We start from the raw sequence: 115,343 nt of genomic DNA on the forward strand, positions 1-115,343 counted from the left end.
CCTCCAGGGGCGAGCCACGCACCAGGCCGTCCGCCCGGCACAGCAGCTCCAGGGTCAGCTCCAGCCGCCCGTCCGCCCGGCACTGCCTCGCCCGCCCGGTCAGCTCCTCGAAGACCAGGAGGTCCAGCTCGTCCGGCCGGACCACGATCGCGTAGCCACGCGGCTGGGCCAGGATCCGTTCCTCGCCACCGGCCCGCAGGCTGCTGCGCAGGGTGCTGACGTAGGTGCGCAGGTTGGGCACCGCCGAGCGCGGCGGCGACTGCGGCCACAGCGCGTCCACCAGTGTTTCCGCTGGTACCAGGCGGTTCGGGTTGAGCAGCAGGGTGGCCAGCAGCTGGCGTGGTTTGAGGCCGCCGATGGGCAGGGCGAGGTGTCGCACCCGGACTTCCAGGGGGCCGAGCACCCGGAAGTCCAGTTCGTCCTGGGCCATGACCACCTCCGCCGGGCTCGCGGTTGTATGCGGTTTGAAGCCGTTCTGTATGCGCCGCTCGCAGGCTGGCGGCGCCGACAGGAGGGACGGAAGCATGAAAATCAGACGTGTGGTAGCGGCGGGAGTAGGGCTGTTGCTCGCCACGGCCACCGCGGTGGTGCTCGCCCCCGCCGCCCAGGCCGCCGGTCCACGCCCCAGTTTCCAGCTGCCTTTCCCCTGCGGGCAGGCCTGGAACGGCGACAACGACAACAGCAGCGCGCACCGCGCCTACGAGATCGACTTCAACCGGGGCAGCAGCGCGGGCGCGGACAAGGGCGACACGGTCACCGCCGCGGCCGCCGGCAAGATCATCACCTCCGCGCACCAGGGCTCGGCCAACGGCTACGGCAACCTGGTGGTCATCGACCACGGCGGCGGCTGGCGCACCTACTACGCGCACCTGGACGTCCGCTCGGTCGGCGCCGGCGCGCAGGTCAGCCGGGGCCAGAAGATCGGCACCGTGGGCAACACCAGCAAGCCCGGCAACAACATCAGCCCGCACCTGCACTACGAGGTGCGCACCACCGACACCTCCTACCCTGGCAACATCCAGCCCGCCTACTTCAACGGCGCCCGCTTCGGCTACCCGAACCAGACCCTGACCTCCCGCAACTGCGGCGGGTCCAGCAACCCCTACGACGCGGTCGAGGTCTGTGGCGCCGGGTACGGCGTGGTCGACACGGCCTCGCTGGGCGCGGCGGGTTCGGTGCAGCTGCTGTTCAACGCGGCCAACGGCAACAACTGCGTGGTCACCCTCAAGAGCGCCTCGGTCGGCACCGCCTCGGCCGTCTCGGCCTACCTGGAGGTGCAGGGCGCGGCCCGGAGCACGGATTCGGGCAGTTTCGAGTACTACGCGGGGCCGGTGCGGAAACCGGCGGACAACAAGTGCGTGAAATGGGGTGGCTCGGTCGGCTCGGCGGCCTACAACAGCCCGTTCGAGCACTGCGGCTGATCCCGGATTCAGGGCGGCCCGTCGCTGTTGCGGCGGGCCCCTTTTGAGTACCGAGTAGTTCTACCCAGAGTCACCATATTTATACACACGGGAACCGGGTGGCTGTTACGGTCGTCTGAGGCTGGGGAGGAACAAAGCGGCCGGGGGTGGCACATGGCGGATATGACGCCGGAGGAACAACGGCAGTGGAACGAGTACCAGAGCTGGTCAACGCAGGTCCAGGCGGTGAAACAGAGCCAGCTGGGGCTGAACAAGGCCATCGGCGAGGGCAAGCTCCGGGTGACGCCAGAGGCAGCCAAGGCCGCCGCGGCGGCCTGCCGGAAGACCGGGGTGGAACTCCGGGCGGCACGGCTGGGGCTCCGCTTCGAGCTGGATCAGACCCATCTTGGTGACTGTCAGGCCGGACTAGGACTGGCCGCGCAGTTCAAGAACAAGTACGAGGAGCTGAAAGCTAGGCTCTTCGACGGGGAGCAAATCCTGGAGAACATGGCCAAGGCATACGAGGCTGCGGGCAGGGCTTACCAGGCGGCAGAGGATGCCAACCGCAACAACTTGCAAAGGAAGCGCTGACCAGTGACCACCACGAGCATCAGGTGGGCGGCCGCGTCCGGCCTGCTCATCCTCTTGGCTGGCTGTGGAACGACCAGCGTCGGCGGCACACCCACCACGCCCAGCGCCAGCCCGGTGCCCAAGGTCGACGCCTGCACTGTGTTGAACGAGCAGGAACTCTCCAGCATTGGGCAGCCCGCCCAGCCCCACGAGAAGCTCGACAAACGGGGGGAAGTCGGCTGTTCGTGGCAAGGACCTGACTACGGCGTCGCCCTGACTGTCGACGCGGCTCGGAAGCTTGAAGAGTACCTGAATAAGCCCCAGGGCACATACGTGAAGTCCCAGCTGAACTCGATCAACGGTCGCCGCGGATTCCTGTCGCAGGCTTTCAAGGGCAATGACGAGTGTGCGGAGTTCATGGAGCTGGGCGGTGGGTTGTTCAACATCCGACTCACCTATGCCGCGGCCTATGCGGGAAAGGGCGACCCCTGCGTGGATGTGGAGCGGGTCGCGAAGCTGGTTGAACCGAAGTTGCCGAAGTAGGGGGGCCGACCATGGCCGAGGGATACGACGCGCCGAAGATCACCGCGACTGACAACTGGGCGGCCAAGGGGCACCAGGGCATCTACGACATGCTCCAGTCCAGCGTGCAGCCCGCTCGGATCACCGAGACCGGGCAGGAGTTCAGCGACTGCGGCAAGAAGGTCACCCAGGCATTCGAGGATCTCAGCCGGGAGCTGTCCAGGGTGCTCGACGGGCAGTGGTCGGGGGAAGCGGCGACCAAGGGCGTGCAGTCCAGTCAGCAGTTGGTCGACTGGGGTAAGACGCTGGGTGCCGCGGCTTCGAAGGTCGGCGGCGGGATGCAGCGGGCCGGGTCGACCGCAGGGTCGGTGAAGTCCTCAGTGGACAAGCCGAAGGACTTCAACTGGACCAGCGTGCTGCTGCCGAGCATCCTGCCCGGTGGCGCGATCATCGGCGCCATTGACGCGAAGAACCAGGTCGACGGGATGAAGGCCGATGAGGCCGCCGCGATCCGGGTGATGAGCAGTGTCTACTCGCCGGACTACGCCAGCGTGGACAGCACCGTGCCCGCCTTCCTGCCCGCGATCGACCCGACCCAGCCGCAGCCGGAACAGCCGCCGACCGACCCCGGCCGCCCCGGACCCGGTCAGCCGTGGGTGCCGCCGGGTGGCCGGACCCCGCGGGATCCGCGCGACCCCGGTTCGGTCGACCCTGGCCGGACCGGTGGCATCCCGCGGCAGGATCCGCCGCAGGGTGGCGAGCGGCCGATCGAGCGGCCGGTGGAACAGCCGAGGCCGAGCGACCAGGTGCGTCCCGGCGAACATCCACGGTGGCCGATCGATGACACCGGGCTGTCCGGGGATCCCATGCCGGTTGAGCGGCCAGTCGCTGGTCCGGTCAACGCTCCTGGACAGAACGTCGGGCAGGGGGGCGTTGGGCAGGGTGGCACTGGTGGTGGCTACCTGGGCGGATTCGCGGCGGGTGGCGCCGCTGGTGGTGGCGCGGGCGCTGGTGGGCTGGGACGTGGTGGATCCGCCGGTGTCGGGATGGGTGGAGTCTCCGCCCCGGTCTCCGGCGGCGGAGCGGGACGGCCGGGTGCGCCGGGGGCTCCCGGTGGCCTGGCTCCTGGTGGCGCGGCCGGGCGCGGGGAAGAGGACAAGGAACACGAGACCGCCGAGTACCTGGTCAACGAGGACAACCTGAACGATCTCATCGGGGACCTGGGGCGGGTTTCGCCGCCGGTCATCGGCGAATGAGCGGCCGGTGGCTGCTGTCGGCCGCGGAGTTCGACCTGGTCTGGGCGCGGCTGGGCTTTGGCGAGCACCCGTATCCGCTGGACGTGCCCAACTTCGGTGACACGGTGGAGGAACGAGCGCTGGCGGCCCGTCGGCTGCCGCCGCCAGCGGAGGAGTTGGCTCGGGCGCTGGCAATCCTCGCCAGGCCCCGGGTGTGGATCGACTCGTTGTCACTGAGTCCTGGCGAGCAGGTGCCAGACCGGGCGATCGTGGCTGCCTCGGGGCAGTCCGCCGTGCTGGTGGTGCAGAGCGGTTCCGGTCAATTCCGGGTGGAGCCGGTGCGGGCGAGTTCGCTGGTGTCGGTGGTGCTGGATCTGCTGCCGCAGGGCTCGCCGGCGCGGGATTCGGTGACGCTGCCGGTGGCCGCTATGGCTTCCGCGGCCGACGGCTACCTTCGGGACGCGGGGCATTGGCAGAACCAGGACAGTCGGGCACGGCACAAGATCACCGAGATTCTGCGGCAGCCGAAACAGGCCGCGGGGCAGCTCACCGCGAACGGGCTGGACCGCCTCGGGCGGCCGGTGCGGACCGCCACATTGAGCTGGTTCGACGCGCCGCGGCGGCATCTGCTGGTGCGCGGTCCCGGGACGGATGGCGCCGACTGGATCACGGTGGCGGGAGCGGACCACGAGCGGCTGCGGGGCCGGCTGAACGAGATGCTGGATTCGGTGGGCGGGAGTTGAATCTCGGCGGCACCAATGCGGCGGATTCCCAGCAGGTCGATTGCTGTTACCGGTCTGATAAACAGGCCCGCCACCTGCGGTGACACCCACGATCTAGATAACTCCGCCCCGATGGCCGCTTGTTGGTGAGTTTTGCACCGAGATACGTTCTTGGTGTTCTGCTCGCTGATCGAGGGGGCTTCGGTGACTCCACGGACCATCCCTGCGGTTCAGAGCTGGGCCGCCAGTGACGGCAGGTTCCGGTTCGGTTCCGGGAGCACGATCCTGGTGGACCCGGCCGCCGCGGCCGAGCTGACCGCGGACGCCAACACCTTCGCCGCCGACCTCGGCCTGCTGCTGGAGGCCGCGCCGCCCAAGGTGCGCACCGCGGCCGCCGCCGAGGCCAGGGACGGGGATCTGGTGCTCGGGCTGGGCGCGACCGACGAGCAGCTCGGCGAGGAGGGCTACCAGCTGGAGATCGGGCCGGTGCTGCGGCTGCACGCCCGGCGCAGGCTCGGTGTCTTCTGGGGCACCCGCACGGTGTTGCAGCTGCTGCACGGCAGTGCGGGGGAGGCGATCGCGGGCGGGCGGATCCGGGACTGGCCGCGCTACACCGTGCGCGGCGCGCTGCTGTGCAACGCCACCAAGCACTACGACCTGACCTGGTGGACCAACCAGATCCGGGACCTGGCCTACCTCAAGTACAACGAGCTGGTCATCTACGTCGACGGCGTCGGGCTGACCCGGCCGGAGCTGGAGCACATCGCCCGGCTCAGCGAGCAGTACCACGTCACCGTGCTGCCGCAGCTGAACATGCCCGGCCACATGGACCAGGTGCTGCCGCCGCACCGCCAGTACCAGCTGCGCCACCCCAACGGCGAGTACCGGCACAACGCGCTGGACATCAGCAACGACGCCGCCAGGGACTGGGCCTTCGGACTGATCGAGCAGTACCTGCCGCTGTTCCCCGGCCCGGTGTGGCACTTCGGCGCGGACGAGTACCCGGCCTGGGCGGGCGGCATCGACGATTTCCCGCAGCTGACCGCCTACGCCCGCCGCCGCTACGGCGCGCAGGCCAACGGCTGGGACACCTTCAACGGCTTCATCAACGACGGCGCGGAGCGGATTCGCAGGCACGGCAAGCAGATCCGCATCTGGAGCGATATGCAGCGCACGCACGCGCGGGTGGTGCGGGTGGAGCCGAGCACGGTGATCGAGCACTGGACCTCGGACCGGGAAGGGCTGCTGCCGGTCCAGGAACTCATCAACCGCGGGCACAAACTGGTCAACGGCAACGACCAGTTCCTGTACTACAACGGCGGCCGCAACCCCGATGGCAGCCAGCGCAAGAAGACCGACGCGCGGCGGATCTACCAGGATTTCCGGCCCGGTGACATGCACGGCGGCCAGGATCTGCCCGATGATCACCCGGCGCTGCTGGGCATCCGGTTCTGCCAGTGGAACGACCTGCCGGTGGAACAGCTGGAAAGCAGTCAGGCCACCGAACTGGCCATGTTCGACACCCTGCGCGCGATCGCCCAGCACGCCTGGGGCTCGCCGAAGCCGAGCGCGAACTGGTCCGCGTTCAAACCCGTGGTGGACAACGTGGGCCGGGCGCCCGGCTACGTGCCGCCGCTGACCGTGCCGTACGGGCACGGACCGGGTGCGGCCCGGGACGGCTACGAGGTGGTCACCTTCTTCGCGCCGCGGGCCGACGGCAAGGTCGAACACGGCTGGCAGCACCACCCCGGGCACGGTCCGTGGGCGCGCACCGCGTTCGGCGGCCGCTTCGGCGGCGGCCTCGCGGGCAACACCCCGGTGATCCTGGACGTCTACGGCAGGCTCACCTACCTCGCCCGCACCAACTCAGGCACCCTGGAATGCGGCAGGCAGCCCGCCCCCGGCTCGGGCCCGTGGACCGACTTCACCGAGCTGCCGGTCAAGACCCTCGGCGACCCGGCGCTGACCCTGGACGTGCAGGGACGGCTGACCTTCGTCATCCGCGCGGCCGAGGGTGGCCTGCTGCTGGGCCGGGAACGCACACCGGGTTTCGGCGAATGGGAGTTCACCCGCCTGGAGATCGACGCCCAGGGCGACCCGGCCCTGGTGCTGGACAAGGACAAACACCCCTGCTTCGCCGTCCGCACCGGCGGCAACCGGCTGCTGCTGGGCCGCCGCGAACGCCCCAGTGCCGGCAACTGGCAGTACTCGACCTTCGCCGCCGACGTGGCCGGTGACCCGGCCCTGGTGCTGGACAAGGACCGCAGACTGGCCGCGGCCGCGCGCGCTGCCAACGGGCGGCTGGTCGTCGCGGTGCAGAACGGAAGTGCCTGGGACACCAGGCAGATCAGCGAGGCCGTGGCCGGCGAGGTGGCGCTCGCGCTGCAGCCCGACGGCAGGCTGACCTTCTTCGTCCGCGACGGCGAAGGCCATATCCAGCACGGCTGGCAGAACCAGCCCGGTTCGGCGGAGTGGACCGAGGCCGACCTGGGCGGCGCGATCACCAGCGAGGTCAGCGCGTTGCAGGACCACGTGGGCAGGCTGCTGGTGTTCGCCCGCAACAGCGCGGGGCGGATGTGGCACGGGTGGCAGGACAGCCCGGGGCAGGGGCCTTGGGAGTTCGCGGAGCTGAGCAGCGGGTTGCGCTGAGACAACCCCAGCAGCTGCGTTTGCCTGGGCAAGGGAACCCAGACGCCCCTGGACCGCGCTGGTTCGGCACCGGCCGCACCGTGGGGGTCCGGGGGCTCGGCCTCCGGGTAGGTACAAGGACCCGGCGAAGACGCCGCAGGCGTCGAGCATAGGAAGTCGGGCGGGCCCACGCGCGGGAACCACAGGGGGGAGGGGCTCCGGGGCGTAGGCCCGCGTTAGAAACAGTACTGGCGTGTGTCGCTGGGTGCGGGCGTTTTCCCAAGATTTTTTGCGGATTCTTTCCGCAGGCCAACGCCGACTTCACACCGCCGGACAGCACGCCTCATTACTGCGCGGGAAACGACAACTTCGCGCACAAGTGCGCATCCGCCGGAGGTTTTGCCGGTAATCGCGGCCGGAGGTTTTGTCCCGGTTGCGACACATCAGTCTCACTCTGCCGGTTCCACGCCTTCGAAGATCGACACCGTGGGTCATTCACGAGCTGTTTACCTTCTCCGACAACGGTTATCCGACTGAACCCTACGATCGGCGGGTGCGTTGCCCACGGTGTAGAACAGAGCGAACCGGTCGGGTGTCTTCGGTCACGACGATGTGACCTGGGACGATCGGTTGTCCAGACTGTGAGGTGTGGCGTGGCGCCGCCCTGTTGTGAGGTGTGACACATCCAAGTGTTGAAACACCCGGCTGGGCAGGGGCGAACTGACACGTGAAGCCGGGCTGAACTTCCCTCAGCTTTCCGGCCGTCGGAAGGAACATGCGATGCGATTCACCGGGATCCTGCGAATCGGTGCGGCGCTGGCCGCCGTCGCCTTGGTCGCTGCCTGTGGCACTGCCGGTCAGGGATCCGCCAACGGCAGCCGCTCCCTGGTCGTCCGTGCCGAGGGCGACAAGAAGCTGACCGTCGGCATTCGATTCGACCAGCCGGGGCTGTCGCTCAAGGTGACCGAGAGCAAGTTCGAGGGCTTCGACGTCGATGTGGCGAAGTACATCGCCGCACAGCTCGGCGTGCAGCCCGCGGACATCACCTGGAAGGAGGTGCGCGCCGCCGACCGCGAGAACTTCATCAAGAACGGCACGGTGGACTTCGTGGTCGCCACCTACTCGATCAACGACACCCGCAAGCAGGCGGTGTCCTTCGCCGGACCGTACTTCGTTGCGGGACAAGGCATTCTGGTCAGGTCCAACACCAACGACATCACCGGCCCGGAATCGCTCAACGGCCGGAAGCTCTGCTCGGTCAAGGACTCCACCTCGGCCCAGCAGGTGCGGCAGAAGTTCGCCAAGGACGCCCAGCTCGTCGAGTACTTCCGGTACTCCGAGTGCATCAACGCGCTGCTGCTCAACAACGTCGACGCGGTCACCACCGACGACGTGATTCTGGCCGGCTTCGCCGCCCAGAACCCCGAGCTGCTCAAGGTGATCGGCAAACCCTTCACCCAGGAGCGCTATGGCATCGGCCTGAACAAGGACGACGCCGAGGGGCGGACCGCGGTCAACACCGCGATCGAGAAGATGATCAGCAGTGGCGAGTGGAAGAAGTCCATCGACCGCAACGTCGGGCCCTCCGGGTACCAGGTGCCGACCGCGCCGTCGATCACCGAGCGGTAGCGCTCACCAGCGTCAACGGCGGGCATCCCCCAGATCGGGGGGTGCCCGCCGTTCTTTTTTCGCTGGGCGGGAACATACCCCCAGGGGGTATCGTTGCACTGGTCGTCCACTGAGGAGGAGAGACCGGTGCGCGAACACGAACAGCAGGCGCGGACGACAGCGCCGCACGAAGGCCACGAAGGCCACCAGCACGCGGACGGCGGCCACGACGCGGGCGGCCAGAGCGGCCACGGTCATGGCGGGCACGGTGATCACGCCGCGCAGTTCCGCGACCGGTTCTGGCTGAGCCTGGTGCTCAGCGTCCCGGCCGTCTTCGCCAGCCACATGGTCTCCGGCTGGCTCGGCTACCACGTCCCGTCCTGGCTGACCTGGGTCGCGCCGCTGTTCGGCACCATCGTCTTCCTCTACGGCGGCGTGCCCTTCCTCACCGGCGCGGTCAGCGAACTCCGCGCCCGCCAGCCCGGCATGATGACCCTGGTCGCCATGGGCACCTCGGTCGCCTTCCTGGCCAGCGCGCTGGCCACGCTCGGCGTGCTCGGCCCCGAACTCGACTTCTGGTGGGAACTCGCCCTCCTGGTCGTGATCATGCTGCTCGGCCACTGGCTGGAAATGCGGGCCCTCGGCCAGGCATCCGGGGCACTGGCCGCCCTCGCCGAACTACTCCCGGACACCGCGGAACGCCTGGACGCCAACGGAAACCCCGAGCCGGTCCGGCTCGACGAGCTGGCCGTGGCCGACGTCGTCCTGGTCCGCTCCGGCGGCCGGGTACCCGCAGACGGCGTAGTCGTCGACGGCGCGGCCGAGGTAGACGAGTCCATGGTGACCGGCGAATCCCGCACCGTCCGCCGCGCCGGCGGAGACCGGGTGGTCGCGGGCACCGTCGCCACCGACTCCGCACTGCGCGTCCGCATCACCGCCGTGGGGGAGCAGACCGCGCTGGCCGGCATCCAGCGACTGGTCGCCCAGGCCCAGCAATCCCGCTCCCGGGTCCAGGCCCTGGCCGACCGGGCCGCCGCCGCCCTGTTCTACTTCGCCGCCGCGGCCGGTGTGCTGACCTTCCTGGTCTGGACCCTGCTGGGCGATCTCACCGCCGCCGTCGAACGCACGGTCACCGTGCTGGTCATCGCCTGCCCGCACGCCCTCGGCCTGGCCATCCCGCTGGTGATCGCGCTGTCCACCTCGCTGTCCGCCCGCGCCGGCATCCTGGTCAAGGACAGGCTGGCCCTGGAAGGCATGCGCCAGGTCGACGCCGTGCTCTTCGACAAGACCGGCACCCTCACCAAGGGCCGCCCCGCCGTGATCGGCGTCGCCGGCGACGACACCACCCTGCCCCTGGCCGCCGCCGCGGAAAGCGACTCCGAACATCCCCTCGCGCGCGCTGTGGTCACCGCCGCGGGCAACAACATCCCCCGCGCCACCGACTTCCGCTCACTCACCGGCCGAGGCGTGCAGGCCACCGTGGACGGCGCGCTGATCACCGTCGGCGGCCCGGCCCTGTTGCGGGAGAAGGGCATCACCCCACCCACCGAACTCGCCGCCCAGACCGCCGACTGGACCGCCCGGGGCGCCGCGGTGCTGCACGTGTTGCGCGACAACCAGGTCCTCGGCGCCATCGGCCTCGCCGACGAAGTGCGCCCGGAATCCCGGGAGGCCGTGGCCGGCCTGCACAAGCTCGGCGTGCGCGTGGTGATGGTGACCGGCGACGCCCGGCACGTGGCCGAAGCGGTCGCCGCCGAATTGGGCGTGGACGAGGTCTTCGCCGAGGTGCTGCCCGAGGACAAGGACGCCACGGTCAAGGAGTTGCAGGCCCGAGGCCACCGGGTGGCCATGGTCGGCGACGGCGTCAACGACGCCCCCGCGCTGGCCCGCGCGGACGTCGGCATCGCCATCGGCGCGGGCACCGACGTGGCCATCGAGTCCGCAGGCGTGGTCCTGGCCGGCGACGACCCCCGGGGTGTGCTCGCCGTCCGCAGACTCTCCACCGCCAGCTACCGCAAGATGCGCCAGAACCTGGTGTGGGCCACCGCCTACAACATCCTCTCCGTCCCCCTGGCCGCCGGAGCCCTGGCCGGCATCGGCTTCATCCTGCCCCCGGCAGTAGGAGCCATCGCGATGAGCCTCTCCACCATCGTGGTAGCCCTCAACGCCCAACTCCTCCGCCGCCAAAACCTGACCCCGTAACCACAACAGCCAACACACCGTCCACAACAGCCAACACCCGGTACCACAACGGCCAACACGCCGAGCGAGGGTTTCAACCCCGCGCGCGTGTTGGCCGTTGTCGTACGCCACGTTGGCCGTTGTGGTGCGGCTCTGGTCGCGATTTCGCCCTGGCGTGCCGATCTTCCGGCGAGTTGGGCCAACTGGTACGCCGGGTTGGCTCAAGTGGGCGTGCCAGTTGGCCCAAGTGGTACGGGGTTTGGCTCAAGAGCCGGGGTGGGGGTTAGCAGGGCCAGCGGGGGGCGTCGAGTTTGAGGTTTTTGCGGATGGAGCTGAGGTTGAGGCGGCGGGTGGTGGGGCAGAACTTGGCGTTGTCCAGGTCGTACTCGGCGTGCAGGACGGCCTTGCCTGCCTTGATGAACGGTGACAGCTTGTCGCATTCGTCGAACTCGGCGCACTGCTCGTTCACCGCGAAGTCGAACTCCGACACCAGTTGCGGGATCAGCCCCAGCGCGTTCTTCAGGCCGATGGACAAACCCTTGCCGTGCGCCAGTTTGGCCAGTGCCCGGTTGTAGGCCAGCTGGTCCTCGGCGGAGATCTGGTGCCCGGTGTCGTGGGTGTAGGCGTCCACCAGGTCGGCCTCGATGCCGTCGAAACCCTTGTCCCGGCACACCTGGAACCGCTCGGCCATCACCGGCAGCAGCACGTCCAGCTTGCGCACGTCCAGCCAGCGCTCGCCGGGCCAGCCGTTCTCCTTGCCGGTCGCACTGCGCAACCGGCCCGCGTCCGCCCGGTAGTCCTCGCTGGCGCCCGCGTTGACGTAGCAGATCACCTTGCTGCCCTTGGCCTGTAGCGCCTGCACCACCTCGCGGCTGTTCTCCATCGCGTCGATGTCATAGACGTCCGCCTTGACCGAGGTGTCCACCGGCACGGTGAGCTGCCACTGCCAGGTCACCCCGGGCGCGGGCCGCCAGCGTTCCTTGGCGGCCGGTTGTTTCGACGCCGGTGGCGGCGGGGGCGGCGGGGTGGACCCCGGCTCCGACGGTGGAGGAGCCGGGGTCCCTGTGCTGCCGGGCGGGGGTTCGGTCGAGGTGGCCTCGGCCGCCGAGGTGAGGGAGGCGGTGGCGGCCTCGTCCTCGGCGGCGCTGCCATACGTGCAGCCATTGACCGCCAGTAACGCGGTCAGTGCCAGGGCTAGGAGACCCGTCGTGGGCCGCACCGGCCCACGGCAAGCGTTTGCCGGTTGAAATGCCCCGCCAGTCTTCGCCACGGGTTCGCTCCGTCCAGGTCGGTCACGTACACCGCGCCCGCGTTGAACCGCGAGGCGCGCTGCAACGTCCGTTCGGTGTCCGCCCGCGGGGTGCCGTAGACCAGATGGCAGAACCGTTGCGCGGGCAGTCCGTAGGCCCAGGCCGGCACCTTGAGGTTCTCGTGCTCGCGCAGCTTGCCCTCGAAGGTCACCAGCAGATCGGCCAGTTTGGCGTACCCGTAGGCCGGGTAGACGCCGTGGTTGAACACCACCGTGCGCGCGCCCATGCCGCGGGCGGCCGCGGCCAGGCTGCGGTACTGCGGCAGGTGCTCGGCATCGGCCGAGACCTGGTCGAAGAACACCCCGTCCACCCGGTACCAGGCGTGGTAGCGGGCGATCTGGCGTTGCACCAGCTCCCGCGAGCAGCGCCCGTACCCGGTGTCCACGTAGCCCATCACCGGGATGCCCGCCAGCTTGAGCCGCTGCACCACGGCGCTGAACATGATCTCCTTCGCCAGCCCTGGTCCGCTGTCGATGTTGAGGATCACCAGGCGCAGGTAGTCGGCGGCGTTCACCAGCGTCTGCCAGTCGGCCGGGGCGGCCGAGGGGTGGAAGTAGGCCGGAACCGCGAGTAGCCCGCGGTCCGGTTCCAAGGTCATGTGCGGCATTGCGCCTCCTGCCAGAGGTCCGATAGCGAGGTGGCCAAGTCGATGGCGGGCCGCCAGTCGAGGGCCTTCCCGATCGCACTGATCTCGGCCTGCTGCCAGGGCACCGCCGCCGACCGCGCGGAACCTGTGTCAGCCTGCCCGATCGGGCCGGTGTAGCCGGCTATCCCGGTGAGCGCCTTGGCCAGCTCGCCCACTGCGATGCCCTCTCCACTGCCGACATTGAGCACGGGCTCATCGATGACCGGCGCGAAAGCCGCGGCATGCACTGCCTCGGCGACGTCCCGGACGTCGATGAAGTCCCGCACCGCGGAGAGCGGGCCGAGCCGGACCTCGTCGCCCTCCGCTTGGGCCCGAAGCAGCTCCTTGGCCAGCGCGCCGGCGACGTTGCCGGGCGGTGAACCGGGGCCGATCGGGTTGAACACCCGCAGTACCACGGCATCCAGGCCTGCCACGCGGGCAAGGCAGACCAACCGTGACGCGGCCAGCTTGGTGATCCCGTAGACGCCGACCGGTCTGGTCGGAGTCTGCTCGGTGACCGGCTCGCCCGTCACCACTCTGCCGTATTCCGCAGCCGAACCGAGATGCACCAGACGCACTCGTTCGGGTCCGCACAGGGCGGCCCGGACCAGCGTGTCGGGCAGATCAATGTTGGCCGCGGCCAGCTCGGCGGGATCCCCGCCGAGGTGACCGGCACAGTTGACGACGACATCGGGGGCGGTCTGCGCCAGCAATCCGCCGATAGCACCAGATCCTTCGGCCGTCAGGTCGATCCTGACGTGCCACGGCGAGGAGGGCAGTGCCCCGCGTGCGGCCGTCACGACCTCCAGGTCACCGCGCCGGATGAGCCGGTGGAGGACGTGCCGGCCGATGAAGCCGGTCGCGCCGAGCAACAACACGCGGGGCACTGCGTTCTCCTCACGATCATGGTTCTTGTTCTGTCTATTGTGGATGGACACTGTGGACGGTGGTGGTGACGGCGGACGGCGGGTCTGTCGTCACTCGAAACCGTTATCTCAGGCCGAAGCCTTCAGCGGCGGGTGCTGCAGCGGGGTGTCCTTGAGCAGACTGTGCCGCAGCACCGGGAACTCGGCGTTGGCCCGGTCGTAGTCGTCCGGGCGGCCGATGTCGAGCCAGTAGCCGTTGAACTCATACGAGTTGGGCGGGGTGTCGGTCTTGAGCAGGTCCAGCACCAGCTCGTCGAAACCGAGCGGCAGGCCCGGCGTGTAGCCGCGCAGCGCCTCCCGGCTGACCCCGTAAACGCCCATGCTGACCCGGTAGTCCAGGGTCGGCTTCTCGGTGAACTCGACGATCTTGCCCTCGGCCGCGGTCAGCACGCCGAAGTCGATCTTCACCTGGCGTTCGTAGGTGGCCACGGTCAGCGGTGCGTTCTCGCTGCTGTGCTTGGCCAGCAGCGCGCCGTAGTCCAGGTCGGTGAGCACGTCCCCGTTCATCACCAGGAAGTGCTCGGGCAGCGTGTCGAGCAGCTGCACCACCGGGCCGATGGTGCCCAGCGGGTTCTCCTCCTCCGCGTAGTCCACCGCCATGCCCCATTTGCTGCCGTCGCCGACGTAGGAGCGGATCAGGTCGCCCAGGTATCCGATGGCCAGGGTGGCGCTGCGGAAACCGCTGTGCGCCAGCTGGGTCATCACGATGTCCAGGATGGAGAACTCGTCGCCGATCGGGACCAGCGGTTTGGGCAGGCAGGTCGTGTAAGGACGCAGTCGGACGCCCTTGCCGCCGGCCAGGATGATCGCGTGCATCGTTGCCCCTTGTTTGGCGTTGCCGTGGTTGGTCACTGGGTGTAGATGCCGGGCTTGTAGTGCGCGAGGTTGGCCGGTTCCCGGAACCAGTCGATGGTCTCGGCCAGGCCCTCGTCCCTGCTGTACGCCGGTGCCCAGCCGGTGCGCTCGCGCAGCTTCGCCGCATCGCACACCAGTCGCTGCACCTCGGAGTTCTTCGGCCGGATCCGCTGGGCGTCCTCGGTGATGTCGGCCTGCACGCCCATCACCCTGGCGATGTCCGCGGCGAGCTGACCCACCGAGACCTCCTCGCCGGTGCCCGCGTTGAACAGTTCGCCGACCACGGCCGAGGCGGGCGCGGCGCCCAGGGTGTGGAAGGCCGCGGCGGTGTCCTTGACGTAGAGGAAGTCCCTGGTCGGGTCGAGCGCGCCCAGTTTCAGTTCGGTGGCCCCGGCGGCGAGCTGGCTCACCACGGTCGGGATCACCGCGCGGGCGGACTGGCGCGGCCCGAAGGTGTTGAACGGCCGCAGCGTCACCGCGGGCACGTCGAAGCTGAGGTGGTAGGACTCGACCAGCTTGTCCGCGCCGATTTTCGAGGCGGCGTAAGGGGACTGGCCCTGCAGCGGGTGCGCCTCGCTGATCGGCACGGTCAGCGCGGTGCCGTAGGTCTCGCTGGTGGAGGTGTGCACCAGGCGCGGGGTCTGCTCGGCGCGGACCGCGTCCAGGATGTTCAGCGTGCCGATCACGTTGGTGTCCACATAGGACCGCGGTGCGCGGTAGGAGTAGGGGATCGCGATCAGCGCGGCCAGGTGGTAGACGGCCTCGGCGCCCTCCACCAGCTCGCGGGCGCTGGCCTGGTCGCGGACATCGCCCAGGACCACGTCGACCTGGTCCATGACCTCGGCGGGCAGCGAGTCCAGCCAGCCCCAGGAGCCGAAGGAGTTGTAGAGCACCATCGCGCGCACCCGGTGGCCGTGTGCGACCAGTCGCTCGACCAGGTGGGAGCCGATGAAGCCCTCGGCGCCGGTGACGGCGACGACGTTGGACACGGTGTTCCTCTTTCTTCTGGGGGACTTCGGGTTTCAGCGGTGACGGACCGCGCTGCCGAGCGAGAGCGCCGCGTGGCAGTAGAGGACGAAGAGCAGAGCGAGCCCGACGGCGAGCTGCACCCACACCGTGCCCAGCGGCCAGCGCAGCGCCCCACCGGTGAGGGTGAAGGCGACCTCCACGGCCAGGGCCGCGCCGCAGGCGATCAGGGCGATGGTGTTGAGCCCCAGCGCCTGCACCAGCAGGGCCAGGAAGAGCGCGCCACCGAGGGCGAGGTAGGCGGTGTAGGTGGGGACCGCGGCCGGGATGGCCCCTGGCACGGTGAACAGCACCACGGCGCACAGCGCGGCCGCGGCGATGAGGTAGCGGGTCAGCACCCCGGTGAGCACGAACCGCGAGCGCAGCGCGAAGCTGGCCAGCGTGGTGCTCTCCCGCAGCAGGCGGCCCATCCGCCTGCGGTAGCCGAACAGGCACCATTCGGCGAAGCCCATGCTCAGCGACACCGGCAGTGCGGCCAGCGCGGCGCCGGGGATGTCCGGCGCGGAGGGCAGCACCGCCCACACCACGGGCAGCGCGAGCAGTCCGGCCGCGCACAGCCCGAACAGCGCGTGCGGCAGCGCGTTGCGCAGTTCGGTCCAGTTCGGTGTTGCCTTGGCCCGCACCGGTTTCCCGGTCCGGGTGCGCCACACCGCGAATCCGACGGTGAGCAGCACCGAGCCGATCAGGCCGAGCAGTTCGGCCCAGTGCGGCAGGAACCGGTGCCCGCCCAGTAGGTGCAGGCCACCGGCCAGCACCGCGGGCGCCAAAGCCAGTAGCAGCAACAGTTCCGCGCCACGCACCAGCAGCACCGTGGCGGCCAGTAGGTAAATCCCCTGGCCGATGCCCAGCGCCAGCACGGACCAGCCCGCGTCGCTGAACCAGGCCAGTCCGGCCGAGGCCAGTGCCACCAGGGTGCCGCAGAAGAACAACCCGGCGCGCAGCACCGAGTAGGCGGCGTCCGCGCGGCCGAGGCCGAGCCGGACGTATCCGAGGTAGGACAGGCCCTGGCTCATCGTCCAGGACAGCACCAGCGAGCCGACCAGGACCGCGAGCGCGGCGGGTCGCACCAGCAGCGGGGTGGCCGCGGTGTAACCCAGGCCGGGCAGGGCGAAGAGCACCCCGCGCAGCAGATGCAGTTTCGGGTTGGCCGCCCAGACCTCGGGCAGCGGAGCCGGTTCGGCAGGCGCCCTGGGCACCAGCCGGAACAGCTCCTCGGCCAGCGCGAAGACGTCCGGGCAGCCGTAGCGGGCCTTGACCGCCTGGTCGGAGAGCCCGTCGGCCTCCAGCCCGGCGGCGACCTCCAGTGGGTCGACTGCGTTGGCGCACAAGGACTCGAACCGGTGCGCCAGTTCGCGCAGCCGCGGCGGGATGTCCAGGGTGCGCACATCCGGCAGCGTCTCCGGCCCGCCGAGCACCCCGATCGGCTCCAGCTCGGGCACCGTGCCCGCGCTCATGACGCGACCGCCCGGAGTCGCCTGGCCTGCCCGGTGACCACGCCGAGCCCGGTGTACAGCTCGTCGAAGGTGCCCACCGCCTTGTCCACGGTGAACAACTCCAGGGCCCGGTGCCGGGCCGCGGCGGCCATCGCGTGCCGCAGATCCCGGTCGGCCAGCAGTTCGACACAGGCCTTGGCCATGGCCGCCGGATCCCGGGGCGGCACCACGATCCCGGTGTCGCCCACGGCTTCCGGCACCCCGCCGACATCGGTGGCCACACAGGCCCTGCCCACCGTCATCGCCTCGATCAGGGTGTAGGGGAAGCCCTCCGAGATGCTGGAGAGCACCACCACGTGCCCGGCCACATAGGCGTCCCGGATGTCCTCCACCCGGCCCTCGAACGTCACGCTGTCGCCGACGCCGAGACTGTTCGCGAGTTCCTTGCAGCGGTTGGCATAGCCCTCGCCGCCCTTGGGGGTGCCGCCGAACAGGCGTAATCGCACGTCCGGCACCTCCTTGCGCACCAGCGCGAACGCCTTGATCAACGTCTCCAGGTCCTTGATCGGGTCGACCCGGCCGGCCCAGCTCAGCGTGGGCGCCTCGGGTTCGGCCTCGACCGCGGGGAAATCCGCCGGGTCGACGCCGTTGTAGACGGTGCGGATGAGGGCGGAGTCGGTGCCCAGCCGTTCCTCCCAGCGTTTGTTGTAGATGTTGCCGGGCGCGACCAGCGCCGCGGTGCGGTAGGCCAGTTCGCACACCTGCCGGAAGAAGGCCAGGTGCAGTGCCTTGACCGGGTGCCGGTAGGGCGAGTGGCGGTAGCCCAGGTAGCGCTCCCGCAGGTAGATCCCGTGCTCGGTGAGCAGCAGCGGGGTCTGGTGGCACCAGTTCGCGGTGAGCGCGGGCAGCGCGGCCAGCCCGTTGGCCACGCAGTGCGAGACATCGGCGAGGATCGGTGGCGCGGCGAGCGGCCGGAGCGAGTGCTCCAGCAGCTCGACCGCGGTCACCGCGTCCGCCACGGTGGGTGGCCGGCCCAGGTTCTCCGGCCAGTCCCGCCAGGCGTCCATCATCGCCCGCACCGCGTCCTCATCGCGCAGGCTGGCCGAGAGGTCCGCGAGCTGGGCGTACTCGAACAGGCCGCGCAGCACCGTGGTGAAGCGCGCCTCCTTGTCCGGCAGCCCGGCCACCGTGAGGGTGGCCAGGAACTCGCGGAACAGTTCACCGAAGCCGCGCAGGGCCTTGCGGCCCGGTCGGCGGCCGTGGTGTTCCGCGCCCCACAACGGGATCAGCGTCAGCGAGGCCACGTTCTCCGGCAGTTCCCAGGCGGTGGGCTCCTGACCGGTGGAGACCAGCGCCAGGAGGTGGAAGTTGTGTTGCGGCAGCCCGCGCACGAGCTGGTCGCACCACACGCTCACCCCGCCGAAACTGTGCGGGTAGGTGCCCTCGGTCATCAGCGCGACGTCCATCGGAGTCAGGCCGGCAGCACGAGGGTGAAGGCGCTGCCGCTGCTGCGCCGCCAGTCCGAGCGCTCACCGGCGTAGACCTGGCCCCACAACGGACCCTGGATCAGGCCGCCGAGCAGACCCGGGGTGCGGGTGCCCTCCGGGACCGTGATCGGCACGTCGACCCCGCTGGGTGCGGAGGTGTAGACCCGGCCGCCCAGGATGTAACCGGAGACCTTGCCCGCCGCGACCTGAGCCCGCCAGGCGTTCTGGCGGCGCATCACGGTGCCCGCGTCGGACAGCCGCGGGTTCACGATCGGCGAGTTCGTGGCGAAGGTGTTGCGGTAACTGGACAACATGCCCTCGACCATCGGGTACAGCAACCGTTCCTCGGCGATGTTGGACTGATGCGCGTACTGCGGGCGCGCGTCGTTGCCGAGGATGAACCGCATGCCGAGCCGGATCTGGGTGGGCACGATGTAGGAGTCGAACCCGTTGGCGCCCAAGGGCTGGATGCAGGTGGTGGTCTGCGGGTTGTCCTCGCAGATGCCGGACCCGCCGTTGGCGCGGGAGGTGTAGATCCAGTTGTACTCGTCGGTCATCTCCGCGCGGGTGCCCACGTTGTAGTACACCGAGATCGGGTAGCGCGGCACGCCGAGGGCGGGCCCGACCTGGCGCAACGTCGGCTCACGGGAGGCGTCCAGCCCGATCCAGGCCACCCCGGTGTCGCGCAGCGCGGCGACGAAGTTCGGGTTGTCCTGGGGCTGCTGCGGCAGGATCTTGGTGCCGGAGTGCTCACCGGCGAGCATCTCGTTGCGCTGCAAGGCCAGGCCCTTGTTCACGCCCCACTGGTAGTTCTTGTTGATCTCGGTGACGATATCGGCCTTGGGCAGCCACTTGACGGTGCCGTCCGGGTTGGTCGCGCATCGCCAGGGCACCACGGTGGTGTCCTGCACACAGCCGAGGAACTTGTGCGAGTAGGTGTGGTTGGCCCAGCGGAACTGGCCCTTGTTCTGCAACAGCGCGGTGGTCAGCGCATCGGAGCCCTGGGCGGCGACGACCTCGTCACTGCCGAAGGCGTTGTAGTACATGTCCAGCTTGAAGTTGTTCTGCTGCTGCCACTGCACGACCTTGGTGACATCGGCCGGGTTCATCCGGATCGCCGGCAGCTCGGGCACCGGCTCCTTGCAGTCGATGTCGCCGGGGGTGCAGTTGTGCACCGAGTCCCAGCGCGCGTCGCCGTCGAAGACGTCGTCGATGTGCACGCTCAGGTAAGAGCGGTGGTGCCCGAAGTGGATCCCCTTGGTGAGCCAGCTGATCAGCCCGTGCTGGAGGATCTTGAACTGGGTCTGCTCGGCGTTGTAGGCGAAGTTGAAGGTGAGCTGCTCGCGGGCGCCCTGCTTGAGCACCCCTGCCAGCACGCCCTGCGCAGCGCCGTCAGGGGAGACGCCGGTCAGGTAGGGCTGGAAGCTGGTGCCGGCGGCGGGATCGTCGGGCACTGGGTTGGTGAGGTAGCCGTAGGCCTCCCACACCGCGGGGTCGCCGTTCTCCACCGGCACCGGCCCACGCAGGTTGCGGAAGGCCCCGCCCAGCGCCGTCGCGGTGAGCTGGGTGGTGGTGCCGTCGAGCTGCCCGGCGTAGTGCGGGGTGTTCATGCCCACCCGCGCGTTGGGGTAGGTGAAGGCGTTGACCTGGCGGATCCCGAAGCCGGCCTCGTAGGCGGCCAGCGCGTCCAGTTCGGCCTGGGCGAGCCCGGCAGGCGCCTCGTTGGGCAGCACCACGGCCTGGAACTTGGCCCGGCGGGTGGAGTTGACGGTGTCGGAGAGGAAAGCGGCGGTGAGCACCGGCCGCTGAGCGTCGGCGAGCCGGACGACGGTGTTGGGCACACCCTCGTTGACCAGAGCGGAGCGGATGGCCTCGGCTGAGGAACCGCCATCGGTGACGACGAGGACGTTGAGGTCGATCCGGGTAGGTGTGTCCGCGGCCGAGGCCACCGGGGTCATGCTGATGGTCAGCACGAACGCGGTGGCGGCCGCGGCCCGTAGCAGGACAGGGCGAAGCACACGCAGAGATCTCACGAAAACCCCGTTCATGCACGTGTCCGTGACCACACGCGCTTGGTGAAAGGAAGTGCCGCCAATTGCGACTCCGCTAAAACTCATCGCTAGGCACAAGTTTCCGTTACGTGTCCAGCCCTACCTCGCCGATAACAGATGTGTCATGCGTGAAAAACCGCATCCACGGCCGCCCTTTAGGCCCTTGACAAGGCAAGAACTGTGACCTGAGCAGCGGTTTTGTTACCAAAACTAGGCCGGATGCACACTTTGTTAGACCATTTGGCAGCAGTGTGTCTTTCGTCGCCTATTTGTCCGAATGGTGCGACCAAAGTTGCGCTGAGCTGGATAAAAGCGGTCTATGGGGCTACTGATTGGTATACGAACATACTTGATATGACGAGGACTACCTGAAGATTTCTTCAGGTGGAAAATCCTGAACCGGACATCATGCAACACGCACTCAGTACGCAATCGTTGACATGACAGAGGCTGTCACCAGATATATCCCCCAAAGTCGGGACAGCCAAACCTTCCGGGAGTGTTTGCCGTTGTCGTACGCCGACTTGGCCCAAGTCGTACGCCCAGTTTGGCCAACTCGGCGTACCAGTTTGGCCAACTCGTACGGGGACGACAACGGCCCGAGCCGCTGGGGCTCGGGCCGTCGGGGGACTGGCTGTCGTTACCGGCGTTTGGCCCGGGAGAGCAGGGTTTGCAGCACTACCACCACAACCAGGAAGCCGCCGCTGACCACCAGCTGCATGCTGGAGTCGAAGCCGCCGACCTGGTTGATCACGTCCCGGATCACGAATAGCAGCGCCACCCCGGCCAGTGTGCCGCCGACCGAACCCGCGCCGCCCACCAGCAGGGTGCCGCCGATGACCACCGCGGCGATCGCGTCCAGTTCCAGGCCGACGCCGATCACGGTGACGCCGGAGCCGAGCTGGGCGGCGGAGAGGATGCCAGCCAGGCCGGCCAGCACGGCGGAGATCACGTACACGCTGACCTTGGTGCGGGCCACCGGCAGGCCCATCAGCGAGGAGGCGTCCTCGCTGCCGCCGATGGCGAACAGGCGCATGCCGAACCGGGTTCGTTGCAGCACCAGGCCGCCCAGCAGGTAGAGCACCAGCACGATCAGCACCGGGATGCCGAGGCCGAGCAGTCGGCCCTGGCCCAGTTCCAGGAACGCGGTCTCGGTCTGCGGGACCAGGTAGGTCTGGCTGCCCTCGGCGGTGAGGAACTGGAGCAGGCCCCTGGCGAAAAGCAGGCCGCCCAGGGTGACGATGAAGGGGGCCATCCTGGCCTTGCCGACCAGCAGGCCGTGCGCCAGGCCGATGGTGGCGGCCACCGCCAGTGGCAGTGCGAACGCGCCCAGCAGGCCCCATTCCCGGGCGCCGTAGGCGGCCAGCACGCCGGAGAGGGCGTAGACCGAACCCACCGACAGGTCGATGCCGCCGGTGATGATCACCATGGTCATGCCCAGCGCGATCACCGCCAGGAAACTGGCCTGCACGGCCAGGTTGCCCAGGTTGTAGGCGGTCAGGAAGGTGTCGAAGGCCAGGCCGCCGACGGCGAGCAGGACCACGAGCACGATCAGCGCGCCGTGGCGCTGGACGAGCTGGGCGACCTGCTGGCCGCGGCGGTTCGCCTCGGCGGGCGCGGCGGTCGCGGGAGCCGTGGTCATCGTGAACCGTTCCCTTCACGCTGCACCAGCACCGCGGCCGCGATGATCAGTGCCTGGGCCATCTGCGCCAGCGAGGCCGACACATCGTTCTTGATCAGTGTGGCCGTGATGAGCTGCATCAGCGCCGCCCCGGCCACCGTGCCCAGGATGCGCACCCGGCCACCGGTCAACGGGGTGCCGCCGACCACCACCGCGGTGATCGCGGCCAGTTCGATCAGCTCGCCCAGCCGGGACGGGTCGCTCGCGGCCAGCCGCGAGGTGGCCAGCACGCCGGCGATCGCGGCCAGCACCCCGCTGATCACGTACACCGTCAGCAGCACCCGCTTGACCGGCAGCCCGGCGAACGCGGCCGCCTTCGGGTTGCCGCCCACCGCGACCAGCTGCCGCCCGAAGGTGGTCCTGGCCACCAGCAGGCCGACCAGCACCGCCAGCAGCGCGGCGATCAGCACCGTGTACGGCACGCCCAGCACCGAACCCGAGCCCAGCTCGCGCAGTTCCGGGTTGCGGATGTCCTTGAGCTGCCCGCCCGCGATCACCAGCGCCAGCCCGCGCCCGCCGACCAGCAGCGCCAGCGTGGCCACAATCGGCTGTACGCCGACAAAAGCCACCAGGTAGCCGCTGACCAGCCCGGCCGCCGCACCGGCCAGCAGGCACACGCCCACCGACAGCCCGGCGCCGTAACCCAGGTAGAGCGGCAGCAGCGCGCTGGTGATGGCCATCACCGAGCCGACCGACAGGTCGACGCCCTTGGTGCCGATCACCAGCGCCATGCCGAGCGCGATGATCAGCGTGGGCACCATCTGCACGGCCTGGGTGCGCAGGTTGTCCGCGGTGAGGAAGTTGTCCGTGAGGACCAGGTTCACCAGGAACAGCAGGCCCAGCGCGAAGTACACGCCGTAGTCCCGGATGATCCCGACCGCACTGGCCCGCTGCGGGGCCGCGGTGGCGGTGGCCGTTGTCATGAGCTTTCCTCCCTGGCCTCGGCCAGCGCGTTGAGCACGCCGTCCGCGGTGACCTCGTCCCCGCGCAGTTCGGCCACGGACCCGCCCTCGCGCAGCACCACCACCCGGTCCGCGCCGGCGACCAGCTCGTCCAGCTCGCTGGAGACCATCACGATGCCCAGGCCCTGCTCAGCGAGTTCCTCGATCAGGGACTGCACCTCGGCCTTGGCTCCGACGTCGATGCCGCGGGTCGGCTCGTCCAGCAGCAGCACCTTGGGTTCCACCGCGAGCCAGCGGGCCAGCATCACCTTCTGCTGGTTGCCGCCGGAGAGTTCGCTGACCCGCTGTTCCGGGCTGGAGGCCTTGATCCGCAGGCGTTTCATGAAGATGTCGACGACCTTGTCCTGCCGGGCCCGCGAGGTGATCCCACCCTTGGACAGCCTCGGCAGCGCGGCCAGCACGATGTTCTCCCGCACGGACAGGTGCGGGATGATGCCCTCGGCCTTGCGGTCCTCCGGCACCAGCACCATGCCGGCCCGGATCGCCGCGGCGGTCGAACCACCCTTCAACGGCTTGCCCGCCACCGAGATCTCACCGCCGTCCAGCGGTAGCAGCCCGGCCAGCGCGGTCACCGTCTCGGTGCGGCCGGAGCCGAGCAGGCCGGCCAGGCCGACCACCTCGCCCGGCTGCACGGTCACATCCACCCCGGTGAGCACCGCGCGCTTGCGCAAACCCTTGGCCCGCAACACCGGTGGCTGCGCGTCAGCCACGCCGGTGTGGCTCTCGGAGAAGGCGGTGGTGCCCTCGCGGCGCACCTCGGCCACCTCCCGGCCCAGCATCAGCGCGACCAGCTCCAGCCTGCTGAGCCCGGCCATCGGTCCACTGTGGACGGTCCGGCCGTCACGCAGCACGGTGACCGAATCGCAGATGGTGTACAGCTCTTCCATCCGGTGGCTGACGTAGACCACCGAGACCTCGCGCTCGTGCAGCTTGCGGACGACCTCGAAGAGCGTTTCCACCTCGCGTGGCTCCAGCGAGGAGGTCGGCTCGTCCATGATGACCACGCGCGCCTCGGTCTGCACCGCGCGCGCGATGGCCACCATCTGCTGCACGCCAAGGCCGAGTGAACTCAGCTCGCGGCGCGGGTCGACCGGGATGCCCAGTTCGGCCAGCAGGGTCGCGGACTCCCGGCGCATCCGGCCGAAGTCCACCGTGCCGAAGCGTCCACGTGGTTCCCGGCCGAGGAAGAGGTTGTGCGCCACCGACATCGACGGGACCAGGTTGACCTCCTGGTACACCGTGGAGATGCCCGCCTCCTGGGCGGCGGCCGGGCGGTCGAAGCTGACCGGCTCGCCGCGGAAGCGGATCTCCCCGCCGTCGGGGCGGTACACCCCGGTGAGCACCTTGATCAGGGTCGACTTGCCCGCGCCGTTCTCCCCGACCAGCGCGTGCACCTGGCCGGCCCGCAGGGTGAAGTCGACCTCGCGCAGCGCGTGCACACCGGCGAAGTGCTTGCCGACCCCGGCCGCCGCAAGGACGGCCGGGGTCAGAGCGGGGGTGTGCTCAGTAGGCACCGTTGACCTCTGCCTTGGCGTTGGCCTCGTCGTAGGCCTTGTCCGAGATGATGATCTTCTCCGGGATCGCCTCGCCTGCCAGGTACTTCTGGATGGTGGCGAAGGCCAGCGGGCCGAACCGCGGGTTGGACTCGATCACGCCGTTGACGTTGCCGTCCACGATGGCCTGCACCGCGTTCCGGGTGCCGTCCACCGAGATGATCTTGATGTCCTTGCCGGGGGTCTTGCCCGCCGCGCGGACCGCGGTGATCGCGCCGAGCGCCATCTCGTCGTTCTCCGCGTAGATCGCGTTGATCTCCGGCTTGGACTGCAGCAGCTGCTCGGTGACGGTCTGGCCCTTCTCCCGGGAGAAGTCGCCGGTCTGCTCGGCCACCACGGTGATGCCCGCGGTGCCCTTGACCGCGTCCTTGAAACCGTTGGTGCGGTCGGTGGTGACGTTGTTGCCGGAGGAGCCCAGCAGGATGGCCACCTTGGCGCTGCCGCCGGTCACCTTGATCATCGACTCACCGGCCCGCTTGCCCTGGTCGACGAAGTCCGAGCCGATGAAGGCCAGGTAGTCCACGCACGGCTTGGCGGCGTTGAGCTTGCGGTCCACGGTGAGCACCGGGACCTTCTTCTCCCGCGCGGCGCGCAGGGCCGGCTCCAGGCCGTCGGAGTTCAGCGGCGCCACGATCAGCAGCTGGGCGCCCTGGGCGAGCATGGACTGGATGTCCGAGATCTGCTTGCCGAGATCGGAGTTGGAGTTGGTGGTCAGCAGCTGCTTGACCCCGACCTTCGCCGCCTCCGCCTTGATCGAGGCGGTTTCGGCGATGCGGAACGGGTTCGCCTCCTTCTCCGACTGGGAGAAACCGACGATCGCGTTCTTCAGATCGATCTTCGGCGTGCCGTAGGCGTCGATCTTGCAGGTGGTTCCGCCGTCCGGCTGCGCCGACTTGGTCACCTGCTCACCACCGCCACTGGTGGCGCCGGGGTTGCCGGAGTTCTCCGGGTTCGCGCAGCCGGCCAGCACCAGTGCGGCCGCCGCGGCGAGCACCGCGCCGGACTTGAGGGATCGAACCTGCAAAGCAGTCATTGTCCACTCCTTCGTGGATCATGGACTGGGCGGAAATCGACCAGTTGCCCCTGGATCGGTGGTCACTATGAACGAATGTGATCGGTTTTCGTCAGCTTTTGCATAACTATGTGGTTTCTGTCCCGGTGACGTGCACCAGAACGCCGAGTGAGCGTAGGGCAGCCAGTTCGGCGGCGTCCGCGGCCCCGTCGGTGACGAGATGGGTGATCGACTCCGGTGGCACGGTCTGCACCATGGTGTCCACGCCGATCTTGGTGTGGTCGGCCAGCACGACGATCTCGTCGGCCGCCGAGGCCATGGCCCGGTCGGTGCCCGCGACCGAGACATTGGGGGTGGACAGCCCGCGCGCGGCGGTGAGCCCGTTGCCGGAGAGGAAGGCGCGCTGCACCCGCAGTCCGGCCAGCCCGCGTTCCGCCGCGGTACCGACCAGGGCGAAGATCGACCCGCGCAGGGTGCCGCCCGGCATGATCACCTCGATGCCGCGGGAACGGGCCAGTGCCTGGGCGACCAGCAGCGAGTTGGTCAGCACGGTCAGCTCGGCCAGCCGGGACAGTCGTCGGGCCAGGGCCTGGGTGGTGGTGCCCGCGCCGAGCACGATGGCGTCGCCGGGGGAGACCAGTTCGGCGGCGAGGTCGGCGATGGCGGCCTTCTCGTCGCTGGCCACGTGCGTTTTCTCGGTGTGCGTCGGCTCGTAGGCGGGCCGGTCGGTGGCCACCGCGCCGCCGTGGCGCCGGGTCAGCAGGCCCTCGCCCTCCAGCTGGCGCAGGTCCCGGCGGACGGTGACCTCGCTGGTCTTGACGATCCGGGCGAGTTCGCGCAGCGAGACAGCGCCATTGGAGCGAACCAGCTCCAGGATCACCTGTCGGCGCTCGTCAGCGAACACGAGGTGATCGTAAACGGACACATTCGGTCGCAGCACCCACCGACACCCGGGTCTTGGCCGTTTCGGTATCTCAGCGTGGCCGGTTCAGGACCGTCCGGACTCGTTCGTACCGCCTGGTCCAGTGCTCGACCCGGTCCGGCGCGGCCGCGTAGGTCTCCAGCAGGTCCGGATCCGGCCGCGGCGCGACCCGCGGCACCGGCAGGAACCCGTCCACCGGCCGCAGCGACTCCCGGGCCACATCACCGGTGAACAAGGACAGGGTGCCCAGCCCGCAGGCGAAATCCAGTTCCGGCAACGCCCCCGCCAGCGCGAGCTGCGCGGCCAGTCCGACGCTGCTCTCCAGCGCCGAGGACACCACGCACGGCAGTCCGGTCGCCTCGGCCACCCGCAACGCCTGCCGCACCCCGCCCAGCGGCGTGCACTTGATCACCGCGACATCGGCGGCTTCCCGCAGGTCCACCCGCAGCGGGTCGGCCGCCCGCCGGATCGACTCGTCGGCCGCGATCCGCACGTCCACCCGCCGCCGCACCAGCGCGAGTTCCTCCACCGTCCGGCAGGGCTGCTCCACATACTCCAGCCCACCCGCAGCCGTGGCCATCGCCCGGATCCAGCGCACCGCGGTGTCCACGTCCCACACCGCGTTGGCGTCCACCCGGATCTTCCCGCCAGGCCCGAGCGCGTCCCGCACCGCGGCCAGCCGCTCCAGGTCCTCCGCCAGCGAGTCCGGATGATCGGCCACCTTGACCTTGGCCGTGCCACACCCCGACGCCGCCACCAGCTCATACGCCCGCTCGGCCGGGATCACCGGCACCGTGCAGTTGATCGGGATCCGCTCCCGCACCGGCGCGGGCCAGCCCACCTGCGCCGCCTCCACCGCGGTGGCCAGCCAGCGGGCGGACACCTCGTCGTCGTAGTCCTCGAAGGGGCAGAACTCACCCCAGCCCGCGGGCCCCGCCAGCAGCAGGCCCTCGCGGACGGTGATGCCGCGGAACCGGGTGCGCAACGGGATCGAGTAGACGTGCACAGCACCTCCGGGTCGCCAATGGACAGTCCTACCCGAATACTGTGCGGGATGCGCACCCGGGACCTGCCAACGTATTACCGGACCTGGACCGCCCAGGACGACGGCGGCACCAGCACCGGCCAGCTCGAACGCACCCCCGCCGGCGAGTTCCTGCTCCGCCTGGGCTGCACCCGGCAGTACGAGTTCACCCTGACCCCCGAGGACACCCGAACCTTGGCCGCCGCCCTGCGCGCCGCCACTGCGGTGACCCTCGGCCCGCTGTCAGTAGCCCCCGCCCCGCAAGGCGTGACCCTCACCGCCACGGTGTCCACTTCCACCGGGCCAACCCAGACCTGGCCGCTGCACCTGTCCCCGCAACAGTGCGCCGATCTCGCCGGTCACCTCACCGCCATCACCAGCGCTGATACCCAACTCTGATAACCCACTCCCACCTGCGCGACTTAAATTGAATTCGATCGCGCAATCGACTGCATCCCTGCCCGACCTGCGCGACTTCTTGCGACCCCTGCTCAGCAAGGAGCCCCATGTCAGCGAAACGTCTGCTCGGCATCCTGGCAGCCACCCTGCTGTCCCTGATCACCCTGATCGGCCTGACCCCGTCGGCGATCGCCGCGCCCCAGGCCCGCACCGTGTACTACAACGCCACCGGCGCCGGCGAGTACCGCGGCACCGCGGACCAGGCAGCCCAGATCTGGAACCAGCGCGTGCCCAACGTCCGCCTGGTCGCGGGCGGCAGCGCGACCATGACCATCCGGGTCACCGTCGGCGGCGGCAGCCGCGCCTACCCGCAAGGGCTGGGCCGGGGCCTGGTCTACATCGACCGCAACGACGTCAACGCGGGCCACTACGCCCTGCGCATCATGACGCACGAAATCGGCCACATCCTGGGTCTGCCGGACAACTACAACGGCGTCTGCTCCCAGCTGATGTCCGGCGGCAGCGCGGGCACGTCCTGCCGCAACCCCAACCCCAACACCCAAGAAGCCGCGCGGGTGAACCAGCTGTTCGCGGGCGGCTTCAGCACGCCGAACATCAAGTCCACGGTGTATGACCGGGAGCTGGCCGCCGCGTAACCCCCAGCGCGCCAGCACCGACGGCCCGGATTGCGAAAGCGCTCCGGGCCGTCGGCATGCGGGTCCCCGGACAAATCTTTTGCGCCCCGCTCACCCAGCGCTTAGCGTTGCGCTCCCCGCGGGCGCGGAATAGCGCCCCACCTGCGGCGATGAGCCAACAGATCGGAGGTGCGGAGCGGGATGACCAGTAACCTCCACGCGCTCTGCTTCGACGCGAACAACCCCGCCCGCCTGGCCCGGTTCTGGGCAGGCGTCCTCAACTGGGAGTTGGTCGAGGACCCCCACACTGGCCCCACCCTGCTCCCCAACGACGACACCGGCTTCACTCTCCGCTTCCAGCCCACCGAAGAGCCCAAGAACGGCCCCAACCTCTACCACTTCGACCTGACCAGCCAGACCCCGGAAGAACAGCAGCACACCGTCGCCAGGGCCCTCGAACTCGGCGCCAGCCACCTGGACATCGGCCAGCTCCCCGAGGAAACCCACGTCGTCCTGGCCGACCCCGAAGGCAACGAGTTCTGCGTCATCGCCGCGGGCAACAACTTCCTCGCCGACTGCGGTTTCCTGGGCGCCCTGGCCGGCGACGGCACCCAGCAGGTCGGCTACTTCTGGCATCAGGCCCTGAACTGGCCCCTGGTCTGGGACCAGGACGAGGAAACCGCCATCCGCTCCCCGCACGGCGGCCCCAAGGTCACCTGGGGCGGCCCACCCGTGGCCCCCAAGCTCGGCAAGAACCGAGTCCACTTCGACCTGACCCCCGCCGACGGCGACCAGGAGGCAGAAGTCGAACGCCTGATCTCCCTGGGCGCCAAGCGAATCGACATCGGCCAGGGCGAGACGAACTGGGTAGTCCTCGCAGACCCAGACGGCAACGAATTCTGCGTCCACCCCCCACGCTAACCCCGCCACCCCGGCGTACCACAACAGCCAAAACCCCGTACAACAACGGCCAACACGCCGTCCAGAACGGCCAACACAGCGTCCAGAACGGCCAACACGCCGGCGGGGGTTCAACCCCGCGCGCGTGTTGGCCGTTGTCGTACGGCGGGTTGGCTGTTGTTGTGCGGGGTGGGTGGACCCCCGGCCGGCTGAGCTGGACCCGCCGGTCGTAGGGTTTCCAGCTGTGTAACTTGCGCTTCGACACCAATCCGTGATCTCGTTCCTCGGGTCATCAACACGAGTTGAAAGAGCGTTCCGTGGTTACTCGGCGCGATGTCGCCAGGCTCGCCGGCACCTCGGAGTCGGTGGTCAGCTACGTGCTCAACGCCGGTCCGCGCAATGTCGCCCCGGCCACCCGGGACCGGGTGCTGGCCGCCATCGACGAGCTGGGCTACCGCCCCAACGCGGTCGCCCGGTCCCTGCGCACCAGCCGGACCCGCACCCTCGGCCTGCTCGTGCCCGACAACGCGAACCCCTTCTTCGCCGAACTGGCCGCCCAGATCGCCGAGGACACCTTCGCCGCGGGCCATTCCCTCCTGCTGGCCAACTCACGCGAGGATCCCGACCGTGAGGCCGAGCAGGTCCGCATCCTGTTGGACCGCAAGGTGGACGGGCTCATGCTCATCCCGGCCTGCGCGCCGACCCAGTGCGTGGACGACCTGGTCAGCTCGGGTGTCCGCTGCGTGCTGGTGGACCGGGAACTGCCCCGGCTGGCCGCGGGCACCGTGGTCGCCGACCACATCGGCGGCGCGCGGGCGGCGGTCACCCACCTGCTCGAACACGGCCGCCGACGGATCGCCTGCGTGGCCGGGCCGCACTGCGCCTCGCCCACCGATGACCGGGTGCTCGGCTGGCGGTCGGCGCTGATCGCGGCGGGGGTGGATCCGGACGGACTTCCGTTGCTGCACACGCCCTTCGGCCGGATGTCGGCCTACACCGCGGCCACCGAACTGCTCTCCGGACTCTCCGAGGCGCAGCGCCCGGACGCCTTTTTCGTCACCAGCGACGAGCAGGCCGTCGGCGTGCTGCGGGCCGCGCTGGAACTCGGTCTGCGCGTGCCGCAAGACCTGGCGATCGCCTCCTTCGACGGGATCGCGGGATCGGCCTACCCGGTGCCCGCGCTGACCACGGTCAGCCAGCCGATCGCCGAACTCAGCCGGACCGCGGTGCGACTCCTGCTGGACAAGGAAGACCCGGTCGGCAAACGGATCGTGCTGCCCGTCTCGCTGCTGCGCCGTGGTTCCTGCGGCTGCCCTGATCCCGCCGGCGGCGGCTGCTCGGCCCCCGCGTCGCCGGTCGCCGTTTCCCTGCCCCACACTGCCGAGCGCTGAGTAACGACAGCCATCATCTGCGAAGCCCCACAAGGAGTTCGTCCGTGCCGAGGAAAGCCTCTGTCATCGCCGCCGCGGCCGCCGTCGCGTTCACCGCGGCCGCCTGCGGGCAGGAGAGCAACGGCCTGACCGTGCCCCCGCCCAGCGGTGACCCCAAGGTCTGCCTGGTGATGAAGTCCCTGGCGAATGAGTTCTTCAAGACCATGCAGAAGGGCGCTCAGGAACACGTCCAGGCCCAGGGCGGGATCAAGCTGATCGCCAGCGGCATCCCGAACGAGACCGATGTGGACGGTCAGGTCGCCGAGGTCGAGAAGTGCGTGACGCAGAAGGTCGACGCCATCGTGCTCGCCCCCGCCGACTCCACCGCCCTGGTCGCCTCGGTCCGCAAGGCCGTTGACGCCGGCATCAAGGTGGTCAACATCGACGTCGAGCTGGAGCCGGGCGCACTGCGTCAGGCCGGGCTGGACGTGCCCTTCGTCGGCCCCGACAACCGCGAGGGCGCCCGGCTGGCCGGCATGGAGCTGGGCAAGGCCATCGGCGCCCGCAGCAAGGTGATCATCCTGGAGGGCATCCCGGGCGCGGCCAACGGCGAGCTGCGGGTCAAGGGCTTCAAGGACGCCGTGCAGCAGAACAACATGGTGCTGGCCGCCTCGCGCACCGCGAACTGGGAGACCGACCAGGCGCACTCGGTGCTCGGCGCGCTGCTGACCGCCAACCCCGACGTCAAGGGCGTGCTCGCGGCCAACGACAGCATGGCGCTGGGCGCGGTCAAGGCGATCGAGGAGCAGAACCTGGCAGGCAAGGTCAAGGTCGTCTCCTTCGACAACATCCCCGCGATCAAGCCGTTGCTGCTCAACGGTTCCGTGGTGGCCACCGTGGAGCAGTTCGCCTCCGCCCAGGCCGCCCGCGGTATCGACCAGGCCGTGCGCATGGTCAAGGGCGAGAAGGTCACCGGCTGGCAGAAGACCCCGGTCGAGGTCAAGACCAAGACGAACGTCGGCTGAGGCGGGGCAGGGTGCTCGAGGGGGAACCGCTGCTGCGACTGAGCGGACTCGGCAAACGCTACCCCGGCGTGATCGCGCTGGCCGGTGTCGACCTCGACGTCGCGCCCGGCGAGATCCACGCGCTGGTGGGGGAGAACGGGGCCGGCAAGTCCACTGTGGTCCGTTGCCTGTCCGGCATGGAAACGCCGGACGGCGGCGAGATGACCTTCGACGGCGCGCCGCACCACCCGGCCAGCCCGGCCGCGGCACTGCGGGCCGGGATCCGGGTGGTGCACCAGGAACTGGCGCTGCTGCCCGAGCTGTCGGTGGCGGAGAACCTGTTCTTCGAGCACCTGCCCCGCCGATTCGGCCTGGTGGACAAGCGAAAGATCCGCCAGGACGCGGTCACGGCACTGGCGCGGGTCGGCCTCCGGGTCGACCCGCGCACCCCGGTCGGCAGGCTAGGCCTGGCCGCCCGGCAACTCGTGGAGATCGCCCGCGCGCTGGCCGCGGACAGCAGGCTGCTGGTGCTGGACGAGCCCACCGCCGCGCTCACCGGCGCCGAATCCGCCCGATTACTGGGCATCCTGCGCGAACTGGCCGCCGCGGGCACCGCGATCGTGTTCATCTCCCACCACCTGGCCGAGGTGCTGGCCATCGCGGACCGGATCACCGTGCTGCGCAACGGGAAGTCCGTGGCCACCCGCGCCGCCACGGGAGTCGGCGCGACCGAACTGGTGCGGCTCATGGTCGGCCGCGACCTCGCCGAGGAGTACCCGCCGCGCCCGGCCACCGCACGCGCCCCCGGCGCCGAACTGCTGCGCGCGGAAGCGTTGCGGGTGCACGGCGGCGCGGGCGAACTGGACTTCGCGGTGCACGCGGGTGAGGTGGTCGGCCTGGCCGGGCTGGTCGGCTCCGGCCGCACCGAGGCGGTGCGCGCGCTCTACGGCGCCGACCGTCGCGCCGGTGGCCGGGTCCTGGTGTGCGGCAAGCCCATCCCCAACGGCCGCCCCACCCGATCCGTCCACAATGGACTCGGCCTGCTGGCCGAGGACCGCAAGGACCAGGGCCTGCTGCTGGACATGACCGTCTCGGCCAACACCTCCCTGGCCGCGTTGCCGTTGGTGGCGCACTGGGGACTGCGCAGCGGAAAACTCGAGGACCAGGTGGCGGGCACCCTGGTCGACCGGCTCGGCGTGCGCACCTCCGGCGTCCGCCAGGCCGTGCGCGCGCTCTCCGGCGGCAACCAGCAGAAAGTCCTGTTAGGACGGTGGCTGCTGGCCGACCCCGGCGTGCTCATCGTGGACGAACCCACCCGCGGCGTGGATGTGGGCGCCCGCTACGAGATCCACCGCCTGCTGCTGGAACTGGCCGAGGGCGGCAAGGGCCTGCTGGTGGTCTCCTCCGACCTGCCCGAGCTGATCGGCCTCTGCGACCGCATCCTGGTGCTCTCCCGCGGCAGGCTCGCCGGTGAGCTGACCCGCGCCGAGTTCGACCAGGAGAAGATCCTGGCCATGGCCTACTCGGGCTACCTGACCAGCACCGACGAAGAGGACGGGCCGAGTTGAAGACCGACGTCGCGACCACCGAACCCACCGCGCCGGAGCGTTCGCGGAGCAAGGTGCTGGGCCAGGTGCTCGGCGAGGCCGGGATCGGCGTCGCGCTGCTGGTGCTGGTGCTGGTGTTCCTGGCCTTCGCCCCGCAGTTCGGCACCGGCCAGAACATCCGCAACATCATGACCCAGATCACCCTGAACACCATTCTGGCCGTGGGCATGACCTTCGTGGTGCTCGTCGGCGGCATCGACCTCTCCGTCGGCTCGGTGCTCGCCCTCGCCGCGGTGGTCGCGGGCAGCCTGATGACCTGGGACGCGCTCAGTCCCGGCACCGGCCTGCTGCTGGGCGTGCTGGCCGCGGTGCTGGTCGGCGCGCTGTGCGGACTGGTCAACGGCGCGGTCACCGAACGCTGGAAAGTGCCCTCGTTCATCATCACCCTGGGCATGCTCTACGTGGCCCGCGGCGCGGCCCAGGAGTACACCGGCGCGCAGACCATCTACAACCTGCCGCGCGAGCTGACCCTGTTCGGCACCGCCACCTTCCTCGGCCTGCCCGCGGTGTTCGTGGTCGCGCTGGCCCTGGCCGGACTGGGCTGGTTCGTGTTGAGCCGCACCGTGTTCGGACGACTGGTCTACGCGGTGGGCACCAACGAGGAAGCGGTCCGGCTGGCCGGGCACCGCACCGGCTGGATCAAGGTCAGCGTGTTCGTGATCGCCGGGGTGTGCGTGGGCATCGCCGCGGTGGTCTACATGGCCCGGCTCAACATCGCCAGCCCCATCCTGGGCAACGGCTACGAGCTGAACGCGATCGCCGCGGTGGTCATCGGCGGCGCCAGCCTCACCGGCGGCCGCGGCTCGATGATCGGCACCCTGCTCGGCGCCTGCCTGCTCGGCGTGCTCAGCAACGGCCTGATCCTGCTCGGCGTCTCCGACTTCCAGCGCACCATGATCACCGGCGGCGTGATCATCGTCGCGGTGGTGCTGGACGCCTACCGCCGCCGGGTGGCCACCCGCCTCAACTCGGTCATCACCGCCTGACCGACCCGTTCGCCGCGCGAGCGCGGTGAGCACAGGTGAGCACTTTCTGGGCCGGGAACGGTCTGGGGAGTGAGCCGCTTCCCGACGCAGTATTCCCCCAAGCCCAGCCACCCCGGCCGGGTCAGAATCGGGGAGTACCCATGGGAATCGTCAGCAAGCGGGTGACCGCGGCCCTGCTCGGCGCCGCCGCCGTGGGTGGCGTGCTGTTGCCCGGCGCCACCGCGGTCGCCGCTCCGGCGCAGCTGGCCGCCAGCCAGTCGCCGGCCAGCATCGCCGCCGCGCAGGGCATCAAGATCGACGTGTTCACCAACACCGTCGACATCACCACCAAGATCTACGGCATCGTGGCCGACGCGATCAAGACGCACCAGAACCGCGGCGGCTACGTGAAAAGCCTGATGGAGGGCGGTTTCTACGACGCCCGCGAACGCTACAACGTCCTGGTCATCAAGGCCGACCACCCCTACGACGTGAACCTGCAGGGCAAGGTCTACGACGCGCGGGTGCACAGCGACGCCTACCCGGACTTCCACATCTACGTCTTCGACTCCGGCACGGTGGTGAACCGGGGCGACGGCGGCTGGATCAACTGGGCCTTCCGCGGCTGGTTCGACCGCCCCGGCAACGGCGGCACCGTCAACTTCCACAAGCCGTGAGCCAGAAGGAGCCTCTCGCCATGAAGATCAAGAAGCTGCTTGCCGCCCTGCCACTGGCCGCACTGGCCCTACTGGGCGTGGCCACCACTCCCGCACTGGCCGACACCGCCGCGGTGACCTCGGTGCAAACCTCCCCGTCGGTCACCATCCACACCGACCACACCGGCAACGGGTTCAAGCTCGCGCACGAGCTGAGCAAGGTCAACGAGAAGGACCGGGACAAGTTCGTCCGCCGCGCGGTGGACGTCGCCTTCGAGCAGACCGGCGGCCGGTACAACGTGCTGCTGTTCAACCTGTCCAACAACTACCAGGAACAGCTCGACGGGAAAGCCGTGTACGCCAACGTCGATTTCGACGGCGTCTTCTACGGGCTCTGGGTCTTCGACAGCGGCACGTTCGTCAACCAGGGCGACGGCGGCTACCAGAACTGGGGCTTCCGCGGCTGGTTCGACCGCAACGGCGGCACCGTCAAATTCCGCAGGCCCTGAGCCAGGAGGAGCGACAAACATGAAGATCACTCACCGTTTTGCCGCCCTGGCCGCCGTGGTGGCCGCCGGGACCGCCACTCTCACTATGACGCTGCCCAGCGCGGCCGAGGCCGCCGCCGCCGGATTCCCGACCTGCGACCTCAGCGAGAAGGTCAAGGAACTCCAGCGCTGGGACACCAACAACCAGTACAACATCATCGTCTGGAAGGAATCCGCCCGCGCCAGCAGCGATCTGCAGGGCGTGGCCGCGCAGGACTTCGCCAACTTCCACGAGTGCAAGAACACGGTGAAGCACTCCAACTACTTCTGGGCCGCGTTCCGGGAAGGCACCTTCGTGCACCAGGGCGACGGCGGCTTCCGCAACTGGGCCTTCGTCGGCAACTTCCAGCGCGACGGCGAAACCGTCCGCTTCTTCCCCCGCTGACCCCTGATCGGAGTGAGAACCATGAGCGTCAAGAGCATCAGCGTCAAGGTGCTGACCGCACTCGCCCTGGTCGGCACGGTGGCCGTGGCCGCGCCCGCGACCGGGTTCGCCGACGAGTACCTGCACACCTGCGACCTCAGCAAGAAGATCGACGAACTGCAGGGCTGGGGCGCGGACCGGAGCAACAACATCATCGTCTACAAGGACTCCGCGCGGGCCAACTCCTGGTTCGAGGGGGTCGTCTCGCAGGGGCAGAAGCAGGCGATGGCCTGCAACGAGCACTGGGCCCCCTCCACCTTCTACTGGGTGGTGTTCAAGGGGCGCGGCTACTTCGAGCACAAGGGTGACGGCGGTTACCGCAACTGGGCCTTCTACGGGGTCTTCGACCGGGACGGCGAGAAGGTCAACTTCCACGCCCGCTGACCGCCCGCGCGGGGTGTGGCCCAGCCGGGGCCGCACCCCGCGAAGCGCTGTCCAGGACTGTCCACAATGCACGAATGGGGGGTCCGGGAGTGCGCTTCGAGTTCACCTGGAGTACCGGATCAGCCCGGTCTCTCGCCGCCGGGGCCTGCGCGGTGCTTACCTCAGCCCATGAACCGCCCCACCGTGCTGGCCGACCGGCTGCGCGACAAGCGCAGGCGTGAGTTCTTCGGCCGTGAAGCCGAACTCGCCGAGTTCACCGCCATGCTCGACCGCCTGGCCGGCACCCCGGCCGTGCTGTTCCTGCACGGTCCCGGCGGGATCGGCAAGTCCACGTTGTTGCGCAACTACGCCGAACTGGCCGCGGACCGGGGCCGCCCGGTGTTCGAGGTGCTCGGCGGCGACGTCGGCGGTTCGCCGGAGGGCTTCCTCCGCCTGGCCGCGGCGGCCCTGACCGAACCGGACGCGGTGCTGCTGGTGGACGCCTTCGAGGAGTGCCAGCACCTCGCGCCCTGGCTGCAGGAGTCCTTCCTGCCGGAGCTGCCGGTGACCGCGCTGGTGGTCCTCGCCGGGCGGTGCGCGCCCGATCCACGCTGGACCGCCGCCCCCGGCTGGAACCAGGTGCTGGGCGTGCGTGAACTCGGCGAACTGCCCGCGCCCGCGGTCGAGGAACTGCTGGCCGCCAGGGGCGTGCCGAACACGCGGTGGGCCGCGGTGACCCGCTTCGCCGGCGGGCATCCACTGGCACTGAGCCTGGCCGGCGGGATCGCGGTGCGGGAACCGGAACACAGCGGCCTCGCCGAACAGGCCGTGGCCTCGGCCCTGCTGCCGCACCTGCTCGCCGGGGACGTGCCCAGCCCGGCGCACCGCAGAGCCCTGGAGGTCTGCGCCAGGGCGTACGGCACCACCGAGGGCCTGCTGCGCGCGGTGCTGCCCGAGCACGACGCGGCCCCGCTGTTCGAGTGGTTGCGGCGGTTGCCCTTTGTCTCCGCCGGCCGGTACGGGCTGGCGCCGCACGACGTGGTGCGCGCGGTGCTGTCGGCCGACCTGCGCTGGCGCGACCCGGCCGGATTCGCCGACCTGCACCGGCGGCTGCGCGGGCAGGCACTGGCCAGGGTGCGCGACGCCTCACCGGCCACGGTGCTGCGCGAGGCCGCCGCACTGCGTTACCTCTACCGCGACAGCGGGGTCCCGTCCTACCAGCACCAGTGGCGCCGGGACGGCGAGGTGATCGAGGCGCCCTGCCAGGAACGCGACCATCACGACGTGCTGGAACTGGCCCAGTCGACCGGTGAGGCGGAGCGCGTCCAGTGGTGGCTGGGCAGGCAGCCCGGCGCGTTCCGGGTGCTGCGCTGCGCGGACACCGGCGAGCTGGTCGGGGTCACCGCGTGGCTGCGGCTGCTGCGGCCGGAGCCCGCTGAGCTGGCCGACCCGGTGGTGGCCGCGGCCTGGCGGCACGCCGAGTCCACCAGCCCGCCGCGTGAGGGCGAGCACCTCGGCCTGGCCCGGTTCTCGATGCTCCGCACCGGACATCGCGGCGCGGGCCCGGCGCGGGACCTGATCCGGTGGCGGCTGCTGGCCGAGATGCTCCGCGGCGAGCGACTGGCCTGGACCTACCTGGTGGCCGAGGCCGGTGAGCCGTGGCGGGGCTGGATGACCGAGAGCGAACAGCCCCCGGCGGGCGAACCGCTGGAGATCGGTGGGCGGCTGTTCGCGCTCTACGCCCACGACTGGCGCGACCGCCCGGCCGAGCAGTGGCTGGCGGCGGCCGACCAGCGCCTGCTGGAGGGCACCGCGTCCGTCGAGGCCGGGGTGCTGTGCCGGGCCGAGTTCGACGAGGCCGTGCGCGAGGCGGTGCGCGCCCTGCACCGGCCCGAGGCACTGGCATCGAGCGCCCTGGTGCGCACCCGGCTGCTGGCCACGCACTGCGGCAGGCGCGCCGAGGAGGCGTTGCGCGAGGTGCTCACCACGGCCATCGAGGGCCTGGCCGCCGACCCGCACTGCGGCAAGGCGCACCGCGCGCTGGTGGTCACCTTCGTCACCGGCACCGCCACCAGGGAGGCCGCCGCCGCCCGGCTCGGCCTGCCGTTCAGCACCTACCGCAGGCACCTGGCCACCGGGCTGGACCGGCTCTGCGACTCGCTGTGGCACTGGGCCAACCAAGCAGCATGACCCCGCCGCCACCGGGTGCACCAGTAAGGTTTGTCGATCAGGGCAACCTAGAGGCCACGCTGGAGCGTATTTCACGGTGGTGGACGAAAACCAACGGTCGAGGACCGCGCTGCTGACCGACCGCCCCCACGCCGGGGCGGTTTTCGGTGTCCGGCTGAAACACTGGCTGACCAGGGAACCCGTGCTGGCCGCCGGGTTCTCGCTGCTGGCCGCGATCGTGCTCACCTGGCCCACGCTGGCCGGGCTGACCGACACCATCCCGCAGGACACCGCCGACCCGCTGCTGCAGGCCTGGCAGGTCGCCTGGAACGGTCACGCGCTGCTGTCGGACCCGGGCAATCTGTGGCAGACCAACGCCTTCTTCCCGGCCAAGGACGCGCTCGCCTTCAGCGACAGCCTGCTCGGCTACGCCCCGGCAGGCCTGATCGGCAACGGTCCGGTGGCCGCGCTGGTCCGGTACAACCTGCTGTTCATCCTCGCCTACGCACTGGCCTGCGCGGGCGGATACGCGCTGGCCAGGCAGCTGGGCGCGAGCTGGCAGGGCGCCGCGGTGACCGGCTTCGCCTTCGCCTTCGCGCCCTGGCGACTGGCCCACGGCGGCCACCTGAACATCCTCTCCACCGGCGGCATCGCGCTCGCCCTGGCCATGCTGGCCCGCGGCCACGGCTTCAGCCTGCGCGAGGGCTACCGGCCCGACCGGGTCCGCCCCGGCTGGGCACTGGCCGGCTGGCTGGTCGCGGCCTGGCAGCTGACCCTGGGCTTCGGCATCGGACTGCCCTTCGCCTACGTGCTCGCCGGCGTGGTGCTGGTCTCGGTGATCCGCTGGTTCACCACCGGCCGCCCACCGCTGCGCAAACGCCTGTTCAGCTTCGACGTCGCCGGCGGCGCGGCCTTCACACTGACCTCGCTCCTGATGGGCCTGCCCTACCTGCGGGTGCTCGCGGCCAACCCGGACGCCCGCCGCAGCCTGTGGGATGTCGACGTGCACAGCCCGCCCTGGTACGGCTTCTTCCTGGCCCCCAACGAATCCGCGATCTGGGGCGACGTCAGCGAACGCGGCCGCGCCGGCCTGGCCGCCCCCGCCGAGATGACCCTGCTGGTCGGCCTGATCCTGATCACCCTGGCCGTCTTCGGCCTGACCGTGTCCGCCTGGTCCCGCAAAACCCGGGTGTGGCTGACCGTAGGCACGGCCGTCTCGGTGACCCTCGCCCTGGGCACCAAGGTCTTCGGCGACGGCGAGTACACCTACCTGCTGCTCTACCACTACCTGCCGGCCTGGGACGCCATCCGCACCCCCAGCCGCCTGGTCGTCTGGACCACCCTGCTACTCGGCCTGCTCGCCGCGGGCGGCGTCACCTACCTGTGCGAACGCGCCCCACGGCGCAACCGCCCCCTGGTCAGCGTCGCCCTGCTGCTGCCCGCGCTGCTGGTGCTGACCGAGGGCGCCAACCGCACCGCGCACCCCGAGGTCCCCACCTCGCCGGTGGCCATGCGCACGCTGCGTTCCCCGGCGCTGATCCTGCCCTCGGACCAGATCGAGGACCAGCAGACCATGTTCTTCTCCACCGACGGCTTCCCGGTGCTGGCCAACGGCGGCAGCGGTTTCCTACCCAAGATCACCGACGACATGCGGCAGCGGACGAAGAACTTCCCGGACGCGGCGAGCGCGGCGTACCTGCGGCAGCTGGGCGTGCGCACCGTGGTGGTGCACAACCGGCCGCGGAACAACCCGGCGTTCCAGCGGGCCAGGTCCGCGCCACTGGGGGAGCTGAACATCGTGGGCAAGCGCGTGGACGACGACGTGTACATCTTCTCCCTGGAGTGACCCCGCCGACGCAATTCCGAATCACAGCCGGTTGCCTGAACAACCTGCCGCGGGTTAAGGTCTTTCCCGTGACTGCCGGGTCGGCCTTGAGCCACTACCGAGTTGGGTTCCCGGCCTCCGCGTGAGGCCAGGGTGGGCCAGGAGCCCACCACCCATTTCCGCAACATCCCACGACGGTGTGCTATCCCGTCGTCTTCGCGCGCCCCCAGCCCTTGAGCTGCGCTGACGTGCGCCTTCCTCCGTAACACCCGCAACGCCTGTCGCGCTGACGCGCGTCAAAACCCCAAGCACCCGTCGTACTGACGGCTGCCCACATTCGCTTTCCGCTCGTTCCGACGAGCGGCTATCAGTCATGCCTGAAGAATGGAGAATAATGGATTTCAACAAGCAGGTCATCGAGGAGTTCCGCGCCAACCACGGTCGCGTCGGCGGCTATTTCGAGGGTTCGCGGCTGCTGCTCATCACCACCATCGGCGCCCGCTCCGGCAAGCCGCACACCAACCCCGTCGGCTACTACCCGGACGGCGACGGCCGCGCCCTGATCATCGGCAGCGCGGGCGGCTCGCCCAAGCACCCAGACTGGTTCCACAACCTGGTGGCCACCCCGGAGCTGACGGTGGAGGACGGCGTCTTCACCTACGAGGCCAAGGCCACCGTGCTGACCGGCGCCGACCGCGACCAGGCCTTCGCCCGAGCGGTGGAGGCCGACGAGGGCTGGGCCGAGTACCAGTCCAAGACCACCCGGGTGATCCCGGTGGTGATCCTGGAGGCGACCTCCGGCGGGCCGCCGAACGCGGGGTCTGCGTCCGAGGCCCTCAAACAGGTGCACAATGCCTTCCGCCGCGAACTCGCCCTGATCCGCACCGAGTTCGCCAAGTCCGGCCGCACCCTGGGCGTGCAACTGCGCATCAACTGCCTGACCCTGTGCCAGGGCCTGCACAACCACCACACCGGCGAGGACATGGCGATCTTCCCCTACCTCGCCGACCGGTACCCGGAGTTCGAGCCCACCATCGACCGACTCCGCTCAGACCACGTCCGGATCGCCGAACTCACCGCCGAACTCCAGCAAACCCTGGACAACGTGGATGCCGACCCCCAGCTGGTCCTGGCCGAAGTAGAACGCCTCACCACCGAACTCGAAAACCACCTCGACTACGAAGAAGCCCAGCTAATCCCAGTCCTAGAAGTAGCCATGTCCTAACCCCCAGCACGCAGTGTTGGCCGTTGTCGTACGCAGTGTTGGCCGTTGTGGTACGCCACGTTGGCCGTTATGGGGCGGCTCTGCTGGCGAATCCGCGGTGCGATCCGCCCTCTCGTACCACTTGGGCCAACTGGTACGCCCGCTTGGGCAAAACCGGCGTACCAGTTGGCCCAACTCGCCGTACGAGAACGGCCAACGCACCGTCCACAACGGCCAAGGTGGCGTACGAGTTCGGCCAACACTCGGTGGGGGGTTACAAACTCTGGGGGCCGCCGGGGGTGGTGGTGCGGGAGGTGACGACGGTGTGGCCGATGGTGGCGGATTCTTCGTCGGTGTAGCGGCGGTAGCCGTCGGCGGTGACCACCGCGACCACGGGGAAGATGTTGCGGGTCAGGTCGGGGCCGCCGGTGGCGGTGTCCTCGTCGGCGGCGTCGTAGAGGGCTTCGACGCAGGCGCGGACGGCCTGGGCTTCGGTGAAGCCGGGGCGGAACAGCTTCTTCAGGGAGCTGGTGGCGAAGATCGAGCCCGAGCCGACCGCGGCGTAGTTCTTCTCCTCGGTGCGGCCGCCGATGATCTCGTAGCCGAAGATCCGGCCCACGCCGCGGGTCTGGTCGAAACCGGCGTAGAGCGGGACCACCGCGAGCCCTTGCTGGGCCAGGCCGAAGTTGCCGCGGACCATGGAGTTGAGCTGGTTGGCCTTGCCCTCCAGGGTCAGCGAGACGCCTTCGATCTTCTCGTAGTGTTCCAGCTCGACCTGGAACAACCGGACCAGTTCGACCGCGATGCCCACGGTGCCCGCGAAGGCGACCACCGAGTACTCATCGGCCTGGCGGACCTTCTCCAGGTCGCGCTGGGCGATGAGGTTCCCTGCCGTTGCCCGGCGGTCGCCGGCCATCACCACACCACCGTCGAAGACCACCGCGAGCACCGTGGTGCCGTGCGGGGCGTTGACCTTGCTCCGCGGGACCTGGTGCCAGGGCAGCAGGTGCGGGGCCTCGGTCGACAGGTGGCGGAGGAACGAGGAGTCGGCCATGTCGATCAGCTAAGCGCACGGTGGCCTACCTGGACAAGCGACAGGGCCCACTCCTACGCGGTGGGGCGGAAGAACCCGAGGAAGGGCATGCCGACGTTGCTGGTGCGCAGCGCGGTCAGCCGCACCGGGTCACCGGCCTCGACCATCCGGCCCTTGTCCACGTACATCGCCACATGCCCCTGCCACACGATCAGGTCACCCGGCCGCAGGTCCTCCCGCGCCACGGGCGTACCGACCGCCTGGTCGGTGGAGTGCCGGGGCAGCGTGACGCCGGCCTGGCGGTAGGCCCAGCTGGTCAGGCCGGAGCAGTCGAAGCTCTCACCCGGCTTGACCGCGCCCCACTCGTACGGCAGCCCGAGCTGGCTCAGCGCCGCGCGCACCGCGGCCGCCGCCCGCTCGGTCGGCGCGGCCTTGCCGCTGAAGACCGCCGGGGTCAGCGGGCCGCCGTTGGCCACCAGCAGTTCCCGCCAGGTGAGCTTGTCCGCCCGGCCGGTCACCGGCAGTGACCGCTTGGCCTGGAACTCGTGCACCGCGGCGGTCGTGCTCGGACCGTAGGACGGGTTCTTCGGGGACAGCTTCGCGCCGGTGGCCTTGGTGAGCAGGGTCTTGAGCTGTCCCACCGACTCGGCGTCCCGGCTACCCGCCTTCAGCGCGGGCAGCGCCGCGGCCACCCGCTCCATCCGCTGCCGCAACTGCGCCTCGGCCAGCCGGCCCGCGAGCTGGGGCAGGCTCGCGCACAACTCGTCCCGGCGACGCAGGTGCTCCCGCTGCAACCGGTCCGCGGAGGCGGCCACCACACCCGCCCAGCCCGGCGGAATCGCCTGCGCCGGCAGCGCGGGCAGTGGGTCGGCGCAGAGCTTCTCCGCACCGCCGAACGCGATCCGCGCGGTCTTGAGGTCACCGGCGCGCAGGGTCTGATCGAAGCGGGTCAGTTCGGTCTCGACCGCGGCCAGCCGGCGCTGGGTCTCGGCGACCCTGGCCAGTGCCTCGGCGGCGAGGGCGTCCGGCTGGTCGGTCGGGGTGAGCACGGGGGCCAGCGCGGGCGGCGCGACCGGTGGCACCACCGGCGGTGCGGCCGCCGGGCCCTGGTCGGCCGGTGCGGCCAGGGCCGCGGTCGGCGCCGACACGAGCGTGGCCACTCCGATGGTCATGAGGGCGAAACGCGCCCCGACTCGGCCAGACGGCATTCGGTGGTCTCCCCGCGGTGCTCGTCGATACTGCGGTCGCTGTGCGTGGCCAGGGTTAGCACAGCCCGCCGTCGAGTGCTGGGCGGGTCCTGCTCGCGCCGGGCGTGTTTCATCCGTTTGCGCCAGTCCGGGTCCACTGTGGACCCGGCCCGGTTGTTGCTCAGGAAACTTGGTTACCCAGTGAATTCGTTCATCAATCCGGGGTGGGCGATCCCCGCTTCACGGTAATCAGACAAGGCGAACGCGTTCCCCATTCGGGGTTCTCCGGGCGAGGAGTGGTTTAGCAGCCCCGATGATCGTCCCGGCGCGCCGTCCGTGGCGTGGTGAGCGTACGGGAGGATCTCGGTGTCCAGTGGTGAAGGCCGGCGGCACAGACGCTGGCGGAGCAGGGTGGCCGCGGGGATCACGCCGGCCTTGTTGGTCGGCGGCTTGACCGTCGCGGGCGGCGGCATCGCCCCACCGGTGGCGCAGGCGCAGCCGCCGGTCTGTCCCACCGGCACCACCGCGGTGCCGATCACCTGGGGCGCCAACGGCGCGGTGCGCTGGCCACGCAACTCGATGAGCACCTCGGCGACCAACATCGCCGGCTCCGGCCTGAACCTGGACATCAGCCTCAGCGACCCGACGAACCGCAACGGCGACGACTCGAACCCGTTGCAGGACACCGGTGAGGCCAACTCGGGTGGCAGCTTGTTCGGCTGGGATCCGCGCACCTACACCGAAACCGACGGCGCGTTCGGCGCCGGCTTCCTCACCATCGAGATGAACAGCCTCAACGTCGGCGACACCATGACGTTCCGGTTCAAGTTCTCCCACCCGGTGCTGCTGCCGGACTTCTCCGTCGGCGACATCGACTACGCGGGCCTGGGCAACTCCCCGAACGAGGAGCCCTGGAACTCCTTCCAGGACCAGATCCAGTTCACCGCGAACCGCCAGGGCCTGCCGGTGGGCGTCACGCTGACCCCGGCGGGCGGCGCCCGTCCGGTGATCACCGGCGGCACCGCGGTCGGCGGTCCCTACCAGCAGAACGTCAACGGCGACGTCACCCCGGACGCGGCCGCGGGCACCCTGCGCGGCAAGACAAACGAGCCGGTCACCGAGTTCGTGCTGGCCTACTCCAACGGCCCCGACGACGAGGCGGCCGAGGCCGGACCCAGCTACCCGCCACCGATCCCGCCGCTGACCGCCCCGGCCAACTCGGTCTCGGACAGCCACGCGGTGCGGCTCAACTTCTTCACCACCTGCATGGGCATCGGCAGCATCGGCGACACCCTCTACACCGATGTCGACGGCGACGGCGTGCAGGACCCCGGTGAGCCCGGCATCGGCGGCGTCAAGGTGCAACTCCTTGACCCGCAAGGCAATGTGGTGCAGACCGCGACCACCGACGCCAACGGCAAGTACCTGTTCGACCAGCTGCCCGCGTTCAACTGGACCGTGCGGGTGGACCCGACCACCCTGCCTGCCGGGTACACCCAGACCGGGGATCCGGACGCCACCAAGGACAACAAGACCACGGTGGACCTGAAGGCCGGGCAGAACGTGCTCACCGCGGATTTCGGCTATCGCCCGCCGCTGGGCGCCATCTCCGGCACGGTGTTCAGCGACCGCAACGACAACGGGGTGCTCAACGCCCCCGATGACGCCGGAATCGCCGGTACCACAGTCACGTTGACCGGTCAGGACCTGGCCGGGAACCCGGTGAACCTGACCACGACCACCGGCGCGGACGGGAAATACGCGTTCCCGAACCTGCCCGCGGGCACCTACCAGGTCAAGGAAACCCAGCCACCCGGTTACCACGATGGCAAAGACATACCGGGCACGAACGCCACCCCGAGCGGCAACGACATCTTCACGATCACGTTGCCACCAGGCGGATCCAGCCCCGGCAACAACTTCGCCGAACTGCCCACCGGCAGTCTGGCGGGCCAGGTTTACGTGGACGCCAACAACAACGGCGTCCGCGACGGCGGTGAACTCCCGATCCCGGGTGCGACCGTCAAGCTCACCGGCACCGACGACGCGGGCAACCCGGTCAGCCTGACCGCGACCACCGACGCCAACGGCGCCTACACCTTCAACCGGTTGCGCCCCGGGACTTACGCGGTGACCGAGACCCAGCCGACGGGTTACCTGGATGGCAAGGACAAGGCGGGTTCGGCAGGTGGCACGGTCGGCAGCGACACGGTCACCGCGGTCAACCTCGCCCTCGGCCAGGCGGCCACCGGCTACGACTTCGGCGAACTCCCACCGGCCGGGATCTCCGGCAAGGTGGTCGAGGACGACGGCACCCCGATCCCGGGTGTGACGATCACGTTGACCGGCACCGATTCCGAGGGCAACCCGGTCAGCAAGACCACAACGTCCACTTCGGACGGTTCCTGGTCCTTCCCCGGCCTGCTGCCGGGCACCTACACGGTGACCGAGACCCAGCCACCGGGATTCGGCGACGGCCCCGACACCGCAGGGCCGGGCGGCGGCACGCCGACCGAACCCGACAAGATCGTCGGTATCACCCTGGACCCCGGTGAGAACGCGCCCGGCAACATCTTCACCGAGAAGCGGTCCTCGCTCGCCGGGCAGGTGTACGCCGACACTAACAACAACGGTGTGCGGGATGCCGGTGAAGCTCCGATTGCCGGTGCCACAGTCACTTTGACCGGTACGGACGCGAACGGGAAGCCAGTCAGCAAGACGGCGACCACGGATGCGGACGGCAAGTACAGCTTCGATCGGCTGCTCTCCGGCACCTATGCGGTGACTGAGACTCAGCCCGCGGGTTACCTGGATGGCAAGGACAAGGCGGGTTCAGCGGGTGGCACGGTCGGCAACGACACGGTCACCGCGATCAGCCTGCCCGGCGGCACCGCCGCGACCGGGTACGACTTCGGTGAGCTGGTTCCGGCCGGGATCTCCGGCAAGGTGATCGAGGATGACGGCACGCCGATTCCGGGTGTGACGATCACGTTGACGGATCAGGACGGCAAGACGACCACCACGGTTACCAAGCCGGATGGCACCTGGTCGTTCCCGAATCTGCCGCCTGGCACCTACACGGTGACGGAGACCCAGCCGCCTGGCTTTGGCGACGGCCCGGAAACCCCGGGATCCGCTGGTGGCACGGCACAACCGCCGGACACGATCAGCGGGATCACGTTGACGCCAGGGCAGAGCGGCACTGACTACGTGTTCAAGGAAACCCGGTCCACGCTGGGCGGGCACGTGTACGTGGACGCCAACAACAACGGCGTCATGGACAGCGGCGAGACCGGAATCGGTGGCGCGACAGTCACTTTGACCGGCACGGACGCGAACGGGCAGTCGGTCACGAAGACGGCGACCACGGACGCTTCCGGCTACTACGAGTTCACGAAGCTGTTGTCCGGCAACTACACCGTGACCGAGACCCAGCCCGCCGGGTACCTGGACGGCAAGGACAAGGCCGGTAACGCCGGTGGCACCGTCACCAACGACAAGGTGGCCGATGTCAAGCTGCCCGCGGGCAGTGCGGGCATGGGCTACGACTTCGGCGAGCTTGCCCCGGCCGGGATCTCCGGGCGGGTCGTTGAGGATGACCGCACGCCGATTCCGGGTGTGACGATCACGTTGACGGATCAGGACGGCAAGACGACCACCACGGTTACCAAGCCGGATGGCACCTGGTCGTTCCCGAACCTGCCGCCGGGTACCTACACGGTGACCGAGACCCAGCCGCCTGGGTTTGGTGACGGCCCGGACATCCCGGGTTCCGCCGGTGGCACGCCACAGCAGCCGGACACGATCAGCGGGATCACGTTGACGTCCGGGCAGAGTGGCACCAACTACGTGTTCACCGAGAAGCGGTCCTCGATTGCCGGGCAGGTGTACGCCGACGCCAACAACAACGGCGTGCGTGACACCGGTGAGGCTCCGATCCCGGGTGCCACGGTCACGTTGACGGGTACGGATGCGAACGGGCAGCCGGTCACGAAGACGGCGACCACGGACGCGGACGGCAAGTACGTCTTCGACCGGCTGCTGTCCGGAACCTATGCGGTGACTGAGACCCAGCCCGTGGATTACCTGGATGGCAAGGACAGGGCGGGTTCGGCGGGTGGCACGGTCGGCAACGACGCGGTCACCGCGATCAGCCTGTCCGGTGGGACGGCGGCGACCGGTTACGACTTCGGTGAGCTGCCCCCGGCCGGGATCTCCGGCAAGGTCGTCGAGGACGACGGCACGCCGATTCCGGGTGTGACGATCACGTTGACGGATCAGGACGGCAAGACCACCACCACGGTCACGAAGCCGGACGGCACCTGGTCCTTCCCGAACCTGCCGCCCGGCACCTACACCGTCACCGAGACCCAGCCGCCTGGGTTCGGCGACGGCCCGGACACCCCGGGATCCGCCGGCGGAACGCCGCAGCAGCCGGACACGTTCACCGGGATCACGCTGACGCCCGGACAGAGCGGTAGCGGGTACGTGTTCACCGAGAAGCGGTCCTCGATCGCGGGCACGGTGTACGTGGACACCAACAACAACGGCGTCCAGGACCCGTCCGAGCCCGGCATCCCCGGCGCGAAGGTGACGCTCACCGGACCGGATGGGACGATCAAGACCGCCACCACCGACGCCAAGGGCGACTACCTGTTCGATCGGTTGCTCGGCGGCGACTACACCATCACCGAAACCCAGCCCGCGGACTACACCGATGGCAAGGACGCCCTCGGTTCGGCGGGTGGCACGCTGGTGCCGCCGGACTCGATCAAGCTGACGTTGCCCAATGGCACTGCCGCCACCGGGTACGACTTCGGTGAGGTCGGGGCCGCGATCACCGGCACCGTGTGGGTGGACACCGACGGCGACGGAGTCATCGACCCCGCTGAGTCGAAGCGGTTGTCCGGCACCGAGATCGTGTTGCTGGACAAGGACGGCAAGGAGGTCGGCCGGACCAAGACCGACGCCTCCGGCAACTACGCCTTCCCCGGTCTGCCGCCCGGTGACTACACCGTGCGGGAGACCCAGCCCAGCGGCTACGGCACCACCACACCCAACGAGGTGAAGGTGACCGTGCCCGCGGGTGGCACCGGCAAGGCCGACTTCGGTGAGCAGCTCGGTGCGATCGGCGACTTCGTCTGGTCGGACACCAACGCCGACGGCGTGCAGGACCCGGGTGAGCCGGGCGTCGCCGGGGTGACGGTGATCCTGTTGGACGACAAGGGAACCGAGGTCGCCAAGACCACCACCGGGGCCGACGGTAAGTACCAGTTCACCGATGTGCCGGCCGGTAGCTACCAGGTCGCCGTCCAGCTGCCTGCTGGACAGGCGTTCACGATGGCGGGCAAGGGAACCGATGGCACCGGGTCGGATCCGGACATCGCCACCGGCCGCACCCCTGTCATCGTGATCGCGGTGACCGACGGGAAGATCAGCCAACGGTCCGATGTGGACGCTGGGCTGGTCAAGGCCAAGCCGGATCTCGCGGTGGACCTCACCGTGGACAAGCCGACCGCCAACCCTGGCGACCAGGTCACCTACACCGGCGTGGTCAGCAACACCGGCAACACCCCGGTCAAGGGCCAGGAGTACCGGCAGACCGTGCCGCCGGGCCTGACCATCACCTCGGTGACCGGGGACGGCTGGACCTGCCAGGTCAACGGCCAGGAGGTCGTGTGCACCCGGCCGGACGTGCTGCTCCCGGGCGGTAAGACGCCGCCGGTGACGGTGGTGACCGCCGCGAAGACCCCAGGGACCTCGCTGGTGAGCACCGCGACCACCAAACCTCTTGACGGACAGGTGGAAACCAACCTGGCCAACAACACCGGCACGGTCGAGATCACCGTGAACGCGGCCAAGCCGGGCACCGGCAAGCTCGCCGACACCGGTGACGAGACCGCGCCGCTACTCGCCTGGGGCCTGCTGCTCCTGCTGGGCGGCACCGGACTGGTAGCGGGCTCCTTCCGGAAACGGAGGCGCCGCAGCTGATCCGCTGACCGAGTGACGAACCGGGCCGGTGTCCACAGTGGACACTGGCCCGGTTTGTCGTCAGTGCTTGATCGCGGTGAGCACGATCCCGTCCTCGGCCAGCCAGTGGCCGGTGAAGCCGGTCAGCTGTTGCCCGGCCACGATCGGACCGGGTACCAGCAGGGTCGCGGTGAAGGTGCCGTCAGGGGCGATGGCCAGGCGGGCTTCGTCGAAGCCGAGCATCTTGCGGGCGTGCGGGTACCACGCCTTGTACACCGATTCCTTGGCGCTGAACAACAATCGGTCCCAGCTCACCGAACGATCCACGCCGAGCCGCCGCAGCATTGTGCGTTCCTCGGGCAGGGACACCGCTTCCAGGACACCCTCGGGCAGCGGCTCGTTGGGTTCGGCGTCGATGCCCAGGCTGTGCGCGTCAGTGCTCCTGGCCACCGCGGCGGCCCGGTATCCGGCGCAGTGCGTGATGCTGCCGACGAACCCGGTCGGCCACTGCGGCGCGCCGCGTTCGTCCGGCAGGATCGGCGCGGGCGGCTCGCCGAGGGCGGCCAGGGCCTGGCGGGCGCACCAGCGGGCGGCGGTGAACTCCGCGCGCCGCTTGGGCACCGACTTGGCCAGCAAGGCTTCCTCGGCCGGGAACAGGTCCACAGTGGACTGGTCAACCCTGGTCTGCACGGCGACGACCGGGGCCGACAACAGGCGGTTGATCACGGATTCTCCTCCGCTGGCAGGATCTGGCGGAGCGGGCCGCGCGGCAGACCGCCGTACATCTTCCGCTCCCTGGGGTAGCCGATGGAGACCTCCTCGAACCGCACCCCGTCGTAGGTGGTGGTGCGCGGGATGTGCAGGTGCCCGTACACCGCGGCGGCCACCCGGTAGCGGCGGTGCCAGTCCGCGGTGCCCTCGGTGCCGCACCACAGCGCGAACTCCGGGTAGCGCAGCACAAACGTGGGGTCACGCACCAGCGGCCAGTGGTTGACCAGCACCAGTGGCAGGCTCGCATCATGCGCGTCCAGCCTGCGCTGGGTGATGGTCAGCCGGGACCGGCACCAGGCATCGCGGCTGGGATACGGGTTGGGGTGCAACAGGAACTCGTCCGTGCACACCACGCCGGCGGCGTGCGCCTTGGCCAGCGCGGCGGCCTTGTCGTCGGCCGGGTCGGTGCGGAAGGTGTAGTCGTAGAGCACAAAAAGCGGCGCGATGGCCACCGGGCCGCCCGCGCCACGCCACACCGGGAACGGATCCTCCGGGGTGTAGACACCCAGTTCGCGGCACAGCTCGACCAGCCGCCGGTAGCGCTGGTCCCCGCGCAGCTGCACCGGATCCTCTTTCGGCGTCCACAGCTCGTGGTTGCCGGGCACCCAGATCACCGTGTCGAACCGCTGTGCCAGCAGGGTCAGCGCCCACTCGATGTCGGCGTACAGCTCGCCCACGTCCCCGGCCACGATCAGCCAGTCGCCGGGATGGCCGGGGTGCAGCTGCTCCTCGACGATCGTCCGGTTCTCCGGATAGGCGACGTGCAGGTCGCTGACGGCGAGCAGTCTCGGTTCGGGGGGAGCCACACGAACACTATAAAGGTGAGCGGAACCAGAGAAATCCTATTTAGAAAAGTTCTCTGTGAGTTGTGTCTCCGGGCTTGGTAAGGCATTGTCGGCATGGTTGTCTTGGAGCGGTGAGTCAGCTGGAAACATCGCTGAAACACTGGTGAACTGGGGTGTCTCCACCCGCCCCTATGCGGCCCTGAACTGCATGGATGCCCATAGGTGCGGTGGGGTGACGACAAATGAGGCAAGTAGGTGAACCATACCCCGACCCCGCCTGCGCAAATTAGGGGTTGAGGGTAGGGGTGACCGCCGGGATAACGTCGCCGAAACTCGCGGGTTTCTTGTGTTGGTAATGGCGATGACGGGCGGGCTGGGGCACCTATGTCGGACAAGACCACTGTTGCGGGGCGGGAGATCGCGGTCATCGGGCTGTCCTGCCGCCTGCCCGGGGCCACCGGTCCCGCCGGGTTCTGGCGGATGCTCACCGAGGGTCGCGACGCGATCACCGAAGTGCCCGCGAACCGGTGGGACGCCACTGAATTCTTCGACGCGGATCCTGCCGTCAAAGGCCGGATGAACACCCGTTGGGGCGGATTCCTGGACCAGGTCGACGCATTCGACCCCGCATTCTTCGGTATTTCCCCGCGCGAGGCCGCGGTCATGGACCCGCAGCAGCGGCTGATGCTGGAACTGGGCTGGGAAGCCTTCGAGCACGCCGGCCTGCTGCCCGAGCACCTCGCGGGCAGCCGCACCGGGGTCTTCGTCGGCGCCATCTGGGACGACTACGCGAACCTGGTCTACCGCGGCGGCCCGGACGCGATCACCCAGCACACCGTGACCGGCCTGCACCGCAGCATCATCGCCAACCGGCTCTCCTACACCCTCGGCCTGCACGGCCCGAGCCTCGCGGTCGACTCCGCCCAGTCCTCCGCCCTGGTCGCGGTGCACCTGGCCTGCGAAAGTCTGCGCCGCGGCGAGTCCAGCCTGGCCCTGGCCGGCGGGGTGAACCTGAACCTGGTGCCGGAGACCACCATGGCCACCGCGAAGTTCGGCGGCCAGTCCCCGGACGGCCGCTGCCACACCTTCGACGCCCGCGCCAACGGCTACGTCCGCGGTGAGGGCGGCGGCTTCGTGCTGCTCAAGCCACTGGCCGACGCCCTGGCCGACGGGGACGACGTGCTCGCGGTGATCAAGGGCGGCGCGGTCAACAACGACGGCGAGTCCGCCGCACTCACCACCCCGAACGGCCTGGCCCAGCAGGAGGTGCTGCGGCTGGCCTACCGGGACGCCCAGGTCGACCCGGCCCAGGTGCAGTACGTCGAACTGCACGGCACCGGCACCAAGGTCGGCGACCCGATCGAGGCCGGCGCGCTGGGCGCGGTACTCGGTGGTTCCCGGTCCGCGCCGCTGCTGGTCGGTTCCGCCAAGACCAACGTCGGCCACCTCGAAGGCGCGGCGGGCATTGTCGGCCTGATCAAGACCGTGCTGGCCATCCGGCACCGGCAGCTGCCACCCAGCTTGAACTTCGCGACGCCGAACCCGGACATCGACTTCGCTGGGCTGAACCTGCGGGTGCGCACCGAACTGGGACCGTGGCGGGACGCGCCGCTGCTGGCCGGGGTGTCCTCCTTCGGGATCGGCGGGACCAACTGCCACCTGGTGCTCGCCGAACCGCCCGCTCGCCCGGCCGTTGCGGCGCAGGGCCTGGACACCGCGGTGCTGCCCTGGGTGTTGTCCGGCCGGACCGGCGAAGCCGTGCGGGGACAGGCGGAAAAGCTTCTGTCCTTTGTGGACGCTGAGGCGGAAATCGATGTCCGCGCGGTGGCCGGGGCACTGGCCGGGACGCGGACCGCGTTCGAGCACCGGGCCGTGCTGGTGGCCGGGGACCGGGCCGGGTTCCGGGACGCGCTGACCGGGTTCGCCCGGGATGGTGTGGCCGCAGGCGTGGTCCGGGGTTCGGTGGCCGAGGGTGGGCTGGCGTTCCTGTTCTCCGGGCAGGGGTCGCAGCGGATCGGGATGGGTCGCGAACTGGCGGCGGTGTTCCCGGTGTTCGCGGACGCCTTCGCCGAGGTGTGCGGTGAATTGGACAAGCACCTGGACCGGCCGCTCGGCGAGGTCCTGGACAGTGACGAGCTGCACCAGACTGGGTTCACCCAGCCCGCGCTGTTCGCGATCGAAGTTGCGCTGTACCGGCTGGTCGAGTCGTGGGGTGTGCGGCCGGATTTCCTGGCCGGGCATTCGATTGGTGAGCTGGCCGCGGCGCAGGTGGCTGGGGTGCTGACCCTGGCCGATGCTGCGAAACTGGTTGCGGCGCGGGGTCGACTGATGCAGGCGCTGCCGGGTGGTGGCGCGATGCTCGCGGTGCAGGCGACCGAGGATGAGGTCCGGCCGTTGCTGGCCGGGCTGGACGCGGATATCGCCGCGATCAACGGGCCGGAAGCCGTTGTGGTGTCGGGCACTGAGGCCGCGATCGTCGAGGTCAAGGCGAAGCTGGCGGAGCGCAAGAGCAAGCGGCTGACCGTGAGTCACGCGTTCCACTCGCTGTTGATGGACCCGATGCTGGCCGAGTTCCGGGCAGTTGCGGAGAGCATTAGCTTTGGTACGGCGCGGATTCCGGTGGTGTCGAACCTGACCGGCGAGCTGGCCGGGGACGAGTTGGGGACCGCGGAGTACTGGGTCCGGCATGTGCGGCAGGCGGTGCGGTTCGCCGACGGGATGCGCACACTGGCCGAGGCCGGGGTGACCACGTTCCTGGAGCTGGGGCCGGACGGGGTGCTCAGTGCGCTGGGCGCCGGGATTCCGTTGCTGCGCAAGGACCGGGGCGAGGTGGAGGCGCTGATCTCCGGGCTCGCCCTGGCTTGGACGCGCGGGATTTCGGTTGACTTCAGCGGGTTTGGCGACGGAACGCGGGTCGAGCTGCCGACCTATGCCTTCCAGCGTGAGCGGTACTGGCTGGACAGCCTGCCGGTGGCCACTCCGGCGCCGGTGCGGACCCGTTCCTCGGTGGAACTGGTGCGGGCGCACGCGGCCGCCGTGCTGGGCTATCCCTCCGCCGAGGCCGTCGCGCCGGAGCGCAGCTTCAAGGACCTGGGTTTTGCCTCGCTGACCGCGGTGGAACTGCGCGACCAGCTCAACCAGGCCACCGGGCGCACCCTGCCCGCCACCCTGCTCTTCGACTACCCGACCCCGCTGGCCCTCGCCGCGTATCTCGATGGCGGGCACCGGGAAATCGTTGCCGCGCCGGTGCGGGTCACCGCGGACGAGCCGATCGCGATCGTGGCCATGGGCTGCCGTTACCCGGGCGGCGTCGCCTCCCCGGCGGACCTGTGGCGACTGGTCCGTGACGGGGTGGACGCGATCTCGCCGTTCCCGGACGACCGCGGCTGGGACCTGGACCGGCTCTACCACCCGGATCCCGCACAGGCCGGTTACTCCTACGCCCGCGAGGGCGGTTTCCTGGCCGGTGCCACCGAGTTCGACGCCAAGTTCTTCGGTATTTCCCCGCGTGAGGCCCTGGCCATGGACCCGCAGCAGCGGCTGCTGCTGGAGACCACCTGGGAGGTGTTCGAGCGGGCCGGGATCGACCCGGCCACTCTGCGCGGCAGCCAGTCCGGGGTGTTCGTCGGCGCGATGACCCAGGACTACGGGCCCCGGCTGCACGAAGCGGCCGAGGAGTTCGCCGGGCACCTGCTCACCGGCGGCACCGCGAGCGTGCTGTCCGGGCGGATCGCCTACACCTTCGGCCTCGAAGGTCCCGCGGTCACCGTGGACACCGCCTGCTCGGCCTCACTGGTCTCGCTGCACCTGGCCGTGCAGTCGTTGCGGCGCGGGGAATGCGGGCTGGCCCTGGCCGGTGGCGTCGCGGTACTGCCCACGCCGGGCATGTTCGTGGAGTTCTCCCGGCAGCGCGGACTGGCCCCGGACGGGCGCTGCAAGGCATTCGGCGCCGAGGCCGACGGCACCGCCTGGGCCGAGGGCGTGGGCGTGCTGCTGCTGGAACGGCTCTCCGACGCGCGGCGCAACGGGCACCCGGTGCTGGCCATCGTCAAGGGCAGTGCGGTCAACCAGGACGGCGCGTCCAATGGGCTGACCGCGCCCAACGGCCCGGCGCAGCAGCGGGTGATCCGCGGTGCGCTGGCCGATGCCGGACTGTCCACTTCGGACATTGATGTGGTGGAGGCGCACGGGACCGGCACCGCTTTGGGCGATCCCATTGAGGCGCAGGCATTGCTGGCCACCTACGGGCAGGAGCGGGACCGGCCGCTGCTGCTGGGCTCGCTGAAGTCGAACATCGGGCACGCGCAGGCCGCGGCCGGGGTCGGTGGCGTGATCAAGATGGTCGAGGCGATGCGGCACGGGGTGCTGCCCCGGACGCTGCACGCGGACACGCCGTCGCCGCGGGTGGACTGGTCGGCGGGCGCGGTGTCACTGCTCACCGAGGCGCGGGACTGGCCGGAGACCGGGGCGTCGCGGCGGGCCGGGGTGTCCTCGTTCGGCATCAGCGGAACCAACGCGCACGTGCTCCTCGAACAGGCGCCCGAGATCGCCGAACCGGTTGCCGAGGCGGCAGCCGGGCCGGTGGTGTTGTCCGGGCGGACGCCGGAAGCGTTGCGGGCACAGGCGGAAGCACTGCTCGCGGCCGAGGTCGAGCCCGTGGATCTGGCGCACACCCTAGCTCGCCGGGGGCTGCACGAGCACCGGGCCGTGGTGCTCGGTGACGTTCGGGCCGGGCTCTCCGCGGTTGCGGCGGGGGAGTCCGGTGCGGTGCGGGACAGTGTTGCGGACGGGCAGATCGCGTTCCTGTTCTCAGGGCAGGGGTCGCAGCGACTGGGCATGGGCCGCGAGCTGGCCGGGGCGTTCCCGGTGTTCGCGGACGCCTTTGCCGCGGCCAGCGCTGAGCTGGACAAGCATCTGGACCGGCCGCTCGGCGAGGTCCTGGACACTGAGGAGCTGCACCAGACTGGGTTCACCCAGCCCGCGCTGTTCGCCATTGAGGTGGCGTTGTTCCGGCTGGTGGAGTCGTGGGGTGTGCGGCCGGATTACCTGGTTGGGCACTCGATTGGTGAGCTGGCTGCTGCGCACGTCGCCGGGGTTTTGTCGCTGGGGGACGCGGCGAAACTGGTTGCCGCGCGGGGCCGACTGATGCAGGCGCTGCCGAGTGGCGGCGCGATGCTCGCGGTGCAGGCGACCGAGGATGAGGTTCGGCCGTTGCTGGCCGGGCTGGATGCGGATGTCGCGGCGATCAACGGGCCGACCGCGATTGTGGTGTCCGGGACCGAGGCCGCGGTGACCGAGGTCGCGGCGCGGCTGGTCGACCGCAAGAGCAAGCGGCTGACCGTGAGTCACGCGTTCCACTCGCTGCTGATGGACCCGATGCTGGCCGAGTTCCGGGCGGTCGCGGAGAGCATCAGCTTTGGTGTGGCGCGGATTCCGGTGGTGTCCAACGTGACCGGCGAGCTGGCCGGAGACGAGCTGGGGACCGCGGAGTACTGGGTCCGGCACGTGCGGCAGGCCGTACGGTTCGCCGACGGCATCCGGACCCTGGAAAACGCGGGGGTCTCGACGTTCCTGGAACTGGGGCCGGATGGGGTGCTGTCCGGGATGGGGCAGGACTGCCTGACCGGGGATGCCGCGCTGATCCCGTTGCTGCGCAAGGGACGTGCCGAGACTGGGGCCGCGTGGCAGGCACTGGCGCGGCTGATCTGCCGCGGTGTGCCGGCTGGCTTGGCCGGGCTGACCGCCGGTGGACGGCTGGTGGACCTGCCGACCTACCCGTTCCAGCGGCAACGGTTCTGGCTGGCGCCGAGTTCGTCCACTGTGGACTCCGGCGTGCACCCGCTGCTGACCTCGGCGGTGCCGATCGCCGGTGCCGGGGGTGTGCTGTTGACCGGGAAGCTGTCCCGCCGGACACACCCCTGGCTGGTCGACCACCAGATCCTGGGATCCGTGCTGGTGCCGGGGACCGCGCTGGTCGAGCTGGCACTGCGAGCGGCCGACGAGGTCGAGTGCGCGGCGGTGGAGGAGCTGACCCTGGCCGCACCGCTGGTACTGCCCGAGCAGGGTGCGGTGCAGGTGCAGGTGGTGGTCGCGGCCGAGCAGGACGGGCGGCGCGACCTGGAGCTGTACTCGCGGCTCGACGACGAGGACTGGACGCTGCACGCCAGCGGTGTGCTCGCGGTGGAGGCGGATTCGCCCCTGGAAGCGGGGGAGTGGCCGCCCGCGCAGGCCGTCGCGGTGGACCTGGACGGGTTCTACTCGCGGCTCGCGGACAAGGGTTACGGCTACGGGCCCGCGTTCCAGGGTGTGCGCGGGGTGTGGCGGCGCGGCGCGGAAATCTTCACCGAGGTCAGCCTGCCGTCCACTGTGGAGGGTTCAGGGTTCGGGGTGCACCCAGCACTGCTCGACGCCGCCCTGCACGGACTGGTCGCCGCGGCCGAGGGCGACAACCCGCCACTGCCGTTCGCCTGGACCGGGATCCGCCTGCACGCCACCGGCGCGAGCACGCTGCGGGTGAAGCTGGCCCCGGCCGGACCGGACGCGGTATCGCTGGCCGTCACCGACCCGGCGGGCACCCCGGTGCTCTCCATCGACTCGCTGGTGCTGCGGCCGGTGTCTCCGGACGCGCTGCGGATCCGGCCCGAACTGGACTCGCTGTTCCGGGTCGACTGGCCGGTGCTCACCCTGCCCGAGCAGCCCACGCTGCCCACCAAGGTGGTGCTGCTGGGCGGGGACGAGTTCAAGGCCGGGGTCGCGCTGCGGGCCGCCGGAGTCGAGGTGGCGGAGCGGGCCGAGCCCGGTGACGCCGACCTGGTGCTGCTGACCTGCCCGGAAGGACCCGCCCGCGAGGTGACCGCCCAGGTGCTGGAGTTGTTGCAGCGCACTGAGTCCCGGGTGGTCGTGCTCACCAGGGACGCCGTGCTCGCCGACTCCCCGGACCTGGCAGGCGCCGCGGTGTGGGGCCTGGTGCGGGCCGCGCAGACCGAGCAGCCGGACCGGTTCCAGCTCATCGACCTGGACGCCCAGTCCGCCACCGCTCTGCCCGCCGCGCTCACCATGGACGAGCCACAACTCGCGCTACGCAACGGGATCGCGCACACGCCTCGCCTGGCCAAGATCACCGAAGTGGCCGAGGCGGAGTGGGACCCGGACGGCCTGGTGCTCATCACCGGCGCCACCGGCGCACTCGGCGGGCTGCTCGCCAAACATCTGGTCACCCGGCACGGCGTGCGTCGCCTGCTGCTCACCAGCCGCCGCGGCCCGGACGCCCCTGGTGCGGACGAACTCCGTGCCGACCTGGCGAGGCTGGGGGCCGAGACGATTATCGAAGCCTGCGACACCGCGGACCGGTCCGCGCTGGCCGCGCTGCTGGCCCGGCACCCGGTGACCGCGGTGATCCACACCGCCGGGGTGCTCGACGACGGCGTGCTCTCCGCGCTCACCCCCGACCGCCTGGACACCGTGCTGCGGCCCAAACTCGACGCCGCGATCAACCTGCACGAGCTGACCCAGGACCACGACCTCACCGCGTTTGTGCTGTTCTCCTCGGTAATCGGGGTGCTCGGCGGTGCCGGTCAGGCCAACTACGCCGCCGCCAACGCTTCCCTGGACGCCCTCGCCCAGCGCCGCAAGGCCGCCGGACTCCCGGCGCTGTCGCTGGCCTGGGGGCCGTGGGCCGAGGGCGGGATGGCCGCGCGGCTCGCCGAGGGCGACCGCAACCGGATGTCCCGCGCGGGCATGGCCCCGCTGCCGCCCGAACTCGGCCTCGCCCTGTTCGACCTGGCACTGGGCCAGTCCGAGGCCGCGCCGGTGCCGCTCAAGCTGGACACCAGTGTGGTGCGCCAGGGCACTGTCCCGGCGCTGTTGCGTGGACTGGTAGCGCCCAAACGCACCCGGCGGACCGCGGCGGCCAAGGCCACCGAAGAGTCCTTTGTGGACAGACTCACGGCGACCCCAGAGGAGCGGCGCGCGCAGCTCGTGCTGGAGGTGGTCCGGGTCAACGCGGCCGGGGTGCTCGGGCACAGCGGCGACGGCTCGGTCGAGGCCGAATCCTCCTTCAAGGAACTGGGTTTCGACTCGCTGACCTCGGTGGAGCTGCGCAACCGGCTCAACACCGCCACCGGGCTGCGGCTGCCGCCCACCTTGCTCTTCAACTACGCCACCCCGGCGAAGCTGGCCGAGCACCTGCTCGACCGGCTCGCCCCCGCCCCGGCCGCTCCGGTCGAGGAACCCGAACTCGACGTGCCGGACACCGAGTTCACCCAGGAACTTGACGCGGTCGCCACCGCCGACGAGATCTTCGCCTTCATTGACAAGGAGTTCGGCAGTGTCTGATTCTCGCGGGCCTGAGTCCACCGAGCAGAAGCTCGTCGACTACCTCAAGCGCGTCACCGCCGACCTGCACCGCACCAAGGCCCGGCTGCAGGAGATCGAGGCGCAGGAGCACGAGCCGATCGCGATCGTCGCGATGAGCTGCCGCTTCCCCGGCGGCGTCGCCAACCCGGAACAGTTGTGGGACATGGTGGCCGGCGGCCGGGACGGCATCTCGCCGTTCCCGGACGACCGGGGCTGGGACCTGGACGCGCTCTACGACCCCACCGGCGAGCGCCCGGACAGCGTGTACGTGCGCGAAAGCGGGTTCCTGCACAGCGCACCCGAGTTCGACCCCGGCTTCTTCGGCATCTCCCCCCGCGAGGCCCTGGCGATGGACCCGCAGCAGCGGCTGCTGCTGGAGACCTCCTGGGAGGCCGTCGAACGCGCGGGCATCGACCCGGAGTCGTTGCGCGGCAGCAAGACCGGCGTGTACGCGGGCCTGATGTACCACGACTACGCCAACCGCCCCGAGGACGCGCCCGCCGAGGTCGCCGGCTACCTGCTGACCGGCAACCTGGGCAGCGTGGTCTCCGGCCGGGTCGCCTACACCTTCGGCCTCGAAGGCCCCGCGGTCACCGTGGACACCGCGTGTTCTTCCTCGCTGGTCGCGCTGCACCTGGCCGTGCAGTCGCTGCGCAAGGGCGAGTGCACCCTGGCACTGGCCGGTGGCGCGGCGGTCATGTCCACGCCCAACTCCTTCGTCGAGTTCTCCCGCCAGCGCGGCCTCGCCCCCGACGGCCGCTGCAAGTCCTTCGCCGCAGGCGCTGACGGCACCTCGTGGTCCGAGGGCGCGGGCATGCTGTTGCTGGAACGGCTTTCCGACGCGCAGCGCAACGGGCACCCGATCCTGGCCGTGGTGCGCGGCACCGCGGTCAACCAGGACGGCGCCTCCAACGGCCTCACCGCGCCGAACGGCCTGGCCCAGGAAGCCGTGATCCGGGACGCCCTCGCCGACGCCCAGCTGGCACCGTCCGAAGTGGACGCGGTCGAGGCGCACGGCACCGGCACCAAGCTCGGCGACCCGATCGAAGCCCAGGCCCTGCTGGCCACCTACGGGCAGGACCGGCCGAACCCGTTGCTGCTGGGGTCGTTCAAGTCCAACGTCGGCCACACCCAGGCCGCGGCGGGTGTCGGCGGCGTGATCAAGATGGTCATGGCCATGCGGCACGGTCTGCTGCCCAAGACCCTGCACGTGGACGAGCCCTCCCCGCACGTGGACTGGTCCGCGGGCTCGGTCGCCCTGCTCACCGAGGCGCAGCCCTGGCCGGCGACTGATGGCCCGCACCGCGCGGGCGTGTCCTCCTTTGGCATCAGCGGCACCAACGCGCACACCATCATCGAGGCCGCCCCGCCGGTCGAGACCGAGGCCGCTGCCCCGGCGCACACCCTGGAGACCGTGCCGCTGGCGCTGTCTGCCAAGACCCCTGAGGCCCTGCGTGCCCAGGCCGCCCAGCTGGTGTCTTTTGTGGACGGCAACCCGGTGACCCTGCTCGACCTCGGGTTCTCCCTGGCCAACCGGGCCGGGTTCGAGCACCGCGCGGTGCTCGCCGCTACCGGCTTGACCGAAGCCCGCGACGCGCTCGCCGCCTTCGCCGAGGGCCTGGACACACCCGGCGTGCACACCGGCGCGGTCACCCCCGGCAAGCTCGCCATCCTGTTCACCGGCCAGGGTTCCCAGCGCCTGGCCATGGGCCGCGAACTCGCCGAGACCTTCCCCGCCTTCGCCGCCGCCTTCAATGAGGTGGCCGCTGAACTGGACCAGCACCTGGCCCGGCCGTTGCGCGAGGTCCTCGATGCCGAGGAGCTGCACCAGACCGAGTTCACCCAGCCCGCGCTGTTCGCCATTGAGGTCGCGTTGTTCCGGCTCTACGAGTCCTGGGGCGTGCGCCCCGACTTCGTGGCCGGACACTCCATCGGTGAGCTGGCCGCCGCGCATGTCGCCGGGGTGCTGACCCTGGCCGACGCGGCGAAGCTGGTGGTCGCGCGTGGCCGGTTGATGCAGGCGCTGCCCGGGGGCGGCGCGATGATCGCGGTGCAGGCCACCGAGGACGAGGTCCAGCCGCTACTTGCCGGTCGCGAGGCCGAGTTGAGCATTGCCGCGCTGAACGGGCCGAACGCCACCGTGATCGCGGGCGACGAGACCGCCGCCACCGAGGTTGCCAACCTGCTGGCCGCGCAGGGCCGCAAGACCCGCAGGCTCACCGTCAGCCACGCCTTCCACTCCCCGCACATGGACGGCATGCTCGCCGAGTTCCGGACCGTCGCGGAGAGCGTGCGCTACGCGCCCGCGCGGATCCCGGTGGTGTCCAACGTGACCGGCGCGGTCGCGGGCGAGGAGCTGGGCAGCGCCGAGTACTGGGTCCAGCACGGTCGCGGTGCGGTGCGCTTCGCCGACGGCGTCCGGGCGCTGGCTGAGGCCGGGGTGAGCACCTTCCTGGAACTGGGCCCGGACGGCGTGCTGTCCGGGATGGGCCAGGACTCCGCACCCGCCGCGACCTTCCTGTCCGCACTGCGCAAGGACCGCCCCGAAGCGTCGGCCGCGATCACCGCGCTGGGTCGGCTGTTCACCCGCGGTGTCAAGGTCGACTGGACCGCGCTGTTCGAGGGGGGCCAGCGGATCGACCTGCCCACCTACGCCTTCCAGCGCGAGCGGTTCTGGCTGGAACTGACCCCGCGCAACCAGGTCCGCTCGCTCGCCGACGGCTGGCGCTACCGGATCAACTGGAAGTCTCTGTCCACTGTGGACAGCAACCTGACTGGCACCTGGCTGCTGGTCGGCGACGCACGGCCTGAGCTGGTCGCGGCATTGACCACCGCGGGTGCGGAGGTTCGCGAGATCGCCGACGCGGCCGGTGCGATCAACGTCGCCGGCGTGCTCGACTTGGCCGGGGTGCTCGCACTCGGCGACGTGCACGAAGCCCGCACACTGGTGCGCGGCCTCGGTGACGCGCGCTGCCCGGCCCCGCTGTGGTGCCTGACCCAGGGCGCGGTCGCGGTCAGCGGCGAGGACCTGCCCAACCCGGACCAGGCCCAGGTCTGGGGCCTCGGACTGGTTGCCGCACTGGAACATCCCGAACGCTGGGGTGGCCTGATCGACCTGCCCGCCGAGCTGGACGAGCGCTCGCTGTCCCGCCTGGCCGGCGCCCTCACCGGCACCGAGGACCAGCTCGCACTGCGTCCGTCCGGCACCTACGTGCGGCGGCTCGCGCACGATGGTTCCGTTGCCCCGCAGCGGTCCTGGCGGCCGCGCGGCACCGTGCTGGTCACCGGCGGCACCGGCGCGCTCGGCGCCAGGGTGGCCAGGTGGCTGGCGCACCACGGCGCCGAGCACCTGCTGCTCACCAGCCGCCGTGGCCTGGACGCCCCCGGCGCGACCGAACTGGCCGCCGACCTGGAGGCGCTCGGCGTCACCGTCACCATCGCCGCCTGCGACGCCGCCGACCGGGACGCGGTGGCCGAACTGCTGGCCGCGCACCCGGTCAACGCGGTGATCCATACCGCCGGAGTGCTCGACGACGGCCTGCTCTCCAGCCTCACCCCGGAACGCCTGGACACCGTGCTGCGCCCCAAGGTCGCGGCCGCGCGCAACCTGCACGAGCTGACCGGCGAGCTGGACGCGTTCGTGCTGTTCTCCTCGATCACCGGCATGATCGGCACCGCGGGCCAGGCCAACTACGCCGCCGCCAACGCCTACCTGGACGCCCTCGCCCAGCACCGCCGCGCCCAGGGCCTGCCGGCCACCTCCATCGGCTGGGGCCCGTGGGCCGACGGCGGCATGGCCGATGCCGCGGTGGGCGAACGCCTGCGCCGCGCCGGACTGCCGCCGATGGCCGCGGACACCGCGATGCAGGCCCTGCAAGGGGCCATGGACCGCGACGACACCGTGATCGCCATCGCCGACCTGGACTGGGAGCTGTTCGCCCCGGCCTTCACCGCGGTCCGGCCCAGTCGCCTGATCAGCGACATCCCCGAATTGCACCGGCGCAAGGCAGTCGCTGCCCCGGCCGCCGCCCAGCCCGAGTCCGCACTCGCCGCCAAACTCGCCAAGACCCCGGTCGCACAACGACATTCCCTCCTGCTGGACCAGATCCGCACCAGCGTGGCCGCCGTGCTCGGGCACGCCGGGGCCGAGGCCGTCGACCCGGAACGGGCCTTCCGCGAAGCCGGATTCGACTCACTCACCGCGGTCGAACTGCGCAACCGCCTGGCCACCGCCACCGGGCTTTCCCTGCCCACCACGCTGGTCTTCGACTACCCGACCCCGCTGGCCCTGACCGACTTCCTGCTGGAGGAACTGCTCGGCGCGGTCAGCGAGATCGCCGAGGTCGTCACGTCCACTGTGGACGATGAGCCGATCGCGATCGTCGGCATGTCCTGCCGGTTCCCCGGCGGAGTGATGAGCCCCGAGGACTACTGGCGGCTGCTCACCGAAGGCACGGACGTGCTCACCGGCCTGCCCGGCGACCGCGGCTGGGACCCGGACCTGTACGACCCCGACCCCGACCGCCCCGGCAAGAGCTATGCCCGCGAAGGCGGATTCCTCGACACCGCAACCGATTTCGACGCCGCCTTCTTCGGTATCTCCCCGCGCGAGGCCCTGGCGATGGACCCGCAGCAGCGGCTGCTGCTGGAAACCTCCTGGGAGGCCTTCGAGCGGGCGGGCATCGACCCGGCCACCGTGCGCGGCAGCAAGGCGGGCGTGTTCGTCGGCACCAACGGCCAGGACTACGCCGGACTGCTCAGCACCGCGCCCGAAGGTGTCGAGGGCTACCTCGGCACCGGCAACGCGGCCAGCGTGATCTCCGGCCGCATCTCCTACACCTTCGGCCTGGAAGGCCCCGCGGTCACCGTCGACACCGCCTGCTCGGCCTCCCTGGTCGCCCTGCACTGGGCCGTGCAGGCGCTGCGCCGCGGCGACGTGGGCATGGCCCTGGCCGGTGGCGTCACGGTGATGTCCACCCCTGGTGTCTTCGTCGAGTTCTCCCGCCAGCGCGGACTCGCCCCCGACGGCCGGTGCAAGGCGTTCGCCGCCGCCGCGGACGGCACCGGCTGGGGCGAAGGCGTGGGCATGCTCCTGGTCGAGCGGCTCTCCGACGCGCAGCGCAACGGGCACCCGGTGCTCGCGGTGATCCGCGGCAGCGCGGTCAACCAGGACGGCGCCAGCAACGGCCTCACCGCGCCCAACGGACCGGCCCAGCAGCGGGTCATCCGGGCCGCGCTGGCCGACGCCGGTCTGTCCACTTCGGACGTTGACGTGGTGGAGGCGCACGGCACCGGCACCAAACTCGGCGACCCGATCGAAGCCCAGGCCCTGCTGGCCACCTACGGCCAGGAGCGGACCCACCCGCTGCTGCTCGGCTCGGTGAAGTCCAACATCGGGCACACCCAGGCGGCAGCAGGCGTGGCCGGACTGATCAAGATGGTGCTGGCCCTGCAGCACGGGATCGCGCCCAGGACCCTGCACGTGGACGAGCCTTCGCCGCACGTGGACTGGTCCGCCGGTGCGGTGTCGGTGCTGAGTGAGCAGGTTGAGTGGCCGGAGACCGGGCGGGCCCGGCGGGCCGCGGTGTCGGCCTTCGGCATCAGCGGCACCAACGCGCACACCATCCTGGAACAGGCCCCGGACAGCACGCCCGCACCGAGCAAGCCGGTCGCCCCGGCCGTGCTCCCGCTGGCCCTGTCCGCGCGCAGCGAAGCCGCGCTGCGTGCCCAGGCCGCCGCCCTCCAGCCCCTCGCCAACGCGAACCAGCTGGACCTGGCCTACTCGCTGCTCACCAGCCGCGCCACGCACAACCGCCGCGCCGTGGTTGTCGCCGAGGACCCGGCCGCCGCACTGGCCGCCCTCGCCGAGGGCCGCTCCGCCGCGGGCGTCGTGCTCGGCTCGCCGGTGGCGGGCAAGACCGCGTTCCTGTTCTCCGGCCAGGGTTCCCAGCGACTGGACATGGGCCGGGAACTGGCCGGCGCGTTCCCGGTGTTCGCCAACGCTTTCGGCGCGGTCTGCGCCGAACTGGACAAGCACCTGGCCCGGCCGGTCGGCGAGATCCTGGATGCCGCCGAACTGCACCAGACCGAGTTCACCCAGCCCGCGCTGTTCGCGATCGAGGTCGCGTTGTTCCGGCTGTTCGAGAGCTGGGGTGTGCGACCGGACTTCGTCGCCGGGCACTCGATCGGCGAACTCGCGGCCGCGCACGTCGCCGGGGTGCTGTCGCTGGCCGACGCCGCCAAGCTGGTGGCCGCCCGGGGCCGGTTGATGCAGGCGCTGCCCACCGGTGGCGCGATGCTGGCGGTGCAGGCGACCGAGGAAGAGGTCCGGCCGCTGCTGGACGGCCTTGACGTGGACATCGCCGCGATCAACGGGCCGACCTCCGTGGTGGTCTCCGGCGCTGAGACCGCGGTGACCGACCTGGTAGCACGACTCGGCGAGCGCAAGAGCAAGCGGCTGACCGTGAGCCACGCCTTCCACTCGGTGCTGATGGAACCGATGCTGGCGGAGTTCCGGACCGTCGCCGAGGGCATGTCCTTTGGTGCGGCGGAGATCCCGGTGGTGTCCAACGTGACCGGCGCGATCGCCGGTGCGGAACTGGGCACCGCGGACTACTGGGTGCGGCACGTCCGCGAGGCAGTGCGCTTCGCCGACGGCGTGCGGGCACTCGGCGAGCAGGGGGTGCGCACCTTCGTCGAACTGGGACCGGGCGGGGTGCTGTCCGGGATGGGCCAGGAATGCCTGGCAGAAGCGACATTCGTGCCCGCGCTCCGCGGCGACCGGCCGGAGCCGTCGGCCGCGGTCGGCGCGCTGGCCGAGCTGCACGTGCGCGGTGTCGCGGTGGACTGGACCGGGTACTTCGCCGGATCCGGTGCGCGGCGGATCGAGCTGCCCACCTACGCCTTCCAGCGCGAGCGGTTCTGGCTGGAAGCGGGCCGGACCGAGATCACCGAGGCCGACCAGGTGGAGGCCGAGTTCTGGGCCGCCGTGGACAAGGCCGAGCTGACCGAACTGGCCTCGGTCCTGGATGTGGACGCCGCCCCGCTGCGCGAGGTGCTGCCCGCACTGGCCGCCTGGCGCAAGCGCCGCCAGACCGAGTCCACTGTGGACGGCTGGCGGTACCGGGTGAACTGGCGACCGCGCACCGGGTTCACCGGCAGGCTGACCGGGAACTGGCTGCTGGTCAGCGCGTCCCCGGAAACCGAACTCGCCGAGGGACTGACCCGGCAGGGTGCGGAGATCCAGCAGCTGGTGCTGGATCCGGGTGTGGACCGTGCCGGACTGGCCGCTCAACTGTCCGAAGTGGACGGTGTGCTGGCCGTGCTGGATGTGGCGGGCACGCTCACCCTGGTGCAGGCACTCGGCGACGCCGGGATCGCCGCGCCGCTGTGGCTGCTGACCCGCGGCGCGGTGTCGGTGGCCAAGGCCGACCCGGTGCGCGACCCCGAGCAGGCCCTCGTCTGGGGCCTGGGCCGGGTGGCCGGACTGGAACTGTCCCAGCGCTGGGGCGGCCTGCTGGACCTGCCGGAACGCCTCGACGACCGGGTCTTCGGCCGGATCGCGGGCGTGCTGGCCGCGGGCACCGAGGACCAGGTGGCGGTGCGCTCCTCCGGGGTGCACGTGCGCCGCCTGGACCGCGCCCCCGCCGTCAACCGCCGCACCTGGAAGCCGACCGGAACCGTGCTGATCACCGGTGGCACCGGCGGACTCGGCGCGCGGGTCGCCCGCTGGCTCGCGGGCACCGGCGCCGAGCACCTGGTGCTCACCAGCCGTCGCGGCGCGGAAGCACCTGGCGCCAACGAACTCCGCGATGAACTGACCGCACTGGGCGCCCGGGTCACCCTGGCCGCCTGCGACGTCGCGGACCGGGACGCCCTCGCTGCACTGCTGGCACAACACCCGGTCAACGCCGTGCTGCACACCGCGGGTGCGGTGGAATTCGCCGCACTCATGGACACCACCCCGGACGCCGTCGCGAATGTGTTGCGCGCCAAGGTCGACGGCGCGCGGAACCTGGACGAGCTGACCGGCGAGCTGGACGCGTTCGTGCTGTTCTCCTCGATCGCGGGCACCTGGGGCAGCGGCCACCAGGGCGGATACGCCGCGGCGAACGCCTACTTGGACGCGCTGGTGCAGCGCCGCCGCTCGCTCGGCAAGACCGGCACCGCGGTGGCCTGGGGGCCGTGGGACGGCGGCGGCATGGTCGCCGACGGCTCCGCGGCCGACCAGCTGCGGCGGCTCGGCCTGCCCGCGATGGCGCCCGAGCTGGCGATCTCCGCGTTGCAGCAGGCCCTGGACGCCGACGACGTCACGGTGACCGTGGCCGAGGTGGACTGGGCCCGGTTCGCACCCGGCTTCACCGCGATGCGGGAACGTCCGCTGATCAGCGAGATCCCCGAGGTCAAACTGCTGCTGGCGGCGGAAAAGGTGGTCGCCGAGGCCCCGGTGGACCGGTTCGCCGGACGCACCGCCGCCGAACGCGAACGCGCCCTGCTGGACCTGGTCCGCACCGAGGTCGCCGCGGTGCTCGGCCACGCCACCACCGAGGCCATCGAACCCGGACTCGCCTTCCGGGAGCTGGGTTTCGACTCGCTGACCGCGGTCGAACTGCGCAACCGGCTGGCCACCGCGACCGGCCTCACCCTGCCCACCACATTGGTCTTCGACCACCCCAACCCGGCCGCACTGGCCCGTCAGCTCGACGCGGAACTCACCGGTGACTCGCCGGAGCAGAACCTGCCCACGGCGATGTCCACTGTGGACGATGAGCCGATCGCGATCGTCGGCATGGCCTGCCGGTTCCCTGGCGACGTCGACTCGCCGGAAGCCCTGTGGCAGCTGGTCGACGGCGGCGTGGACGCGATCACCACGTTCCCCGAGGACCGCGGCTGGGACCTGGACCAGCTGCTCGGCGCCGGTGGACGGCCGGGGCTGTCCGCCACCGACTCGGGCGGATTCGTCGCCGACGCCACCGAGTTCGACGCGGCCTTCTTCGGCATCTCCCCGCGCGAGGCCACCGCGATGGACCCGCAGCAACGCTTGCTGCTGGAGGCCTCCTGGACCGCGGTGGAGCGGGCGGGCATCGACCCCGGTTCGCTGCGCGGCGGCCAGACCGGCGTGTTCGTCGGTGTGTCCGCACAGGGCTACGGCGCGGACCTGGTGAACGCGGGCACCGGCGCCGAGGGCTACTTCCTCACCGGCAGCGCCACCGCGGTCGCCTCCGGCCGGGTCTCCTACGTGCTCGGTCTGGAAGGCCCCGCGGTCACCGTGGACACCGCCTGCTCCTCCTCACTGGTCGCACTGCACCTGGCCGCGCAGTCCCTGCGGCAGGGCGAGTGCACCCTCGCGCTGGCCGGTGGCGTCACGGTGATGTCCAGCCCGGCCGCGTTCGTCGAGTTCTCCCGCCAGCGCGGACTCTCCGAGGACGGTCGGTGCAAGCCATTCGCCGCGGCGGCCGACGGCACCGGCTGGTCCGAAGGTGTGGGCATGCTGCTCGTCGAGCGGCTCTCCGACGCCCAGCGCAACGGGCACCCGATCCTCGCGGTGGTCAAGGGCAGCGCGATCAACCAGGACGGCGCGTCCAACGGCCTCACCGCCCCCAACGGCCCGTCCCAGCAGCGGGTGATCCGCCAGGCCCTGGCCAACGCCGGACTGACCACTTCGGACATCGACGTGGTGGAGGCGCACGGCACCGGCACTCGGCTCGGCGACCCGATCGAAGCCCAGGCCGTCCTCGCGACCTACGGGCAGGGCCGGGAAACCCCGCTGTGGCTGGGTTCGCTCAAGTCCAACATCGGGCACACCCAGGCCGCCGCGGGGGTCGCCGGGATCATCAAGATGGTCATGGCGATGCGCAACGGGATCCTGCCGCGCACGCTGCACGTGGACGAGCCCTCACCGCATGTGGACTGGTCCGCCGGATCCGTCTCGCTGCTCACCGAGGCCCAGCCTTGGCCGGAAGGCATTCGCCGCGCGGCCGTGTCCAGCTTCGGAGTGAGCGGCACCAACGCGCACACCATCCTGGAACAGGCCCCCGCCACCGAACCCGTGCCCGCGAGCGAGGGTGAGCTGCCCTGGCTGCTCTCCGCCCGCACCCCGCAGGCACTGGCAGACTCGGCCGGCCAGCTGCTGTCCTTTGTGGACAACGGCGTCAGCTCGGCCGACCTCGGCGTGGCCCTGGTGAGCAACCGGGGTGTGTTCGAGCACCGGGCCGCCGTGCTCGGCGACCGCGACACCCAGGTGGACGGCCTGCGTGCCCTGGCCCGCGGCGACCTGGCCGCCGAACTGGTCACCGGCAGCGCGCGCAACGACAAGCTGGCCTTCCTGTTCAGCGGACAGGGCGCGCAACGAGTCGGCGCGGGCTTCGAGCTGTACCGGGAGTTCCCGGTCTTCGCCGCCGCCTTTGACGCGGTGGCCGCCGAGCTGGACCAGCACCTGGACCAGCCGGTGCAGCGGATCGCCTTCGACGGCGGCGAGCTGATCAACGAGACCGGCTACACCCAGCCAGTGCTGTTCGCCCTGGAAGTCGCGCTGTTCCGCCTCGTCGAATCCTGGGGCCTGCACCCGGACTTCCTGGCCGGGCACTCCATCGGCGAACTCGCCGCCGCGCACGTCGCCGGGGTCCTCGACCTCGCCGACGCCGCCAAACTGGTCGCCGCGCGGGGTCGGTTGATGCAGGAACTGCCCGCCGGTGGCGCGATGGTCGCGGTGCAGGCCGGTGCGGAGGAAGTGCTGCCACTGCTGGCCGGGCGCGAAGACCTGGTCGGCATCGCGGCGATCAACGGACCGGCCGCGGTGGTCGTCTCCGGTGACGAGGACGCGGTGGCCGATGTGGCCGACCTGCTGGCCGCGCAGGGTCGCAAGACCCGCAGGCTCACCGTCAGCCACGCCTTCCACTCGCCGCGGATGGCCCCGATGCTGGCCGAATTCCAGGCCATCGCCGCGGAACTGACCTACCACGAGCCGATCATCCCGATCGTCTCCACCGTGACCGGCGCGCTCGCCGGACCCGAACTGACCACACCCGAGTACTGGGTGCGGCACGTGCGGGACGCGGTGCGGTTCCTGGACGGCATGCGCGCGCTGGCCGCGGCCGGAGTCGGCGTGTTCGTCGAACTCGGCCCGGACGGGGTGCTCTCCGCGATGGGCCAGGACTGCCTGGCCGAGGCCGAACCCGTGCTGGTCCCGGTGCTGCGCAAGGACCGCGGTGAACTCGCTGCCGCGCACACCGCACTGGCCACCGCGCACGTGCACGGGCACGCCCCGGACTGGACCGCGGTGTTCGCCGGGCAGGGCGGCGCACACGTCGACCTGCCCAGCTACCCGTTCCAGCGCAGCCGGTACTGGCTGGCCGCCGCGGCCACCGCGGACGTCAGCGCGGCCGGACTGTCCGATGTGGACCACCCGCTGCTCGGCGCCGCGATCCCGCTGCCGGACACCGGCGGTGTGCTGCTCACCGGACGGCTCTCCCGCCGGGCCCAGCCCTGGCTGGCCGACCACGTGGTGCACGGCTCCGTCGTCGTGCCCGGCACCGCGTTCGTCGAACTGGCCATCGCCGCGGGCGACCAGGTCGGCTGCGACCGCCTGCTCGACCTGACCCTGGAAGCCCCCCTGGTACTGCCCGAACAGGGCGGCGTGCGGGTGCAGCTCACCGTCGGCGCGGCCGACGAGAGTGGCCGGCGCACCCTGGTCGTGCACTCCCGCCTGGACGAGGACGACGCCGACTGGGTCCGGCACGCCGGTGGCCTGCTCGGCACCGGCACCACGCCCGCGCCGTCACTGACCTGGCCGCCGGCTGGGGAAACCGTTGCGGTGGACGAGTTGTACCCGGGTATGAGCGAGCGCGGCCTGGACTACGGGCCGATGTTCCAGGGGCTGCGCGCGGCCTGGCGGGATGGCGACACCGTGTACGCCGAGGTCGCCCTGCCCAGCCCGGTTCCCGGATTCGGACTGCACCCGGCACTGCTGGACGCGGCCCTGCACAGCCTCGGACTCGGTGTGCTGCCCGCAGGCGGCTGGCTGCCCTTCGCCTGGGAAGGCGTGACCCTGCACGGGTCTGGGGCCTCGGCGCTGCGGGTCAAGGTGACCCCGGCCGGCCGGGAGACGGTGACCATCGAGGCCACCGACACCGCGGGCAACCCGGTGGTCACGGTCGACTCGCTCACCCTGCGACCCGTTGCGGCCGAACAGATCCAGGCCGCCGGACGCACCCAGAAGGACCTGTTCCGGCTCGACTGGACCCCGGTGGCGGCCACCGCCCCGAGCGACTCGGTCACGCTGGTTCCTTGCCCTGACGGCGAAACCGGTCCGGTCGTGCACGAAGTGCTTGCCCTGCTGCAGAACTGGCTCAGCGAGCGACCCGAGGAAGAGCGCCTGGTCCTGGTGACCCGGATCGGCGACCTGGCGGGCGCGGCTGCGGCCGGACTCGTCCGTTCGGCCGAATCGGAGAACCCCGGGCGCTTCCAGGTCATCGAGACCGACGGCTCGGCCGAGTTGTACGCCGACGAGCCGTGGCTGCGGATCCAGGACGGCAAGCTCTACGCCGCCCGCCTGGCCAAGGCAGTGGCCGGCGGCGTTGCGCCGCAGTGGGATCCGGCGCGGTCCGTGCTGATCACCGGCGCCAGCGGCAGCCTCGGCTCGCTGCTGGCCCGGCACGTGGTCGTCGAACACGGCGTCCGCAACCTGGTCCTCGCCAGCCGACGCGGCCTGGACGCGCCGGGTGCGGCCGAACTGCGGGACGAGCTGATCTCCCTGGGCGCCAACGTAACGGTGAGCGCCTGCGATGTCGCCGACCGTGACGCCGTGGCCGGGTTGATCGCCGCGCACCCGCTCACCGCGGTGATCCACACCGCCGGGGTGCTCGACGACGGTGTGCTCACCGCGCTCACCCCGGCCCGGGTGGACGCGGTGCTGCGGCCCAAGGTCGACGCGGCGAGGCACCTGGCCGAGCTGACCGGACCCGAGGTCGACCTGGTGCTGTTCTCCTCCGCCTCGGCCACCCTCGGCCAGGCCGGTCAGGGCAGCTACGCCGCGGCGAATGCCTACCTGGACGCCCTCGCCCAGCAGCGCCGCGAGCAGGGCAAACCCGGTGTCTCCCTGGCCTGGGGGCCGTGGGCCGGGGGTGGCATGGCCGCCGGGCTCGCCGAGGCCGACAAGCAGCGGATGGCCCGGACAGGGGTGACCCCCCTGACTTCGGAACTGGGGTTGCTTCTCTTCGACGCGGCCCGCACGGTTGAGGCAGCAACGGTCGTGCCGATGCGCTGGGACACCACGGTGTTCCAGGGCGAGGCGCCGGCCCTGCTGCGCGGTCTGGTCCGGACCCCGGTCCGGCGGACCCTGGAAGCCGTATCCGCAACGGCGACCACGGGACCGTCGTTGCGGGACCGGCTGGCCAGCGCCTCGGCCGTCGAACGCGGCCGGGTGCTGCTGGACCTGGTGCGCACCCACACGGCGGCCGTGCTGGGACACAGCGCCGCCGATGCCGTCGATGCCACTCGGGGATTCCTCGAACTCGGCTTCGACTCGCTGACCGCGGTCGAACTGCGCAACCGGCTCAACGCCGCCTCCGGGCTGCGGCTGCCGGCCACGCTGATCTTCGACTATCCGTCGCCGAAGGCCCTCGCCCAGCACCTGGACGAGGAGCTGGCCCCCGTGAGCGGGGGAGTTGCCGAGGGAGCACCAGCGCCGGTGCTCGCCGAACTCGACCGGCTGGCCGCCGCCCTGGAGGCGCTGCCCGCCGACGAGGCCACCCGGACCAAGGCCACCGCCCGGTTGCAGGCGGTGCTGGCGAAATGGAACGAGACACCCGGTGTCGACCAGCACGCGGACAACGCGCTGGAGACCGCGACCGCGGACGAGCTTTTTGATGTGCTCGACCGCGAACTCGGTCTGCTGTAACGCAACAACAACCCGTATCGGCTTTGGGGGCTGAGGGCAGTGTCGAACGAAAACGAGCAGAAGCTCCTGGACTACCTCCGGCGGGCCACCGTGGATCTGCGCGACGCGCGGCGCCGGGTGGCCGAGCTGGAGTCCAGTGACCAGGAGCCGATCGCGATCATCGGCATGGCCTGCCGGTTCCCCGGCGGGGTCACCAGCCCCGAGCAACTCTGGGACCTGGTCGCGGCGGGCGGGGACGGCATCTCACCGTTCCCCGTCAACCGCGGCTGGGACCTGGATTCCTTGTACGACCCCGATCCGGACCGCTCCGGCACCGCCTATGTGCGCGAAAGCGGGTTCCTGCACGAGGCCGACGAGTTCGACCCGGACTTCTTCGGCATCTCCCCGCGCGAAGCCCTCGCCATGGACCCGCAGCAGCGGCTACTGCTGGAGACCTCCTGGGAAGCCTTCGAGCGGGCCGGGATCAACCCGGAATCCTTGCGTGGCAGCAAAACCGGCGTGTACGCGGGCCTGATGTACCACGACTACGCGCCCCGCATGCACGAAGTTCCGCCGGGCGTGGAGGGCTACCTCGCCACCGGCAGCTCCGGCAGCGTGGTCTCCGGCCGAGTGTCCTACACCCTTGGCCTGGAAGGGCCTTCGGTCACCATCGACACGGCGTGCTCGTCCTCGCTGGTCGCACTGCACCTCGCGGTGCGCTCGCTGCGCAAGGGCGAAACCAGTCTCGCGCTGGCCGGCGGTGTCGCGGTGATGGCCACCCCGGCCGCGTTCGTGGAGTTCTCCCGGCAGCGCGGCCTGGCCCCCGACGGCCGGTGCAAGTCCTTCGCCGCCGCCGCGGACGGCACCTCCTGGTCCGAGGGCGCGGGCATGATCCTCCTGGAGAAGCTCTCCGACGCCCAGCGCAACGGCCACCCGATCCTGGCCGTGGTGCGTGGCACCGCGGTCAACCAGGACGGCGCGAGCAGCGGACTGACCGCCCCCAACGGTCCCTCCCAGCAACGCGTGATCCGCCAGGCACTGGCCGACGCCGGACTCACCGCCGCCGACGTGGACGCGGTCGAGGCACACGGCACCGGCACCAAACTCGGCGATCCCATTGAGGCACAGGCACTCCTGGCCACCTACGGCCAGGAGCACAACGACGCGCTGCCGCTGTGGCTGGGCTCGCTCAAATCCAACATCGGGCACACCCAGGCCGCGGCAGGCGCCGGCGGCATCATCAAAATGGTCATGGCCATGCGGCACGGCCTGCTGCCCAAGACCCTCCATGTCGATGAGCCCTCGCCGCAGATCGACTGGTCCGCCGGTGCGGTGTCGCTGCTCACCGAGGCCCAGCCGTGGCCGGAGACCGGACGGCCGCGCCGGTCCGCGGTGTCCAGCTTCGGCGTCTCCGGCACCAACGCACACGCCGTGATCGAAGCCGCTCCGGAACCGGAAACCGTTGAGCGCTCGGCTGATCCGCAGGTGCTGCCCTGGCTGCTGTCCGCGCGCACCCCCGAGGCCCTGCGCGCGACCGCCAACCGACTCAAGTCCACTGTGGACAGCGAGTCGGACCTCTCGGTGCTCGACACCGCCTACTCGCTGGCCACCGGCCGCGGCGCCTTCGAGCACCGCGCCGTGGTCATCGCGGCCGAACGGGACGGGTTCAGCACCGCGCTGCACGCGCTCGCCGAGGGCGGTAGCGCGGCGAATCTGGTGCAGGGCACCGCCCGTCCCAGCGACAAGGTCGCCTTCGTCTTCCCCGGCCAGGGTTCGCAGTGGGCCGGGATGGCCCTGGAACTGCTCGACTCCTCACCGGTGTTCGCCGCCCGGATGACCGAATGCGCCGACGCGCTGGCCGAGTTCACCGACTGGTCCCTGCTGGAGGTGTTGCGCGGCAAGGACGGCGCACCCACTCTGGACCGGGTCGACGTGGTGCAGCCCGCACTGTGGGCGATGATGGTCTCCCTCGCCGCGGTGTGGGGCTCCTTCGGCGTCAACCCCTCCGCCGTGGTCGGCCACTCCCAGGGCGAGATCGCCGCCGCCGCGGTGTCCGGGGCACTGTCCCTTCAGGACGCCGCCCGGGTGGTGGCGTTGCGTAGCAAGGCGATCCGCGCGCTGGCCGGTAAGGGCGGCATGATGTCGGTGTCGCTGTCGCGCACCGAGGTCGAGACCCGCATTGCCCGCTGGGACGGCCGGATCTCGGTCGCCGCGGTCAACGGACCCGCCTCCGTGGTGGTCGCCGGTGAACCCGGCGCACTGGACGAACTGCTCGCCGAATGCGAGACCGCGGACATCCGCGCCCGCAAGATCCCGGTGGACTACGCCTCGCACTCCGCCTACGTGGAAGAGATCCGGGACGACATCCACCAGGTGCTGGCCCCGATCCAGCCGCGGTCCGCCGAAATTCCGTTCCACTCCACGGTGACCGGCGAGCTGCTCGACACCGCCGCGCTGGACGCTGAGTACTGGTACACCAACCTGCGCCAGACCGTGCGGTTCGAGGACACCGTGCGCGGCCTGGTCGAGCAGGGCTACCGGTTCTTCATCGAGATGAGCCCGCACCCGGTGCTCACCGTCGGCGTGCAGGACACCGTGGACGCCGCCGGTGGCGAGGCCATCGTGGTCGGCTCGCTGCGCCGCGAGGAAGGCGGCCTCACCCGCTGCCTCACCTCGCTGGCCGAAGCCTACGTCGGCGGCCTGGAACTGGACTGGCAGGTCGTCTTCGCCAACTCCGGCGCCCGTCGCCGCGAACTGCCCACCTACCCGTTCCAGCGCAGGCGGTTCTGGCTCGAACCCCTAGCTCCCGCCGCTGCCGCCGACCCCGCTGACGCCGGGTTCTGGGCCGCGGTGGACCGCGCCGACCTGGACGCGGTCACCACCACCCTCGCCGTGGACGGCAACACCCCGCTCAGCGAGGTCCTGCCCGCGATGACCAGCTGGCGCCGCCAGCGCAAGGAACTCGCCGCCGTGGACGGCTGGCGCTACCGGGTCAGCTGGACCCCGCTCAGCACCCCTACTGCCCCTGGCCTCACCGGAAACTGGCTGCTCGCGCACTCGGGTTCGGTGCCGGGTGGGCTGGTCGCGGCACTCACCGCGCACGGCGCGCAGGTCACCGAGATCGCGATCCACGGCGACCGCGGCACCATCGCGGAAACCCTGACCACCGCGGGCATTGCCGAGGCCGCCGGGCTGATCTCGGTGCTGGCCCTGGACGAGACCGCGCACCCCGACCACCCCGAGTTGAGCGCCGGCCTGGCCCGCACCCTGCAACTCACCCAGGCCCTCGGCGACACCGGAGCCGCCGCTCCGCTGTGGTGCCTGACTCGTGGCGCGGTCGGCATCGGCGGCACGGACACGCTCACCAGCCCGGTGCAGGCCCAGGTCTGGGGCTTCGGACGGGTTGTCGCACTGGAACATCCGGCCCGCTGGGGCGGCCTGCTCGACCTGCCCGAGGCCCTCGACGAGCGCACCGGCACGCACTTGGCCGCGGCGCTGACCGGCACCGAGGACCAGGTGACCCTGCGTCCGGCCGGACTCTTCGGCCGCCGCCTCACTCCCACCCCGCTCACCGCCCAGCCCGCCCGCAACTGGCAGCCCGGCTCGGCCGCCTTGGTCACCGGCGCAGCCGAACCCCTTGGTGCGGAAGCCGCCCGCTGGCTCGCCAGCCAGGGCGTCACCACACTCGTCCTGCCCGGCGCGGCTTCCGGTCTGGCCGAAGAGCTGGCCGAACTGGGTGCGACCGCGCTGGTCACCACCGTGGACCAGCTCGCCGGAGTGCTCGCCGAGCACCCGGTCAGCACCGTGCTGCACGCCCCGCCCGTGGTTGCACCGTCCGAAGTGGACAGTGTTGACCTGGCCGGGTTCGCCGCCGTGGTCGCGGCCAAAACCGCCGACCTGCTCGCGGTCGAAGCCCTCGCGGTCGAGGCCGAGACAGTGATCTTCTTCTCCTCGGTCGCCGCGGTCTGGGGCGGTGGCAACCAGGGCGCCTACGCCGCCGGGTCCGCCTACCTGGACGCACTCGCCGAGTACCGGCGCGGCAACGGCCTGCCCGCCAACGTGATCGCCTGGAGCCCGTGGGACGGCGGCACCACCGTGGACGCCCTGGGCGAGCAGCTGCGCCGCCGCGGGGTGCGCGCACTGGCCCCGGCCGCCGCGCTGACCGCGTTGCGTCAGGTACTTGACCACGACGAGACCGCGGTGACCATCGCCGACATCGACTGGTCCCGCTTCCACCCCGGCTTCACCGCCGCCCGCCCCAGCCCGCTGCTGTCCGCGCTGCCCCGGGTCGCCGAACTCCTGGCTGAGGCAGCAGAGGCCGAGCAGACCGGCTCCCCGCTGGCCCAGCGCCTGGCCGGACTGTCCGAAGTGGACCAGGCACAGGCCGTGCTCGACCTGGTGCGCGCTCAGCTCGCCGCCGTGCTCGAACACCCCTCGCCGGACTCGGTGGACGTCAACCGGGCCTTCCGCGAATTGGGCTTCGACTCGCTTACCGCGGTCGACCTGCGCAACCGCCTCAACACCGCCACCGGTCTGAAGCTCCCGGCCACCCTGGTCTTCGACTACCCGACCGCGACCGTGCTCGCCGAGTTCCTGCGCGGCGAGATCATCGGGGTCAGCGCCGAGGCCGCGGCCAGCACGGTCGTGGTCAACGACGACGACCCGATCGCCATCGTCGGCATGGCCTGCCGCTTCCCCGGCGGTGTGGACAGCCCGGAAGCGTTGTGGCGCCTGGTCGCCGAGGGCGTGGACGCCATCTCCGGCTTCCCGGCCAACCGCGGCTGGGACCTGGACGGCCTCTACGATCCCGACCCGGAACGCACCGGCCGCTCCTACACCCGCGAGGGCGGCTTCCTGCATCAGGCCGACGAGTTCGACCCGGCCTTCTTCGGCATCTCCCCGCGCGAGGCCACCGCGATGGACCCGCAGCACCGGCTGCTGCTGGAAACCTCCTGGGAGGCATTCGAGCGGGCGGGCATCAACCCGGACTCGTTGCGCGGCAAGCAGGTCGGCGTGTTCGCGGGCACCAACGGCCAGCACTACGCGCCGCTGCTGCTGGAGGGTCCGGACAACTTCGACGGCTACCTGGCCATCGGCAACGGCGCGAGCATCCTCTCCGGCCGCATCTCCTACACCCTCGGCCTTGAGGGCCCGGCGATGACGGTGGACACCGCCTGCTCGGCGTCCCTGGTCGCGTTGCACCTGGGTGCACAGGCCCTGCGCAACGGCGAATGCTCCCTCGCGCTGGCGGGCGGGGTGACGATCATGTCCACCCCGGACATGTTCTTCGAGTTCAGCAGGCAGCGCGGACTGGCAAGGGACGGCCGGTCCAAGGCGTTCGCGGCCGCCGCGGACGGCTTCGCGCTCGCCGAGGGCGCGGGCATGCTGGTGCTCGAACGACTTTCCGACGCCCGCCGCAACGGACACCCGGTGCTGGCCCTGGTTCGTGGCAGCGCGGTGAACCAGGACGGCGCCTCCAACGGTCTGACCGCGCCGAACGGCCCTGCCCAGCAGCGGGTCATCCGGCAGGCGCTGGCCAGCGCCGGGCTGTCCGCCCAGCAGGTCGAGGTGGTCGAAGCACACGGCACCGGCACCACCCTGGGCGATCCGATCGAGGCCCAGGCCGTGCTCGCCACCTATGGGCAGGACCGGGAAACCCCGCTGTGGCTGGGATCCCTGAAGTCCAACATCGGGCACACCCAGGCCGCCGCGGGCATCGCGGGCGTGATGAAGATGGTCCTCGCGATGCGGCACGGCCTGCTGCCCAAGACCCTGCACGTGGACGCGCCGTCCCCGCAGATCGACTGGTCCGCCGGCGCGGTCTCGCTGCTCACCGAGGCCCAGGACTGGCCGAGCACCGGCGAACCACGGCGTGCGGGCGTGTCCAGCTTCGGCATGAGCGGCACCAACGCGCACGCCATCCTGGAAGAAGCCCCCGCCGAGGACCCGGCCAAACACTCCGCAGTGGACGGTCCGCAGTCCTGGCCGCTGGCCGCCCGCACCCCGGAAGCCCTGCGCGGCCAGGCCGAGCGCCTGCTCGACTTCCTGGACAACCACCCCGGCTCGGCGCCGGTCGACGTGGCCCGCTCGTTGGTCGAGCAGCGCGGCGGGTTCGAGCACCGCGCCGTGCTGGTGGCCACCGAACGCGCCGACTTCCGCGCCGCGCTCGCCGCCCTGGCCCAGGACGAGCCCTCCGGCGCCCTGGTCCAGGGCCTGGCGGGCGCACCAGGCAAGGTCGCGTTCGTCTTCCCCGGCCAGGGTTCGCAGTGGCTCGGCATGGCCCTGGACCTCGCCGAGGCCGAACCGGTCTTCGCTGAACGACTGGCCGACTGCGCCGGTGCGCTGGCCGAGTTCACCGACTGGGACCTCTTCGAGGTGTTGCGCGGCAACGGCCCCGGCTTCGACCGGGTCGACGTCGTGCAGCCCGCGCTGTGGGCGGTGATGGTCTCCCTGGCCGCGCTGTGGCGCTCCTACGGCGTCGAGCCCGCCGCGGTGATCGGCCATTCGCAGGGTGAGATCGCCGCCGCCGCGGTCTCCGGTGCGCTGTCGCTGCGGGACGCGGCCAAGGTGGTCGCGTTGCGCAGCCTGGCGATCCGGGCCCTGGCGGGCAAGGGCGGCATGATGTCCGTGCCACTGCCCCTCACCGCGGTCGAAGAACGCCTGACCCGCTGGGCCGGCCGGATCTCGGTGGCCGCGATCAACGGCCCGACCGCGATCGTGGTCGCCGGTGACCCCGCAGCCCTGGACGAGCTGTTCGCCGACTGCGAGACCGAGGGCATCCGGGCCCGCAAGATCCCGGTGGACTACGCCTCGCACTCCGCACACGTCGAGCAGATCCGGGACGAACTGCTCACTGTCCTCAGTGGACTCTCGCCGCGAAGCTCGGAGATTCCGTTCCACTCCACGGTGACCGGCGAACTGATCGACACCGTCGCGCTGGACGCCGAGTACTGGTACACCAACCTGCGCCAGACCGTCCGGTTCGAGGAGGTCGTGCGCGGACTCGCCGGAGCGGGTGTCACCGCCTTCGTGGAGACCAGCCCGCACCCGGTGCTCACCTTCGGCCTCAACGAGATCCTCGGCGAACAGGGCGTGGCCACGGGTTCGCTGCGCCGCGAGGACGGCGGCCTGGACCGGTTCCTACTGTCCCTGGCCGAACTTCAGGTCCGCGGCCACCGGGTCGACCTCACCCCGCGGATCGGCGACGGCCGCCTGCTCACCCTGCCCACCTACGCCTTCCAGCGGCAGCGGTACTGGCCGCGACCGGGTACCGGCCGGGCCGGTGACGCCGGGTCGATCGGCCTGCACAACGCCGACCACCCGCTGCTCGGCGCGGCCGTCGCCCTCGCCGACAGCGACGGCTTCCTGTTCACCGGCAGGCTCTCCCTGCAAACCCACCCGTGGCTGGCCGACCACGCCGTGTCCGGCACGATCCTGTTGCCCGGCACCGCCTTCGTCGAACTCGCCGGACACGCCGGGGACGCGGTCGGCTGCCACCGCCTGGACGAGCTGACCCTGGAAGCCCCGCTGCTGCTGCCCGCCACTGGCGGCGTGGCCGTGCAACTCGTGCTCAGCGCACCAGACAACGCGGGCACCCGCACGCTCACCCTGCACTCCCGCCCGGACTCCGCCGACCCGGACCAGCCGTGGACCCGGCACGCCAGCGGCCTGCTCTCCACCACAGCCAGCCCGGCCGAGGGCCTCACCACCTGGCCGCCCACCGGAGCCACCCCGATCCCGGTCGAGGACATCTACGCGCGGTTCGCCGACCGCGGCTACGAGTACGGCCCCGCCTTCCAGGGCCTGCGCGCGGCCTGGCGCACCGAGACCGAGGTCTACGCCGAGGTCGCGCTGCCGCAAGCGGAGGACGCGGGCCGCTACGGTCTGCACCCGGCGCTGCTGGACGCGGCCGTGCAGGCCATCGGCCTCGGCGACTTCTTCGCCGACCCGGAAACCCCGCGGCTGCCCTTCGCCTGGAACGGTTTCACCCTGCACGCCGAGGGCGCCACCGCACTCCGGGTCCGGCTGACCGCCGCCGGGGACGACGCCATCAGCATCACCGTCGCCGACCCCACCGGCGCCCCGGTCGCCGCGGTCGAATCCCTGCAACTGCGCCAGGTCAGCGCCGACGCGCTGGTCACCCGCGACACCAGCCTGGACCACCTGTTCCGGCTGGAGTGGACAGTCCTCAGTGGACTCACCGCACCCGATGTGCCGAGTCCGGCAGCGGTGCTGGGCCGGGACGACCTCAAGGTCGGCTCCGCCCTGGCCAGCAGCGGCAGCACCGTCACCAGCCACGCCTCCCTGGCCGACCTGGCCGCGGACGCACCCGAGTTGACCCTGGTCGCCTTCCCCGCGGTCAACGGCCCACGCACCGAGGCCACCCACGCGGCCACCCGCCGCGCCCTGGAACTCGTGCAGGGCTGGCTGGCCCAGGACTCCCTCGCCGACGCCCGCCTGGTCGTGGTGACCAGGGGCGCGGTGGCCGCCCAGCCCGGCGAGGACGTCACCGACCTGGCGGGCGCCGCGGTCTGGGGACTGCTTCGTTCGGCCCAGTCCGAGCACCCCGGCCGCTTCCAGCTCCTCGACCTGGACGAGGCCGACGACTCCTACGCCGCACTGCCCGCCGCCCTGCACTCCGGCGAACCCCAGCTCGCCCTGCGCGCCGGGCACACCCACGCCTTCCGGCTGGCCAGGGCCACCAGCACCGACGCGCTGATCGCACCGTCCGAAGTGGACGCCTGGCGACTCGACGTGGCCGGTGAGGGCACCCTGGAGAACCTGGCCCTGCTGCCCTGCCCCGAGGTCCTCGAACCCCTGGGCGAAGGCCAGGTCCGGATCGCCATTCACGCCGCGGGCCTGAACTTCCGCGATGTGCTGATCGGCCTGGGCATGTACCCGGACAAGGCATTGATGGGCACCGAGGGCGCCGGAGTGATCACCGAGGTCGGCCCCGGCGTCACCGACCTCCAGCCAGGGGACCGGGTGATGGGTCTGCTGGCCGGCGCCTTCGGCCCCTACGTGGTCGCCGACCAGCGCCTGGTCACCAAGATCCCGGCGGACTGGAGCTTCGAGACCGCCGCCTCCGTGCCGGTGGTCTTCCTCACCGCCTACTACGCCCTGCACGACCTCGCCGGTCTCCAATCCGGCGAGAAGGTGCTCGTGCACGCCGCCGCCGGTGGCGTGGGCATGGCCGCCGTGCAACTCGCCCGGCACTGGGGCGCCGAGGTCTTCGGCACCGCCAGCACCGGCAAATGGGACACCCTGCGCGCCCTCGGCCTGGCCGAGGACCACATCGCCAACTCCCGCACCCTCGACTTCGAGGCCGAGCTCAGCGCGGTCACCGGCGGTAGGGGTGTCGACGTGGTGCTGGACTCGCTGGCCCGCGAGTTCGTGGACGCCTCGCTGCGGCTGCTGCCCGGCGGCGGCCGGTTCGTGGAAATGGGCAAGACCGACGTCCGCGACGCCGACCAGGTCGCCCTCGACCACCCCGGTGTGACCTACCGCGCCTTCGACCTCACCGACGCCGGCGAGGACCGGATCGCGGCGATCTTCGCCGCGCTGCGACCCCTGTTCGAGCAGGGGGTGCTGCGCCCGCTGCCGGTGCGCACCTGGGACCTGCGCCGGGCCAAGGACGCCTACCGCTTCCTCAGCCAGGCCAAGCACGTCGGCAAGCTGGTGCTCACCATCCCGCGTGGCCTGCGCACCGAGGGCACCGTACTGATCACCGGCGGTACCGGCACCCTGGGCGCGCTGCTGGCCCGGCACCTGGTCACCCGGCACGGCGTCAAGCACCTGCTGCTCACCAGCCGTCGCGGCCTGAACACACCCGGTGCCAACGAACTGGCCGCCGAGATCAGCGAACTTGGCGCATCCGTTCGCATCGAAAACTGTGATGCCGCCGACCGGAAGTCGTTGGCAGCACTGCTGAACAGCGTCCCGGCCGAACACCCGCTCACCGGTGTGATCCACGCCGCAGGGGTCCTGGACGACGGCGTGGTGTCCGCGCTCACCCCCGAGCGGCTGGCGAAGGTGTTGCGGCCCAAGGTGGACGCCGCGATCAACCTGCACGAGCTGACCTCGGGCCTGGACGCCTTCGTGCTGTTCTCCTCCGCCTCGGCCACCTTCGGCGGCGCGGGCCAGGCCAACTACGCCGCGGCCAACGCCTTCCTGGACGGCCTGGCCGCCCACCGGCGCGCACAAGGGGTACCCGGACAGGCCCTGGCCTGGGGTTTGTGGGCGCAGGCCAGTGGCATGACCGGCCATCTGGACGAGGCCGAACTGGGGCGGATGGCCCGATCGGGCATGACCCCCCTGTCTTCAGAACAGGGGTTGGCGCTGCTCGACGCCGGACTTAACTTTGACGAGGCGGTGCTGGTGCCGATGGGCCTGGACACCGCGGTCCTGCGAACGGCGGGATCCGTGCCTGCCCTGCTCACAGGGCTGGTGCGGAACCCGGCACGGAGGACCGCGGAGGCCGGATCGGCAACCGCCGGAGTGTCTGCCTTGGTGCAGCGGCTGACCGGGCTCCCCGTGGCGGAGCGGGACCGGGCACTGCTGGACCTGGTGCGGGGCAATGTCGCCACCGTGCTTGGACACGCCGGGCCGGACGCGGTGAGCGCTGACCGGGCTTTCAAGGAGCTTGGTTTTGACTCGCTGACCGCGGTCGAACTGCGAAACCGGTTGAACGCGGCCACCGGGCTGCGGTTGCCGGCCACGCTGGTCTTCGACTACCCGACCCCACTCGCGCTCGCGGAACTCCTGCGAGCCGAACTCCTGCCCGACGAGCCGGCCGCGGCCCCGCTGCTGGCCGAACTCGAACGGCTGGAGGCGGCACTGGCCATGGTGGCGCCCGCGGACATCTCCGCGATCGCCCCCAGGCTGAAGGCGTTGGCGGCCAGGTGGGTCACCGGGCCGGAAGAGGACACGGAGGCAATCGAGTCCGCCTCCGATGACGACCTGTTCGACTTCATCGACAAGGAGTTCGGACAGTCCGATTAGGACGGACTCGCGGAGTACAAAAACTGGGGATGGGCTTGATGTCGAACGAAGAGAAGCTCCGCGAGTACCTCAAGCGGGTCACCACCGACCTGCACCGCACCACCAAGAAGCTCCGAGAGGTCGAGGAGGCCGGGCACGAGCCCGTCGCCATCATCGGCATGAGCTGCCGCCTGCCCGGCGGGGTCGACAGTCCGGAATCCCTGTGGGACCTCGTCTCCACTGGCGGTGACGCGGTCGGCGGGTTTCCCGCCGACCGCGGGTGGGACCTCGAAGGGCGCTACGACGCCGACCCGGACAACCTGGGCACCTACTACGCCCGCGAAGCCGGATTCGTCTACGACGCGGGCAAGTTCGACGCCGGCTTCTTCGGCATCTCCCCGCGCGAAGCCCTCGCCATGGACCCGCAGCAGCGGCTGATCCTGGAAGCCTCCTGGGAGGCCTTTGAGCGCTCGGGCATCGACCCGAACTCCTTGCGTGGCAGCCGGACCGGAGTGTTCAGCGGAGCGTGGTTCTCCGGTTACACCCCGGGTCTGGACCAGTCCCCGCAGCACCTGGAAGGCCACCTGCTCTCCGGCGCGGCCACCAGCTTCGTCTCCGGCCGCGTCGCCTACACCCTCGGTCTGGAGGGCCCCGCCCTCACCGTGGACACCGCCTGCTCCTCCTCGCTGGTCGCCCTGCACCTGGCGGTGAAGGCGCTGCGCAACAACGAGTGCGGGCTCGCGCTCACCGGTGGCGTCACCGTGATGTCCAGCCTCAACTCACTCGTCGAGTTCTCCCGCCAGGGCGGACTGGCCGCCGACGGCCGCTGCAAGCCCTTCTCCGCCGCGGCCGACGGCTTCGGTTTCGCCGAGGGCGTGGGCATGCTGGTCCTCGAACGGCTCTCCGACGCCCAGCGCAACGGCCACCAGATCCTCGCCGTGATCCGCGGCACCGCGGTCAACCAGGACGGCGCCTCCAACGGCCTCACCGCCCCCAACGGCCCGTCCCAGCGCCGGGTCATCGCCGAGGCGCTCGGCGACGCCCGCCTCACCCCGGCCCAGGTCGACGTGGTCGAGGCGCACGGCACCGGCACCTCGCTCGGCGACCCGATCGAAGCCCAGGCCCTGCTCGCCACCTACGGCCAGGACCGGGACCGCCCGCTCTGGCTCGGCTCGGTCAAGTCCAACATCGGGCACACCCAGGCCGCCGCGGGCGTCGCCGGTGTGATCAAGATGGTGCTGGCCCTGCGCAACGGGGTGCTGCCGCAGACCCTGCACGTGGACGAGCCCTCCCCGCATGTGGACTGGTCCGCCGGATCGGTCTCCCTGCTCACCGAGCGCCTGGACTGGCCGGACACCGGGCAGCCGCGTCGCGCCGGGGTGTCCTCCTTCGGCATGAGTGGCACCAACGCGCACACCATCCTGGAGCAGGCACCGGCCGCCGAACCCGTTGACACCGAACCGGTCGCGACCACGGTGTCGCCCATCCTGCTCGCCGCCCGCGGTGCCGACGCCCTGCGCGGCCAGGCCGAACGCCTGCTGTCCTTTGTGGACAACAATCCTGAACTCTCGCTGAACGACCTCGGTTTCTCCCTCGTAACCACCCGCAGCCGGTTCGACCATCGCGCCCTGCTGGCCACCGGCGACCGGGACGCACTGCGCGCCGGACTCGGCGCCCTCGCCGCGAACATGCCCGACGCCGCACTGGTGCAGGGTGTGTCCGGAGTGGATGGCCGGGTCGTGTTCGTCTTCCCCGGTCAGGGCTCGCAGTGGCAGGGCATGGCCCTGGAACTCCTCGACACCGCACCGGTCTTCGCCGACCGGCTCACCGAATGCGGCCAGGCCCTGGCCGAGTTCACCGACTGGGATCTCCTGGAAGTGCTGCGCGGCAACGGCCCCGGCTTTGACCGGGTCGACGTGGTGCAGCCCGCGCTGTGGGCCGTGATGGTGTCCCTGGCCGCGCTCTGGCGCTCCTACGGCGTCGAACCCGCCGCGGTCGTCGGCCACTCCCAGGGCGAGATCGCCGCCGCCGCCGTCTCCGGCGCGCTCTCGCTCCGCGACGCCGCCAAGGTGGTCGCCCTGCGCAGCAAGGCAATCCGCGCACTGGCCGGTAAGGGCGGCATGATGTCGGTCGCGCTCTCCGGCGACCAGGCCGCCGAGCGACTGGCCCGCTGGGACGGCCGGATCTCGGTCGCCGCGCACAACGGCCCCGCCTCGGTGGTCGTCGCCGGTGACCCGGACGCCCTCGACGAGCTGTTCGCCGACTGCGAGGCCAGCGACATCCGGGTGCGCAAGATCCCGGTGGACTATGCCTCGCACTCCGCGCACGTGGAAACCATCCGCACCGAACTCCTCGACGTCCTCAGTGGACTGGAGCCCCGGACCGCGGATATCCCCTTCTACTCCACCGTCACCGCGGCCGTCATCGACACCGCGCGGCTGGACGGCGAGTACTGGTACACCAACCTGCGCCAGACCGTGCGCTTCGCCGAGACCACCAGGCTGCTCGCCCAGGACGGCTTCCGCTTCTTCGTCGAGGCCAGCCCGCACCCGGTGCTCACCTTCGGCGTCCAGGAAACCCTCGCCGATCTGGACGCCGTCGCGGTCGGCTCCCTGCGCCGGGAGCAGGGCGGCCTGGACCGGTTCCTGCTCTCCCTCGGCGAGGCCGAGACCCGCGGCTTGCCGGTCGACCTGAGCCCCGCCTTCCCCGGCGCGCGGCGGATCGACCTGCCCACCTACGCCTTCCAGGGCCGCTGGTACTGGCTCGAACCCGAGCACACCGCCGTCGCCGCCGACCCGGCCGACGCCGAGTTCTGGACCGCGGTGGAGAACGAGGACCTCGACCAGCTCGCCAGCACCCTGGGCACCGGCACCGAGCCGCTCAGCGGCGTGCTGCCCGCACTGACCGCCTGGCGTCGCCAGCGCCGGGACCAGTCCACTGTGGACGGTTGGCGCTACCGGGTCAGCTGGCAGCAGCTCGCCGAACCGGCCGCCGCGCCGCTGTCCGGCACCTGGCTCCTTGTGCTCCCCGAACAGAACCACCCCTTGACCACCGCGGTTTCGACCGCACTGCGCGCTCGTGGCGCCGACGTCGCCGAGCTGGTGCTCGACCGCGTTGACCGCGCCGGGCTCGCCCAGCAGCTCGCCACCCTTCCCGTGGCGCCCAGCGGAGTGCTCTCCCTGCTGGGCCTGGACACCTCGGCCCACCCCGAGGTGTCCAGGGGGCTGCGACTGACCGTCACCCTCACCCAGGCCCTCGGCGACGCGCAGGTCGACGCTCCACTGTGGACTGTCACCAGTGGCGCGGTCGGCACCGGACCGGCCGACCCGGTCCGCGCGCCGGTGGCCGCCCAGGTCTGGGGCTTCGGCCGGGTCGCCGCACTCGAACACGCCCGCCGCTGGGGCGGCTTGATCGACCTGCCCGGCAACCCCGACGAACAAGCCGTCAACCGCCTCACCGCGTTGCTGGCCGGTGCGGGGGAGGAGGACCAGCTCGCGGTGCGCGCCAACGGCATCCTGGCCCGCCGCCTGGCGCACGCCCCGCGCGGCACCACCAAACGCGAGTGGCAGCCCACCGGGACCGTGCTGGTCACCGGCGGCACCGGCGCGATCGGCGCCCAGGTGGCCCGCTGGCTGGCCCGCAACGGCGCCGACCACCTCGTCCTCACCAGCCGCCGCGGCCCGGAAGCCCCCGGCGCGCTCGACCTCGCCGCCGAACTCGGCGAACTGGGCGCCAAGGCATCCATCGAAGCCTGCGACATCAGCGACCGCGAGGCCGTGCGCGACCTCCTCGCCAGGCACCCGGTCACCGCGATCATGCACGTGGCCGGGGTCCCGCAGGCCACCGCGGTCACCGACACCACCCAGGACGAACTGGCCGAGGTCACCGCGGTCAAGATCGCCGGGGCCGCGCACCTGGCCGAGTTCGCCGGCGACCTGGACGCGTTTGTGCTGTTCTCCTCCAACTCCGGGGTCTGGGGCAGCGCGGGTCACACCGGGTACGCCGCGGGCAACGCCTACCTGGACGCACTCGCCCAGCACCGCCGCGCGCACGGCAAGCCCGCGCTCGCGGTGGCCTGGGGCGCCTGGGCCGACGGCGGCATGGCCGAGGGTGACGCGGGGGAGCAGTTGCGCCGCCGCGGCATCCTGGAAATGCGCCCCGACCTGGCCATCGCCGCCCTGCAGCGGGCCATGGACGAGGACGAGACCACCATCGCCATCGCGGATATGGACTGGACCAAGTTCGCGCCCACCTTCACCTCGGTCCGTCCCAGTCCGCTGCTGGGGGAGCTGCCCGAGGTCAAGGCCCTGCTTGCCGAGGCCGAACCGGAGACCGATTCCGGCCTGGCGCAACGACTCGCCACCGCCTCCCCGCTGGAACAGCGGCGCGCACTCGTCGACCTGGTGCGCACCCAGGTGGCCGGGGTGCTCGGCCACGACACCAGCGAAGCGGTGGACCCCGGCCGCGCCTTCCGCGAACTGGGCTTCGACTCGCTCACCGCGGTCGAACTGCGCAACCGGCTCACCGCCGCCACCGGCCTGCGGCTGCCCGCCACCCTGGCCTTCGACCACCCCACGCCCACCGTGCTCGCCGAGTTCCTGCGCGCCGAGCTGTTCCCCGCGGTCGAGGGCGCCGACGAGTCCGAAACGCGGATCCGGGCCGCGCTCGCCGCCCTGCCGCTGTCCCGAATCCGGGACGCCGGCCTGCTGGACGCCTTGCTGCGCCTGGCCGACGGCGACCCCAGCGCAGTTGAGTCCACTGTGGACGACGGCGAGACCATCGACGAGATGGACGCCGACGACCTGGTGCGCCTGGCCCTGCAGGGCTCCGACTCCTGACCTGACCGAGCTTGTGGAGACCATGATGGCTACCCCGACCGACAAGGTCGTCGAGGCCCTGCGCGCCTCGCTCAAGGAGACCGAACGCCTGCGGCAGCACAACAAGCAGCTCGACGCCGCCACCCGCGAACCCCTGGCCATCATCGGCCTGAGCTGCCGCCTGCCCGGCGGCGCGGACAACCCCGAGGCGCTCTGGCGCCTGGTCACCGGCGGTGTGGACGCGGTCGGCGACCTGCCCACCAACCGCGGCTGGGACCCGGCCACGATCTATGACGCGGACGCCACCGGACCGCAGGCCACCGAGGCCGGTTTCCTCTACGACGCCACCGAGTTCGACGCCGACTTCTTCGGCATCTCCCCTCGGGAGGCCGCCGCGATGGACCCGCAGCAGCGTCTGCTGCTGGAGGCGTCCTGGACCGCGATCGAACACGCCGGCATCGACCCGACCGCGTTGCACGGCAAGCCGGTCGGCGTGTTCGCCGGTGTCTCCGGCCAGGGCTACGGCGTTGGCCTGCAACAGGCGGGCACCGGCTCCGAGGGCTACTTCCTCACCGGCGGCGCCACCGCGGTCGCCTCCGGCCGCATCGCCTACACCCTCGGCCTGTCCGGGCCCGCGGTCACCATCGACACCGCCTGCTCCTCCTCCCTAGTAGCCCTGCACCTGGCCGCGCAGTCGCTGCGCACCGGGGAATGCGAACTGGCGCTGGTCGGCGGCGTCGCGGTGATGGCCACCCCCGGCGCGTTCACCGAGTTCTCCCGGCAGAGCGGCCTGGCTCCCGACGGCCGCTGCAAGTCCTTCTCCTCCACCGCAGACGGCGTCGGCTGGGGTGAGGGCGTCGGCGTGCTGCTGGTCGCCCGCCTCGCCGACGCGCAGCGCCTCGGCCACCGGATCCTCGCGGTGGTGCGCGGCAGCGCGATCAACCAGGACGGCGCCTCCAACGGCCTCACCGCACCCAGCGGGCCGGCCCAGCAGCGGGTCATCCGCGCCGCACTGGCCAACGCCCGACTGTCCACTTCGGACGTCGACGTGGTCGAAGCGCACGGCACCGGCACCACCCTCGGCGACCCGATCGAAGCCCAGGCCCTGCTGGCAACCTACGGCCAGGACCGGGACCGTCCACTGTGGCTGGGATCGCTCAAGTCCAACATCGGCCACACCCAGGCCGCCTCCGGAATCGCGGGCGTCATCAAGATGGTCCTCGCGCTCAACCACGGCGTGCTGCCACGCACCCTGCACGTGGACGAGCCGAGCCCGCACGTGGACTGGTCCGCCGGCTCGGTCGCCCTGCTCACCGAGGAACAGCCCTGGCCCGAGGGTGTGCGCCGGGCCGCGGTGTCCAGCTTCGGCGTGAGCGGCACCAACGCGCACGTCATCCTGGAACAGGCCCCCGCCGCAGAACCGGCCGCCCCGGGCACCCCGATCCTCGACGTGGCCCCGATCCTGCTCTCCGCCAAGGGCCTCGACGCCCTGCGCGCCCAGGCCACCGCCCTCCGCCAGCTGGACGCCCCGCTGCCCGACCTGGCCTACGCCACGCTCACCTCGCGGGCCAAGCTCGGCCACCGCGCACTCGTGCTCGCCGACACCCGCGACACCCTGCGCACCGCCCTGGACGCCCTCGCCACCGGCGACACCGCCCCAGGCTTGATCCAGGGCGCCGTCGCCGAGGGCCGCACCGCGTTCCTGTTCTCCGGCCAGGGTTCCCAGCGCCTGGGCATGGGCCGCGAACTGGCCGCGAAGTTCCCGGTGTTCGCCGACGCCTTCGACGCGGTCTGCACCGAACTGGACCGGCACCTGGACCGTCCGCTCCGCGAAGTCCTTGACACCGAAGAACTGCACCAGACCGGCTACACCCAGCCCGCCCTGTTCGCCATCGAGGTCGCGCTGTACCGCCTGGTCGAATCCTTCGGCGTCACCCCCGATGTCGTGGCGGGCCACTCCATCGGCGAGCTGGCCGCCGCGCACATCGCGGGCGTGTTCTCCCTCCCCGACGCCGCCAAGCTGGTCGCCGCGCGCGGCAGGCTGATGCAGGCGTTGCCCGCCGGTGGCGCCATGGTCGCCGTGCAGGCCAAGGAGGAGGAGGTCCGGGCGACGGACGAGGTGGCCATCGCCGCGATCAACGGTCCGGACTCGGTGGTCATTTCCGGGACCGAGTCCGCCGTGCTCGCGCTGGCCGCCGAGTTCGCCGCCCAGGGCCGCAAGACCCGGCGGCTCCAGGTCAGCCACGCCTTCCACTCCCCGCTGATGGACGGCATGCTCGCCGACTTCCGCGCCGTCGCCGAGACCATTTCCTTTGCCACCCCGGTGATCCCACTGGTCTCCACGCTCACCGGCCAGCCGGTGTCCGCCGAGCTGACCAGCCCGGACTACTGGGTGCGGCACGTGCGCGAGTCGGTGCGCTTCGCCGACGCGCTGCGCTGCCTGAACGAGGACGAGGTGGTCACCTTCCTGGAGATCGGCCCCGGCGGCGTGCTGTCCGCACTGGGTCAGGAAACCCTGGACGCCGCCTTCCTGCCGCTGCTGCGCAAGGACCGCGCCGAGCCCGAGGCTCTGCTCACCGGCCTGGCCGAGGCCCTGGTCCGCGGCGTGGACGTCGATCTGTCCACTGTGGCCGGTGGCAGCCGGATCGACCTGCCCGGCTACCCGTTCCAGCGCCAGCACTACTGGCTGGACGGCGCGGCCCCCGCCGACGCCGCGGCACTCGGCCTGACCGCCGCCGAGCACCCGCTGCTCGGCGCGGCCCTGCCGCTGCCAGGCAGCGACGGCTTCGTCTTCACCGGCAGCCTCTCCCTGCGCACCCACCCCTGGCTGGCCGACCACACCGTCCTGGACACGGTCCTGTTGCCCGGCACCGCCTTTGTCGACCTGGCCCTGCACGCCGGCCGCCAGCTCGGCGCGGACACCGTGGCCGAACTGACCATCGAGGCCCCGGTGGTGCTGCCCGCCGACGGCGCGGTCCAGCTCCAGCTCGCGGTCACCGCCCTGGACGAGACCGGCCGCCGCGGCCTGACCCTGCACTCCCGCACCGGCGACACCTGGCTCCGGCACGCCAGCGGCCTGCTCGCCACCGACTCCGCACCCGCCCAGCCGGAAGGCGTGTGGCCGCCCGCCGACGCCGTCCCGGTGGACGTCTCCGGGCTCTACGACCGGGTCGCCGAATGGGGCTACGACTACGGCCCCACCTTCCAGGGCCTCAAAGCCGCCTGGCAGCACGGCACCGACGTGCTCGCCGAAGTGACCCTGCCCGACAACGACGGCGCCGAGTTCGGCGTGCACCCGGCCCTGCTGGACGCCGCGCTGCACGCGGTCGGCCTGGGCACCCTGATCGCCGACACCGGCCAGGCCCGGCTGCCCTTCCTGTGGAACGACGTCACCCTGCACCAGCCCGGCGCCTCCACCGTCCGCGTCCGCCTCACCCCGGTCGCCGCCGACGCCGTCTCGCTCACCCTGTCCGACACCGCGGGCAACCCGGTCGCCTCAATCGGCTCGCTGGTACTCCGCCCGGTCTCCGCCGAACAGCTCCAGACCGCACGGGACAGCAACGACTCTCTGTTCCGCCTGGACTGGACCAAACTGTCCACAGTGGAGTCCGAACTGACCGACGCGGTGGTCGTGCACAGCACCGAATCCGACGTCCGGGCCGCCACCGCACACATCCTGCAGGCCGCGCAGGACTTCCTGGCCAACCCGGAACTCGCCCTCGACCGGCTGATCGTGGTCACCGCCAACGCGGACACCGACCTGGCCGCCGCCGCCGTGCACGGCCTGATCCGCGCCGCCCAGGCCGAGGAGCCCGGCCGGTTCGTCCTGGTCGACACCGACGACCAGGCCCTGATCGCGGCCGCGGTGGCCACCGGCGAACCCGAACTCCGGATCCGCGGCGGCAAGGTTTACGCCCCGCGCCTGGCCCGCGCCACCGGCACCGCCGCCAAACTCGACGGCCCGGTGCTGGTGACCGGCGCGACCGGCAGCCTCGGCACGCTGTTCGCCCGCCACCTGGTCACCGAACACGGCATCCGCGACCTGGTCCTCACCAGCCGCCGCGGCCTCGACGCCCCCGGCGCCACCGACCTCCGCGACGAGCTGACCGCCTTGGGCGCCAACGTGATCGTCGCCGCCTGCGACGCCGCCGACCGCGAGGCCCTGGCCGCCCTGCTCGCCGAACACCCGGTCAACGCCGTGGTGCACACCGCGGGCGTGCTCGACGACGGCATGCTCACCGCGCTCACCCCCGACCGCCTGGACACCGTGCTGCGCCCCAAACTGGACGCCGCCCGCAACCTGGACGAACTGACCGGCCCGGACACCACCCTGGTGCTGTTCTCCTCGGCCGCGGCCACCTTCGGCAACGCCGGTCAGGGCAACTACGCCGCCGCCAACGCGGTCCTGGATACCCTGGCCCGCCGGCGTTCCAAGCAGGGCAAGCCCACCGTGTCGCTGGCCTGGGGCCTGTGGGCACAGGGCATGGCCGACGGCGTGGACACCACCCGGCTCACCCGCGGCGGCGTCAACGCACTGTCCACAACGGACGGTCTCGCGTTGTTCGACGCGGCCCTCGGCTCTGGCGAATCGGTGCTGGTGCCGATGCGCCTGTCCACCAAGGCCACCAGCGAGGAGATCCCGCCGCTGCTGCGCGGCCTGATCAAGCCCAAGCCGCGCAAGGCCACCGAATCCGGTTCGGACGCCCTGCGCCAGCGACTGGCCGGACTCGACCTGGACGACCGGGCCACCGCGCTCATCGACCTGGTGCGCGCCAAGGCCGCCGCCGTGCTTGGCCACGGCTCGGCCGGTGCGGTGCAGGAAAGCCGCGCCTTCCAGGACCTGGGCTTCGACTCGCTCACCGCGGTCGAACTGCGCAACCAGCTCACCGCCGCCACCGGCCTGCGGCTGCCCGCCACCCTGGTCTTCGACTACCCCACCCCGGTCGCCCTCGCCGGCTACCTCCTGGAGGAACTGCCGGTCGAACAGACCACCGTCCCGGTGCTGGCCGAACTGGACCGCCTCGCGGCCAGTCTGACCGCGCTCACCGGGGACACCCGCGCCGAAGCCGTCGCGAGACTCCGGGCCCTGCTGTCCACAGTGGACGGACTGCCCGACCAGACCCCCGCCGCCCAGCTCGACTCGGCCACCGACGACGAACTCTTCGCCCTCGTCGACTCCGAGCTTGGCGTCCACTGACCACCGACAAAAGATACTGAGGGGGCGGCATGTCGCCGACGACTGAGGACAAGCTCCGCGACTACCTGAAGCGGGTCATCGCGGACCTCCAGCAGACCAAGGCGCGCCTGCACGAGGTGGAGGCCGAGGACCGCGAGCCGATCGCGATCGTCGGCATGGCCTGCCGCTACCCCGGCGGGGTCAGCTCGCCCGAGGACCTGTGGCGGCTGGTGGACAGTGGCGGCGACGCCATCTCCGGCTTCCCGGCCAACCGCGGCTGGGACCTCAACGGCCTCTACCACCCCGACCCCGAACACCCCGGCACCTCATACGTGCGGGAGAGCGGGTTCCTGCACACCGCCGACGAGTTCGACCCCGGCTTCTTCGGCATCTCCCCGCGCGAAGCCCTGGCCATGGACCCGCAGCAGCGCCTGCTGCTGGAGACCGCCTGGGAGACCTTCGAGCGCGCGGGCATCGACCCGGCCACGGTGCGTGGCAGCAAGACCGGCGTGTTCGCGGGCCTGATGTACCACGACTACGCGGCCCGCCTGCACAGCGTGCCCGCCGGCGTCGAGGGCTACCTCAGCACCGGCAACTCCGGCAGCGTGGTCTCCGGCCGGGTGTCCTACACCCTTGGCCTGGAAGGGCCTTCGGTCACCATCGACACCGCGTGCTCGTCCTCGCTGGTGGCGCTGCACCTGGCCGTGCAGTCGCTGCGCAACGGCGAGTGCACCCTCGCGCTGGCCGGTGGCGTGGCGATCATGTCCACCCCGGGCGCCTTCGTCGAGTTCTCCCGCCAGCGCGGCCTCGCCCCCGACGGCCGCTCCAAGTCCTTCGCCGCGGCCGCCGACGGCACCTCCTGGTCCGAGGGCGTCGGCATGCTCCTGGTCGAGCGCCTCTCCGACGCGCAGCGCAACGGGCACCCGATCCTCGCGGTGGTGCGTGGCAGCGCGGTCAACCAGGACGGCGCGTCCAACGGCCTCACCGCGCCGAACGGCCCGTCCCAGCGCCGGGTGATCCGCGCCGCGCTGGCCAACGCCCAGCTCGCCGCCGAGGACGTGGACGCGGTCGAGGCGCACGGCACCGGCACCGTGCTCGGCGACCCGATCGAAGCCCAGGCCCTGCTTGCCACCTACGGCAAGGAGAAGTCGGCTGAGCAGCCGCTCTGGCTCGGCTCGCTCAAGTCCAACCTCGGTCACACCCAGGCCGCAGCCGGTGTCGGCGGCATCATCAAGATGGTCATGGCACTGCGCAACGGCGTGCTGCCGCAGACCCTGCACGTGGACGAGCCCACCCCGCACGTGGACTGGTCCGCGGGCGCCGTCTCGCTGCTCACCGAGGCCCAGCCGTGGCCGGACACCGGCCGCCCGCGCCGCGCCGCCGTGTCCAGCTTCGGCGTCTCCGGCACCAACGCGCACACCATCCTGGAACAGGCCCCCGCCGCCGAATTCGCCGAGCCCGCAACGGTTCCGGCGGTGCTGCCGATCGCGCTGTCCGCCCGCGGCCCCGAGGCCCTGCGGGCCCAGGCCGCCAACCTGCTCACCTTCCTCGACCGGAACCCGGACCTCCCGCTCGCCGACCTCGGCCGCGCCCTCGCCCTGGGCCGCAGCGCCTTCGAACACCGCGCCGTCGCCCTCACCCGCGACCCCGCCGACCTGCGCGGCGCGCTCACCGCGCTCGCCGCCGGGACCCCGGCCGCGAACCTGGTCACCGGCGAGAGCATCGGCACCGGCAAGGTCGTCTTCGTTTTCCCCGGCCAGGGCTCGCAGTGGCAGGGCATGGCCGTCGAACTCCTGGCGACCTCCCCGGTCTTCGCCGCCCGCCTCACCGAATGCGCCGAGGCCCTCCGCGAGTTCACCGACTGGGACCTCCTCGACGTCCTGCGCACCGGTGACTTCGACCAGGTTGACGTCGTGCAGCCCGCACTGTGGGCGGTCATGGTGTCCCTGGCCGCGCTGTGGCGGGCCAACGGCGTCGAACCCACCGCGGTCATCGGCCACTCCCAGGGCGAGATCGCCGCCGCCGCGGTGTCCGGCGCACTGTCGCTGCGGGACGCGGCCAAGGTGGTCGCGTTGCGCAGCAAGGCAATCCGCGCACTGGCGGGCAAGGGCGGCATGATGTCGATCTCGCTGCCAGTAGCCGACGTGGAAGCCCGCCTGATCCGCTGGGACGGCCGGATCTCGGTCGCCGCGGTCAACGGCAGCGCCTCCGTGGTGGTCGCCGGTGACCCGGACGCCCTGGAAGAGCTGTTCATCGACTGCGAGACCGCGGAAATCCGGGTGCGCAAGATCCCGGTGGACTACGCCTCGCACTCCGCGCACGTGGAGACCGTCCACGCCGAACTCCTCGAAGTCCTCAGTGGACTGGAGCCTAAGGCCGCCGAGATCCCGTTCTACTCCACCGTTTTCGCCGAGCGATTCGACACCACCGGCCTGGACGCCGAGTACTGGTACACCAACCTGCGCCAGACCGTGCGGTTCGAGGAAACCGTGCGACTGCTGGGCGAGGCCGGGTTCCGCTTCTTCGTCGAGGCCAGCCCGCACCCGGTGCTCACCTTCGGAATCCAGGAAACCGTGGAGGCCGTCGCGGTCGGCTCGCTGCGCCGGGACGAAGGCGGCCTGGACCGCTTCCTGAACTCCCTGGCTGAAGGCCAGGTTCGCGGCCTGCCCATGCGCTGGGACACCCTGTGGGGTGGCAGCGCACACCTCGACCTGCCCACCTACGCCTTCCAGCGCAAGCGGTTCTGGCTGGAGGACGGCACCCCCGCCGTCGAGCACACCGCCGCCCCGGCCGACGCCGAGTTCTGGGCAGCGGTCGAGACCGAGGACCTCGGCACCCTGGCCGCCACCCTGGGCGCCGAGGCCGACACCCTCACCGGCGTGCTGCCGGTGCTCGCCGCCTGGCGCCGCCAGCGCCGCGAACAGTCCACTGTGGACGGCTGGCGGTACCGGGTGGAATGGCGGTCGATCACCCCGCCCGCGGCCACCCTCACCGGTGACTGGCTGGTCATCCAGCCCGAAGGCCACACCAAAACCGTGCTGCCCGGCGCACACGTCCTGGAAATCGGCGGCTCCCTGGACCGCGCCACCCTCGCGGACCGCCTGACCGCACTCGACTTCGCCCCCGCCGGAGTGCTGTCCCTGCTCGCCCTGGACGAATCCCCGCTGGCCGAACACCCGCTGCCCGCCGGACTCGCCGGCACCGTGGTGCTCACCCAGGCCCTCGGCGACGCCGGGATCAGCGCGCCACTCTGGTGCGCCACCCGCGGCGCCATCTCCACCTCCCCTGTGACCACTGTCGGCCCTGGCAAGCAGGCCTCCGCAGACCGCGTCCGCAGCGCCACCCAGGCCCAGATCTGGGGTCTTGGCCGGGTCATCGCCCTGGAACACCCCGAACGCTGGGGCGGCCTGGTCGACCTGCCCGACCGCCTCGACGACACCACCACCGCCCGCCTGCACGCGGTGCTCGCCGCGGCCGATGAGGACCAGGTCGCCCTCCGCGCCGCCGGGATCTTCGCCCGCCGCCTCGGCCACGCCCCGCTCGGCTCGGCCGCCCCGGTCCGCAGCTGGCAGCCCACCGGCACCGCACTGGTCACCGACGGCTCCGGCGCACTCGGCTCGCTGGTCGCGCAGTGGCTGTCCCGCAACGGCATCGAGCACCTGGTGCTCGCCGGAACCCACGACGACAGCGCGGAAACCCTGCGCGCCCAACTGGAAGCCGACGGCACCCGGGTCACCCTGGCCGCCTGCGAGGTCGGCGACCGGGCCGCGCTGCGCGCCGTGCTGGCCGAGCACAACCCGGCCACCGTGGTGCACGCCCCGCCGGTCGTCCCGCTGAACCCCTTGGCGGACACCGATCTCGCCGGCTTCGCCGCCGTGGTCAACGCCAAGACCGCCGCCGCCGCGCACCTGGACGCCCTGCTCGACGACACCGTCGAGACCGTGGTGTTCTGCTCCTCGGTCGCCGGGATCTGGGGCGGCGGCAACCAGGGCGCCTACGCCGCGGGCACCGCCTACCTGGACGCGCTCGCCGAGGCCCGCCGCGGTCGCGGCCTGCCCGGCACCGCCATCGCGTGGAGCCCATGGGACGGCGGCGACACCACCACCGAGGACAGCTACGGCGAGTTCCTGCGCCGCCGCGGCGTCACCGCGATGGACCCGGAACTCGCGCTGTCCGCACTGCGCCAGGCCATCGAGCACGACGAGCCGGTGCTCACCGTGGCCGACATCGACTGGGCCCGGTTCGTGCCCGGCTTCACCGCCGCCCGCCCGAGTCACCTCTTCGACGAACTGCCCGAGGCCCAGGCCCTCACCGAGGCCGAACCCGCCGCGGCGGTGGAAACCTCCCCGCTGGTGCAGCGCCTGTCCGGACTGTCCGAAGTGGACCAGTTCAAGCTGGTCCTGGACCTGGTCCGCACCCAGCTCGCCGCGGTCCTGGAACACGCCTCCCCGGACGCCGTCGACGTCAACCGCGCCTTCCGCGAACTCGGCTTCGACTCACTCACCGCGGTCGACCTGCGCAACCGCCTCAACACCGCCACCGGCCTGAAACTCCCGGCCACCCTGGTCTTCGACTACCCGACTGCCACCGTGCTCGCCGAGCACCTGCGCGGCGAACTCGTCGGCCACGCCGCCCAGATCGCCGGACCGGTGTACACCGCGGCCGCCGATGACGAGCCGATCGCCATCATCGGCATGGCCTGCCGCTTCCCCGGCGGCGTCACCAGCCCGGAAGCGTTGTGGCGCCTCATCGAGGCCGGTGGCGACGCGATCACCGGGTTCCCCACCGACCGCGGCTGGGACCTCGGCGCGCTGATCGACCCTAACGGCCGCACCGGATCCAGCTACGTCGGCCACGGCGGCTTCCTGCACGACGCGAGCGAGTTCGACCCGGCCTTCTTCGGCATCTCCCCGCGCGAGGCCCTGGCCATGGACCCGCAGCACCGCCTGCTGCTGGAAACCTCCTGGGAGACCTTCGAGCGCGCCGGCATCGACCCGGACTCCTTGCGCGGCAGCCGGACCGGAGTGTTCGCCGGGACCAACGGCCAGCACTACGCCCCGCTGCTGGCCGGTGCCCCGGAGAACCTCTCCGGCTACCTGGCCACCGGCAACGGCGCCAGCGTGCTCTCCGGCCGGGTCTCCTACACCTTCGGCCTTGAGGGCCCGGCGGTCACCGTTGACACGGCCTGCTCCTCCTCGCTGGTCGCCCTGCACTGGGCGGTCCAGTCGCTGCGCAACGGCGAATGCTCCCTCGCCCTGGCCGGTGGCGTGACAATCATGTCCACCCCGGACATGTTCTTCGAGTTCAGCCGCCAGAACGGCCTCGCCCGCGACGGCCGCTCCAAGGCATTCGCGGCCGCCGCGGACGGTTTCGCCCTCGCCGAGGGCGTGGGCATGCTGCTGGTCGAACGCCTCTCCGACGCCCGCCGCAACGGCCACCCGGTGCTGGCCATCGTCAAGGGCAGCGCGGTCAACCAGGACGGCGCCTCCAACGGCCTCACCGCCCCCAACGGCCCATCCCAGCAACGCGTCATCCGCCAGGCCCTGGCCAACGCCGGACTGTCCACTTCGGACGTCGACCTGGTCGAGGCGCACGGCACCGGCACCACCCTTGGCGACCCGATCGAAGCCCAGGCGCTCATCGCGACCTACGGCCAGGACCGGGAAACCCCGCTGTGGCTGGGATCCCTGAAGTCCAACATCGGCCACACCCAGGCCGCCGCCGGGGTCGCGGGTGTGATGAAGACCGTGCTGGCCATGCACCACGGCCTGCTGCCCAAGACCCTGCACATCGACGCGCCCAGCCCGCAGATCGACTGGTCCGCCGGATCCGTCTCGCTGCTCACCGAGGCCCAGCCCTGGCCCGATGGCGTGCGCCGCGCGGCGGTGTCCAGCTTCGGTATCAGTGGCACCAACGCGCACGTCATCATCGAAGCGGCCCCCGCCGAGGAGCCGCTCGAAACCTCCACTGTGGACACTCCGGTGCCGGTGCGGCTCACCGCCCGCACCCCCGAAGCCCTGCGGGGCCAGGCCCGCGCGCTCGCCGCGCACCTGGCGGCCCACCCGCAGACCCACCTGCCCGACCTGGCGCACTCCCTGCTCAGCACCCGCGGCGCCTTCGACCAGCGCGCCCTGCTGGTCGCCGCCAACCCCGCCGAACTGAGCACCGGCCTGGACGCGCTCGCCACCGGCGAACCCTGGCCCGGCCTCACCACCGGCGTGGCCGCGGCGGGGGAGCAGGTCGCCTTCGTCTTCCCCGGCCAGGGCTCGCAGTGGCTCGGCATGGCCGTGGAACTCTTCGAGACCAACCAGGTCTTCGCCGACCGCCTCACCGACTGCGCCCAGGCCCTCGCCGAGTTCACCGACTGGGACCTTCTGGAAGTCTTGCGCGGCAACGGACCCGGCTTCGACCGCGTCGACGTCGTGCAGCCCGCACTGTGGGCGGTCATGGTCTCGCTCGCCGCACTCTGGCGTAGCTTCGGTGTCGAGCCCTCGGTGGTCGTCGGCCACTCCCAGGGCGAGATCGCCGCTGCCGCCGTGTCCGGTGCACTGTCCCTTCAGGACGCCGCCCGGGTGGTCACGTTGCGCAGCAAGGCGATCCGGGCACTGGCGGGCAAGGGCGGCATGATGTCCGTGCCGCTGCCGGTCGCCGAGGTCGAGGACCGGCTGACCCGCTGGGCTGGCCGCATCTCGGTCGCCGCGATCAACGGCACCTCCTCGGTGGTCGTCGCCGGCGAACCGGACGCCCTCGACGAGCTGTTCGCCGACTGCGAGGCCGCGAACATCCGGGCCCGCAAGATCCCGGTGGACTACGCCTCGCACTCCGCGTATGTGGCGGAGATCCGGGACGAGATCCTGCGTGTGCTGGCCCCCATCCGGCCGCGCACCTCCGACATCCCGTTCCACTCCACCGTCACCGGCGAACTGATCGACACCGCCGAGCTGGACGCCGAGTACTGGTACACCAACCTGCGCCAGACCGTCCGATTCGCCGAGGTCACCCGCGCCCTCGCCGAGCAGGGCTACCGCTACTTCGTCGAAGCCAGCCCGCACCCGGTGCTCGTCGTCGGCCTGCAGGAAACCCTGGAGGAGACCGGCAGCAACGCCATCGCCCTCGGCTCGCTGCGCCGCGAAGAAGGCGGCCTCGGCCGGTTCCTGCTCTCCCTCGGCGAGGCCGCCGTGCGCGGACTGCCGGTCGACTTCGGCCAGGTGCTTACCGGCGCCCACCGGATCGACCTGCCCACCTACGCCTTCCAGCGCGAGCGCTACTGGCTGGACACCCCGCGCACCAACGGATCCGACGCCGCCGAACTCGGCCTCACCGCCGCCGAACACCCGCTGCTCGGCGCCGCGATCACCCGCCCCGGCAGCGAGGAACTGCTGTTCACCGGCCGGATCTCGGTGCGCACCCACCCCTGGCTGGCCGACCACGCGGTGCTCGGCTCGATCCTGTTGCCCGGCACCGCCTTCGTCGAACTCGCCCTCCATGCCGCCGCGGCCGCCGGGTGCGACCGGGTGGAGGAACTCACCCTGGCCGCACCGCTGGTGCTGCCCGAGGACGCCGCGGTCAACCTGCACCTCACCATCGGCGCACCCGAACCGACCGGTGCCCGCACCCTGACCGTGCACTCCCAGACCGGCGCGGACGAGCCCTGGCAGCTGCACGCCACCGGCACCCTGCTGCCCGGCCTGGGCACCCCGGTCGCGGTCGGCGCCTGGCCGCCCGCAGGGGCCGAACCCGTTGCCCTGGACGGACTCTACGACCGGCTCAGCGAGGCGGGCTACGACTACGGCCCCAGCTTCCAGGGCCTGCGCACCGCCTGGACCAAGGGCGGCGAGGTCTTCGCCGAGGTCACCCTGCCCGAGGACCACCAGGACACCGGCTTCGCCCTGCACCCGGCCCTGCTGGACGCGGCCGTGCAGGCCATCGGCCTCGGCGGCTTCTTCAGCGCCGACCAGGCCCGGCTCCCGTTCGCCTGGACCGGCGTCAGCCTGCACACCACCGGCGCGACCAGTCTGCGCGTCCGACTGTCCAAGGTGGACGGTGACGGCATCGCGCTCGCGGTCACCGACCCCGGCGGCAACCCGGTCGCCACCGTCGACTCCCTGGTGCTGCGGGCACTCTCGGCGGACGCCCTCGGCGGCGGCCACCACGACTCGCTGTTCCAGTTCGACTGGGCCACCGTGCCCGCGCCCGGCACCCCGCTCGGCCGGGCCGCGGTCATCGGCGACGCCCTCGGGGTCGCCGCCGGCCTGCGCACCGCGGGCGTCCGGGTGGACGCCTGCGCCACACTGGCAGAACTGACCGAGGTTCCCGAGCTGGTATTCCTGCCACTGCCCACAGTGGACGGACCACTGGCCAAGGCCGCGCACACCGCCACCCTTATCGCTCTTGAGGCGGTACAGGGGTGGCTCGCGGGGGAGCGGTTCGTCCACTCGCGACTGGTCCTGGTGACCCAGGGCGCGGCCGGGCAGGTCACCGATCCGGCCGGTGCCGCGGTCTGGGGCCTGGTCCGCTCGGCCCAGGCCGAGGAGCCCGGCCGGTTCCTGCTCATCGACCTCGACGACCAGGACGCCTCCGCCCGCCAGCTCGCCGCCGCCGCGCAGACCGGCGAACCGCAGCTGGCCATCCGCCAGGGCAAGCTCACCGCACCCCGCCTGGCCCGGGTGCCCAACACCGCTACCGACCGTTCGGTCGGAAGTGGATCCGCGCTGGTCACCGGCGGTACCGGCACCCTCGGCGCGCTGGTCGCCCGGCACCTGGTCACCGGCCGCGGCGTGCGCGACCTGGTGCTCACCAGCCGCCGCGGCCTGGCCGCCCCCGGCGCCACCGCACTGCGCGAGGAACTCACCGCACTCGGCGCACGGGTCCGGATCGAGGCCTGCGACGCCGCCGACCGGGACGCCCTGGCCGCACTGCTCGACACTCTTGATCAACCCCTGTCGATCGTGGTGCACGCGGCAGGGGTGCTCGACGACGGCGTGCTCGGCGCGCTCACCCCGGATCGGCTGGCCAAGGTGTTGCGGCCCAAGGTGGACGCCGCGGTCAACCTGCACGAACTGACCGGCGACGTGACCGAGTTCATCCTGTTCTCCAGTGCCGCCAGCACCTTCGGCGGCGCGGGCCAGGGCAACTACGCCGCCGCCAACGCCTTCCTGGACGGACTCGCCGCCTACCGCCGTGAGCTGGGCAAACCCGCTGTGTCCCTGGCCTGGGGCCTGTGGGCGCAGGCCAGCGGCATGACCGGCCACCTGGACGAGGCCGAACTGGGGCGGCTGGCCAGGGCCGGTATGGCACCCCTGTCTTCAGAACAGGGGTTGGCACTGCTGGACGTGGCCAGCACAGTGGAATCGGCGGTGCTGGTGCCCATCAGGTTGGACACCACGGCGCTGCGGGCACAGGCCGAGGTGCCCGCCCTGCTGCGTGGGCTCGTCCGCAAGCCCGGTCGTCGAACGGCGACCGGTGCGGCCCCGGACGCCACGGCGCTCACGCAGCGACTGCACGGCCGCACCGGCGCCCAGCGGCGCGAGGTGCTGCTGGACCTGGTCCGCGGGCAGGTTGCCGCGGTGCTGGGGCACTCCTCGCCGGAAGCGGTGGAGGAGAGCAAGGGCTTCCTGGAACTCGGGTTCGACTCGCTCACCGCGGTCGAGCTGCGGAACCGGCTGAACGCGGCCACCGGCCTGCGCTTGGCCGCGACGCTGGTCTTCGACCACCCGACTCCGGAAGCGCTGGCCGCGCACCTGGACGACACCGTGCCCCAGGACACGGCCCCGGCGGGTGGCAGCCCGCTGCTGGCCGAACTGGACCGGCTGGAGGCCAGCCTGTCGGTGATCGTGCCCGACGACCTGTCCGGGATCGCCCCGGACGAGGAGTCCCGCGCACGCATCACCCTCCGGCTGAAGTCCCTGCTGGACCGGTGGACCGAGGCCAACGGCGCGACCGCGGCCGAAGACCTGGAAACGGCGACCGACGACGACCTGTTCGACCTCATTGGCAAGGAGTTCGGGATCTCCTAGGGGATTCCAACTGGGGAGAAGGGAACCACAGTGTCCAATGAGGACAAGCTCAGGCACTTCCTCAAGCAGGTGACCGCGGACCTGCGGCAGACCCGGCAGGAACTGGCCGAGGTCCGCGAGGCCGAGCGGGAGCCGATCGCCATCATCGGCATGAGCTGCCGCTACCCCGGTGGCATCGGCTCGCCTGAGCAACTGTGGGACCTGCTGGCCGCGGGCGGGGACGCTGTCACCGGGTTCCCGGCCGACCGCGGCTGGCCCGACCTGCTCGACGACGACCCGTCCGCCACCGGCCGCACCTACACCGGCCACGGCGCGTTCCTGGACGGCGTCGCCGAGTTCGACCCGGCCTTCTTCGGCATCTCCCCGCGCGAAGCCCTGGCCATGGACCCCCAGCAACGCCTGCTGCTGGAAACCTCCTGGGAAGCCTTTGAACGGGCCGGCATCGACCCGACCACGTTGCGCGGCAGCAAAACCGGCGTGTTCGCCGGCGTGATCTACAACGACTACGCCGCCCGCCTGCACGAGGTCCCCGAGGGCGTCGAGGGCTACCTCGGCACCGGCAACTCCGGCAGCGTCGCCTCCGGCCGCATCGCCTACACCCTCGGCCTGGAGGGCCCCGCCCTCACCATCGACACCGCGTGTTCGTCCTCGCTGGTCGCGCTACACCTTGCGGCGCAAGCACTCCGCAAGGGCGAATGCACCCTGGCCCTGGCCGGCGGCGTCACCACCATGGCCACTCCGCAGATCTTCGTCGAGTTCAGCCGCCAGCGCGGCCTGGCCACCGACGGCCGCTGCAAAGCCTTCGCCGACGCCGCCGACGGCACCGGCTGGGGCGAAGGCGCCGGCCTGCTCCTGGTGGAGAAACTCTCCGACGCCCAACGCAACGGCCACCCGATCCTGGCCGTGCTCAAGGGCAGCGCGGTCAACCAGGACGGCGCCTCCAGCGGCCTCACCGCGCCGAACGGCCCGTCCCAGCAACGCGTGATCCGCGCCGCCCTGGCCGACGCCCGCCTCACCCCGGCCCAGGTCGACGTGGTGGAAGCGCACGGCACCGGCACCCGCCTCGGCGACCCGATCGAAGCCCAGGCGGTACTCGCCGCCTACGGCCAGGACCGGGAAACCCCGCTGTGGCTGGGCTCGGTGAAGTCGAACATCGGCCACACCCAGGCTGCCGCCGGTGTCGCTGGCGTGATCAAGATGGTCCTGGCCATGCGGCACGGGGTGCTGCCCAAGACGCTGCACGTGGACGAGCCGTCGCGGCAGGTCGACTGGTCGGTGGGCGCGGTCTCGCTACTGACCGAGAACCAGGAGTGGCCGGCGGAGGTGCGGCGGGCCGGGGTGTCCAGCTTCGGGGTGAGCGGCACCAACGCGCACGTGATCCTGGAACAGGCCCCGGCACCCGCGGAACCCGAGCCGACCGCCGCTGACCCGGCCGCCGCCGCGACCGCCGCCGCGCCCGGAACCCCCGCCGTCCTCCCGTACCTTCTCTCCGGCAAAACCGCCGCCGCTCTCCGCGCCCAGGCCACCCGCCTCCGCGACCACCTCGCCACCCACGCCCCCGCCCCGCTCGACCTCGCGCACACCCTCACCACCCGCGCCGCCTTCGAGCACCGCGCCGTCCTGCTCGGCGACCGCGACCCCGCCGCCGCCCTGCACGCCCTCGCCACCGACGAGATCACCCCCACCGTGATCCGCGGCAGCACCACCCGCCCCGGCAAGGTCGTCTTCGTCTTCCCCGGCCAGGGCTCCCAATGGCGGGGCATGGCCGTCGAACTCCTCGACTCCGCCCCGGTTTTCGCCGCCCGCATCACCGAATGCGCCGACGCGCTCGCCGAGTTCACCGACTGGAACCTCCTCGACGTCCTGCGCGACAACGACTACGACCAGGTCGACATCGTGCAGCCCGCGCTCTGGGCGGTGATGGTCTCCCTCGCCGCGCTCTGGCAGTCACACGGCGTCGAACCCGCCGCGGTCGTCGGCCACTCCCAGGGCGAGATCGCCGCCGCCGCCGTCTCCGGCGCCCTCTCCCTGCGCGATGCCGCCAAGGTGGTCGCGTTGCGCAGCAAGGCAATCCGGGCCCTCGCGGGCAAGGGCGGGATGATGTCCGTGCCGCTGCCGGTCGCCGAGGTCGAAGAACGCCTGACCCGCTGGGACGGCCGGATCTCGGTCGCCGCGGTCAACGGCGCCTCCTCGGTCGTGGTCGCCGGGGACCCGGACGCCCTGGACGAACTCTTTGCCGACTGCGCGGACACCGACGTCAAGGCCCGCCGCATCCCGGTGGACTACGCCTCGCACTCCGCGCACGTCGAAGAGATCCGCGCGGAACTCCTGACTGTCCTCAGTGGACTGTCTCCACGGCCGTCCCGGATCCCGTTCCACTCCACCGTCACCGCCGGACTGATCGACACCACCGCCCTGGACGCCGAGTACTGGTACACCAACCTGCGCCAGACCGTCCGGTTCGAGGAGACCGTGCGCGGGCTGCTCGCCACCGGGCACCGCGGCTTCGTCGAGGCCAGCCCGCACCCGGTGCTCGTGGTCGGTATCCAGGAAACCGCCGACCGCGCGGAAACCCCGACGGTCACCGTCGGTTCGCTGCGTCGCGATGAGGGCGGGCCGCAGCGGATGCTGACCTCGCTCGCCGAAGCCTGGACCCGCGGCCTGCCGGTCGACTTCGGGCCCGCGGTCACCGGCGGCCGGCGGGTCGACCTGCCCACGTATGCCTTCCAGCACCAGCGTTACTGGCTCGAACCCGCCACCGGCATCACCGCCGACGAGCAGTTCTGGACCGCGGTGGACAACCAGGACCTCACCGCCCTGGCCGACCTGCTGCCCGGCCTGGCCGCGCAACGCCGCGCCAAGCCCGAACCCGCGCCGCAGCCGGCCCCCGAACCCGGCTTCGCCGAACGGCTCGCCGCACTCGACCCGGCCGAGGCCCAGCGCCGCCTGCTCGACCTGGTCCGCGGCCACGCCGCCGCCGTGCTCGGCCACGCCACCGCCGAGGACGTCGACACCGACCGCGCCTTCCTGGAATCCGGCTTCGACTCGCTCACCGCCGTCGAACTGCGCAACCGCCTGGCCGGGGCCACCGGCGTCCAGCTCGCCCCCGGCCTGCTGCTCCAACACCCCACCCCGGCCGAACTCGCCGCCCACCTGCGCGAGCGCCTCGGCGCCACCGAAGCCCCGGCGGACAAGCCCAGCACCCTGGCGAACCTGTACCAGGAGTCCGTCCTAAGTGGACGGATCACCCAGTTCATGGACCTGCTGGCCGACACCGCCGGATTCCGGCCGAGCTTCGACGAGACCAGCGACCGCACCGACCTGACCCGTCCCATCCGGCTCTCCGCCGAGGGCGAGGGACCGGTGCTCATCGGGTGCAGCGGCACCGCGGCCATCTCCGGACCGCACGAGTTCGCCCGCCTGGCCACCGCCCTGCGCGGCCAGCACCCGATGGCCGCGCTGCCACTGCCCGGCTACCTCGACGGCGAACCACTGCCGAGCACGCTGACCGCCGCCCTCCGGCTCCAGGCCGACGCAGTGCTGACCCAGGCACACGGCCGCCCGTTCGTCCTCATCGGACACTCCGCGGGCGCCATCCTGGCCCACCAGCTCGCCGCGCACCTGACCGAACGCGGGCACCCGCCCGCCGGACTGGTGCTGCTCGACATCTACGAACCCGACCACAACGGCCCGATCGGCCAGTGGCAGCGCGAGCTGACCGAATGGATGCTCGGCAACCAGGGCGACTACGTGCCCGCCGACGACACCCGGCTCACCGCCATGGGCGCCTACTACCGCCACCTCGCCGGGTGGCAGCCGACCGAGATCGCCGTGCCCACCCTGCTGGTGCGCGCCGGCGAGCCAATGGGGGAGTGGACCGGTGACGGCGACTGGCGTTCGCACTGGCCGTTCCCGCACACCGCGGCCGATGTGCCCGGCAACCACTTCACCATGACCCAGCACCACGCCCAGGCCACTGCCCAGTCCATTGTGGACTGGCTCGCCGAATCCGTCACCGTCGCCGGACAAGCGAAGTAGGAACAGGAACCACGATGACAGCAGACACCGGCGACAACGGCCTCTGGCTGCGCCGATTCCACCCCGTCGAGGACAGCAAGGTCCGGCTGGCCTGCTTCCCGCACGCCGGTGGCGCCGCGAGCTTCTTCTACCCGTTCTCCGCCGCGCTCACCCCCTCCATCGAGGTGCTGGCCGTGCAGTACCCGGGACGGCAGGACCGGCGCGCCGACCCGCGGATCGAGAACGTGCAGGAGTTCGCCAGGGAGATCGTCAAACCCCTGCTCGCCTGGACCGACAAGCCACTGGCGCTGTTCGGGCACAGCATGGGCGCGAGCATCGCCTTCGAGGTCGCCACCCTGCTGGAGCAGGAGTTCGACTTCCGGCCCGCCGCGCTGTTCGCCTCCGGCCGCCGCGCCCCGTCCCGGCACCGGGACGAACGCGTGCACCAGCAGAGCGACGACGGCATCGTGGCCGAGCTGCAACGCCTCTCCGGCACCGACTCCGCGCTGCTCGGCGACGAGGAACTGCTGCGCATGGTGCTGCCCGCGATCCGCAGCGATTACAAGGCAGCCGAGACCTACCGGTGGCAGGGCGGGGTTCCGCTGTCCTGCCCGATCACCGCGATCGTCGGCGAAAGCGACCCGAGGGTCACCTTCGACGAGGCCACCACCTGGGGTGAGCACACCCGCGAGGACTTCGCGCTGCGCACCCTGCCCGGCGGCCACTTCTACCTCAACCACCACCAGTCGGACGTCGTCAACGAGATCTCCGACCAGCTCATCTCCTTCTGCGCCAAGGAGGCGTGATGTCCGACCGCACGCCGAGCCAACTGGGCCTGCACCTGCAGATGACCCGGGGGCTCCAGTGGCACTTCGGCACCACCGGCGACCCGTACGCGCTCATCCTGCGCGCCCAGGCCGACGACCCGACCCCCTTCCACGCCATGGTCCGCGACCGTGGCGTGCTGCACCAGAGCCTGCTCGGCGCGTACGTCACCGCCGACCACGATCTGGGCCGCACCATCCTCACCGACCCGCGACTGGGCCTGCGCAAGGCAGACGGCGAACCGCCCGCGCCTCAGGTGCTGTCCCTGGACGAGACCTTCCTCGGCCTGGGCGCCGCCGAACACGCCCGGATCACCGAGCGGGCCGCGAACCTGCTCAGCGAACAGGCCGTGCACATCCACGAACCACACGTCCGCCGCCTGGCCGAGGCGAGGATCTCCGGCCACAGTGGACAGTTCGACCTGGTCACCGACTTCGCCGCGCCACTGGCCGTGGACCTCACCGCCGACCTGCTCGGCATCCCCGAACCGGACCGCGCGCACTTCGCGAGCCTCTGCGCCGACCTGCGGCCCACCCTGGACTCGCTGGTCTGCCCGCAGCCGCTCGGCCCGACCAGGGCCCTGCTGGCCGCGCTGGCCAACGTGACGAAGCTGTTGTCCGACATGGGTTGCACCGTGCCCGAGGCCCGGCACGCCGCGGTGATCACCGCCACCGCCGGGGTCGAGATCGGCACCACCCTGGTGGTCAACGCGGTCGCCGCGCTGCTGGCCCGCCCCGAACAGTGGGCGAAACTGGCCGGCGACCCCGGCCTGGCCGCCGACGCCATCGCGGAAACCCTGCGCTACGACGCCCCGGTCCAGCTGCACACCCGGGTCGCCTTGCACGACATGGAGTTCGCGGGCATCGAGATCCCCAAGGACAGCCAGCTCGTGGTCCTCTCCGGTGCGGCAGGCCGGGATCCGGCACTGTACGCCGACGCCGACGAGTTCGAGCTGACCCGCAACCCCGGTCCCACCCCACTGGCCTTCACCGGCGGATTCCACAGTGGACTCCTGGCCCCGCTGCTGCGCGTGCACGCCGAAACCGCCCTGCGCGTCCTCGCCGAAAACGCCCCCCGGCTCCGCCAGACCGGCAAACTCCTGCGCCGCCGCCGCTCCCCAGTCCTCCGCGGCCCCCTGCACCTCCCCGTCACCACCTAAGCCACCCCCCACCCGCCGACTTGGCCCAAGTCGTACGCCAAGTTGGCCCAACCGGGCGTACCAGTTGGGCCAAGTCGGTGGGCTCGTCGCCCGCTTCCCGGAAGGAGCCGCCGATGCGTGTGCTCATGACCTCCTTTGCGCACAACACCCACTTCTTCAGCATGGTGCCGCTGGCCTGGGCGCTGCGCACCGCGGGCCACGAGGTCCGCATCGCCAGTCAGCCCGCGCTCACCGACGCGATCACGCACGCCGGACTCACCGCGGTCCCGGTCGGCGAGGACCACGTCATCCACCAGACCCGCGAGCAGAACACCAGCCAGAAGCAGGCCGACCACCCGGAGATCAACTTCTCCGAGACCCGGCCGGACATCCTCACCTGGGACTACATGCTCGGCATGTACACCATGATGACGCCGATGTTCTACTCGTTGGCCAACAACGACTCCATGGTCGACGAGCTGGTCGCCTTCGCCCGCGCCTGGCAGCCCGACCTGGTCATCTGGGAGCCCTTCACCTGGGCCGGTTCCATCGCCGCGCGGGCCAGCGGCGCCGCGCACGCCCGGCTGCTCTGGGGCCCGGATGTGCTGACCCGCACCAGGAACCGCTTCCTGGAACTGCACGACCAGCAGCCCCCGGCACACCAGGACGACCCGCTGGCCGAATGGCTGGGCTGGACCATGGAACGGCTCGGCCTGAGCTTCGACGAGGAACTGGTCAGCGGTCAGTGGACCATCGACCAGACCCCGGCCAGCACCCGGCTGCCGGTCGGCCAGCCCATCGTGCCCATGGGTTACGTGCCCTACAACGGGCCCGCCGTGGTGCCGGACTGGTTGCGCGCCAAGCCCGAGCGTCCCCGGGTGTGCATCACCCTCGGCGTGTCCGCGCGGGAGAGCCTGGGCGGTGACTCGGTCTCCTTCACCGACCTGATCGAGGCCATGGCCGACCTGGACATCGAGATCATCGCCACCATGAACGCCGCCCAGCAGGCCGAACTCGCCGAGTCGACCACGGTGCCGGACAACCTGAAGCTGGTGGAGTTCGTGCCGCTGCACGCGCTGATGCCCACCTGCTCGGCGATCATCCACCACGGCGGCGCGGGCACCGCGGCCACCGCGATGCTCTACGGCGTGCCGCAGCTGCTGCTGCCGGAGATGTTCGACGCCGTGCTCAAGGCCCAGCAGCTGGAGAGCATCAACGCCGGGCTGTACCTGCGCCCGGCCGAGCTGACCGCGCAAGCCTTGCGGGACAAGCTCGTCCGCCTGCTCACCGACCCCGCCTTCGCCGCGGGCGCGGCCGGGCTGCGCGGCGAGGTGCTGGCCGACCCCAAGCCCAACGAGATCGTGCCGGAGCTGGAGCGCCTGGTCGCCCGGCACCGCGCCCCGGTCCCCACAGCGTAAGGAAATCCCATGTACGACACCGAGTTGGCCGACGTCTACGACGCCATCTACCGCGGCCGCGGCAAGGACTACCCGGCCGAGGCCGCCCAGGTGCACGAGCTGATCACCGACCGCAAGGCCGATGCCACCGACCTGCTCGACGTGGCCTCCGGCACCGGCGCGCACTTCGGCCCGTTCACCGAGCTGTTCGGGCACGTCGAGGGCCTGGAGCTGTCCGAGGCGATGGTCCGGATCTCCGGCGACCGGCACCCCGCGGTCACCGTGCACCAGGGCGATATGCGCGAGTTCGACCTCGGCCGCACCTTCCACGCGGTCACCTGCATGTTCAGCTCCATCGGCTACATGAGCGACCAGGCCGACCTGGACCGCGCCCTGGCCGCCTTCGCCAAGCACCTGGAGCCGGGCGGCGTCATCGTGATCGAGCCCTGGTGGACGCCGGAGAAGTTCCTGCCCGGCTACGTCGGCGGCGACGTGGTCAAGGTCGACGGCCGCACCATCGCCCGGGTCTCGCACTCCCGCCGCGAGGGCGACCACACCCACATGGACGTGCACTACACGGTCGCCGACGCCGAGAACGGCATCCGGCACTTCACCGACACGCACGTCATCACCCTGTTCACCCGCGAGCAGTACGAGACCGCCTTCGAGCGGGCCGGCTGCGCCGTGGACTACGTCGAGGGCGGCCCGTCCGGCCGCGGTCTGTTCGTGGGAGTCGTGAAGTGAGTCGTAGCAAGAAGCTGGTCGCCGCGCTGGCCCTGGTCACCGCCACCACCCTGGTGGCGAGCACCGGAGCCAGTGCGGCACCGGCCGGCGGACGCACCGGGGTGCACCCGCTGGTCGCCCAGATGACCCTGGACGAGAAGCTCTCGTTCGTGCACTGGACGGTGGCCTTCACCGGCCCGTTCAGCGTCGGCTCGCTGCCCGGCGTGCCGCGACTGGGCATCCCGGAGGTCCGCTCGGCCGACGGCCCCGCCGGCATCCGGCTGAACAACCAGCCCGCCACCGCCATGCCCGCGCCGGTCGCGCTCGCCGCCACCTTCGACGACGAGCTGGCCCGCAAGTACGGCGAGGTCATGGGCCGCGACGGCCGTGCCCTGCAACAGGATGTGGTCTTCGGCCCGATGATGAACATCATCCGGGTGCCGCAGGCCGGGCGGAACTTCGAGACCTTCAGCGAGGACCCGCTGGTCTCCGCGCGCACCGCGGCCGCGCAGATCAAGGGCATCCAGAGCCAGGGCCTGATCGCCACCGCCAAGCACTACGCGGCGAACAACCAGGAGCAGAACCGGCAGAACGTCAACGTCACCGTCGACGAGCAGACCCTGCGCGAGATCGAACTGCCCGCCTTCGAGGCATCGGTCAAGGCCGGGGTCAGCTCGGTGATGTGCGCCTACAACAAGGTCAACGGCACCCCGTCCTGCGGGCACCAGGAGCTGCTGACCTCGATCCTGCGCGAGCAGTGGGGTTTCCAGGGCTGGGTGATGTCGGACTGGCTGGCCACGCACAGCACCGACTCGATCAGCAAGGGCCTGGACCAGGAACTGGGCATCGACTGGAGCCAGGGCGTCGAACACGGCATCCCCGGCGGCCTGCACTTCGGCAAGAAGCTCAAGGAAGCCGTGCAGGGCGGTCAGATCCCGATGTCCACAGTGGACAGGGCAGTCAGCCGCATCGTCGGCCAGCTGGACCGGCACGGTCTCATCGGCGCCAACCCGCGCCCCCGGCCGAGCAGGGACCTGGCCACCGCCAACGCGGTCACCCAGCAGGTCGCCGAGGCCGGCGGGGTGTTGCTGCGCAACCAGAACCAGGCCCTGCCACTGCTCGCCGGTGCGGGCGCCAGCATCGCGGTGATCGGCCCGCGCGCCAAGGACCCCAAGGTCACCGGCCTGGGCAGCGCGCACGTGGTGCCGGACAAGGCCAACGCGCCCCTGGACACCATCAAGGCCCGTGCCGGCGCGGGTGCCACGGTGACCTACTCCGCCGGTGAGGAACTCGTCGGCGCACCCATCCCGGCCGGCACGCTGACGCCGGCGTTCCCGACCGGCACCGTGCTCCAGCCGGGCACCGCCGGCCAGTTCTACGACGGCACGCTGACCGCTCCGGTGACTGGGGACTACCGGATCGCGATCGAGGCCACCGGCGGTTTCGCCACCGTGCAGATCGGCAACCAGACCCCGATCGAAGCGGGCGAGGTCTACGGCAAGATCACCAGCGCCGTGGTGCACCTGACCGCGGGCACGCACAAGATCACCATGTCCGGCTCGGCGCCGGTGGCTTCTTCGTTGTCGGTCAAGCTGTCCTGGGTCACCCCGGAGGCCGCCGAGGCCGCCATCGTGGCCGCGGTCCAGGCCGCCAAGACCGCTCGCACCGCGGTGGTCTTCGCCTACGACGACGGCATGGAGGGCTACGACCGGGCCAACCTCGGCCTGCCCGGCCGCCAGAACAAGCTGATCACCGAGGTGGCCAAGGCCAACTCCAACACCGTGGTCGTGCTCAACACCGGCTCCTCGATCACCATGCCCTGGCTGGACAAAACCGCCGCGGTGCTGGACATGTGGTACCCGGGCCAGACCGGCGCCGAGGCCACCACGGCGTTGCTGTTCGGGGACACCAACCCCAGCGGCAAGCTGACCCAGACTTTCCCGGTGGACGAGAACACCCATCCCGTGGCCAACAACCCGGAGCGCTACCCCGGTGTCGGCAACGAGCAGAAGTACACCGAGGGCATCCAGGTCGGCTATCGCTGGTACGACAAGCAGAAGGTCAAGCCGCTGTTCCCGTTCGGGCACGGCCTGTCCTACACCAGCTTCACCTACACCGACCTGGCCACCAAGACCGTCGCCGACGGCATCGAGGTGAGCTTCTCCTTGCGCAACACCGGGATCCACAAGGGCAAGGAGGTGCCGCAGGTCTACCTGGGCGCCAGCCCGCTGGTGCCCGCGGCGCAGGCGGACAAGGCACTCGCCGGCTACACCAAGGTGGAGCTGTTGCCCGGTGAGACCAAGCGGGTGACGGTGAAGGTGGACGCGCAGCGACTGAAGTACTGGAACGCCGCGACCGATCGCTGGGTCACTGGGGCAGGCACCCGGTCGATCCAGGTCGGGCCGTCCTCGGCGCAGCTGCCGCTGAAGACGACGGTTGTCGTGCTGCCGTAAGGCTTTCGCTACGCCAATGGCC

At 71.0% G+C, this 115,343-nt stretch carries 52 protein-coding genes and 2 pseudogenes (1 of these 54 cut by a window edge); 35 read left to right on the forward strand and 19 right to left on the reverse strand.

What is annotated here, in order from left to right:
* Nucleotides 1-430 carry the beginning of a BTAD domain-containing putative transcriptional regulator gene (locus MZC64_RS21850; RefSeq protein WP_247758515.1) on the reverse strand. 2,363 nt of this gene lie to the left of the window's left edge, so only the first 430 of its 2,793 coding nucleotides appear in the window; the start codon lies at nt 428-430; the stop codon falls past the left edge of the window.
* Nucleotides 431-524: 94 nt separating this feature from the next.
* On the opposite strand from MZC64_RS21850, the gene MZC64_RS21855 reads away from it, so the two are divergent.
* The 8 genes from MZC64_RS21855 (at nt 525) to MZC64_RS21890 (ending at nt 10,887) form a co-directional block, all read left to right on the forward strand.
* Nucleotides 525-1,421 carry a M23 family metallopeptidase gene (locus tag MZC64_RS21855; RefSeq protein WP_247758514.1) on the forward strand — a complete coding sequence of 299 codons (897 nt, stop codon included), beginning with the start codon at nt 525-527 and terminating at the stop codon, nt 1,419-1,421.
* A gap of 153 nt (nt 1,422-1,574) precedes the next feature.
* Complete coding sequence (locus tag MZC64_RS21860; RefSeq protein WP_247758513.1) at nt 1,575-1,991, forward strand: hypothetical protein; 417 nt, start codon at nt 1,575-1,577, stop codon at nt 1,989-1,991.
* Between the two features lie 3 nt (nt 1,992-1,994).
* Nucleotides 1,995-2,513 (forward strand): DUF3558 domain-containing protein, encoded by a 519-nt coding sequence (locus tag MZC64_RS21865; RefSeq protein ID WP_247758512.1) that lies wholly within the window; start codon nt 1,995-1,997, stop codon nt 2,511-2,513.
* 11 nt (nt 2,514-2,524) lie between these two features.
* Complete coding sequence (locus MZC64_RS21870; protein ID WP_247758511.1) at nt 2,525-3,748, forward strand: WXG100 family type VII secretion target; 1,224 nt, start codon at nt 2,525-2,527, stop codon at nt 3,746-3,748.
* Nucleotides 3,745-4,470 (forward strand): ESX secretion-associated protein EspG, encoded by a 726-nt coding sequence (locus MZC64_RS21875; protein ID WP_247758510.1) that lies wholly within the window; start codon nt 3,745-3,747, stop codon nt 4,468-4,470. Before MZC64_RS21870 ends, MZC64_RS21875 begins: the two co-directional genes overlap by 4 nt.
* Nucleotides 4,471-4,653: 183 nt before the next feature.
* On the forward strand, nt 4,654-7,098 hold the full coding sequence (locus MZC64_RS21880; RefSeq protein WP_247758509.1) for a glycoside hydrolase family 20 zincin-like fold domain-containing protein: 2,445 nt from the start codon (nt 4,654-4,656) through the stop codon (nt 7,096-7,098).
* Between the two features lie 759 nt (nt 7,099-7,857).
* Nucleotides 7,858-8,706, forward strand: a complete 849-nt coding sequence (locus tag MZC64_RS21885) for a glutamate ABC transporter substrate-binding protein (protein WP_247758508.1) — start codon at nt 7,858-7,860, stop codon at nt 8,704-8,706.
* A gap of 126 nt (nt 8,707-8,832) precedes the next feature.
* Entirely contained in the window at nt 8,833-10,887 is a 2,055-nt protein-coding gene (locus MZC64_RS21890) for a copper-translocating P-type ATPase (RefSeq protein ID WP_247758507.1), read from the forward strand.
* A 262-nt stretch (nt 10,888-11,149) separates the two neighbouring features.
* Here the strand turns inward: MZC64_RS21890 and MZC64_RS21895 are convergent, their stop codons facing one another.
* From MZC64_RS21895 to MZC64_RS21960, 14 genes are all read right to left on the reverse strand, one after another.
* On the reverse strand, nt 11,150-12,085 hold the full coding sequence (locus MZC64_RS21895) for an endo alpha-1,4 polygalactosaminidase (RefSeq protein ID WP_247758506.1): 936 nt from the start codon (nt 12,083-12,085) through the stop codon (nt 11,150-11,152).
* Nucleotides 12,061-12,774, reverse strand: a complete 714-nt coding sequence (locus tag MZC64_RS21900) for a spherulation-specific family 4 protein (RefSeq protein WP_247758505.1) — start codon at nt 12,772-12,774, stop codon at nt 12,061-12,063. The genes MZC64_RS21895 and MZC64_RS21900 overlap by 25 nt, the downstream gene beginning before the upstream one ends.
* A complete protein-coding gene (locus MZC64_RS21905) occupies nt 12,771-13,688 on the reverse strand; it encodes an NAD-dependent epimerase/dehydratase family protein (protein ID WP_247758504.1) in 918 nt (305 codons plus the stop codon). The genes MZC64_RS21900 and MZC64_RS21905 overlap by 4 nt, the downstream gene beginning before the upstream one ends.
* A 108-nt stretch (nt 13,689-13,796) precedes the next feature.
* Nucleotides 13,797-14,543: a sugar phosphate nucleotidyltransferase gene (locus MZC64_RS21910; RefSeq protein ID WP_247758503.1), complete on the reverse strand. Its 747-nt coding sequence runs from the start codon at nt 14,541-14,543 to the stop codon at nt 13,797-13,799.
* A gap of 32 nt (nt 14,544-14,575) precedes the next feature.
* On the reverse strand, nt 14,576-15,571 hold the full coding sequence (locus MZC64_RS21915; RefSeq protein WP_247758502.1) for an SDR family NAD(P)-dependent oxidoreductase: 996 nt from the start codon (nt 15,569-15,571) through the stop codon (nt 14,576-14,578).
* Between the two features lie 33 nt (nt 15,572-15,604).
* Nucleotides 15,605-17,062 (reverse strand): hypothetical protein, encoded by a 1,458-nt coding sequence (locus tag MZC64_RS21920; RefSeq protein ID WP_247758501.1) that lies wholly within the window; start codon nt 17,060-17,062, stop codon nt 15,605-15,607.
* Nucleotides 17,059-18,507 carry a GT4 family glycosyltransferase PelF gene (gene pelF, locus MZC64_RS21925; protein ID WP_247758500.1) on the reverse strand — a complete coding sequence of 483 codons (1,449 nt, stop codon included), beginning with the start codon at nt 18,505-18,507 and terminating at the stop codon, nt 17,059-17,061. The genes MZC64_RS21920 and pelF overlap by 4 nt, the downstream gene beginning before the upstream one ends.
* A gap of 5 nt (nt 18,508-18,512) precedes the next feature.
* On the reverse strand, nt 18,513-20,546 hold the full coding sequence (locus tag MZC64_RS21930; protein ID WP_247758499.1) for a hypothetical protein: 2,034 nt from the start codon (nt 20,544-20,546) through the stop codon (nt 18,513-18,515).
* Between the two features lie 673 nt (nt 20,547-21,219).
* A complete protein-coding gene (locus MZC64_RS21935) occupies nt 21,220-22,221 on the reverse strand; it encodes an ABC transporter permease (RefSeq protein ID WP_247758498.1) in 1,002 nt (333 codons plus the stop codon).
* Nucleotides 22,218-23,183 (reverse strand): ABC transporter permease, encoded by a 966-nt coding sequence (locus MZC64_RS21940; RefSeq protein ID WP_247758497.1) that lies wholly within the window; start codon nt 23,181-23,183, stop codon nt 22,218-22,220. The genes MZC64_RS21935 and MZC64_RS21940 overlap by 4 nt, the downstream gene beginning before the upstream one ends.
* Nucleotides 23,180-24,736 carry a sugar ABC transporter ATP-binding protein gene (locus tag MZC64_RS21945; protein WP_247758496.1) on the reverse strand — a complete coding sequence of 519 codons (1,557 nt, stop codon included), beginning with the start codon at nt 24,734-24,736 and terminating at the stop codon, nt 23,180-23,182. The genes MZC64_RS21940 and MZC64_RS21945 overlap by 4 nt, the downstream gene beginning before the upstream one ends.
* Nucleotides 24,726-25,808, reverse strand: a complete 1,083-nt coding sequence (locus MZC64_RS21950) for an ABC transporter substrate-binding protein (RefSeq protein WP_185002958.1) — start codon at nt 25,806-25,808, stop codon at nt 24,726-24,728. The genes MZC64_RS21945 and MZC64_RS21950 overlap by 11 nt, the downstream gene beginning before the upstream one ends.
* Nucleotides 25,809-25,914: 106 nt before the next feature.
* On the reverse strand, nt 25,915-26,691 hold the full coding sequence (locus tag MZC64_RS21955) for a DeoR/GlpR family DNA-binding transcription regulator (RefSeq protein ID WP_247758495.1): 777 nt from the start codon (nt 26,689-26,691) through the stop codon (nt 25,915-25,917).
* 70 nt (nt 26,692-26,761) lie between these two features.
* Nucleotides 26,762-27,715: an o-succinylbenzoate synthase gene (locus MZC64_RS21960; RefSeq protein ID WP_247758494.1), complete on the reverse strand. Its 954-nt coding sequence runs from the start codon at nt 27,713-27,715 to the stop codon at nt 26,762-26,764.
* 48 nt (nt 27,716-27,763) lie between these two features.
* Between MZC64_RS21960 and MZC64_RS21965 the strand changes: the two genes are divergently transcribed.
* The 14 genes from MZC64_RS21965 to MZC64_RS22030 all read left to right on the forward strand — a co-directional run bounded on the left by MZC64_RS21965 (nt 27,764) and on the right by MZC64_RS22030 (nt 41,823).
* Complete coding sequence (locus tag MZC64_RS21965) at nt 27,764-28,132, forward strand: hypothetical protein (RefSeq protein WP_247758493.1); 369 nt, start codon at nt 27,764-27,766, stop codon at nt 28,130-28,132.
* Nucleotides 28,133-28,239: 107 nt separating this feature from the next.
* On the forward strand, nt 28,240-28,788 hold the full coding sequence (locus tag MZC64_RS21970) for a snapalysin family zinc-dependent metalloprotease (protein WP_247758492.1): 549 nt from the start codon (nt 28,240-28,242) through the stop codon (nt 28,786-28,788).
* A 180-nt stretch (nt 28,789-28,968) separates the two neighbouring features.
* A complete protein-coding gene (locus MZC64_RS21975) occupies nt 28,969-29,688 on the forward strand; it encodes a VOC family protein (protein WP_247758491.1) in 720 nt (239 codons plus the stop codon).
* A 296-nt stretch (nt 29,689-29,984) separates the two neighbouring features.
* Nucleotides 29,985-31,058: a LacI family DNA-binding transcriptional regulator gene (locus MZC64_RS21980; protein ID WP_247758490.1), complete on the forward strand. Its 1,074-nt coding sequence runs from the start codon at nt 29,985-29,987 to the stop codon at nt 31,056-31,058.
* Between the two features lie 44 nt (nt 31,059-31,102).
* A complete protein-coding gene (locus MZC64_RS21985; protein ID WP_247758489.1) occupies nt 31,103-32,062 on the forward strand; it encodes a sugar ABC transporter substrate-binding protein in 960 nt (319 codons plus the stop codon).
* Nucleotides 32,063-32,073: 11 nt separating this feature from the next.
* Nucleotides 32,074-33,609: a sugar ABC transporter ATP-binding protein gene (locus MZC64_RS21990; protein ID WP_247758488.1), complete on the forward strand. Its 1,536-nt coding sequence runs from the start codon at nt 32,074-32,076 to the stop codon at nt 33,607-33,609.
* Nucleotides 33,606-34,634 carry an ABC transporter permease gene (locus tag MZC64_RS21995; protein WP_247758487.1) on the forward strand — a complete coding sequence of 343 codons (1,029 nt, stop codon included), beginning with the start codon at nt 33,606-33,608 and terminating at the stop codon, nt 34,632-34,634. Before MZC64_RS21990 ends, MZC64_RS21995 begins: the two co-directional genes overlap by 4 nt.
* A 140-nt stretch (nt 34,635-34,774) precedes the next feature.
* Nucleotides 34,775-35,290: a hypothetical protein gene (locus MZC64_RS22000; RefSeq protein ID WP_247758486.1), complete on the forward strand. Its 516-nt coding sequence runs from the start codon at nt 34,775-34,777 to the stop codon at nt 35,288-35,290.
* A 20-nt stretch (nt 35,291-35,310) separates the two neighbouring features.
* The gene (locus MZC64_RS22005) at nt 35,311-35,778 is read left to right on the forward strand and encodes a hypothetical protein (protein WP_247758485.1); all 468 of its coding nucleotides are present in this window, start codon (nt 35,311-35,313) and stop codon (nt 35,776-35,778) included.
* Between the two features lie 19 nt (nt 35,779-35,797).
* On the forward strand, nt 35,798-36,202 hold the full coding sequence (locus MZC64_RS22010; protein WP_247758914.1) for a hypothetical protein: 405 nt from the start codon (nt 35,798-35,800) through the stop codon (nt 36,200-36,202).
* 21 nt (nt 36,203-36,223) lie between these two features.
* A complete protein-coding gene (locus MZC64_RS22015) occupies nt 36,224-36,625 on the forward strand; it encodes a hypothetical protein (RefSeq protein ID WP_247758913.1) in 402 nt (133 codons plus the stop codon).
* Between the two features lie 168 nt (nt 36,626-36,793).
* Nucleotides 36,794-38,794 (forward strand): ATP-binding protein, encoded by a 2,001-nt coding sequence (locus tag MZC64_RS22020; RefSeq protein WP_247758484.1) that lies wholly within the window; start codon nt 36,794-36,796, stop codon nt 38,792-38,794.
* 76 nt (nt 38,795-38,870) lie between these two features.
* The gene (locus MZC64_RS22025; RefSeq protein ID WP_247758483.1) at nt 38,871-40,619 is read left to right on the forward strand and encodes a hypothetical protein; all 1,749 of its coding nucleotides are present in this window, start codon (nt 38,871-38,873) and stop codon (nt 40,617-40,619) included.
* 373 nt (nt 40,620-40,992) lie between these two features.
* A complete protein-coding gene (locus MZC64_RS22030; protein ID WP_247758482.1) occupies nt 40,993-41,823 on the forward strand; it encodes a nitroreductase/quinone reductase family protein in 831 nt (276 codons plus the stop codon).
* Nucleotides 41,824-42,076: 253 nt separating this feature from the next.
* Here MZC64_RS22030 and prcB read toward each other — a convergent pair whose 3' ends face one another.
* Together prcB and MZC64_RS22040 are read right to left on the reverse strand one after the other, a co-directional pair.
* Nucleotides 42,077-42,856: a proteasome subunit beta gene (gene prcB / locus MZC64_RS22035; protein WP_247758481.1), complete on the reverse strand. Its 780-nt coding sequence runs from the start codon at nt 42,854-42,856 to the stop codon at nt 42,077-42,079.
* Nucleotides 42,857-42,909: 53 nt separating this feature from the next.
* On the reverse strand, nt 42,910-44,007 hold the full coding sequence (locus MZC64_RS22040) for a C40 family peptidase (protein ID WP_247758480.1): 1,098 nt from the start codon (nt 44,005-44,007) through the stop codon (nt 42,910-42,912).
* Between the two features lie 465 nt (nt 44,008-44,472).
* On the opposite strand from MZC64_RS22040, the gene MZC64_RS22045 reads away from it, so the two are divergent.
* On the forward strand, nt 44,473-50,013 hold the full coding sequence (locus MZC64_RS22045) for an SdrD B-like domain-containing protein (protein ID WP_247797730.1): 5,541 nt from the start codon (nt 44,473-44,475) through the stop codon (nt 50,011-50,013).
* Nucleotides 50,014-50,073: 60 nt separating this feature from the next.
* Here the strand turns inward: MZC64_RS22045 and MZC64_RS22050 are convergent, their stop codons facing one another.
* Nucleotides 50,074-50,718, reverse strand: a complete 645-nt coding sequence (locus MZC64_RS22050) for a 4'-phosphopantetheinyl transferase superfamily protein (RefSeq protein WP_247758478.1) — start codon at nt 50,716-50,718, stop codon at nt 50,074-50,076.
* Entirely contained in the window at nt 50,715-51,569 is an 855-nt protein-coding gene (locus MZC64_RS22055; RefSeq protein ID WP_247758477.1) for a metallophosphoesterase, read from the reverse strand. The genes MZC64_RS22050 and MZC64_RS22055 overlap by 4 nt, the downstream gene beginning before the upstream one ends.
* A 363-nt stretch (nt 51,570-51,932) precedes the next feature.
* Here MZC64_RS22055 and MZC64_RS22060 point away from each other — a divergent pair, with 363 nt between their 5' ends.
* The 12 genes and pseudogenes from MZC64_RS22060 (at nt 51,933) to MZC64_RS22135 (ending at nt 115,321) form a co-directional block, all read left to right on the forward strand.
* Nucleotides 51,933-59,882, forward strand: a complete 7,950-nt coding sequence (locus tag MZC64_RS22060; protein ID WP_247758476.1) for a type I polyketide synthase — start codon at nt 51,933-51,935, stop codon at nt 59,880-59,882.
* Entirely contained in the window at nt 59,857-73,800 is a 13,944-nt protein-coding gene (locus MZC64_RS22065) for a type I polyketide synthase (protein WP_374205780.1), read from the forward strand. The genes MZC64_RS22060 and MZC64_RS22065 overlap by 26 nt, the downstream gene beginning before the upstream one ends.
* A 75-nt stretch (nt 73,801-73,875) precedes the next feature.
* Nucleotides 73,876-84,780 (forward strand): annotated as a pseudogene (locus tag MZC64_RS22080) (type I polyketide synthase); the annotation flags it as partial.
* A 35-nt stretch (nt 84,781-84,815) separates the two neighbouring features.
* Nucleotides 84,816-89,597, forward strand: coding sequence for a type I polyketide synthase (locus MZC64_RS47940; protein WP_374205781.1), 4,782 nt, complete (start codon nt 84,816-84,818; stop codon nt 89,595-89,597).
* A 13-nt stretch (nt 89,598-89,610) separates the two neighbouring features.
* On the forward strand, nt 89,611-94,773 hold the full coding sequence (locus MZC64_RS22100; RefSeq protein ID WP_374205782.1) for a type I polyketide synthase: 5,163 nt from the start codon (nt 89,611-89,613) through the stop codon (nt 94,771-94,773).
* A gap of 77 nt (nt 94,774-94,850) precedes the next feature.
* Entirely contained in the window at nt 94,851-104,768 is a 9,918-nt protein-coding gene (locus MZC64_RS22105; RefSeq protein WP_374205785.1) for a type I polyketide synthase, read from the forward strand.
* Nucleotides 104,769-104,798: 30 nt separating this feature from the next.
* Nucleotides 104,799-108,806 (forward strand): annotated as a pseudogene (locus MZC64_RS22110) (type I polyketide synthase); the annotation flags it as partial.
* A 14-nt stretch (nt 108,807-108,820) separates the two neighbouring features.
* Nucleotides 108,821-109,591 carry a thioesterase II family protein gene (locus tag MZC64_RS22115; RefSeq protein WP_247758471.1) on the forward strand — a complete coding sequence of 257 codons (771 nt, stop codon included), beginning with the start codon at nt 108,821-108,823 and terminating at the stop codon, nt 109,589-109,591.
* On the forward strand, nt 109,591-110,769 hold the full coding sequence (locus tag MZC64_RS22120) for a P450-derived glycosyltransferase activator (protein ID WP_247758470.1): 1,179 nt from the start codon (nt 109,591-109,593) through the stop codon (nt 110,767-110,769). Before MZC64_RS22115 ends, MZC64_RS22120 begins: the two co-directional genes overlap by 1 nt.
* Before the next feature lie 113 nt (nt 110,770-110,882).
* The gene (locus MZC64_RS22125) at nt 110,883-112,166 is read left to right on the forward strand and encodes an activator-dependent family glycosyltransferase (protein ID WP_247758469.1); all 1,284 of its coding nucleotides are present in this window, start codon (nt 110,883-110,885) and stop codon (nt 112,164-112,166) included.
* Between the two features lie 9 nt (nt 112,167-112,175).
* Complete coding sequence (locus tag MZC64_RS22130) at nt 112,176-112,889, forward strand: class I SAM-dependent methyltransferase (protein WP_247758468.1); 714 nt, start codon at nt 112,176-112,178, stop codon at nt 112,887-112,889.
* Nucleotides 112,886-115,321 carry a glycoside hydrolase family 3 C-terminal domain-containing protein gene (locus MZC64_RS22135; RefSeq protein WP_247758467.1) on the forward strand — a complete coding sequence of 812 codons (2,436 nt, stop codon included), beginning with the start codon at nt 112,886-112,888 and terminating at the stop codon, nt 115,319-115,321. The genes MZC64_RS22130 and MZC64_RS22135 overlap by 4 nt, the downstream gene beginning before the upstream one ends.
* Nucleotides 115,322-115,343: the final 22 nt, after the last annotated feature.

Origin of the sequence: Crossiella sp. S99.2 (assembly GCF_023094165.1) — a bacterium.
Taxonomy (GTDB): Bacteria; Actinomycetota; Actinomycetes; order Mycobacteriales; family Pseudonocardiaceae; genus Crossiella.

Excerpts from the sequence above, each read along its gene's own strand:
- MZC64_RS22130 (WP_247758468.1), top strand. The coding sequence starts at position 112,176 with ATGTACGACACCGAGTTGGCCGACGTCTACGACGCCATCTACCGCGGC.
- MZC64_RS21965 (WP_247758493.1), top strand. The coding sequence starts at position 27,764 with ATGCGCACCCGGGACCTGCCAACGTATTACCGGACCTGGACCGCCCAG.
- MZC64_RS22010 (WP_247758914.1), top strand. The coding sequence starts at position 35,798 with ATGAAGATCACTCACCGTTTTGCCGCCCTGGCCGCCGTGGTGGCCGCC.
- MZC64_RS22040 (WP_247758480.1), bottom strand. The coding sequence starts at position 44,007 with ATGACCATCGGAGTGGCCACGCTCGTGTCGGCGCCGACCGCGGCCCTG.
- MZC64_RS21970 (WP_247758492.1), top strand. The coding sequence starts at position 28,240 with ATGTCAGCGAAACGTCTGCTCGGCATCCTGGCAGCCACCCTGCTGTCC.
- MZC64_RS21950 (WP_185002958.1), bottom strand. The coding sequence starts at position 25,808 with ATGACTGCTTTGCAGGTTCGATCCCTCAAGTCCGGCGCGGTGCTCGCC.
- MZC64_RS21860 (WP_247758513.1), top strand. The coding sequence starts at position 1,575 with ATGGCGGATATGACGCCGGAGGAACAACGGCAGTGGAACGAGTACCAG.
- MZC64_RS21885 (WP_247758508.1), top strand. The coding sequence starts at position 7,858 with ATGCGATTCACCGGGATCCTGCGAATCGGTGCGGCGCTGGCCGCCGTC.
- pelF (WP_247758500.1), bottom strand. The coding sequence starts at position 18,507 with ATGGACGTCGCGCTGATGACCGAGGGCACCTACCCGCACAGTTTCGGC.
- MZC64_RS21875 (WP_247758510.1), top strand. The coding sequence starts at position 3,745 with ATGAGCGGCCGGTGGCTGCTGTCGGCCGCGGAGTTCGACCTGGTCTGG.
- MZC64_RS22000 (WP_247758486.1), top strand. The coding sequence starts at position 34,775 with ATGGGAATCGTCAGCAAGCGGGTGACCGCGGCCCTGCTCGGCGCCGCC.
- MZC64_RS21920 (WP_247758501.1), bottom strand. The coding sequence starts at position 17,062 with ATGAGCGCGGGCACGGTGCCCGAGCTGGAGCCGATCGGGGTGCTCGGC.
- MZC64_RS21910 (WP_247758503.1), bottom strand. The coding sequence starts at position 14,543 with ATGCACGCGATCATCCTGGCCGGCGGCAAGGGCGTCCGACTGCGTCCT.
- MZC64_RS22030 (WP_247758482.1), top strand. The coding sequence starts at position 40,993 with ATGGATTTCAACAAGCAGGTCATCGAGGAGTTCCGCGCCAACCACGGT.
- prcB (WP_247758481.1), bottom strand. The coding sequence starts at position 42,856 with ATGGCCGACTCCTCGTTCCTCCGCCACCTGTCGACCGAGGCCCCGCAC.
- MZC64_RS21940 (WP_247758497.1), bottom strand. The coding sequence starts at position 23,183 with ATGACAACGGCCACCGCCACCGCGGCCCCGCAGCGGGCCAGTGCGGTC.
- MZC64_RS21855 (WP_247758514.1), top strand. The coding sequence starts at position 525 with ATGAAAATCAGACGTGTGGTAGCGGCGGGAGTAGGGCTGTTGCTCGCC.
- MZC64_RS22015 (WP_247758913.1), top strand. The coding sequence starts at position 36,224 with ATGAGCGTCAAGAGCATCAGCGTCAAGGTGCTGACCGCACTCGCCCTG.
- MZC64_RS22020 (WP_247758484.1), top strand. The coding sequence starts at position 36,794 with ATGAACCGCCCCACCGTGCTGGCCGACCGGCTGCGCGACAAGCGCAGG.
- MZC64_RS22115 (WP_247758471.1), top strand. The coding sequence starts at position 108,821 with ATGACAGCAGACACCGGCGACAACGGCCTCTGGCTGCGCCGATTCCAC.
- MZC64_RS22120 (WP_247758470.1), top strand. The coding sequence starts at position 109,591 with ATGTCCGACCGCACGCCGAGCCAACTGGGCCTGCACCTGCAGATGACC.
- MZC64_RS21900 (WP_247758505.1), bottom strand. The coding sequence starts at position 12,774 with ATGACCTTGGAACCGGACCGCGGGCTACTCGCGGTTCCGGCCTACTTC.
- MZC64_RS22005 (WP_247758485.1), top strand. The coding sequence starts at position 35,311 with ATGAAGATCAAGAAGCTGCTTGCCGCCCTGCCACTGGCCGCACTGGCC.
- MZC64_RS21935 (WP_247758498.1), bottom strand. The coding sequence starts at position 22,221 with ATGACCACGGCTCCCGCGACCGCCGCGCCCGCCGAGGCGAACCGCCGC.
- MZC64_RS21870 (WP_247758511.1), top strand. The coding sequence starts at position 2,525 with ATGGCCGAGGGATACGACGCGCCGAAGATCACCGCGACTGACAACTGG.
- MZC64_RS21975 (WP_247758491.1), top strand. The coding sequence starts at position 28,969 with ATGACCAGTAACCTCCACGCGCTCTGCTTCGACGCGAACAACCCCGCC.
- MZC64_RS22125 (WP_247758469.1), top strand. The coding sequence starts at position 110,883 with ATGCGTGTGCTCATGACCTCCTTTGCGCACAACACCCACTTCTTCAGC.
- MZC64_RS22060 (WP_247758476.1), top strand. The coding sequence starts at position 51,933 with ATGTCGGACAAGACCACTGTTGCGGGGCGGGAGATCGCGGTCATCGGG.